The organism is Rhodococcus jostii RHA1 (assembly GCF_000014565.1).
Classification (GTDB): Bacteria; Actinomycetota; Actinomycetes; order Mycobacteriales; family Mycobacteriaceae; genus Rhodococcus_F; species Rhodococcus_F jostii_A.
On sequence record NC_008269.1, the window covers coordinates 513,793 to 629,135 of the forward strand.

A 115,343-nucleotide genomic window follows, 5' to 3' on the forward strand; every position below is an offset into this window, starting at 1 on the left:
ACGGCGATTCCCTCCCTCGGCGGGCTGCACGGCGGTGTCCTCATCGCGACCCTGTCGTATTTCCCGCTCGTCTACATACCCGCGGCGGCGACGCTGCGCCGGCTGGACCCGGCCGTCGAGGAATCGGCGCGGGCCCTCGGCGTGGGCCCGTGGGCGGTGTTCTTCCGCGTCGTGGTGCCGCAGCTGCGCCTGGCCATCGCGGGTGGGGCGCTGTTGGTTTCGCTGCACCTTCTCGCCGAATACGGGGCGTTCGTGTTCATCCGGTTCGACACGTTCACGACGGCGATCTTCGAGCAGTACCAGTCCACCTTCAACGGGGCCGCGGCGACCATGCTCGCCGGGGTCCTGGTGCTGCTGTGCCTGACCCTGCTGGTGACCGAATCGGTCGTCCGCGGCAGCGCCCGGTACGCCCGGATCGGGTCGGGTGCGGCGCGGCGGGCCGTCCCCGCCGAGCTCGGCTGGCGGTATTCGCCGATCGTGCTGCTGTTCCTCGGGGTGCTGATCGCGGCGTCCGTCGGTGTCCCGGTGATAAGTGTCCTGCGCTGGCTTGTCATCGGCGGGAGCACGGTCTGGGAACTGGATACCGTTGCCGCCGCGCTGGTCCAGACCCTGGGATTCGGCATCGCCGGTGCCGTCGTGACGTGTGTGCTCGCGTTCCCGATCGCCTGGATCTCGATCCGCCATCGCGGCCGGTTCAGCCGGTTCCTCGAGGGCGGCACATACATCTCGAGTTCGCTGCCCGGCATTGTGGTGGCGCTGGCGTTGGTCACCGTCTCCATCCGCTATCTCCATCCGCTCTACCAGACGGTCACCGTCGTGATCGCGGCCTACGCGCTGCTCTTCCTGCCGCGCGCGCTGATCAATCTGCGGGCCGGGCTCGCGCAGGCGCCCGTCGGGCTGGAGGAGGCGGCGCAGTCGCTGGGGGTCTCTCCGCTGTCGGCCTTCTTCCGGGTGACGCTGCCACTGGCCGCCCCGGCGACGGCGGCGGGCGGGGCGTTGGTGTTCCTGGGGATCGTGAACGAACTGACCGCCACCCTCCTGCTGGCCCCGACCGGTACCCGCACCCTGTCCATGCAGTTCTGGTCGTTGAGCAGCGAGATCGACTACGCCGGTGCCGCACCGTACGCGTTCATCATGATCGTGCTGTCGCTGCCGATGACGTACGTGCTCTTCTCCCAGTCGAAAAAGGTAGCGGGACTATGACATACGCACTCGAAGTGGACGGCGTCGACAAGTCGTTCGGCGGGGCGACGATCCTCCGCGGGGTCGCGTTCGCGGTCGAGCCGGGATCGACCACGGCAATCGTCGGCCCGTCCGGCTGCGGCAAGACCACCCTGCTCCGCCTGATCGCGGGTTTCGAGAAGCCGGACGCCGGCACCATCGCACTGGCCGGCCGGGTCGTCGCGGGTGGTGGTTGGACGCCCGCGCACCGGCGGTCGGTGGGGTACGTCGCCCAGGACGGTGCGCTGTTCCCGCACGCCACGGTCGGCGCGAACGTCGGGTTCGGGCTGCCCCGCCGGGCCCGCACCCCGGCGAGGATCGCCGAGCTACTCGAGATGGTCTCGCTCGACCCGTCCTTCGCGGTCCGGCGACCCGACCAGCTGTCGGGTGGGCAGCAGCAGCGGGTGGCACTTGCGCGGGCGCTGGCCCGGGAACCCGAACTCATGCTGCTCGACGAACCGTTCTCCGCGCTGGACGCCGGCCTGCGGGCGAACACCCGGAGGATCGTCGCCGACGTCCTCGCGAAGGCGGCGATCACCACCATCCTCGTCACCCACGATCAGCCCGAGGCGTTGTCGTTCGCCGGCCGGGTTGCGGTGATGAGCGCGGGCCGGCTCGCCCAGATCGGCACCCCGCGCGAAATCTATTCCACCCCCATCGACGTCGCCACTGCGGAATTCATCGGCGACGCCGTCGTGCTGTCGGCGCACGTCGACGGTGGTCGGGCCCACTGCGCCCTCGGCGACGTGGCCGTGGCATCGAACGGCGTCCACGGCAACGCCCGAGTGATGTTGCGGCCGGAGCAGATCGAGGTGACCACGGATGGTGCCGGTATGTCCGGGACGGTCGTCGACGTCGAGTACCTCGGGTCCGAGATGTTGCTCGGTATCCGCCTCGACACCGGGGACGGGGAGGTGCCCGAACGGGTCACCGTGCGCCGCTTCGGCGCCACCGCCCTCACCCCCGGCGACCGTGTCGGCATCCGCGTCCTCGGGCAGGCCGTGGCGTACGACATATGAGAGCCGCCCGAACGCGAACCTCCGATACCGGGACAGCGTGGCGTCCATCGGGTAGCACTCGATGGACGGACGGCGGCGAATGCATGGCCAGCGAGAACGAAACAAACTGGACACGACCAGCGAGGTGTGTTGCCGCACATTCTGTTTGGTTCAAATTGTCCGATTAGCCCGGGATGTCCGGTAACGGGCTCGCTCTCAGCGAATTCTCAACGAGGATCGCGTATGGTCGGTCAGCCATCTCCGTGGATACAGCGAAAATCCCTGCCCCGCAGCGTCGGAATCGAGCCGCAACGAATTTTCGGGCGGGTTCCGTCCGGGTTGTCGATGATCACCCTTCCGCCTGTTCCGTGGTCCATCAGGATCCAGATGGTGAGGTTTGGCATCTTGTATGTAGCATCGTTTTCTTGGAGACGATCTTCCGCGACAGTTGGAACCACAGCCGTGCTTGGGGCGTCAGGTTGAGGGTCGTCGACGAAATGCCGAGGTCAAAGGGTGTTGGTGCTCACGCCGTGGCGTGGGTGGTCAAGCGCATGTTGTGGAGTTTGTATAAGTTCCATCGGCGCTCGGAACGACCTCTGGAGCGGAGTCTGGACAGTGAAAAGGAGGCTCCGGTGCTGGTGCGACTCCCGGGCGTATACCCCGCGCAGCATGATTCATGGGCGTTGGTCGAGGCTCTGAAACAGGAGACTCTCGGGTCCGATTCCCGAGTGTTGGATCTGTGTGCCGGAACCGGGGTGCTCAGTGTCTGCGCCGTCAAGCAGGGTGCTGGGCGGGTGACGGCGGTCGACGTGTCGCGGCGCGCGTTCGCTACTACGTGGATCAATGCCCGGCTGCACCGTCGTTCGGTGCGAGTGGTGCGCGGCGATCTCACCGAGCCTGTCCGCAGCGAACGTTTCGATCTGGTGGTGTCCAATCCGCCTTACGTCCCCGCCGAGACTGCAGGGCTGCCCTACAGCGGGGTCGCTCGATCCTGGGATGCGGGCACCGACGGTCGCGCGGTACTCGACCGGATCTGCGTGCAGGTCCCGGACGTTCTCAAGGCCGGCGGGGTGCTGCTGCTCGTGCAGTCCTCGTTGAGTGGGATCGGGAAGTCCCAGACGATGCTCGAAGAACGGGGTCTGCGTGTGGATGTCGTGTCGCGGGTCGAGGTCCCCTTCGGCCCGGTTCTCGCCGCGCGCCGGGACATGCTGACCCAGCGTGGAGTGATCGGTCCCGGGCAGCGCAGTGAAGAGCTTGTCGTGCTGCGGGCGGTCAGGTGAGGGGCCCTGCGGGTTCCGGCGCCCGGACCGTGACTGCCCGCTCATGGCCTCGAGCCGAGGACACCTCATCCCCGGCACCGACCAGTGCGAGTAGTGACGGACCAGATACGACGCGAATCGCGAGGCGGATGTGATCTCCGGTACCAACCTGCCGGAGCCGGGGCACGCACAAGTAATCCCCCTGACGGCGGCGCAGCGCTCCATCTGGTTCGCCCAGCAACTCACCCCCGACGTCCCGTACGTCATCGCCCAGTATGTGGAGCTTCGCGGGCCGGTCGACCTCGAACGGTTGGCCGGGGCGAGCGAGCGGGCACGCCGCGAACTCGGCGGCGGATTCATCCGGCTGGTCGACGTCGACGGGCACCCGCACCAGCTCCTGGGCACCACGTCGGTGAAACCGGTGCCCATTGTCGACTTTCGTGGCGGCTCCATCGAGGCGGCCCAGGCGTGGATGCGGGACGAGAGCGCCGCGCCCATCGACATGTACGGCGAGTCGCTGATCGTCTCGCACATCCTGCACCTGGCTGACGAGCACTACTACTGGTATTCGCGCGCCCACCACATCGCGCTGGACGGGTATGCGGCGATGATGTCGATGCGCCGGGCGGCCGAACTGTACGTCACCGCCATCGACGGCATCGACGCGCCGCAGCGCCAGGTCATCGACCCGGAACGGATCCTGCTCGAGGATGCGGACTATCGCGCCTCCCCCCGGTTCGGTCGCGATCGTGACTACTGGCAACACCAGGTGCGTGAGCTTCCCCCCGTGGTCAGCCTCAGCCCGCAGACAGCTGCACCGGGCGCCACGGTTCGGGTGACCGGGGATTCCCTTCCTCTGGAGCCTTCGACCCGGGGACTCGCGCCCGGGACCGGCCATAATCCGACGGCGCTGATCGTGGCCGCCTTCGCGGCGTATCTCGCCCGGTTGACCGGTGCCGACGATGTCGTTCTGTCACTGCCCGTTTCTGCACGCACATCGGCCCGGCTCCGGGCGGCGGGTGGTTCGGTATCGAACGTTCTTCCGCTGCGGCTCGAGGGAATCGGAGCTACCACGGTGGGCGGCGCGATCGGGGTGGCCAGAGCCGCGTTGACGGCAGCACTGCGCCATCAACGGTATCGCCGTGAGGATATTGGGCGGGAGATGGGCTCGGAGGGAAACGGTCTCGCGCATTTCGGACCGGTACTCAACCTCATGCTGTTCAGGCAGGAGATCACCCTCGGCGCGGTGACCGGCCGCGTGCGGGTGTTGACCACCGGGCCGACCGCGGATCTGGCGGTCAACATTTACCCCGGGCTGTCGGATTCGCTTGCCCGGATCGATTTCGAGGGCAGTCCGGCACTGTATGACGAAGCTGAGCTGGCCAGCCATCACCGCCGATTCACTACCTTCCTCACATCGTTCGCCGCGGCGACCGCGGCGGATCTCCCGGTCGCCGATCTCGACGTCTTCGCCCCGGGTGAACGCGAAGAGTTCGTGCCGGCCAGCGGTCTGCCGGACAGCGATCCGATCACGCTCGATCGACTTCTCACCGCGATGGTCGAGTCCCATTCGGAGGCCATCGCGGTCCGCGACCGTGGACGTGCGGTGTCCTATGCCGAACTCGACTGCCGCGCCAACCAGGTCGCCGCGGCCCTGATCGGGCAGGGAATCGGACCGGAAGACCTGGTTGCGGTAGCGGCGGCGAGGTCGTACGAGTCGGTCCTGGCACTGTGGTCGGTCGCGAAGACCGGCGCCGCGTATGTGCCCGTCGATCCGACTCATCCGGCCGATCGGATCGAGTACACGCTCGGCGACTGCGGCGCCGCGGTCGGGCTCACCGTGTCCACCGAGATCGGGCATCTGCCCGATAACGTCCGGTGGCTGATCCTCGACGACGACACTGCCACGTGCGGTGATCCCGGGCCGGGGTGTGCGGCAGTGGCGGACCTACACCGTGTCCGTTCGCTGCTCATCGAGCACCCCGCGTATGTGATCTACACTTCCGGGTCCACCGGCCGGCCCAAGGGTGTGGTCGTCACCCACCAGGGTCTGGCGAATCTGGCCCAGGAGATCCGCGACAACTACGCGGTCTCCGCACGCTCGCGCGTCCTGCATTTCGCCTCCCCCAGCTTCGACACCGCGCTGGTCGAGGTCCTCGCCGCAGCCATCTCGGGTGCCACACTGGTGGTGGCCCCGCCGGAGGTGTACGGCGGGCAGGAATTGGCGGCGCTTCTGCGCGACGAACGCATCACCCATCTGCTGTCGACACCGTCGGCGTTGGCGACCGTGGACCCGACGGGGCTCGACGACATACAGCTCGCGCTGGTCGGCGGCGAAGTGTGCCCGCTGGAGTTGGTGCGGCGCTGGGCCGGCGGCCGGACGATGCGCAACGCCTACGGGCCCACCGAAACCACCTGCAGCGTCACCCTGACCGACCCGATCACTGCGCAGCACGCAGTGACGATCGGATCCCTCATGCGCGGGGTGAGCGCCGTGGTGCTCGACCACCGACTGCGCCCGCTGCCGCCGGGCGCGGCGGGCGAGCTCTACCTCGCCACCGCGGGGGTGGCCCGCGGCTACCATCAGCGGCCCGCACTGACCGGATCACGGTTCGTCGCCAACCCGTTCGGCAAACCCGGCTCCCGCCTGTTCCGCACCGGCGACCGGGTCCGCTGGACCGGCGAGCGGACCCTCAAATTCTTGGGCCGCACCGACGGACAGGTCAAGATCCGCGGGTTCCGCATCGAACTCGGCGAGATCAACGCCGCATTGCACCGAAATGACGACGTCACCTTCGCCACCACCGTGGTGCAGCAGAACCCGGCCGGTGACCCGGTTCTCGTGTCCTACATCATGCTTCGACCCGAGGCGGCAACCACACCGGGAACTCTGAAAACGGAAGTGGCCCAATTCCTGCCGGACTACATGATTCCCGCATCGATCATGGTCCTGGACGCGGTTCCGCTGACGCCGACCAAGAAGCTCGACCGCGGCGCCCTTCCTGCGCCCGTGTTCGGCTCCTCCCCGGCATCTCGCCGTGACCCGGCGACGGCAGCCGAACGCAGTGTCGCCAACGTGTTCGCCCGAATACTCGCCGTGCCCGCGGTGGGGGCGGACGATTCGTTCTTCGACCTCGGCGGAGACTCTCTGTCGGCCACCCGGGTGGTCGCGGTGATCAACGCCGAACAGGGCACCTCGCTGGGGGTGCGGGAACTCTTCGACACGCCCACCGTGGCGGCGCTCGCGCAGGTAGTCACCGACGCCGGCCACCCCGACGGCGAACGTGCACCCCGACCGCAGTTGCGTGCCGTGACGGTGCCCGATCGCGTGCCGTTGTCGCCGTCGCAACAGTTCATCGACCGCACCGTCACTACACCCGCGTTGTTCAACATTCCCTTCACGGTCAGGGTGGTCGGGGAACTCGACACCGATGCCCTGCGGCTGGCCACCGCCGATGTTCTCGAGCGCCATCGATCGTTGCGAACGGTGTTCCCCGACTCCCCCACCGGGCCGTACCAGCGGGTGCTCGACGTCGCTGACGCCCTCCCCGATCTCACCCCCGTGAAGATCCCGGCCCGGGACGCCGAGGAACCGATAGCGCGTCTCCTCGAGACCGGGTTCGATGTGCGCGAGCAACCGCCGCTGCGCGCTGGGATCTTCGCGCTGACCCCTCGCGAGCACGTCCTTGCGTGCGTCATTCACCACATCGCGGCGGACGGCTGGTCGTTGGCGTTGTTGGCGCGCGATCTCGTCGTCGCGTATACCGCCCGCGCCGCGGGCGCAGCCGCGGTGTGGGGACCCGCCGAGGTGCAGTACTCGCAGTACAGTGTGTGGCGGCGCGAACTCCTCGGCGCCGAGTCCGACCCCGAGAGCCTCGCATCGCGGCAAATTGCCTACTGGAAAACGGAATTGGCGGGTCTTCCCGGCGAACTCCCGCTACCCACCGACCGCCCGCGACCACACAAGTGGTCATACGGGGCTGGACGCGAGAGCTTTCAGATCGATCAACGCACTCACCGCGCCCTGCTGACCCTCGTCCACCATCAGCACGCCTCGTTGTTCACTGCGCTGCGTTCGGCGGTGGCCATGCTGCTCGTGCGCCTGAGCGGGGACCGCGACATCGCCATCGGCACCCCCGTCGCGGGCCGCGGGGATCCCGCGCTCGACGACGTGGTGGGCATGTTCGTCAACACCATCGTGCTGCGTACCCGCCTCGACCCGGGCATGAGTTTCGCCGAGATCATCGACCAGTCCCGCGACGTGGAACTGCGTGCCCTCGCCCAGTCCGAGGTGCAGTTCGAGCGGCTGGTCGAGGTGCTCGATCCGCCCCGCTCATCGTCTCTGCATCCGTTCTTCCAGGTCGCGTTGTCGCTGAACAACTTCACTCCCGCCACGTTGAATGCCGAGACGTTGCGTTTCGAGATCACCCCTCGGCCCCTCGGCATCGCGAAATGCGACCTGCACTTCCATTTCACCGAACGCCACGACACCGGCGGGCAACCCGCCGGCATCGACGCCGAGCTGGTGTACTCGACGGACCTGTTCGATGCCTCCACCGTCCGGTCGTTCATCGACGGTCTGCAGGCCGTCCTCGCGGAGATCACGCTCTGAACTCTGCACGACCCAGGTCTGCCGCCCACTCCGCACGGCGCGGTCCGAGTCGTGATCGTCGATGGCATGGTTCCATTGGCAGGTTCCTCCGGCCTCAGCGCTTTCTCAGCGCCGCCCGCGATACTGTTGTCATGTCCACTGTCAGCGGCTTGCCCGTCCACGTGCTGCTCGTTCATTTCATCGTGGTCCTGGCTCCACTGACGGCGCTCCTGGTCATCGGGTGCGGTGTGTGGCCGCCCGCCCGACGGCGGCTCGTCTGGCTCACCCTCGTCCTCGCCGCCGTGATCACCGTGTTGACTCCGCTGACCACCGACGCCGGCGAATGGCTCGTAAAACACGTCGCTGGGTCGGCTGCCGTGCACACCCACACCGAGTTGGGCGACACGATGATCTACTTCTCCGCCGCCCTTCTCGTGGCCGCCCTGGCCGTCGCCGCGGTCCATCTCCGCGAGCGAAAGAGCAACCCGTCACGGGCGCTCACACTGGTCGTCGCCGCCCTGTCCATCGTCGTAGCAGCAGCGACCATTGTTCAGGTCTACCGAATCGGCGAATCGGGTTCACGCGCCGCCTGGGGCGACGTCATCACCACTTCCGACTCCGCCCCGTAACACCGACCGAGGAGCAACGGGTGCGACAAGAGGTGACAGTCTGATGAGGGTGCTGGTCGTCGAGGACGAAGCCCGGTTGGCGAGTGTGGTGCGCCGCGGCCTCGAACTCGAGGGTTTCGTGGTGGTCACCGCCGCCACCGGTGAGGACGGTCTCTGGCGCGCCACCGAGGACACCTTCGATGTGATCGTTCTCGACATCATGCTGCCGGGAATGAACGGATACGAGATTGTCCGTGCACTTCGCGCCAAGCAGATCTGGACTCCGATTTTGATGCTGACCGCCAAGGACGGTGAGTATGACCAGGCCGACGCGTTCGATCTCGGTGCCGATGACTACCTGGTCAAACCGTTCTCTTTCGTGGTTCTCGTCGCCCGCTTGCGCGCGCTGGTGCGCCGCGGCGCACCAGCGCGTCCGGTGTTGCTCACCGCGGGTGATCTGAGCCTCGACCCGGCGCGGCGACGCGTCATGCGGGGTAACGAAGAGTTGGCCCTGACGCCCCGCGAGTTCGGGGTTCTCGAGTTCCTGTTGCGTCACCCGGACACTGCCCTGACGAAGGGCGTGATTCTGCGCAACGTGTGGGACGCGCACTACGACGGTGACGAGAATATCGTCGAGGTGTACATCGGTTATCTCCGCCGGAAGATCGACGCGCCGTTCGGCGCGCACACCATCGATACGGTCCGCGGCGTCGGATATCGGCTCACGACGGCTCGGCCGGAGTCGCCGGCAGGGTGACCACGACCTGCACCCCGCCCTGCGCACTCTCCCCGATCCGCACCGAACCTCGGTGGGCGGAGACGATTTCCGCGACGATGGCCAAGCCGAGGCCGGAACCGCCGCGGTCGCGTTCACGGGCGTTGTCGAGTCGTACGAAGCGTTCGAGGACGCGGGCTCGGTCGGACTGCGGGATGCCCGGCCCGTCGTCGGACACCGTGATCTGCGCGGTGTTCCCGCGCCGCGAGACCTCCGCGTGAACGGCATGTGCCGCGAACCGGACGGCGTTGTCGATGAGGTTGCGCAGTACACGCTCGAGCTGGGTGAGGTCGCCGCGGATCCGCACGGGGGTCAACGAGGCGGTGACCGCCTTACCGGTCTCGCCTCGGGCGCGGTGGACCTCGGTGTTCACCACGTCGTCGAGGTCTACGTCGCCGAGCCGCAGCGGCAGACCGCGCTCGTCGGCGCGGGCGAGTAGCAGCAGATCGTCGACCAGCAGGTGCATCCGGGTGACCTCGGGCAGCAAGGTGTCCCGTACGAGTTCGCGGTCGAGTAGTTCCGGGCGGGCGTCGGCCAGTTCCAACGCCATGGTGACGGTGGCCAGTGGGCTGCGCAGCTCGTGTGATGCGTCGCCGACGAATCGGCGTTGCGCGGTGTGCCCGGCCTCGAGTCGGGTGAGCATGTCGTTCATGGTCCGCGCCAGCGCCGCGATTTCGTCCCGGGGTGTGGGCACCGGAATCCGTTCGGCGAGGTCGGTACTCGAGATCGTGGCGACTTGGGTGCGGATGTGTTCGACCGACCGCAGGGAGCGCCGTACCAGTTTGTAGGTCACCACCGCGGCGATCAGGGCGATGACCGGACCGCCGAGGGCGAGAAGCCCACCCACCGTGGCGAGGGTGGCTTCCACCGGTTCCTCACTCGCCGCGACCAGGACGGTGTAGTCACCTCCGATGCCGCGCGCGCCCTGCGCGGTGATCCGCAAATCCGTACCGTGTTTGGGCCGCCCGGTCAGTCCCGGCACCGGCGGACCACCGGCAGGTGGCCGCACATCGGTCGCCGGGGTGCCGGGGTCGGTGTCCGATGTCCGCACCACCTGTCCGGCCGGGTCGACGAGCTGAACGAGGGTGATGCGTTGGGTGGTGTCGAATAGCTGAGCGTCGAGGTCCGCGGGTGGGTCCGATCGCAGGCTGGTGGTGATGTCCTGGGCTCGGGCGGTCGCGGCGTCATCGAGGCCTGAGAGCAGGGACCGGTCCAGTACGAACAGCAGCGCCGTCGCCCCGAGCGCCAGGGCGATGGTCACGACCGCTCCGGCGACCAGTGCGGACCGGATCGCCAGCCCCCACAGCGACGGTCTGAGCCACTCGGGTACGGATCTCATGCGGCCATCATCCGCCATCTGGTCCTTCCGGGACGCCAACTACAACGGCCGCAGCGGCGGACACTCGATGGGTCGGCGCTCCTCTCAGCGTCATCACAGCGGCGCGGGCAGATACTGACGGTGTGGGAACACCGCAACGCCGGAGTTGGACACTGATTTGGGCGCGGACCATGCGGACGGCTCTGGTGGGGGGCATGGCCGCGCTCGCCGTCCTGTGGTCCGACCCGGCGATGGCCGACCCGGTGCCGGATGGAACGGTCCGCTACGTCGCCCTGGGCGATTCCCGCGCCGCGGGTCCCTACCTGGCGCCGATCTCGCTGCACGACGGTTGCTTCCGGTCGGTCGAGGGATATCCGGGGGTGGTGGCCCGGGCGCTGCACGCCGATTCCTTCACCAACGTGTCGTGTTCGGGAGCGACAACTGAGAATCTCACCACTGCGTCCCAATCCACCGCCACCGGTGCGGTACGACCGCAGATCGATGCCCTGCGACCTGACACCACGCTTGTCACAGTCGGTATCGGTGGCAACGACATCGCGTGGCAGTCCCTGGTGGCACCGTGTTACACCACCGTCCCGGGCACCGATGCGCACTGTCGCACCGACCCGGAGACCATCGGTGGGATGACTTCCGCACTCGCCGCGCTGGAGCCGAAGGTGTCCGCGGCACTGGCCGCCATCGAAGAACGTGCCCCGCGGGCCCGGGTGCTGCTCGTCGGTCACGGCGGTATCTTCGGAGCCCACGGTTGCTGGCCGAACATTCCCACCAGCGACGCCGACGCAGCCTGGATCTCAGGCTTCTTCGTGAGGATGAATCAGGTTCTCGCCGCCGCGGCCACTGCCACCGGGGCCCGGTTCGTGGACGTTGCGAACCCCGCCATCGGACACGATGCCTGCGCCGGACCCGAACAGCGATGGTTCGAAGGCCTGCTCCCGCAGTCTTTCGCCGAGTCGTTGCACCCCACCACCGCCGGAATGCGGGCGATCGCCGCCCGGGTCCTGACCGCCTCGGGTACATCCCCCGAGTAGGCAGGCCATTGAGCAATGGCTCGAGCTGTCACCTTCCATCTCGCGTTATCGCCTCCTGCTCCCGGCGCTCTCCGGTCCGGCTGGTGCACCGAGATCGACCGCCAATCGAGGCGGGTTCTCGGAGGTGGATTCTCATTCCGACCGGGGTTCTCTGGCGTTCCCCGTCGACGGTGAAGTGGAACCATCGCGGAACCCCTCACACTCTGATGGGCGCTCACGCGGTCAGGAGCGTCGGGTATGCGGTCAGGAGCGTCGGGTATATGGTGCGCCGGAACGGGCGCACTGGCCCGGCTCGCCGGTGGGCGTCGGGATGCTGTCCGGTTGAAGGACCGCACCTTGTCCTCGACGCCGGGCCCGCAGTCCGTTGATCACCAGCGGCAGAATCGACACCAGCACGACGGCGATCAGGATCACCTCGATATGACCGCGGACGAATGCGATTCCGCCGAGCAGGTAGCCGAGGACCGGCACCCCGACGCCCCAGGCAATGCCGCCGATGACGTTGTAGACGGCGAAGGTGCGGTAGGACATCCCGGACGCGCCGGCCATCACCGGTGCGATCGTGCGGGCGACGGGAACGAAGCGGGCCAACAGGATCGTGCGCGGCCCGTAGCGGTCGAAGAACCGCCGCGACTGCTCGAGTTGTTTCGGGCCGATCCGCTTGGCGCTGGGCCGATGAAACACCGTGTCCCCGGCCCGTCTGCCGATCAGAAACCCGAGTTGGTCACCGACGATCGCAGCGGCCGGGACGGTGAGCAGCAGCAGCCACAACGGCGCGAACGGATGCGACTGGGCGGCGAAGACACCGGCTGTGAACAGCAACGAGTCGCCCGGCAGAAAGAACCCGACGAGCAGACCGGTTTCGATGACCACGGCGCCGAGGACGCCGAGCAACCCCAAGGTGCCCAGCAGCGTCGACGCGTCCAGTAAGCCAAGTCCCAGTGCCACATTCATGCCGCGTATCCCATCGTCGTCGGGTCGCTGCGACCCGAGTGCGTGTAGTTCTCGTCCGTACTCGCAGCCACCCGGGCGCGGGTCCGGTCCATCCAGGTCGTGTAGAGCGCCCCGCCGATCACCGCGGCGAGGCCACCGAGGAGCATCCCGCCGATCACGTCGGTCAGCCAGTGTTCACCGAGGTACAGGCGCGTCACCGACACCACCACGGTCACCGCCGCAGCCAAGCTCAGCAACAGGGCACGACGGGTCGGCGACAGGGCGTACCCGAACATCACGGCGGCCATCGTGAACAACGCCATCGCCCCGGTCGCATGCCCGGACGGAAACGAATGGTCCGTCTCGAGCAACACCTGGGACACGATCGGGGGGCGAGCACGCCCGACAACGGATTTCGTCACGGTAGAGGCCAGTGCCGCCGCACCGACGGTCCCGATGAGAATCAGCGCGGGGATCGGTGAGCGGGCCCGCCGGGACAGCACCGCGCCGATCACGACCGCGGCGATGATGGTGCCCGCCGGACCGCCGGCGTCGGTCACCGCGATGGCCGGCCCGGTCACCCAGTCCGACCGGTGTCCGGTGAACCAACTCAGCACCGCCGGGTCCGCACCGGTCACCCAGCCCCCGGCCCTGACCTGATAGGCCAACGCGGCGAACACCGCGGCCAATCCGGTGCACTGCACGGCGATCGCCGCCGCGGCCGGACCCCGGCGATCACCCTGCAGGCTCCGCCAGACGGACCCACCCAGGAACAACGCCGCACCCCCGACCAGCACGGCCAAGGCCAGGGTCGTGGCACCGCCCTGATGGATATCGGCAACCACCTCGTGGGCCCGCCCGACCAGATTGGAATGAATCGGTGCACCGTGCGCCGACACCAATGACACCGGGGGTTGTACTGCTTCTCTCACACCCGCAGTATCAGTGTCGGCTGCTGTGGAGCCGCTGAGAGCGGGACGGCGATCACACCCGGCCGGCCCGGGAGGGTGAATTCTCGGCCACGAGAGGCGCATGGTCCCCGGCGTTCCTCGGCCGCAACCCGACACCGATGGTGTTGCGGCCGCAGAGAAGCCTTCCGTCCCTGTTGGACGGGCCGGGGCGGCAAGTGTCACAGCGGGTCCGTCACCGCCGCGGTTTACCGCCCGAGCATGCCGGTACCTCGTTCGCAGCTCTCAGCCAATCCTCAGCGCGGCAGACGTACCGTCGAAGCGGGTTTCCTTATGACGGATGCCCTTATGACGGATACGGAGTCACCATGGTCAATCCAGCATCCGAGCCCGCACCGGACGATCGGCCCACCCGAAGCGGGCCCGCCGCCGACGCAGCCGCGGTCCCATCGGTCCGGTCGCGACCCACCAGCAACGCCGGCTGGGCGGTGGCGTCATTGCTGTTCTTCTGGCCGCTGGCATTCTCGGCCTTCCACCACGCATTCGAGGTCTACCCCAGATGGGTGGACGGTGATATCGACGGCGCCGAATACGCCTCCCGCCGGGTACGCAAGCTCGGGCAACTGTCCCTGTGGATCTTCGGCGGCTTGCTGCTGCTGGCGATCGTCCTCTACGCGATCGCCGCGATTGTTCTGATCGCGCACGGCGGCGACGGAGGCGACTGGCACGACCACATGCGCGACTGACCCGGGAAATACTCTGCGGTGAGCGATGGACTTTCGTGCATCCCTCGAGCCGGGGAAGCGAGGGGTGCCCACGCTCCCCCGACGACACCAGAGCAGAACACAGAAAGTCCGTCTGCGCTACCCGCTCTCAGCGTTTCCACAGCACCCGCGCACCAGACTGGAAGGGTGTCCGGCACTGTGTCCCTCGTTCGGGAGATGGTCACCGAGGTCGTGACCGAGGCCGCGACGATGGAGATCGCTCTGACGGTCCTCGGGATCGCGTTTGCGGTGTTCGTCGCCGGTATGGTCGTCACCGGGTCCGGGCAGGCGAGCGGGTTGCGCACCGCGGGGTTGGCCTTGGCGCTGGGCATTGTCTGCGTTCACATCCGCGACGGCGGGTGGCTGACCGCCGCCGACCGCTCCATCATGTCCGTGCTGGCGGCACACCGCAGTGCAGGACTCGATCACCTTGCGACCGTGGGCATCGCGCTCGGCGCCCCGGCGGTCGCGGTCGCCGTGGCCGCGGTGGCGGGGATGGTCCTGATCCGGCGCTGCTGGCCGGTGCCGGTGGCGTCGATCATGCTGGGTGCGGTGATGGGCGCCGTGTTCGCGGGCGCGGCCCTCGGCACCGTGCTCGGGCCGGGCCGGGCAGTTGCCCCGGTGTGGCAGCCGGTCGACACCGACAACGCGGTGCTGTCGAATCTCGCCGGGGCCGCCGCGGTGCTGGGTATGGCGGCGGTGATTGCCGGTATCGGCCGCAGTCGCACCCTCCGGGCGGTGCTGGCCGCAGCCGTGGTGATCGCGGTCGTCGCCCTCGCCGGTGCACAACTGTATGTCGGAATGCCCCTGACCGAGGTGGTGGCGGGAGTGCTGGTCGCGGCGACCTGTGTGACCGTGGGGCACGCACTGCTGGCGGCGTTCGCCTCTTCGGTGCCACCCGGCCCTCTCGGAGCGGCTTCCGAGCCCGGGTTCGTACCGGCTGCTGGATGATCCGCCGGAATGGGGCGCTCGCCACCCTCGGCCCGTCGAGTTGCGGCACGTGACCACCCGGCCGGTGATGATGGTGCCATGCCGATCGTCGCTCGGCTCGCGAGGGATTCCGAGCCGATGACGGCCTCCGGATCCGCGGTGTCAGATGTCGGAGGTGAAACATGAGGTTCTCCGGCCTCGCCACACCGGGGTGGCTGATCTTCGCCGCCGTGGTCGGCGCGCTGTCGATCGGCTACCTGTGGGTACTGCGCCTGCGACGTAAACACACACTGCGGTTCACCAATCTGGAACTACTCGAGACCGTCGCTCCCACCCGGCCCAAGTGGTCGCGGCACATCCCACCGGCATTGCTTCTGGCGGGGCTGCTACTGCTGACCGTCGCCATGGCCGGACCGTTGGCGCAGACCCGAGTTCCACGCAACCGTGCCACAGTGATCCTCGCGATCGACGTGTCACTGTCGATGCGCGCAACCGACGTGCCACCCTCGCGCCTGGCCGCAGCCCAGGCCGGCGCAAAAACGTTCGCGGACAACCTCACCCCTGGCATCAACCTCGGACTCGAGGCGTTCGCCGGGACGGCGTCGATGTTGGTCTCACCGATCACCGACCACACCGCAACCGACAACGCCCTCGACCATCTGCAACTCGCCGAACGGACCGCGACCGGAGAAGCGATCTTCACCGCTCTGCAGGCGATCGACACCCTCGCCGGCGTAGTCGGCGGAGGCGGCACGCCGCCGCCAGCCCGGATCGTCCTCGAATCGGACGGCAAACAAACCGTGCCCACCGACCTGAACGATCCGCGCGGCGCGTTCACCGCAGCCCGCCTGGCAAAGGAGCAAGGCGTCCCCATCTCCACCATCTCCTTCGGCACCACTCACGGTGCGATCGACCTCAACGGCAGCCACATCCCCGTCCCCGTCGACGACGAGTCACTGCGACGGATCGCGGAGTTGTCCGGCGGTTCGTTCTTCACCGCGACCAGCGCGGACGAACTTCAGGCCAGCTACCAGAATCTGCAACAGCAGATCGGTTACGAAACCCACCTCGGCGACGCCAGCCGACCATGGCTGATTCTCGGATCCATCCTGATCGCGGTGGCGGCCGGCACCGCACTCGTTCTCAACCAACGCCTACCCTGAACACACGGACCGCTGCGATGCACACGCCCACGGCACCGTTGTCGGCGACCGGATGCCCGGGCGCGCCCGCGCCGACACGGCAATCCGCTCGGACGCGGCGATTTATCCGGGTTCACGAGACCGCCCTCCTTCTCCGGACACGGCGGACCGCCTCGACCGGGGACCATGTGCTCCTGTGTGAGCGGACCAGCGGATAGCACCCCAGACCGAGAAGTGCCGCGGTGAAGTGTCCGATCGCTGTGAAGTTCAGGTCTACGAAAAGCGGGACGGCGAAGAACGCCAGCACCGCTGTGACATAGAGGTAACGCCAGGGCGGGGCAATGCGGTAGGTCAGCACCGCGATCACTCCGGCCAATCCGTAACTGACACCGATGTCGAGGGTGTCGACCGCCGACGCGGGGGCGTGGCCGTGGCGAATGGCCCAGTACAGCGCCCCCTCGCTGATGTATGTCGCGCCGACGTGCGCGATTACCACCACACCCAACCACCGCAGGGTCCCCAGCCAGCGCTCCGCCGGGACGTGAAAGATGTTGAACGAAATGAAGTAGGTGATCCATCCGCCGCCGGCGAGCCAGAAGGCACTCGAGATCAGTACCCGAACGGGATCCTCGGCGAGATGATGCAAGTTGGTCGATCGATCGCCCAGTACCCGGGCGAGGACTTCCGGTGGCAGGTTCCTCATCACCACCGATGTCACCAGCAGTATCGCCAGCCAGATATAGGTCCCGGGTGCCCGCCGAACATACGTCCACGCTGCCCGCGGAAATGGTCGCAGGCGTGACGAGATAGCGGCGTCCACCAACTCAGTGTGCACCGGATCGTCCTGGCCGCTGAACCGGAGTGATCGCTCTGTGTGTCGGTCACGCCTCAGACCCCTCCGCATCTCGGTTCAATGCGGATCGGGCGCAGGGCGGACTGCGACGCCTTCGACCCAAGTCTCTTTCTGGCCACCGCAGCGCATGATGACGGTGTAGGAGCTTCCTGCAGGAATGCTGGTGAGCGTCACAGTGTGAGTCCTGTTCGGCGCCAGACTGACCTCTTGCGAAGCGATCGACCTTTTCGATTGATCCAGCACCCCGACATCACAGTCTCGCGCGGTGTTGTCACCCTTGGCGGTCACGGTCACTTTGCCCGGTCCGCCAACTGCGGTCATCGTCGCGTCAGCCGATGCCGCTCCCGCTGCCAGCGCGGCAAGCGGGACGGCAACCACGAGTGTTGCGAGGAGGTGCCGTGAGCCCCTCCTGACGGTCGTGTTCGTGTTCGTGTTCATGATGGTCAGTCCCCATACTTCGGGACGGCCATGAAACCGTCACAGAGGGCACCTCTCGACCGATGTCGTCCTGGCGTATTCGTGACCGTCGCGTGGATGTCCGGGATCCGCTGTGGCGGTTCGAGGACAGATCGAGGCTCGGTCCACCTTCATCGTAGGCCGGGCCCTCACAGCCGAATCCGAATTCTCAGGAATTCCACAGGTCGACTGGGCGCCCTTCATCTTTATCCCGCGGGCGGTCTGGAATGTCCTTCACACTATTGGCGGAGAAGCGGTTCCGGGCTTGGGTCTGCGACCACGAGTAGAACGGTTGGTAGCGAGATCTCAAGAATTCAGGAATTCTGCAGGGGCACATGTTGACCGATCTGTCGTTGCTGTCGGGGCCGGTCCCCTTCGTGGTCGCCGCCACGGGTGCGGCGGGCGGTGTGTGGTTACTGACCGGGCGGGCGGGGTGGTTACGGCGCCGGGCGATACCGCTGTGCGCCGCCGCCGCGGGAGTCCTCACCGGTTTCCTCTGGTTCTGGGTGGAGCGAGTGTGGCGGCCACTTCCCGACCCGATACCCCTCACCGTTTACCTGTGGACGGCCCTCGCCCTGTGGGCGGTGACGTTGCTTATCTCCCGCATTCTCACCGCCCCCCGCCGTGTATGGGCGGCGGCGGTGTCGGTGGTTGCCGCCGTCGCCGTGGTCGCAGCCTGCGCGGTCCAGATCAACCTGTTCTTCGCGGCCTATCCCACGGTCGGCGCGGCCATGGGGTTCGAGCATGTGACCCGCATCGACTTCCAGGCAGTTCCCCCGCCCGTACCGACACCGATCGCGGGCCGACCCCTCGAATCCGTCTGGACGCCGCCGGCGGACATGCCGCATTCTGGCAAGATTACCTCGGTGACCATCCCCGGGGACCGTTCCCGGTTCTCCGCTCGGCGCGCCGAAATTTACCTTCCTCCGGCCTATTTCAGCGATCCACGACCGCAGCTACCGGTTCTCGTCCTCCTGGCCGGTCAACCCGGCCAGCCCAGAGACTGGCTCACCGGAGGCAGGCTGGGCACCACCATGAACAACTACGCCCGCGACCACGGCGGGCTCGGACCCGTCGTGGTGGTCGCCGACGCGACCGGGTCGACCTGGGGAAACCCGCTCTGCGTCGATTCGCCACTCGGAAATGCCGCAACCTACCTCGCCGAGGACGTGCCCGCCTGGACCAAGGCCCATCTTCAGGTCGACCCCGACCCCGGCGGGTGGGCGATCGGCGGCCTGTCGTTGGGCGGAACCTGCGCGCTGCAGATGGCCACCAACTACCCCCAGACATATCCGACGTTCCTGGACCTCTCCGGAGACCCGGAGCCCACCCTCGGTGATCATCAACGCACCCTGGACGCCGCGTTCGGAGGCAATCAGGCCGCGTTCACTCGGGTCAATCCCCTCGATCTGCTTGCCGAACATCACTATCCCCGCTCGGCCGGTGTCTTCGTGGTCGGTAGCCACGACGACGAACTCAAACCGTCGATCCGTAAAGCCTGTGACGCCGCCCGGCAGGCGGGGATGGACGTGACCTACACGGAGGTTCGCGGCGGCCACAACTTCGCGGTGTGGGCCGCCGCACTCGCCACCGAGATGGACTGGCTGGCCGCCCGGCTGGGGCTCACAACCTGACCCCCCGGTGCTGCGGCGGCGGCGACCCTGACCGGGACTGCGGTGTGAAACAGGCGTAGGTGTCGGTGAGTGGGTGCCGGCCCCGGTGTGGGGAGATCGGTTTCTGCCGCGGTGTCGGGATCGGGCACGGGTCCGCGTAATGGCCACGTCACTTCAGGGTTTGACGAACACATCGTTGAGGGTGACGGTGCGCAGGTTTCGGTTCCGGATGATCTCGACGAGTTGCGGGTAAACGTGGGTGACCGGCAGGTAGTTGAGATGCCCGATGACGATTGTTTGCGGGGTGAAGTACTGGTTGGCCATCTGAAGGATGTAGTCCTCGGTGATCAGCGACGAATCCGACAGCGAGCTGTACCACAGGGTCGGGACGGTGTAGCCGAGGTCGGCGGCCACGGAGTCGACGGTGGCATTGTGTTTTCCGTAGGGCGGCCGGAAGTAGGGTGCGGCGTCGACGCCGTACGTCGTTTTCAGGAATTTGTGATTCTTGGTGAGTTCGTCGGCGATCCGACTCTTCGACACGGTCGTCAGGTCGGGATGGGACCAGGTGTGGTTGCCCAGCTGGATCTGACCGCTGTCGACGAGTGGTCGCAGGAGAGTGGCGTTGTCGGTCCACGAGTCGTATTGGCCGTTGACGAAGTAGGTGAGACGGACCCCGGTGTCCTGGGCGAACTGGGTGTAGAGCCGGACCACGTCGCTGTTGACGCCGTCGTCGACGGTGAGCGCGAGGAGGTCGCCGTTGCCGGGTAACGCTGTCAGGGTGCCGCCGCCGGGTAACTGGATTCGGGACCCGGCCGGCGGTGGCGGGAGTACCGCCGGTGGCGGGGATGCTACCGGCGTGGGTGCAACGCCCGGATCAGCGGGATCGGGGACGGCGGTGCCCGGGGTTTCGGCATTGCTGATGCTGCAACCGGCCGCGCCGACAACGGTGGCCGCGGCGAGAGTGAGGAATTGGCGTCGATCCACGGCCGCATTGTAGGGGTGTGCGATGAACGTCGATGGTGTGCGACGCGGACTCCACCAGTGCGGTCCCCCACCTTGCCTGGGGGTGCCTCCGTATTGATTGCGGCGGACCGCAGCACGAGTTGCATCCACTCGAATCGCGCATGAAGCTGAGATTCGTTCTCAGCGTTCTTTCAGCATGGAAAAGCTAGGCTTCCTCAGCTCACCTAGGACACAGCCATCTGTCTCCGTCGCGCGCCGGAGCCGACGTGAGCCGGAGCCGCATGTCCACGGGACATGCGCACTTTGCTAGGACCGAATCTCGTTGCCCAGCAACATTATGGGCCCCTGCAGGGTCTCGCCGTGCCACCGATCGGACACCGAAAATATAGGTCGCGAACTTCTTATCAATACTGAGATTTGATGCGCCCCTGTGGATACGCTTCGCATACTTCTTCATCTCTGTTTCGAAGCACACTGAATGGGGTCGGCATGACAGAAATCAGCACATCTCGCTTTGGGTACAGATCATTCACCCGCGCAGTCGCAGTCGCAGGAATCGCCGTGCTCGCCATAGTCTTGGGCAACGGCACCGCCTCGGCCGGCGTGGACAATTCCAGCTCCGTCGTCGACGCGCGGGGCAATCGGATCGAAGTCCTGCAGGGCGACACGTCGTATCAGGTGGTCCCGCCGCTGGATGGTGTTCCCACCAGTGTCGAGTTCTTCCACAACGGTTACGCCGAGGTCAACATCACCGGCCCGAACGCGGCAGAGTTCAAGGGCACCAAGCTCACCGTCGGCTACCAGATCGGCTATCCGATCGCGTTGAGCGGCGCGACTATCGTCCTCAATTCACCCGGGCTGGGGTTTGTGATCGGTTCGAGCAACGGGATCGATCTCGGACTCGTCCCAACACCCACGTTAGATCTGCACGCGGGCAGCAACGTCGGGCTCGCCGGTGACATCATCCCATCGCAGGAACTCGACATCGACTTGGCACCGGGCGGCATCACCACCGTCCCGCTGCTGGAGAACCAGTCATTCGACGGACCGGCGGCGTCGGTCCGAATGCAGGGAGTCCATGGTTCCATCTCCGGTGCGCTCGGTGCGGTCACCATCCGGCCGTACGCCACCGCCGTCACTTCACATGGTGACACCGTCACGACGTATGGCATGCCGCAGAAGCTGAATTAGTCTTCGCCGTCCAGCGACTACTGGTCCTGCGACGACACGAGAAATGACAACAGCAGGCCGACGCGACCGACAGTCGCGTCGGCCTGCTGTTGCGTGGGCGGTCCGAGCGGAGGTGTGGATTACCGCGGGCAGGTCGCGTCGCGAGTGCAATCGGCGATTTCACCGGTTGGCGAAGCGGCGTCGAACGACAGCTGTTCCTCCGACGGCCGCCAGGCAAGAGAAGCAACACCAGCAGCACATTCATCACCGATGTCTCCGATAGCAGGTTTGTCCGATCAGGGTCAGTCGGTTGCCCGTCGACCTACACCGCTGCAGCGGTTGACCTTCCGTTTCTGGTCTGCACCGCGACTACGTCCACAGGGCGATCCCGCGCGATGGTATGACGCGGGTGCTGTGAAATCGCTGAGAGAAGACCGGATTGTCCGTTGTAAGGCAGGAACGGACGCATTTCGTCTGTCCGTTGGTTGTAACGGACGTCGACACCGCGCAGCGCGGCAGGCCGTTCACCACCGACGATTGACAGAACCCGGTGTGTCACTGCACGACACTCTGCAACGACACTGCAATGGTCGGAGCGTCACGCCGGCCAGGCGGGTCGAGTGGCGTGGGGAGTCAGGCACCGGCCGTGTCCCGGTTGGGGAAGTTCGGCGGATCGTTCGCGGCTTAGACGGTGCCCCGAAATGACACAAAGGGGTTGCGATAGAGAGGATTTCATAAGCACTCTGAACCGGTGGTCAGCGATTTTGCGCGGAGTATGCCCTAGTCCCGCTGAGAGAATGTTGAGAACTGAGACGTCTCTGAGAAGACGAGAATCCGTCACTGTTCGCCCACCGTGACTGCGTAGGATTCAGGCTGTGCTGCAGTCGCTGCAACCGATACGGCGGCACACTTCGGCCCCCGCTCACTGCCCCCTAGATGTGGTGGCGGGGGCCCTTCACACCTCACCTGGCCTGTGGCGCAGTACACCAACTCCCCGGGCGCGGTGGAAAATCCGGATCCCGGCACCGACCGACTTGGGCGCCAGCGACGCGGACCTCGTCGGCGGCCCAGTCAGTCGGAGATCATTCCCTGGCGCAGGGGAACATTCGGTACCAGAACAGGCTGCGGTCCTGCCGGTGGAGAATCTGCGGCTCCGCTTTGAGTGGTGTAGTAGCTGGCTGTCGGATCGGGCTCGCCCCGGCTGGTGAGCGTCCGGTGGAACACGCCTCGATCAAGCGCGGGGCCGGAACAGCGACATCGCACCTGTCGCGCAGCCGGGTCGGGTCGGCTATTCGCGGAGCACGCTGATCGGATACCGGGCGGCCGTGTCCGCGGCGGCGGCGGTGACGGCGGCGATGGCCGCGGCCGTCGCCGCGGCCACCAGGGTCAGATAGGCCCAGGGCACTGCGAGTGTCGCCGGGGGTGGGTCGAAGACCCCGGAGAGCACCGCGACGAGCAGATGGGACAGGACCACACCGCCGATCACCCCGAGTGCTGCCCCGCCGGCGGTGACGACGGCGGCCTCGGCGAGCACGATCGACGCGGTGTGACGCCGGGTGCCGCCGAGCGCGGTGACAATCGCGAAGGTGCGCCGACGCTCCGCGAACCCCGACGCTAGCATCAACGCCGACCCGGCCGCGGCGAGGACCGCGGCGTAACCCAGTTCGAGTCGGGTCAACCCCCGCAGATCGACGGAAGTGAGAGTGGATCCGACAGTGCCACGCACCGTGGTGATATCGGTGACGGTGGCCCCGGTACCGAGTGCATCGGACACCGCCTGGCGCACCGCCGGGGTGTCCGCCCCACCGGTGTCGATGAGGAACGCGCCGACCGCCGGGTTCGCGGTCACCTGGGCGAGGTAGGCGGCGTTGGCGACGAGGAAGCTGTCCTTCGGTGCCGTCGGGAACTCTTTGACCACCCCGAGGAAGCGGAACGGCACGGTCTCGAATGCCGTCGTGGCGGCGTCTTGGATCCGCAGCTTCACCGGGTCGCCGGGGGAAAGTTGGAAGTCCGCCACGGTTTCGGCGCTGACCAGAACCCCGTCCGGTTGGGCAGCGAGGCGGTCCATCAGTTGTGCGGCGGTACCGCCATCGAAGTAGCTGTCCTGCAGCAGCGCCGCTCCGGTGATGGTGGTGGGGTCGACGCCGTACAGGTCTTGCAGGTCCGCGCCGACATAGGCGAAGCGGTGTTGGAGCGGTTCGACATCTCGGACGCCGGGAATCCGGCGCAATTCGCCTGTGAGGTCCGATCCGATGGTGGCGGTGGGAGGTTCGGTGACGGTGACGTCGGCGCCGTTGGTCAATCGGGCATCGACCTCGGCCTGTTGCCGGTAGGTGCTGTTGAACACCGCGGTCGAGAGGGCGAACATCCCGGCCAACGCCACGACCGCGACCGACCGGGCGAGTGCGCGGCGATTGCGGGCGAGCATCGCCGCTACCGTGCTCGACAGCGGGCCCGCCAACGGCCGCAACAGGGCTGCGCCGAAGCGGCGGCCCCTACCGAGGGTGAGATCGGCCAGTCGCAGTGTCAGCAGGGCTGTCCCGATCCACAGCAGCGCCGGTCCGGCGAAGGTCCAATAGCTCACCGACAACGCGGTCACCCCCTCCGGCGCGAGCACCAGGGCGTACCCGGCGCGGCTGGTGACCTGGTAGACGGCGAACGCCGCGGCCAGCGCGAGGAAGTCGACCCCGGCCAGCCGCCACAGCGGACGCCGGGTGCGGCCGATCGCGGCGCGGGCAGCGGCCGCCGTCGAGAACCGCAGATCACGCAGGGCGGGAGTGAGAACGGTGACCGCCGTCAGCACCACACCCGCCGCGGCGGCCGAGAGCAACCAGGACAGGGACACCGGCGACCCCACCACCACGCGCTCGACGACGATGCCGGCCCCGGCGCCGACCACACCGCCGATCAGCCCCACCGCCACCGCCTCGGACCCGGCCACAGCGGTGAGCTGCCCGCCACCGGCACCGCGGGCGCGCAGCAACCCCAACTCCTGGCGACGACGTGCCGCCCCGCCGGCGGTGATCACCGCGGCAAGGACCGCGGACAACGCGACACCGGGCAGACCCAGGAACAGAAACAGCACCTGCGAATACAGGGCGTCCTGGCGGGCCGCGTCGAGGGTGGCGTCGAGGTTGTCCCCCACCAGTGCGGCGCCGGCGAGGGTTGCCTCGAGGTTGCGGGCGCCGCCGATGTCGGCAGCGTAGGCGGCGGCCGGATCCGGGGGCAGATTCCGGTCCCGGCCGACATGCACCTGCGCACGCACCACCGCCGGATCGTCCCGCTGCCCGGGGGCGAAGAGGGCGTCGAACTCCGCGATAGGCAGCAGCAGCACATTGTCCGGGGGTGCCTGCGGCTGCGCGGCGGCCGGGGCGGCGACGGTCTGGAACAGTGAATCCGCCTGCGGCAGATCCACGACCGCGGCCACCGTCTCGGCGGCGGTGCCGCCGCCGGGCAACCGGACGGTGATCACCGACCCCACAGTCGCCCGCAGATTCGATGCGGTCTGCTGCGCCAGCAGCACCCCGGAGTCGGCTCCGCTGAGGGTGCGGATCGTGCCGGGAAAATGCTGCCGGTACCGATCCGGGATACCGACGATGACCGCCGGCCCGGTGCTCACGGCGGTGCCCCCGCCGGCGGCGAAGAGCCCGGCGCTGTCACCGAAGCGGACCGGGTCCGCCACCCGAACCCCCGGATAGGACCGGATCTGATCGAGGACGGTGCCCGGATCGGCGCCGGGCTGCACCTGGATCTGCCAGTCGACGGCGACCGCCCGGGCGGCCCGGTCGGTCATGGTGGCCTTGGACGCGGCGAGGAACCCTCCGAGGGCGGTGAGGAGACTGACCGCGATCGCGAGACAGGCAGCGGCGCCGAGGAGTCTGCCGCGACGGCGGCGCAGCAAGCCGGTCAACCACATCCCTGCCAGGGCCAGGCTTGTGCTCATGGCGTGGGAGGGACCGAGGTGGTCGGTGACCGGATCTGCAGGCGGCCGCCGCGCATCGACCACCGGACCGGGCAGCGCCCGGCGACCGTGTCGTCATGGGTGCTCACGACCGGGGCCGCGCCGAGCATGTTGACGGTCTCGAACAGCACGTCGAGGACCTCGGCGCCGGTGCGGTGGTCGAGTTGCCCGGTTAGCTCGTCCGCCAGAACGAGTCGCGCGGTGCCGGCCAGCACGCGGGCGAGCGCAACCCGGTGCGCTTGCCCACCGGACAGTTCCTCCGGAAGCCGCCCGGCCAGCGGTTCGAGCCCCAGCCGAGCCAACGCGGTCCTCGCCCGCGCCCGAGCCGCGGTGTCCGAGCAGCCGGCCAAAACCTGCGGGAGCGCCACGTTTTCGGTGACATCGAGGGCCGGAATCAGGCTCGGAGCCTGAAAGACCACCCCGATGCGGGTGCGGTCGCGGCGGGGATCGGCGCCCAGCCCCGGCCAGGAAAGGTGCCCCGCGCTGGGGGCGTCGAGGGCCGCGAACAGGTGGATCAGGGACGATTTCCCCGAGCCGGACGGGCCGATCAGGGCGATGCGGGCACCGCGGTCGATGTCGGCGCTGACGGAGTCGACCGCCACCCGCGCGGTGCGCCCGGACCCGAAGACCCTGCTCAGATCCCGGCACCGCAGCACCGGCCCGGCTGCGGCACTCCCCGGCAGGGTGCTCATCACAGCACCCGACCGTCGACCAGTTCGATCACCCGGTCCGCCCTCGCCCGCACCGCCGGGCTGTGACTGGCGACCAGCACCGCCGCCCCGCGCCGGCACCACGCCCGCAGGAGTTCGAGCACCGCATGTTCGGAAGCGGGATCGAGCTCCCCGGTCGGTTCGTCGGCGAGGACCACGGCGGGATCGTTCGCCAGGGCGACCGCCAGCCCGGCGCGGGCCGTCTCGCCCCCGGACAGCGAGGACGGATACGAATCGGCCACCGCTGCGAGCCCGAGCCGCGACAGCAGATCAGGCACCGGCACCCGGCGGGCAGGAGCAACCAGTCGGCGTACCAGGCGCACGTTCTGGGCTACGGTCAGGTGCTCGAACAGGTTGTCCTGCTGAAACAGCACCCCGATGTGGTCGGCGCGGAGTCGGGCGCGGACGGTCTCGGGTCGATGGCTGAGCGCTTCGCCGTGCACGCGCACCATGCCGCCGTCGGGCTCGTCCAGGCCCGCCAGACACGCCAGCAGCGTGGACTTACCAGATCCCGAGGGGCCCGCGACGGCGACCATCTCACCGCCGCTGATCCCCAGCGACACTCCGCGCAACGCCAGCGTCTCCTCGCCGGCGGCGCGGTAGAACCGGTAGAGCTCCACGGCGGTGATCACCCCACCCCCGGGGTCGGCGGTCACGAGGTCCACCGGAAGGAATCGGTGACCGTGCGCCACGGATCGACGTTGTCCGCCCCGACCGGAGCCGACAATGTCAAGGTCACCAGCTGGCCGTCGCGGAAGAACTCGTACCGCTCCACCTCGTCCGTGACGGACTTCCCCGAGACGGGATTGTTCGGCCCGGCGATCCGGTAGGTCGCCTCCACCGCAGTGCCGGCCGGCCGGGTCACCGACGTAACGGTGCCCGCCACATATCCGGCGGCAGAAGCGAACTGCTGATCGACGTCCTGGTGCACCGCGGTCTCGGACGGGGCCGTCACCGCGAACTCTGAATCGACGGTAATCGCGTTCAATTTGTCGGTGAACGTCACCGCCGGCCCCGCCGCCGTCATCGCCCACCCCTCGGGCACCTTGACCGCGAACCCGGGAAACGGGTTCACCTCGACAAAGACCTGATCGTCCGGAATGTCACCCGGCGCGGCCACATCCGGGCCGGGAGGGGCCGGGCCCGCACCCGAGCAGCCGGTCACCAGGGTCGCCGTGACAACAAATACGGCGGCACCCACCGACAGCGTGGCCACGCAACGTTCTCGTGCACTGATCATCGATGCCTCCCACCGGCGGTGCATCCACCCATCAGGGTGCGCGGACGATGCTGTGGACACGCTGAGAACCATCCACCTACGTCCCACCCAGTGGCAGCAGGCTGAGCAGCTGCGGGACCCGCAGGCGCGATGTGTCGGGCAGGTCAACGTGCGCCGACTGCACGACGGTGTTGCCGTGCTCGTCCCGCTTTCGTCCTGTGGCCGTCACCGACTCTCAGCGTGCCTTCAGCAAGATCTCCCTACGGTCAGGGTTGTGACCGAGACGACGAGATCTGCCAGCAAGACCCGGCGCGTGATGCTGAGCAAGGTCCCCGAGATCACGGTGTGGTTCTGGATCATCAAGATCCTGTGCACGACCGTGGGTGAGAGCTTCGCCGACTGGATCAACATGACCTTGGGTCTCGGCCTGAACACCACCGCGCTCATCTTCACGGTCATCCTCGTCGCGGTGCTGGGATGGCAGCTGCGCCTGACCCGGTACGTGCCGTTCGTCTACTGGCTGGCGGTCGTCGTGCTCAGCGTGACCGGCACCCTCTACACCGACATCCTCACCGATGACCTGGGCGTCCCGCTCGCGGTGAGCACCAGCGCCTTCGCGGCGGTCCTGGCCATCGTGTTCGGTGTGTGGTTCGCCGGCGAGCGGACACTGTCGATCCACAGCATCGTCACGACACCGCGAGAGCTGTTCTATTGGCTCGCCGTCCTGGTCACCTTCGCCCTGGGCACAGCAATCGGTGACTGGATACTCGAGCTCACCGGCTGGGGACCCGGCACCTCGGTACTCCTACCGGCCGGCCTGATCGTCTTGATCGCGATCGGCTGGCGACTCGGCGCAAATCCCGTGCTCTCCTTCTGGCTGGCATACATTCTGACTCGCCCGCTGGGTGCGAACCTCGGCGACTGGCTCGCATCCCCGTCGACCGATCACGGACTCGGTGTGGGTACCGCCTTGACCAGCGCGATCTTCCTTCTCGCGATCCTCGCCACCGTCGTGTACCTCACCCTCACCCGCAGCGACGTCATCGAAGAACACGAACGGACCCACACCCCGACCGTGACCACCACACCGGCCCGCGAACGGCTCATGCTCGGGTACTACGCCGTAGTTGCCGTCGCCACCGGCGCCCTGCTCGTCTGGGCCGCCGGGCAGCCGCACGCAACCGCGGCGAGCGAGGAGGAAACCGGCGAGGCGCCCGTGACCACGCAACTCACCCCAGGTGAGGTGACAGCACATTTCCCGCCGGCTGAGGTCGCGAAGTTCCGCACCATCGCCGAGGACACACTCACAAAAGTGCAGGCCGGTGACCAGACCGGCGCGACCGCCCGGATCAAAGACCTCGAAACCGCGTGGGACGACGACCAGGCGACCCTACGCCCCCTGGACGCCACCGCCTGGACCGTCCTCGACGGCCGGATCGACAACGTTCTCAAAGCAGTGCGGGCGAGCACACCCGACACCGCGACCGAGACACAGACTCTCACAGCACTATTGACCGACCTTCACTGAGACCGCCGATGCGCCGTGGCATGATCCCCCGCCGCCCAGACAACAGAAAAGCCATCCCCGACGCCCGCGTGAGTGGTCGGTGCCGGTCTCAGCATGCTCACAGGGAACGGTTGCCCCACTCATCCGATTCGATTCACCACCACGGTGTTGAGCGAGGCCCGGAACTCACCCTCCGCTTGGGTGGGATTATCGGCGAACTGACACCACCGGAGTCGCCCAGATACCGTCCGACCGCACCACGACGCCCGACCATCCCGAGTACATCGACGACCGCACACAAACCATGCAACATAACCCATTTGTCCCATTCGTCGTGGGAGAAACAGGGCGCATCCCCAGACGCGACAGGCACTGTTCAGATTCTGTTCACTTCCGGTTAGAAAGCAGACTTGTTGCATCCCTAGGGTTCTCGTGCATCCTCGAAGCGGTCGCAGTCGGCGCCGCCCTCCCAGCAAAAGGAACAATCACGCATGAAGATGACCAAGTTGATGGCTGTCGCAGCCATGACCATCGCGTCGATGGGCATCGTGGCCGGCACCGCCTACGCCGATCCCGCCCCCGCCCCCGGTGTCGGATGGAACGTCACCAGCAACGGGAACCAGGTCATCGTCGATACCGCGGCCGGTTCGCTGAGCAACGAGAACAATCACCTCGTAGTACGTGACGCCGCAGGAGCACTCGTCGATTCGGTGCCGTTGGCGATCGCCGTCGACGGCGTCAGCCATCCGGTCGCCGCTCAGATCGACGGACACACCGCAACCCTCACCACCGACACCAGCCCGGCCGCCGCTACCCCGGTCAGCCTCCCACTCCAGCAGGTCGACCTGCCTGCCGCTGTCGCAAACGTCAAGGACAACATCACCCTCACCGCGGCGGTCGGCGGATTCCTCGGCGCCGCGAGCGGTTTGGTCGGCGGTTGCCTCCTCGGCGCGATCGCCGGCGGTGTCGTTTCCGCGCCCGCCGCGCTGCTCTTCGGAGCGGGACCGGTGGCGGGATGCATCGGTGGGGCGTTGCTCGTCGGCGCGGGAGCATCGCTCGCCGGCACCGCAATCGGCGGTCTCGGCGCGCTGGGAGCGAACGCACAGCCGTTCATGACCTTGCTGAACCAGCCGCCGGCCGCCAAGAAGTAGTCAGCACAAGCGGTTCCCGATACGAGAAGATTCTATTCCCCGAAGCATCGCCGGTCCCCACTCCGAGGACCGGCGATGCAGCTCTATCCGGGGTGAACGCATTACCCGAACGGCCTCGAAGCACGGCAGGACCTGGTCACAGGCCTGCGCCTCTCACGCGGCGCCGGCCATCTCGGCGCACACGCCGCCCACGATCACGACACAGTCCGGATCGCCGACCTCGAACAGGGCCCAGAACGTGCGCAGAGAGAACCTCCACAATGTTCGATCTCGCCGTAGCAGCCATGGACCTCAGCCGCGCCGATCGATACAGACCGTCGCGTCTGGCTACCGCTCGCTCTTGCACAGGCACCCACCTTCGCCGCTCGATACCGGGCACGGAAGAACCGAACCGACCGGTCTCAGGTCCACAGTGGATTACGGTTCCGGTTGCGGCGGGTGGGGTATTGCGTGGCCCCAACTGCAGCGTCTTCTCAGCGTTGAATCCGGACGAGTGCGGTGTACGGCATCCGTGTCAGGCGACGATCCCCATCGTGACGGGATAACCCGCACCGACACGCGTCAGGCGCTTGTCTCACGACCCCGAGTCACGCTCAAAACGTCTACGGGCGGCGCGGCCGCCGATTCCCGCAGCCGGACAGTGACCCCGCCCAGACGTTCGAATTCTCGGGCCAACGAGAAGGACGATTTCAACGTCGGTATGAGGCCCAGGACACCGCAATTGCTACATACGCGAGCAAAATTGCCAGCGCTGCCGCGACGACCAGGACCACGTGACATAACGTCACTTTCATTGCCCCTCGCCTTCCCTGGACGCATTCTCGCCCATCCGAGCGCTGTCCGTGACGCTCATCTCTTCCCTACGACGGCGGCGAACCTGGTAGGCGCGCTCCGGTGTTCCATTCTGGCCCAAGCCGCCTCGGCAGTGAACGGACCGAATGTGCAACACGCCCCATCGTGGCGGTCCACTTCGACCACCCAGTACTCGGTCACTTGGAGGGCTGCTACAGCGACGGCGGTGTCAGTCATCGGTGTTCCTTTGCAAGAAAGAGTGAAGCCTCGCGACTGTGTCAAGATCCATTGTCCGCCTATGCGAGCGTGCAGGACGAGCGTCGGCATGCTCATGCGAACCACCGTTTGCGATCCTCATAACTCCCAGCACATCGACGAACTCGACGCGGTACACCACCACCTCAACCCGCGAGGCCGGAAATCGGACATCACCGGGTCAACCCAACGTCGATGCCAATCCGGAGCGGTGACCACCCAGCACATGCCGATGCACCGGACTGCAGCACCCACTAAGGGAGCGGTCGTCGAACTCCAGCACCGCCGCCGCACCTCGGGCATAGGCGTCGCGGAATGCCCCGGTGCAGCGCCTGCCCAGGGGTGCGATGATGAACTGATGCTCGCTCTCATCGGTTTTCTACTGGTGGTGTGGTTGGTGTTCGTCGTCCTCGGCCTCGTGGTCAAAGGATTTTTGTGGCTTGCGGTCATCGGGATTGTGCTGTTCGCCTTGACCGCCGGGTGGGGCTGGCTCAACCGCAACACCCGCACCTGACCTCGCCGCGACCGGCTTCCCGGCACTCGATCAGCACCCGCCCGCCGGCCGCGTCGAGGCTCGCAAGCGGCGCCCACTTCGAGGAGGATCAGGAAGTCATGCCCACGCTGCCCGGGCTCGGCTCCCCCGACGATGCCGACCGCCGACCCCACCCACCAACAAACCCAGAGGGGTCGGAAAACACCGATCCGGTCCCCGCAGCCGAAGCCATCGCCGCCCGGATCAGCACCCCCGACCAACCCCTCGGTAGCCCAGGCGCCCGATTCAACCGGCGCTCCCCCTTCTTCATCGGCGCCACCGGCGCCGCCGGGGTCGCCCTGACATACGGTCTCGTGCACCTGCTCATCACCGCACAGTCGATCCTCATCCTGATCGGGTTGGCACTGTTCCTCGCCCTGGGACTCGACCCCATCACCTCCTGGCTGGTCGACCACAACCTGCCACGCTGGCTGGCGGTGACCGTCGTCTTCACCGTCGCGCTCGCGTTCACGGCGGGCTTCTTCGCGGTCGCGATCCCCCCACTGGTAACCCAAACCGAACAATTGATCGACCGAGCACCGGACTACCTGAACCAACTCCAGGACCACTCCAGCATGGTGGGCAAACTCAACGACCGCTATCACCTGCAAGACCGGCTCACCAGTGCCGTGAACGGCAGCGGCCAGACCATCGTCAACGAAACCGTCAGCGCCGGCGCCGCGATCTTCGACGCGCTGGGCAAGTTCCTCATTCTGGCGGTGTTGACCGTCTATTTTCTGGCTAATCTGCCCGCTATCCGCACCACCGGGTACCGGCTGATCCCCCATTCGCGCCGGCCGCGGGCCATCCTCATCGGCGATCAAATCTTCGCGAAGGTCGGTGCCTACGTCCTCGGTAACGTGCTGATCTCGGTGATCGCCGGCACCGCGACCGCGATCTGGCTCCTCGCGTTCAACGTGCCCTATGCACTGTTCCTCGGTGTGTTCGTCGCCCTCTTCGATCTCGTTCCGGTCGTGGGGTCGACCATCGCCGGTATCGTCGTTGCCGCAGTCGCGTTGACGGTGTCCCTGCCCGTCTGCATCGCCACGGTGATCTTCTTCGTTGCCTTCCGCCTCGCCGAGGACTACCTTCTCGTCCCCCGGATCATCGGTCGAACGGTGAAGATCCCGGCCCTGACGACCGTCGTCGCCGTTCTCATCGGTGGCACCCTGCTCGGGATCGTCGGCGCCCTCGTCGCCATCCCAATCGCCGCCGCCATCCACCTGCTCGTCGAGGAAACCGTCTTCCCCCGCCTCGACAGCACCTGAGCCCGTAGTCACTGCTGCAGTGACTACTGGCGACCTACTGGCTGGACTCGTCCTTGGCCCAGACGATGCTGTGGTACTGCCGAGGTGGGTTCAGTGATGCATGGCGTCTGTCGCGAGCACGTAGAGCACGACCGCTGCTTGTCTTTCCAGGCAGGCCGCCCTCGACGCCATCACACGAGAACGCGCCGGACCCGGACGTGGTCGATGTCGAACTCGACCAGGGCTACTACGACCGCGGCATCGCCGCCCGCCGAAACGCCCACACCCACCTTGAGGATGTCACCGACATCCTCACCGGCATCGAAGACGAAGCCGACAAACTCCTCGCCGATCTGCTTGCGAACCTCGTCCGCACCGAAAGAGGTTGACGGAGAACTGGTGTCCGACGCTGGGGACGGCTTTGGGACGGTGCGATAACTGGACTTATCGCAGAGATGACTGTGCCTGTCGTCCGAGCGTGTGGCCTTCCCCGTCGACCACCAACCCAGTTGGTGATGGCCTGGGTAACGCTCTGGGTGTCGGTGCTCTGTCGGGTGTTCAGGGAGGGGGTCGCTGGGGTCGGTTGGGGGCGGGTTTGGTCTTGCCTGGTTCGTCGAGTGGTCGACGGTCGGCTTCGGGGGTAAATGCGACGTCGACGGTTTCCTCGGGGCGTCGTTCTTCCATCTTCGCCAGTCGGACCATCGCGGTCTTGTCCTGCGGGGTGAACGGGGGTTGGGTCATCGATCGGGGCCAGAGCCGGTAGCGCAGTACAACGTTGATCTCGGCGGCGAGCAGGGTCAGCCGGGCGCCGAGATACAGCCACGACAGCAGGCCCAGGACGATGGCGAAGAATCCGTACACGTCGGTGGAGTGGCTGATGGTGTAGCGGACGAACCAGTCCCCGATGCGTTGCAGGATTTCCCAGAACACAGTGGCGAACACCGCCCCGACGGCCACGTCGCGTACTCGCACGGTCGCCGAGGTCAGGACGGTGAAGCAGACGAGGAAGACGAGGAAGTTGACCCCGGCAGCGGCGGCCGAGGCCCAGGCGTCGGACAGGGGACCGAAGCGGGGTGCGTATCCGATCAGGGTGGTCGAGACCAGGATCCCGATTCCCAGGAGCACCAGGATCGTCAGTCCCCGCACCCGGCGGCCGACGAACCCGGGCCAGTCCTTGAACGGCACGTTCCACACCGTGTTCATCGCGTTCTGCGCGGCCTGCCCGATGCCCTGGGCCCCGTAGAGGGCGCCGAGCACACCGAGGACGAGGGCCCAGCCGTTGCCTCGCAGCGGGTGGGTGGAGCTGCGGAGTTGGGTGCCGAGGATGGGGAAGTCGGCCAGGACGGAGTTGATCATGCGTTGTTCGAGGTCGGGGTGTCCGGCGAGGACGAACCCGAGGACCGTGGAGAACAGCAGCAGGAGGGGGAAGACGGCGAACAGCCCGTAGAAGGCGATGATGGTGGCCTTGCCGCCGGCCTGGTCGTTGCCGAACTTCTGCACTACGGCGAATGGCACGGCGAGGATCGCGTGCCGTTGCTGGAAGCGGTCGATCCGGCGGACCGCGGTTTCCGCCCGATTCATCGGTTCGCCTTTCGGCCGGTGCTGGGTTGCCCTGCTTCCATTGTCCGCGTCACATCAGCGACCTGCCCCCGGCCAGGTCGTCTATGGACAACGCTCGATTCAGTTCCGTCCGGCGGCTACACATCCTGGTCGCGGGTTTCTCGCCGCGTGGCGGCGGTGGCAGGCAGAAGGTTCGACGAGCCAGCGAGCAGTCCCGCCATGAAGCAGGTCCGACCGGGCTCATGGTTGTGGAGGACCGGGAGGATGCGGCGATATCCGCCGGTGCCGCACTAGTTCTGGGACTTGACCATCAACGATGGAGGGACCAGGACGGACCGCCTGTGTTGCATCGGTGGGGGATGCGATCGCGTTAACGGTGATCATTGCGGTGAGGTCGTCGAGGCCGGTGATCAGGGCATCGGTATCCCGGTCGACCAGCCACCGCAGCACCAGCCCATCCAACCCGGCCAGGGCGGAGCGGGCGACGACGGCGACGGGGATGCGCCAGGTGGTGTCGGTCCGCTCTGCGCACCGGCGGAGGAACTCGACTGCTTCGGTATCCATGGTGCGGTATTGGCGGTCGGCGATCTGCCCGCCCGCGCTGTCTCCGGTGTCGCGGCGGCGGAGCGCCGTGGTGGTGATCTCGTAGGTGAGTAGTTGCCGTCCGGCGGTGGATTCGAGAATCGGTACCAGGGCCCCGATCCCGGTCTGCAGCACCCGCCTCAGCCCGGCCACGCCGGGGCGGTGAGGAGCGCCAGCGATCTGTCCGAACGCCAGCCGCAAACCGTCGCTGATCTGTCCGATCAGGGCATCGGCCATCGCCGTGATGAGCTCGCCTTGTCGGCGAACCGGTAGTGCAGCAACCCGAGGGACACTCCGGCGGCCCCGGCAACCCGGCGCAGAGACACGTCCCCGATTCCGCGGTCCTCGGCGACGGCGAGGGCCGCCTCGAGCAATTGGGTGCGGCGGACGTCTGCGGAAAGCCGGGGCATCGCCCGATCCTAAATGCTCGCGCGCCGGGGACCTCGTCCGAGGACGGTGGTACGTCACCTCACGAACCCAAGCAAAATTTGGCGGATTCCAGCGGTCGCCGCAACACGCATGGTCTTGTCAGCAGCAGCCTTAGGACAGTGACAGAGAGCGCCCCGCGAGGAACCTGGAGGTCCCTGTTCGTCAGGGCCAGGGTTTCGAAACGTTGATGCGCCCGGTTCTCCGGGTTTACAGAACCTCAACCGACATGCACGTGCGGTCGCTGCTGCCGATTCGGCTCTGCTCGCCGGAGTACTTCTCGGGCTACCGGGGCGACTTCCCCTTCGCCGATGAACAGGAACCGGAGCAGGTTGACGAGCGGGTTGCCTTCGGTCCATTCGAAGTACACATCCGGGTTGACGCCGGTGATGTCCCGGATTCGAAGCAGGACGGCGGCAATTGTGTTGGGGATCGCGGGACTGTCGACCCACAGAATCCGGTATTTGCCGCGTTGACGGCCGTGGACGACGAGGTCGGTGCTGAAGTCGGAGGAGTCGGTGACGTTCACTTCGAGGAAGAGGATGGAGTCGGATTCGGGGATATGGCTTTCGGCCCGGTGCTGGGTTTCCTTGTCGCGGTATTCGTCCTCGTCGAGGCGGTCGGTGTCGTCCGGTGTCGGTCGTATCTGCGCCGCGCCGCCCGAGCGTTCTCGTGGGCGACAATTGCCTCCTGCCAGTCCCGGTCGCTCACTTCATCGTCGTGGTCCGGGGCTGGCGATGGGACCCCGAGCCGGGCGCCGATCTGTGCCCACGACATGCCCTCGGCCAACGCGTCCGTTATCGCTCGGGCGATGAAGTCGTCTGCCTGCTCCCCGAAGGCGGCGAGGTCAGGGTCGGCGGGGTCGTCGCTGGGTTGCCCGCGCCGGTCCTCCGGGTTGTTGCGGTGCGGTTTCTCCACCAGGTGACCGTAACTGCCACCACGAAATCTTCTGTACGAGGTCGGGCACGGGAGACGCAGGAGGCAGAGATGCCACAACTTATGTAGTCGGGTGCGTTCCAAGGACGGTGCCGGCCATGCACCTCGTACCTCTCGATTGCTCACAATTCACTCCACTCCGACTCCCATCCCGGCCGCGGCCGGGAGAACAACCGGCCCCCATCAGCCCACCGCCGGTCGTGGGCGGTGGGATCCGTTGCCGCACGCATCCATCCGACACGCGCGCCATCCAGGAATGGGAAGGCAGCGCACATACGAACCGGTAGGTTCTCCCTCGGTGGCCACCATCCTCGACGACACCAGGACGACCCGGGCGCAGCGGACGGCGGGCCTGGTCGGTCATCACTACCGGGTCACCGACTTCTACGAGGTCGGCCGCGAGAAGATCCGCGAGTTCGCCGAATCCCTGCAAGACCCCCATCCGGCGTACCGGAGCGAGGACGCCGCCGTCGGCCTGGGCTATGACGGCCTGATCGCCCCGCTCACGTTCGGGTCCATCGTGGCGATGATCGCGCAGCAGCACCTGTTCGGCGAAGTCCTCACCGGCTACGACCCCGCCGAGATCCTGCACACCGATCAACGCCTGCAGTTCCACCGCCCCATCGCGGTGGGCGACCGCCTGATCTGCGACGTCTTTCTCGATTCGTTCCGCCACGCCGCCGGCAACGACATCATGGTCACAAAGACGATCATGCTCGACCAGCACGACACCCCGGTGCAGACGATGTGGACCACCCTGGTCGCCTACAGCCGCTGATCACCCACCGGCCCCTCCTCGTATCCGGCGCCCGCAGGAAGATTGCGTTTCTTGCAGTGACCCGAACAACCATGAGTGACCCCTGCCGGGCATTGGGGTACACCCTCGTCACGGCCAACCCGGCGATCTCGCTGTCGACCATCTGTTTTCCGATTAGGGCGAACGGGTAAACGCGGATGAAGGGCGCGCACCGCGCCGGGACGAGGTTCATCGTGATCATTCTCGGACTGATTCTGCTCGTGATCGGATTCGTGGCGGGCATCTCGATCCTCTGGACCATCGGGATCATCCTGCTGGTCATCGGAGTCATCCTCGCGCTGCTCGGGGCCACCGGCCGCGCCGTCGGTGGCCGCCGTCACTGGTTCTAAAGGTCGAGTAGGCGCCCGCTGCCCATCACGGACATCGTGAATCCGCTGCACCGCCACCTGGCCGCCGCGCAGGTCTTGCTGACCGCTCGCCGCGACGGCGACGCCCTCACGTTCTACGACCTCACCCGCGGCTGGGCGGCCCCGAGGACGAGGCCATCGTGCCGATCGCCGAACCTGCGGACCGTCGCCTACCTCATCGTGCAGGAGCTGATGATCGCCACTGAGGAGGCGGTCGCCCTCTGGTTCCTCCACCGGCACTGGGTCACTCGGACTGAGGCACCACGGAACGGGGTGCAAACGGTTCATGATGATGGGCGTGAGGATCTGGATGCTGGTCGACGTCGAACCCGGAAACGAGCGTCTGCTCGTAGGAGACCAAATCGAAGCCGCGACTGCATGGTGTCGACCGGAGATGCTGCCGGCAGAAGTGGTGAGCTGGGACGTCCCCGTGCAAGTCGAGCGCGTCGCCGCCATCCGCCCCGGCGAATACGACTGGGTAGCCCGCAACAACAATGAACACGTATCCGCGCTGCTCTCGGACTGGAAAGAACCAGAGGGTCCCACCGCGATCTCGGGCTGTCTGATGTACGACAGATACCTGAAATTGTTTCACCACATTGTGCCGACGACGCGGGGCCGCGTTCTTCGCCGCGCCGTTATCACTCGCGAAGGAACCCGCACCCCGAACCCACTCGGGGGTTATTCGGTCGACCCGTCGCGACCGCCTACTTTCACCGAATGCGGGAACGTACCGCCGGACAGGACAGCTACGTGGAACTGCGTCGAACTCGACACGGACGACGAGTAGGTCGTCCAAGCACGATCACCGAAGACTGGACTTCGAATGCTATGTGCAGGGCGGAAGAGAACTACCTCAAGGGCGCAATCAGGCTGCCCGACGCACTTGAATAGTCTGCCGTTCACCGATTACCTAACGGGATGCCGGCCGACGGTCAATGGGATGGTGGAGTGGGTTGCTCTGACGAGTGACATGCATTTCATCCGGCGCGCCCGCGCAACAGATAGATGACCGGCAAAATCCCACCCGAGTTCACCAGGGCGAGTGCGAGTGCCCACAAGGACTTCGAGCCCCGGACGGCCGAACGAGGACGCTGGGCAAGATCAATCAACGTGGCGATCTTCAGGCCCGTCTCGAAGGCGCCGCCAATGAGGAATGCTTGCCGAAGACGTGGATCGAGGTCACCCCAACGCTTCTTGGTCATGGGATCATCGTGCGCCTCATCCCCGACCAGGAGCAAGGCCGATGGCCGGTCGCTGCGCCTCTAGTGCTATGCCCAGCTGAGGGGTTCTCTTTCGGCAGCGGTTACGGCCGAGCGGTCCCCTGCGCGCACTGGCAGGGTGGTGACCATGCAGACTGCCGACAAGGATGTGCTGGACCTGCTCGACCACACTTGGGAACGGTTGTGGAACCGTATGGCTGGACTGACCGATCGGGAGTGGTCGTGGCGGCCGGTTGACGCCGACGACAAGATCACCATTCGCTGGCGGTTGTTTCACATCGCTGAAGTCCTGACCCAATCACGCAACTGGACGTGGCTCGCAGTCACGCCGCCGGAGGCAAAGCTCGATAACGGCGGCGCGGACTGCGCCCAGGATGCCCTGGCCTCGGTGGACTCGGCGTACGCCGCCTTCCGCGAGCTCGTCACCTTCGAATCCGTCGACCTGACCGCGGCGATCGGTCCGGCCGCCGGACCATACGGCTCGGCAACCCGACGGTCGTTTGTCCTGCGCATCGCGGACGAACTGATCCATCATGGCGCCGAGGCCGCGCTCTTGCGCGATCTCTATGCCAGCCGTACGTGTCACTGATCGACCCGAATTGGAACGCTTTGATTCAGATCAGCGTGGCTGTCATGCAGCGGTTGGCTCGCCTGCAGAGGTCCTTTCGTAGTGGTCGGGAGCCTGCATTCCCAGCCTCCTCGACAGCAGTGGCCAGCAGAGCACAACACACCGGATCACGATCCGCTACGGAAACACCTGTCCGCCGGCGCGCTGTAGGCCGAAGTGGCCCCTGGTAGTTCGGCTTGCGGGGAATCGCAAATTGCTGGCCCGTGGACTGGGATGATTGTGAAAATGAGAACCCGCGGAACCGTGCGAAGTTGGGACCGCCAATCGAGATCGGGTGTCGTGGATTCGTCCCAGACCCCGGGTGGCTGTTGGCTACCCTCCGCCGCAATCGAGAGCGAAGATGCCTTCGAATGTCGGCGATCTGATCGACTTCGAGTGGAAGCAATCCGACGCAGAAGCTCCGAAAGACTTGCGGTACCAGGCGACACAGGCGTGGCCTCAACCACAGGTTCCGCGAAAGCCTAGGTGGCAACTTAACCTCAATGCCGACGATGTCAGCGACGCACCTCGCCATTTCGTCGAGGCGTGCCATGCGGTCGGTCGGGACACTCAGTGCTTTACCGAGTTCAACAAGTACAGCTCACTCATGTGGACAATCGAAGACACCACGGACGAGATCCCAGCATGGACGATCGGGCTCAATACCGTCGAGACCCGGGCCAACGGTCCGGACATTCCAAGCGGATTCGGTTTCGGTCTCCCATACGAGACGGACGTCGCGACGGCAACCTCCGTGATTGCCGAGGCAGTTCACGACTGGCTCTCGGGATACGAGTCCGTTCTGTGGCCCGTGTCGAGCCGCAGCCCCTTGCTGCTTTTCGCACCTGAAGTCCGGGATGGGAACGCCGTCTGGATCGACCGCGCTGCCGACTCCGTCACTTGCCTGATCGGTGAGCTCTGCGCGTGGCGTGCCTCAGCTCAGGTGACACAGTCGTAAAGCAGAGGTGCGCCGTCGAACGCCTGTCGGAGTACCGGATGATGATCGTTGACCGGTCGGCGACCCCCGAAGCGCCCGATACAGTCACGGGGATGGATCAATTGATGGGCGCCTATCCAGCGGGCCAGGTTGGGTCTTCCGGTGGACTCTGACAGTCACGCCGACGTCTCCGGCGGCGACCAGACCGACGATCTCCTCGCCAGGGCGGTGGCCGAGGCCCTCACGGCGGGCATGTCGTGGGCCCAGATCGCCGCGCAGCTCGGCGTTCCACCCCCCAGTCGCCCGCGGCCACGCCGCCGTGACCGATCACGACTGGCAGGAAGCAATAGTCGCCCATGAGAATGCCCGGGCAGCACGGCTCAATAACCAAACCTTGCCCCGGCGATCCGAGACACCCTGAGAACCCGAGAGGCTGCTAACACCACGCAGCCGGTCGATCCGCACGCCGAACAGGCGGAACCAGTCACGGAACACCCGTCGCTGCCCGCCGCCCGCGGTCGTCGCGGAATAAGCGCCAGGCTGAGAGTGCCCGGCAACGGCCACTGGACAAGGTCGACAGGTCGGCCCTTTGCAGTGCTCGCGCCCTATTGAAGCATGGACGTGGACCAGTCGCGTCAGAGCTCAGCGAGAGACACCAGCCCATCCTGCAGCGCCCGGATCAACAATCCAGATTTGTCGGCAACGGGGCGGCCTGCGGCAGCGTACTTCGCTCGGATCCGGATCAGGTGGGTGTTGATCGTGCCCAGGCTGATTCCCAGGTCGGATGCGGCAACAGTCTTCGATTCACTCCGCAGCCACAGGCGGAGGATCTCCAGCTCGCGCGGCGTCAACGTGGGCCGCCGTTGTTGTTCCCCGACAGCGTTGGGCGTGGGGTCAGGAACAGAAGTCATACCGATCTCACCTTTTCGAGCCGCAGCGCTTGCCGCAAGACGCACACTGCGTGATTCGATTCTGCTCACCAGCCGGATGGGTCGGCACGCAGGCCGACGACACCGGGTGGTGTCCGTTTTGTCCGTTGTTCACCGCGGTGAACAAACCGTACCTGAATCCGGTTTTGAGGATGCGTGGGCGATGTTGCAAGGGCGCGTCGCTGACGGTGCCCGGTGAAGATTGGTTATCGTCGGAGGCCTGTAGAACCAAGGGGGTGCGGCGACCATGACATCTTCGACAGTCACCGACATGTCGACGCTGCTGATGATCGACTCGGTGTCGGCGCGGGACCGGGACGACGCCTTCTCCGTCATCCCCCTCCCCGACGGCCGCGGGTGGGCGATCGAAGTTCATATCGCCGGCGTCGCCGACGTCGTAGAACTGGGGTCGGTCGCTGACGAGCAGGCGTTCCTGCGGGCGGAAACCCGATATCTGCGCGGCCGCACCATTCCGATGCTCGGTGAGACAGCCGAGCAGGCTGCCACCCTGACCGCCGATTCCCGGCGCAGCAGTCTGCGGGTCACCGGCACCCTCACCACCGACGGGCAGTTGGTCGACGTCACCGTCGGTCGCGGAGAGATTCCGTTGGGCCGGTGTGTGGCGGTCGATCACGCCGAGGTCCCCGGGATTCTCACCGACCCGGCCAATTCGCTGCACCCTCAGTTGGTCGCGGCGGATGCGGCAGCGCAAGTCTTGCTCGGCGCCCGCCGCGACGGCGGGGCGCTGGCGTTCTACGACCTCACCCGCGGCTGGGCGGCCAATGAGGACGGCGCCATCGTGGCGATCGCCGCCGAACTGCGGACCGTCGCCTACGTCATCGTGCAGGAGCTGATGATCGCGACCAACGAGGCAGTGGCGTTGTGGTGTGTGGAGCAGGGTTTGCCGATCCTGTTCCGCAACCACCGCACCAACCCGGTCTCCGGCAGCACCGACGAACTGATGCACGAGATCGCCGCCGCGGCCGGGGACCCGGACCTGTTCGCGAAACTGCGAGGACGACTGCTGTCGACGCTGCGGGCCGCGACCTACGACCGGACGGTGCACGGCCACTACGGTCTCCGGTTGAGTGCCTACACCCATGTCACCTCCCCGTTGCGGCGGGTGGCCGACCTGATCAACCAGCGGATCATCTTCGCGCACCTCGACCACTCCCCCGCCCCCTACACCGGCGAGCAACTCGCTGCCCTCGGCGCGGACCTGAACCGGCGCACCCGCGCCGCCCGGGAGGCGAAGAAGAATCACTTCAAACACGCCGACCACCGCATCGTCGCCGAGCAGGCGGCCACCGCCGATCTCAACGCACTGGACAGTCGTCGATTCCACAAGGTCCTCAAAGCCGAAGCCAATGGACCGCTTCGGGCCGAACTCGCCGCCGAGCTCGCCCGCCGTGTCGACGCCGAGCTGATGACAGCCCCGGACGTCGCGGTCCTGATCGACGCCGCCGACCCGACCTGGCTTCCCCTTCAGCTCCGCGTCCTGGACACCCTCGCCGACACCCATCCGGAGATGGGTCCCAGCGTGGCGTCGGTGTGGCGGCAAGCCCACCCCGATCAACCGCCCACCGATCTCGAGATCCGGCGCAACGGTGCCGACCACAATCCACTGTTCGCGGCCCGCGCCACCCACCGCAGCATTCGCGGACCGTGGGCCACGGCGGCTGCGAAGAAGCCGGCCGAACAGGCCGCCATCTGGGCGGCAGTGCGCGCGCAGCTGACCGGCACCGACCGCCCCGACACGGAACCGGACTGGCCCGCCACCGAGCCATCCCCGCAGCCCACGACTCCCCCACAGGCGTTTGAGGATCCCGGTCCCGCTCCATCTGCGGAACCGTACTGTACGACCGCGCCGGTCGCCCTGAATCTGGACGGGGCGAAGAAGTCCAAGGCTCTGTCCAACCCCATCGCCTGGTTAATGAGTCTCGCTCAGAACAACAATCAGGCTCCGCCCGAGTGGGGGTTCCACACCGATGGGCCCGCGCACGCACCCCGGTTCACCGCCACCGTGCGCCTCGGCGGCTACACCGCCACCGCCGACGCGACCACGAAAACCGCGGCGAAGACCGCATCGGCCACCGCGCTGATCGAGGCACTCTTCACGCAGCGCAGAAGACGACAGGTGTCTGTCGAAGGGTTTCCTGCTGTCCTATCCCACCGAGCTTCTGGTATTGCGAGGAACGCTAATCGAGATAGCAGGGCTTCCGTAACAGCACCGATTCCGCGATGTTGACCTGCGGAAACGACTTGCCCGCCCGTGGTTCGGTCCGGCTGAGATCAGATCCAGTCGATGTGGACGGATTCGATGTGGTCGAAGTGGAATCCGAACTGGTCGCTGTACTTGTCGAAACCCTTGTTCTCCGGGTAGTCGAGGGTGGCGTGCCGCTCGAGCAGTGCCACGACCCGGGCGTGATCGTCGTTGGCCAGCGCGGCAGCCAGTTCGCGGGATTCCTCATTGGTGAACGGGGTGTCGGAGTTCGCGAAATCCAGTGTCCGGACCCGGTAGTCGTAGCCCTCGTCGGCGCCGTTGCGGACCATGACGCCGCCCTTGACGCGGATGACCGCTCTTTTCGGTGTTCCGTCGGGCCGCAACACTCCGGCGCGTTTCATGATGTCCTGCGCCTTGACGTTCTTGAGTTTCTTGCTGGCGTCGGCACGCAACTCGTTCGTTTCCCCGGACCGGTATCGGGAGACGGCGGAGCGGGACCGGCCGATCTTCGCGGCCACCGCGTCGATGCCGCCGAGGCGTTCGATCGCCGCACGCCGTTGGGCTCGCTCGAGGACGTCGGCGTGTGGGATCCGGCCTTGTTGCGTCCACCGGCGCAACGTCCGCGCGGAGGGGGGTGTGCGGCCGGCGTCGATCGCGGCCTGCCGTAGGCCCTCGTTGCCGAGTTCCTTGCGCAGCTGCTTGACCGAGACCTTGCTGGTCAGGCCGGCCAGCCCCCCACTTTTGACCTGTTTTGATTTTTCGACACCGCTGGTCGCGGCGTTGGCGACCGAGACCTTGAGTCCGTCGAGACCGACCGCCTGCTGCGCCGGCTTCGTGGTGCGCGGCTTGGGAAGATGCAGGGCCATCAGAGTGCCCCCTCCCCTTCGTCGGCGGCGAACTCGTCGTCGGCGAATGCCGCCCTGATCGCCAGATTCACCTCGTGCACATCCTGAGCCGATGCCAACGCGGACAGGAGTGGTTCCGTGAGCAGTGTGTCCTTCTCCACCGACATCTTCCCTAACGCCTCACTCGGGTCGGCGATGTCCTCGCCGTCGGCGAGGAGGTACACCCAGGAGTCGGTGACGGTGCGGACCGGCCAGCGGCCGTGTTCGCAGGCGATCCGCATCGCCACCCGGCGGCCGCGCCACCGGCAGTGCGCGATGATCGCCGCCCGCCAGAGCGGTTGGTGGTGATGTTGCATCTGCTTGGCAGTCCACATGTCCGGGTTGACCATTCGCCCGATGTAGCCCTTGTAGCAGGAGCCGAGGAACCGTTTCGTCGCCACGTCCTCGGTGTCCACCGAGACCTTGCGGGCCTCGCGCAGGATCTTCGCCCACTTGTCCAACACCCGGCCCTGCTGCGGGTACACCCAGGCCTCGGTGATGTCCAGGTCGTCGAGGTCGGCGCCGATCCCCCCATCCGCGACCGGTGCGCACAACCCGTCGAGGCTCACGGAGGTGACCCACGTCTGCACCGGCTGGTCCGCCAGCATGTGTGGGTGCGGCAGGGGCAGCTTCTCGGGCAGCGACAACGTTTGCCCCGCGGGCAGGGTGATCCGCCACAGCCCGAACGGGGCACCCTTGTCCCCCGCAGCGGCCGCGGCCGCGGCGTCCCCGGTCAGATGTGTGGGTTGTCCGTATCCGAATTCGAGCATCCCTGCCGAGGCCAGGTAGGCGGCGCGTTGGTCGATGGACACCAACCGGCTCGTCCCCTCGAGGTCCTGTTCGTCGGGGACGCGGGTCCAACCCACGGCGGGTTCGAGGTCACCGCGCGGGGCGCCGTCCAGCGGCGGGACCGGGCCGGCGGTCGCCACCACCAGGCCCTTGCCCGAGCGGGTGCGTTCGCGCTTGATCTTGTCGACGATCGCGGCGCCGGTGCGCGCGGGGGTCGGCCCCGGGAGTACGCCGAGGTGTTTCGCGGACCACGCCAACCGTCGGCCGAGTTCACGGGCGGCCGGTAGGTCGTCGTCGGGGAGATACGTTCCGGCGGTGGGCGAGCCGAGGATCCCCGTCTCGCCGACCCGGTTGTTCCAGCCGAAGTCCTTGTTCCAATACGTCCACACGTACGGCTCGATGACCACATCGACCATCGAGGTGAACTTGCCGATGCTGCGGGACAGGTGCACCACATGCCCTGGATCGCCGCGCAATTCCCACCCCGCGCTCAGCATCGGCGTCAGGGTGGCCTGCAACACCCCGGTCAGTTCGGCGGCGGCGCGGGTGCGCAGCGCCTCCATATCGTCGAAGTCGTCTTCGCTGCCCGGATCGATCACCCACCCCAACGTCAGGCCTCTGAGAACCACGGGGATTGGGCATCGCGAGTTGTCCTTTCCGCGTTGAGGTGTGCCGACCAGACCGCTAGGTCATCGGCCTCGGTCGCTACAGAGCAACATCCGCTCAAGGCCATTAAACCACGTGCTCGCATCTTTGCTCGCAACGATGCATGCAACAATGCAAGCAACGAGCGGAGAGCCAACCTGTGGATCTACTTCCACATCCCCGAGACCTGGAAACGGCGAGAAGGGTTTCGGGTTCACCGCCCCCGACGGCGGCGTCTTCGTCCACTTCTCCGAGATCGCGGGCCGCGGCTTCAAGACCCTGGACGAGGGACAACACATGGAATATGAGGTCAGCCAGGGGCAGAAAGGCGTGCAGGCCGAGAACGCGCAGACCACCTAAGCACCGCACACCGACGGGCAGGATCCGCCTCGTTGTCCGGTGTGCGGCGCGCGGGGAAACATACAGTGGTAAGGCGGGGCCCGGGCGGCGACGAGGAGCGCAGGGGCAACCCGCCCGCCATCCGGTGACGACCACGACGTTTCAGAGCCATTGAACCCGGATGCTGACGTTACGACCGCCACCGAGGTGCCCGGCCGAATAGCTACTTCGACCTGAAAAAGTCGGGGTGTGGCGGTACGTGATCAGCCAGTCCTGAACCGGAACAATGGCCTCAACCCGTTGGGCTAGAAGGGATCGAGGCCATCGTGTTCCGTACCGTAGGCGATCAACCGTCGTTGTTCGAGTCGGTGCTGCCGCAGGAGTTGCTGCGGCTTCCCGCGGAGCTCGAGCGAGTGGATGCGCTGTTGGATGATCCAGCGTTCTTCGCACCGTTCGTTCCGTACTTCGACCCGCGGATCGGTCGTCCGTCGACGCCGATGGAGACCTACCTGCGGCTGATGTTCCTCAAGTTCCGCTACCGGCTCGGCTACGAAAGCCTGTGCCGCGAGGTGAGCGACTCGATCACCTGGCGCCGGTTCTGCCGGATCCCCTTGGACGGGTCGGTGCCGCACCCGACGACGTTGATGAAGCTGACCACCCGCTGTGGCGCGGCGGCGGTGGACGGGCTGAACGAGGCGCTGCTGGCCAAGGCCACCGAGGCCAAGGTGCTGCGCACCACCACGTTGCGGGCCGACACCACCGTGGTGCCCAGCAACGTGTCCTACCCCACCGACTCCGGTTTGCTGGCCAAGGCAATCCGACGGATCGCGGCCACCGGCAAGCGGATCCAGGCCGCCGGTAGAGCGACACGCACCACGGTCCGGGACCGATCCCGTGCAGCGGGCAAGCGGGCGCACTCGATCGGTTTCAAGCTGCGGTCGCGCAGCGCCGCCGGACGCGACGAGGCCCTGGCGGCGGTCCGGCGCACCACCGGGGAGCTGGCCGACCTGGCCGAGACCGCCGCCACCGATGCCGAACGGCTGCTGACCAACGCGAAACACGCGCTGCGCCGGGCACGCACCAAGGCCACAGCCCGGAAGGCCCAGGGCGAGCACGACGGGGCCGCGGGCCGCCGGCGCGGACGCCTGGCCCGCGCCATCGACGACCTCGAGGACCTGGTCACCGCCACCCGGCAGATCACCGCGCAGACCCGACAGCGGCTGGCCGGGCAGACCCCGGACGGAGCCACCCGGCGAGTCAGCCTGCACGACCCCGACGCCCGGCCCATCGCCAAGGGACGGCTCGGCAAACCGGTCGAGTTCGGCCACAAGACCCAGCTCGTCGAAGGCGACGACGGCGTGATCGTGGACCACAACGTCGAACGCGGCAACCCGGCCGACGCACCCCAATTGGCACCAGCCGTGGATCGGGTCCGCACACGCGCCGGCCGGCCACCCCGCACGGTCACCGCCGACCGCGGCTACGGCGAGAAAGCCGTCGAAGACGACCTACGCGACCTCGGCGTGCGCCACGTCGTCATCCCCCGCAAGGGCAAACCCTCAGCTGACCGGCGAGCCGAGGAACACCGCCCAGCGTTCCGACGAACAATCAAGTGGCGCACCGGAGTCGAAGGCAGAATCAGCGCCCTCAAACGTGGATATGGCTGGGACCGCACCCGCATCGACAGCACCGAAGGCGCCCAGATCTGGGTCGGCCACGGGGTCCTGGCGCACAACCTGGTCAAGATCAGCACCCTGGCAGCGTGAAAGGACGCGGATCGGGGGGACTTGCGGCCAACCCAATCCCGACCGGCCGAGAACGGCCGAATCATGCTCACCGGGGCGCCTCGTTTTTCAGGTCGAAGTAGCTAGTGGTGTGTCTCGCAAATAATTCTGGTTCTCTTCGATAGAATCCCTATATGAGGCATCCGGTACCCGCCTTGGAGATTTCCGATGGGCAGCGCGTTTTGCTTGAGTCGTTGGCGCGGTCGCAGTCGGGTGCACACCGTGAGGTGGTGCGGGCTAAGGCACTGTTGATGGCGTCCGAGGGTGTGGCCAACACGGCTATCGCGCAGGCGTTGTCGGTATCGCCGGGCTCGGTGGCGAACTGGCGGGTGCGGTTCGCCGAGGACGGCATGGCGCGGTTGGGCGAGGTGCGCAAGGGTCGTGGTCGCAAGCCCTCGATCCCGCAAGAGAAGATCGATGAGATCGTGGACCTGACGCAGAACTACCGCCCGAAAGGCGAGACTCATTGGAGTTGCCGGACGATGGCCGAGGTGGTCGGGGTCTCGAAGGACACCGTCCAGCGGGTGTGGTCCGCTCGCGGACTCAAGCCGCACCGGGTCGAGACGTTCAAGCTGTCGAACGATCCACGATTCGAGGACAAACTCGTCGACGTCGTCGGTCTGTATCTGAACCCGCCCGAGCGGGCGATCGTGTTGTGCGCGGACGAGAAGTCGTCGGTGCAAGCCCTCGACCGGACCCAGGCCTCGCTCCCGATGATCAAGGGCCGCGGCGAGACGATGACCCACGACTACAAGCGTCACGGCACCACCACCTTGTTCGCCGCCCTCGACGTCCTCACCGGCACGGTGATCGGCCAGTGCCTGCCGCGCCACCGCCATCAGGAGTTCCTGAGATTTCTGCGCACCATTGACCGCGAGGTGCCCAAGGACTTGGAAATCCACCTGATCCTGGACAACTACGCCACCCACAAGCACGAGAAGGTCCGGGCCTGGCTCGACAAGCATCCCCGGTTCCACCTGCACTTCACTCCCACCTCCTCCTCGTGGCTCAATCTCGTCGAACGTTGGTTCCGAGAGCTGACCGATAAAGCTCTGCGGCGCGGGGTATTTCACTCCGTACCGCACCTCATCGCCTCGATCGAGGAATACCTCGACGCCCACAACGAAAACCCCCGACCGTACGAATGGACCGCGACCGCCGAATCCATCCTCGCCAAGGTCGCGCGCGGCCGCGTCGCACTGGAAAAGATCAACTAAATCCGAGACACACCACTAGTCTCCGGACCGGACCCCTCTACCCCTGCCCACCCGGCAGCGGGGAACCCACCGTGAACGTCGCACCGAACGGATCGGCGACATCCGCGGTCCGCCCGTACGGCATGTCCGTCGGATCGTCCGCGGTACCCCCGTTCGCCCGCGCGGCGGCGACGACCGCGTCGGTATCGACGACCTGAAAGAGCGTGCCCCAGGAGGACGCGGAGGCGGCCGGGTCGCCCACGATGCCACCGATCTCGTGCCCGTCCGGTCTGCGCAGAAAGGTGAAGTCCACGCCGGGCAGGTCGTCGTTCCCGTCCAGGGTGAAGTCGAACACCGCCGCGTAGAAGTCCCGCGCCGGGCCGGGATTCGGGGTCACCAAGTCGTTGCGTAACAACGTGTTCGGCTCGTTCACGAGCTCGCAGCCGACGTGTGCCCGACCCTGCCACAGGCCGAACTGCGCCCCGGACGGATCCCGCACCATCGCCATCCGACCCTGGTCGGCGATGTCCTTCGGCTCCATCAGCAGCGTGCCGCCCGCGGCGGCGGACCGAGCGACCGTCGCATCGAGATCGTCGGTCGCCAGGTAGACGTTCCACCAGAACTCGGTGGCGTTCTCGTCGGGATTCGGCATCAGCGCGGCGACCTTGTTGCCGCCGAGCAGACACATCGTGTACCGCCCGTACTCCTCGGGACCGACGTCGAATTCCCAACCGAAGACCGACCCGTAGAAGGTCATCGCCCGGTCGAGATCCGGGATGCCCAGGTCGATCCAGGTGGGGGTGCCGAGTGGTTGATTCGTCGTGACCGCGCTCATCGCTGCTCCTCAGCTGTCGGGTACCCACTCGACGCTAGCCCGCGACACCGACATTCGACGGCAGAGCCATGGGATTCGCTGTCCGCTCCGCGAACCCCCTCTGTAATCGACAGGACGAAAGTCCGCAGGCGCAGCGCGGCAGATGCCTGGGTTCACCTCGCCAGGGTGTCCTTCCGGTCACCGAGAGCGGGGTACCGGGTAATAAGTCGGTCGGCCATCCGACGCGCCTCGAACGGTTGCCCCTGCTGCGCCGGAATATCCGCCCGAGAGACGTTCGGCCGGGACGTACTCAGCGTCGCCCGGTGTTTGTCTGCCGCGCGTTGCGGCGTCGGCGGTCAGCGTCTTCCGGTGCGCCACCCCCGAGGTGTATGGCTGCTCGGCATGCTCACGCTGGGCATCGCACACATGTCACCGGGCGGGGTCGACGTTCAGGCACAAGCGGGGCCAATGTGCGAGATCGGTGAGCATCTGCTGGTCATGGGTAGCCACAAGGACCGCGGCCGGGGTGTCCGACAGTGCGGCGGTGAGATTGTCGACCAGGGACACCGACCGTTGGTTCGTGGGTTCGTCGCAGATGAGCAGCACGGGGCGGGAGGCGAAACTGCATGGCGAGATGGAGTCTGCGCTGCTGCCCCTGTGAGAGCCTCCCCACCGGGGTCTGTCGTGATTGCTTCTCCAGCAGGGCGGTCGCCGCCAAGGGTAGGGGTTTCACATTGTCGTGAAGCTCGAGGCTTCCGATGTGGTGGTCATAGAGCTCCTGCGCGGTCGGTCGGGATCCCACGCCGGGACTTCCTGCCCGACGAAGGCGACCCCGGCAGCGGCGGCACGATGGTCGATGCTGCCGGTGGAGGGGTCCAGGACACCGGCGAGGTCGTACCGATAGGCGGGCGCTGAACGCCTCACGGCAACCTGAGCGTTCGGGCGTGCACTGTTAGTTGAGTAGGCGTAACACACCGTCTGGACTCCGATCCCGCGGATATACAAGTGCAGCCTTCGCGTTTGCCGCAAGAAAGTGAGCGTGTCGTACGCCACACTTTTGGGACACAGGTGGTCGGCGTCATACGATCTGTTCCGCACCGGCTGATCCCATGTGCAGGTTGTCGGTGTCCCGCCCGTCAGCTGGACCCTAGTAGCTGGTTGGGTTCGCATTGCGCAACCGATACTCGACTGCTGGTGTAGCGGCCCCGCCGTCCGCCAGCTCCGGCGGGGTTTCGCAGTCTTGTCCTCACCCTATGGCGATGCCAGCCCGGCTACTCGAAGTGGAGGGCGCTCAGCGAGCGACCAGGAACGGGACCTGGTGGCGATGTGTGACAATAGCTTTGGGACTCTATACGTTTGTGCACTGAAGACACCTATCGGTGCCGTGGCTACGCCCCGACTCCACCGCTGGTCGGCTGCACTCATCACGAATCGGCTATCTCTAGTCCAGGGTGAGAGTTCCGCCCGGCGGTAGTAGGACTTGTCCTGCACCACAATCAGCCGTCTCAACGTGTGCAGGTTTCGTACTGCACAACGTTATTCGACGCATCCCTTCGGGTTCGGCACCTGTTACCAGCGGGTAACAACGAAAGCTGCTTGATGTATGGCGATTCGTGAGTGTCTCGAATGCTGATGAGTGATACCTGACCAATGGAATACACTCTCTGTCGCCGATCCGCGGCGGCCTCGAGGGCTGACACTTCCTCACCCTGCACTCAAGCGGCGGGGCAACCTCGAATCGTCACCCCTTTGAACATCACTCGGACAAAGCGCCGGAGTGAACCCATCTGCCACTGTCCCCCGCCGGTCGGGGATACCGGGTGGCCGATAGCCGACCATCTCGGTGACCACAGTGGGTACGCCAACAGATCCGGCCAAACGTCATTTCGCCGCATTTCGCTGGCCGTGCGCATCAGATACCAAGGGTGCATGTTGTTCTCATCTCCCGTACGGATAGACCGAAGGGTTTCGAGCGCGCCGCCCCGCGCTGTGTCAGCTCCAATGTGACTCTGAAGCCTCGCGCTGACGAGCGAGAGCTAGCCTCCAACTACATCCACCAGTGGAACGACCCTCCTCTGATTGACGTAAGGCGTGCACCTACTCAAGGGGTGAGGCTCCCACGTGCCCGACGAATCTTGCTGGGGCAACATCGTGGGACGAGTTGCACCCCCAATGGCCACCCCCGCAATAACACTGACCCGGCGGTGCAGTTGGCCACCTATATCGCCGCCCGGCGCCCCGGACTTGGGTGATGCACGGTGCATCACCTACTTCCGAGTGATGCACCGTGCATCACCCTTCCCATTCCCCCTTCGATGCCGTCATTCTCATCGACGGTATGGGTCTCCCGCACGATCTCGCGAATGTCGTCAAAGCATGTGCGGCAGCCCGGCTCGCCCCCCGTAGTGAGGCGGCATCCACCCTGACTCCAATTGGTCATCTCCGCTCGGGCATTGCCGAATCCTTATGCGGCCAGAGTTCGTCGGGTGGGTGCGCACAACGCCGCGGCTGCGGATAGTCCTCTTCGTGCCGATGATCTGGTGGCCGCCGGGCAGGCGGACAGGGCAGAACTCGGAATCCTCCAGCGCGCCGACTGATCACAGTACGGTGGTCGATCTCGGCGCGGACGAATCCTCTTGCTTCATCAGACGAAAGTGTCAGTTGCGTTTGCGCGCTCGGTGGGCCCCGAGATCCGGTACAGCACTGGCGACAGTCGCCGCACCGATTGCTCGCCGCCATCAATCCCACGTTCCCCAGACGCACGGCGTTGCAGACGACCTTGGTGCCGAGATCTCAGCCTCTCGGGATATGCGACACCGAGGCTCCGAAGCGGTGATCGCAGTTGCTGGCTCCACCCTTGACCATCAACCATCGAGGGCAGCTTTTGCACCTCAATGTCCGCGAGTTGGAGCGGACCTCACCTTGCTACGACCTGTGGTGATGCACGGTGCATCACCGGTTTCCGTGTGTGATGCACCCTGCATCACACGGCGCGGGTTACAGATTAGCGGGGCCATGAGGTAAGCGCTTCAGATCGTCGGCTCATGAAACGTCATGCCCGTGTGTGACATCTCCACTGCATCCGTTGCGTGTACACAAATGGGTCGATGCTCGCACGATTTAGCTACAGACGCATGAACCTTTTGGGTCTGAACGCGACATCAGACTTTCGGCAATGGCCGTTCCGCGCGACTACCTACCTACGTAGCGAGTGCTGTGAGTGTGAGATCCGGTGCTCGTACCATTATGAGGGGGGTGTGAGAGATTCCGGCAACGTGAACCTCTCGGTTTGCGAAGTGGAATCCATCAATCTCCGGGTCGTTGGCACGCGCGCTCCCCTCCGGCCAATGACACCCCACATGTTCTCGCAGGCCTCCTGGGGCGGCACGGCCCCTCGGCGCCGCGTTGTGGCGTGTTCAACACCAACGCAGGGTTGATGGGGATGAAATTGGTCGGTCGCGGAGGTAGTCACGAGACCCTGAAGGCGATGTGCGGTGCTTCTCGAAATGCCGTCGGGTTCGGACGTTGAGAGGTTCCAGATCCGGTGCATCTCGTGTTCGGATTCCAGCAAACTTGTGAGCGTGGATTTGCCTGGCTTCGCCGTAGCTGGCGCAGCCCATGTAGTCCGGCGCAGATTCCGATTCATTTCGTTTTTCGATGGCGGCTCGATCGACGCGATTGGCAATTGGGTCGACTGCTTCCTTGATGTTGATCTTTGTGTCGACTTTTGTGCCCTCTTGGTATGCGCGGGAACCCTGAATGGTGACCGTGTGTATGACCAAAGACGGATATTGCTGGTCCCATCGGCATCCAGATACTCCGCTGGTCTCCGCAAAGTTCGGCTACAGACGCCGGCGAACCCTCTCGGGAGTCTTGTGGTGGCGGGTGAGATGTCGTTCTTTTGGAGTCGGTTCCCTCGCTGGTTGCTCCTGTCACGGCGGAGCGGAGGTGTTGGCTGTGCGCAATGCAGGTGGTCGTGCGCCCATTGCCCCAGGTGTATGAGGAACCCGCTCTTGCGGTCTGGGCGTCGGGGTCTCGGGTTCAGCCGGTCCGTCAACGTGCAGTCGCCGCCCTAGGGCTGTGCCGCAGAACTGAAGCCGATCAATGTTCTAGCGCGTCGGATGCTCCTGGACGCTTCGACCTGCAGTTTTCCGATATAGGTCAACTGTCATCTGGACTTTGCTATATCTGGCCGCAGTGCGAGGAATGCTCAGAACCTGTGGATCCCGGGAGGGCGTACCTTCCCGGAAGATGATCTACGAAGTTCACAGGAATCTGATCAAGACCAGCGCGCCAACGCTGGCGGGAAGGTACGCCCGTGCTCACGGTAGTACACGACGACGACCGCTCCAACGACGACGTCGGGCGGTCGATGCTCGACGAGATCGTCCGCGATGGTGCGCGGCAGATGCTGGCGGCCGCGCTGCAGGCGGAGGTGGCCGCCTATATCGAGCAGTTCGCTGATCAGGTCGACGAGAACGGTCGCCGCCTGGTGGTCCGCAACGGCTACCATCACGAACGCGATGTGCTGACCGCCGCGGGCGCGGTCACCGTGAAGGTTCCCAGAGTGAACGATAAGCGCGTCGACCCGGACACCGGCGAGCGACAGCGGTTTTCGTCCGCGATCCTGCCGGCCTGGGTACGTAAGTCCCCGCAGATGAACGAGGTGCTGCCGCTGCTGTACCTGCACGGGCTCTCCACCAGCGACTTCGGGCCGGCGCTCGAGCAGTTCCTCGGATCCGGTGCCGGACTGTCGGCGGCCTCGATCACCCGGTTGACATCCCAGTGGCAGGACGAGGCCAAGGCCTTCCAGGATCGGGACCTCTCGGGCACCGACTTCGTCTATCTGTGGGTCGACGGCATCCACCTCAAGGTGAGGCTTGAGCAGGAAAAACTGTGCCTGCTGGTGATGATCGGTGTCCGTGCGGACGGACGCAAGGAGCTCGTCGCCCTCACCGACGGGTACCGCGAGTCCACCGAGTCGTGGGCTGACCTGTTGCGCAGCTGCCGACGCCGCGGCATGACCGCCCCAGTTCTGGCGGTCGGTGACGGCGCGCTGGGGTTCTGGCGGGCGTTGCGGGAGGTGTTCCCGGAAACCCGGGAGCAGCGATGCTGGTTCCATAAGCAGGCCAACGTTCTTGCTGCGCTGCCGAAGTCGGCGCATCCGGGTGCGCTCGCGGCGATGAAGGAAATTTACAACGCCGAGGACATCGACAAAGCGCAAGTGGCGATCAAGGCCTTCGAACTCGACTACGGCGCGAAGTATCCGAAGGCGGTGAAGAAGATCACCGACGACATGGATGTGCTGCTCGAGTTCTACAAGTATCCGGCTGAGCACTGGGTGCATCTACGCACGACAAATCCCATCGAATCCACTTTCGCCACAGTGCGACTCCGGACCAAGGTCACCAAGGGTCCCGGGTCCCGTGCGGCGGGACTTGCCATGGCCTACAAGCTGATCGACGCCGCCCAGGCTCGCTGGCGGGCGGTCAACGCACCACATCTGGTCGCGCTCGTTCGTGCCGGCGCGGTGTTCCACACGGGCAAGCTACTTGAGCGACCCACCGCCATCAGCCCCAACGCCGGGGCGGTCGAGCCCGCAAGCACCGGAGCGGAGGTTGCCTGAAACTCCCTCATCCACAGGTATTGACAATATCTCCCGCAGTGCGGATGAACTTCCCTAAGGCATTGAATCCCTCCGATCGGCCCGGGTGCGGTCTTCTTGTGAAGCGACGCAGATGAGTGATCGGACAGGTCAGACAGAGGGGTCTCCGACGGGCTCGCTCTCTGATTGTGAAGCTTCTCCCCATCCCGCTTCTCGCGGTGTAACTCTATGTCTCACATAGATTTTGATTCATCACGTGACGTTTCTGGGGTGGTGTGATTGCCTACGCAGATTGCGTTTCGTTTGATCAAATATTTTTGCCGAATGCCGGCGGTCGTTCGCATACGATTCGGAGCCAGATTCGTGGCCGGAGGAGGCTCTCTGGGGCACTTTTCGAGTTTTATTTAACTCGGCGTGTCGCTGCGCGGTTTAGTTAAACCCAAAGAGCAGGATTTAAGGCATGACAACTCGGAAAAGTCGGGGCGGGCGCCCAGCCCGCGACGTCGCCGTTCGCCATATCGGGGTTGAGTTCCCCGCGGAGATCGCCGATCGGATTCTCGCGCCGGTTGACGATGGTCGGGTCAAGACAATCACCGATCGAATGATCGCGCTTGTTCAGCTGGCACTCGAGAACGAGCCAGCGATTCCGGCGCAAGCCAGACAGGAAGAGTTGCCAATGACGGGCTGAACAGAGCCCAGAAAAGGCGAAACCCCCCTTCGCTCGCCAGCTCCGGGGGTTCCGCTCGTCGTACAAACCACCACGCAAGGGAGGAGGTCTGCCTTCTATGAGTATAGAACGCGCGATTCGTCGTGCGCACGCGACACGGCGTGATATTGGTGTTCGCGACCTCTCATTTTTACGCCAACGTGACGATTCCGTATGCGCTGACCTCATGTCGCCGGCTCTTCCGGCGTTCACGCATCCCGTGAGGAGGTGCCCACTCCACTAGCAAAAACGTCGGTGGGTCCCACCCTCTACGGATGAGACCCACCGAACATATCTGGCCGTTCCAACACGACCGCTCCTGTGATTGGCAGTCCCGCGAGCAGTCGTGTCGATACCGTGCGCTCTTGTCAGGGTAAGCCATGTCCCGCTGGTGATGCCAGCGACTCACGGCAACATCTTGGTGAAGGGCGCGTGAAAGGCGCGTCATGCACCCCGGATCCGCCGCGAATGCGGCCGAATTCTTCGACAACCATGTTCCGATTACCCCGGTCGGTGAGGTTTCTTCTACCGATGACACCGAGTGGGATGCTCTGGTTTCGGCCGCTGTCGAGCGAGTCAATCGTGTCGAACGGCTCAACGCCGAGAGCGATCAGCGAGGCCGTTCGTGGTCGTTACCCGTAGATCCTGGCCGGCAGGCTTCGACTCCAGCATGGACCGGGCGCGGTGCCTGGCAGCGCCAGGTCCGCGAAGTGTTGAACTCCCCCACAGGGCGAGGAGTGTGCCGATGGTTCAAGGTCAGCACTGAGTTCGTATTTGCCGTAGCTGTGACGATGGCCTCGTTCGCTGAGCGGTCAACGGGCCGTCGTGTGTGCGCCTCCAGAGAGACGATCGCACACCGCAGCGGAGTCAGTGTGTCGGTTGTGAAACGCGCGAGAAGGGCACTTCACACGCTCTCGGTAGCTCGCGAGATGGTGCGTGGGAGGTACTTGAGAGCTGAAGAATCACACGCTGCGGAATCCCATCATGGGCGGATTCAACGCCGTGCAGCGTCAGTGTGGGCGCTGACATCACCGAAATCCCTCGTCGTCGCGGCACAGGTGGCGACAAAGAAGCTGGCGAAGAAGGTTCGTCGCTCGAAGGATGATGCTCTCGCGAGTTATCCCCAGTTGCGTTCTCGTGGCCCCCTATCCCCTTCTAGGGGATTTAAGTTGTTATCTCTTGTTAGAGAGTTATCACCAACGCGCGCGCGAACGCGCACGGGCGAGCAATCGAAGAATTCGAAGACCCCGCCGCCGCAGCCTCGGGCAATCGAACTGCAACGCACCGCCGCTGAGCTGCTTGTTCATGCCCCGGTCTTCGCTTCAGCCGGGCATGTGGGGTTGATTTGCGAGGCACTCGCAAATGCCGGCATTGATGCGAATCGGTGGCGTGGTCGTGACGTCGCTGCTGAACTGACGCGTGATACTCAGCAGCGAGGCTGGACGTGGCCGACGCACATCGAGCGACCTGTCGGATTTCTCCGTTGGAGGCTGGCACACATCGATTGGACTCGACCCTCACCGACCGAGATGGCCCAAAAAGCGGCCCAGGAGGCCCGTCAGCGCATTATCGACCGCGATACGCGTCTCAGCCGCCGGGATGCCCTGATTGCGTCTGCAGAGCACCGTCAGCGGTGCCGACAAGCGCTTGCAGCAACACTGAACCACCGGCAGAAGGCTGACGCTGAGATGTGACCAGGTGCATGACGGTCGCTAACCCGGCACCAGCGTTACGAAGGGCGATGGGGCTCAACGGAGCTGGCTTCGACCATCGAGCGCCGCACGGTAGGTCACCCGGATGTCCTCGGTCATGAATCGAGCCCTACGGCTGGAGACGAAGACGTAAAAGAAATGTCCGCGATCGTGTCGGAGCAGTGGATCTCAACCCTCAATGTTGGTGCAGGCTAGCTTTGTTGCGGGTATAGGGCCGACATTTCGCTGAGCACCTGCTGGCGAAGCCGTCCGTGCACCGCCCGGCTCCGACGGTTTGCCGACGTGCGGCGACAGAGCAATCCTGTACGCGGTCGGGATCATGCCGTCATGCGAACGCGACCAGGGGCGCGTTCCCCAGCATATCGACGAAGGGTGCAACTTTGCGGTACAAACTCGCTGCGGAATAGAGGTGTACGTCAGAATGCGTCCTACCAGGTGGCGAGGAGCGCGGCGGACCTTCCCGCGAATGAAACGGCAATGGTGCCGGCTAAGGGTGTGCCTGACCAGGTTTCAGTGGGTCGTCCGCGGGTGCCGTGTCGAGGCTTGCTAGGTGATTCGGCCCGGGGCAAGGAAATGTGGCTCGGGAGTCGCACGCGAGTGGTGTGCGACTCGATATTGCTGGCATCCTCCAACGGCCCGGTCCTAGCCGGTCGTGAGGTCGCACCATCGGGATAGGTGCTCGACTTCGGGATGCCGCGAAACTCACACCACCGTTTCTCCGACCGTCTCCGGGGTCTCGAGAATCCGGGCTCGTCCACAATCGTGTCGGTGATGGGCCGAAGGAGCAGGACGCTCCTGTCGACTCGACCTTCATTCCCACCCCATCAGTACATCGACCGATGCACCCAGGAAGGCGCCGACGGATCCACCCGCCGATCCATGCACCACTCCTGCACAAACTTGTCGCGTCGTGGGAGTCGCCGGTACGGCTCCGCGGGAGACTGATGACGCTTCCCGGGCAATTATTGGTATCTCCCCGATCTACCGGCGGACACGGTGTGAGGGAGATCCACGCCGATCGCCTAGGAACCCGCTGCCGATTCGGGGCACCTATCCGCACCACCAGTCATCTTCGCCGAAGTTGTCCATCTCACCAGTTTTCGGATCGGCCGTGGCATCGAATGCGCGGAGCCTTCCTGCGGTAGAGAGGCGACGAGGTCAGCTGGTCGTCGACCGCTTCCTCGAGCTCGAAGTTCGGCGTGTAGGTGCTTGACTGCCCGCTCCCATCCAGCTAGGCCTGTGGGTGATGCACGGTGCATCACCCACAGGGCGAAATCGATACCATGGAACGACGGCAGCGTTTGAGCGCCGGCCTGGTAGCCGGCAAACGTGTACACGCCTGCGTCGCCTGCATGCAGTCCCAGGCATGGTCGGGCTGGCCGTGCAGGCGATCTGCATGTCGCCAGCCGAAGTCGCGGGAGGGCACAAACTCACTGGGGTGTTGTCATGCCAGGCAGTGCGCGTCCCGGCGCGGTTGGATCGACGTCAACGTCGATACCTCTCGGTCGACTGCCGCGCTCTTCCGTAGGTGTGCAGTAGGCGCTCGAAGGTGTTGCGCAACAGATGGAACATGCGCGAAGGACGGGACCCCAACCTCGACCCCCTTCGCGGTGACCACCTTCGGGGACGCCTGCATCGACCGCGTGCACCGATGTGCGTGTCGGGACACGCAGCAATACTTGGGTTCTGACGTTTTGCAACAAAGCGTGAATCACGCGCCGACCCGGCGTCGTCGTCATGAGCGGTCGCGGTTCGCTGGCCATGCTGCCGGATCGCGACGCGGGTTGGATGTCGGCGACCCGCCAAGCATGGAACTTGATGTCGAATGCGGCACAGTACGCACCAGCCTGTGTGGCAGCTCGTTGAATGCCCTGCGCTCACGTCAGGTGACCGATCCGGGCATAGGTTGTCCGCGGGTGATGCACGGTGCATCACCCACATTGTCACGCTGAGGTGATGCACCGTGCATCACCTCGGTGTTGCGTGGAGGTGTGTGTCCGCGAGGCTAAGGACCGTCCGCGTCGATGACGCTCGAATGAAGGTAAATCACTCAGGGTGATGCACCGTGCATCACCCGCGGACTCACCCCCCCACGTGGCCATCCGTGCTGGGTCGGATCGGTGAATCACCCCCGTCGAGAGAGTGCGGGTTGCACTCGCGCATGAGCGCTGCGGGACTGTTGGTGGCGGCATGGCCTGCCAGCGGTGGACATTGCACTTGCCCATGGGTGGAACCTTCCGGGTGATGCACGGTGCATCACCCGGACGCGACACGCCGCTGGAGATGTCAAAGCAGGCAGTTCGTTCCCAGTACGCTCCTTCTGAATACATGCAAAGCATGCGTAGAGAATGGAGGATTATGAGCGCCGGAGTGACATCCGAAATGGTGGCCACCAGCTCATCGACCAGTCCGGCTGCGAGCAAGCGCAAGCCGGCCGCGCGTAAACCGGCGGGCAGGAAGACTGCTAGTCGGTTCCGAAAGTACGCTGGCGGCGAGGATAGCGAGGAACTTGCGGCTGCAGCCTCTTCTGGTGCAACTACGCAGACGATCGGCGACGCGAATACAGGCGGTATTACGGCAGCGCTTGCTGGATTAGCTGCCGCCGACGGCCAAACCGTTGTGCAGGTTCCGGTACTTCAGACCGTACCGCACCCGTTCAACGATCCGGACAGGTCAAAGCCCCAGGCTGGTGACCCGAAGTGGGATGAGCTGGTCAACGGGGCCAGGGCAAACGGCATCAAGGTTCCGGGGTTGCTGGTAACTCGTGAGGGCTTCCTCGCGCAACGACCCGAGCTCGCCGACGCTCTTGGCGACGATGCCGAGTATGTAGTCATCTACGGCCACCGCCGCCGTGCGGCCGCCATTGCCGCCGGCCTGGCGACGATTCCGGCGGTAATTGATGACGCCGTGATGGACGATCACGGCGACCTCGACGCCATGACGTTGGAGAATCTCGGACGCCAGGACCTCTCAGAGATCGCCGAGGCCCGGATGTTCGCTCGGTACTCGGAGTTGGGGATGGGGCAGCGAGCGATCGCGGAGAAGCTAGGTGTCGATCAGGCGACCGTGTCCAGGCGGCTGTCGCTGTTGCTCCTTGCGCCGGAGGTTCAGGCCGCGATTGCGGAGGATGCGATTCGTAGCGCCGAGGGGGCCGCTTTGGCTGGCGCGCTCCCCTATGGTCCCGCGCGGAGCTGGCAGAAGAAGCCGGATCCGGCTCAGGGCACGGATGTTCGTCGTTCTGAGCAACTTGCGGCGTTCACGCTGATTGCTGAACGCGGAATGAGCCCGACACGTGCGGCTGAACGTGTGTTGACGGAGCGGAAGTCTCGGGAGCAGGCATCGGCTGCGGGGCTCGATGTCGTGGATCCTCGGGAGCGGTTCGGTGAGAGCTTTCATGAGCATCGACTGTTCGAGGTTTCCGATGTCGATCTCACGAGTGCCAACGTCGTCGGTGCGATCGACCCCGGTCAGGGAACGCTTGTCTACTATGCAGTCGACAAACCCTCGCGTGAAAACGACGATGCCGACGAGTTGGCCGCGAGACGAGAAGCGGAAGCGCGGTCGGCGGCAGCGGAAGCGCGTCGAGAAGCGGGCAAGAAGCTCGCGGCCTCTGTTCCGTCGCGAGAGAAGTTGGTGACCTTCTTAATCGACCAGTATGCCTTTGGCGTCTCCGCGCTGGCGACGAGCCAGGAGGGATGGAGGTTGGCGCAGGCATTTGTGCGGTTGGAAGGTCTCGACCCCGCCGAGTTCCGTGTGAGCGCTGAGAACGGCGACGAGAAGCGCCGCAGTGAGATTGCCTGGGCGTGCGCGGTTGCAGGTTACGAACTTGCGGCGGCGGATCCCTCCCGGGAGTGGGGCCGTTCTGATCTCGTGTATTTGGACTTGCTGTCCGAGCGTGCCGGTTACAAGCCGACCGCGTGGGAGGAAGCCCGCCTCGACGTTGCGCGCCGCGCACTGTCTCTCGCCGATTGACGTCGGTGATGCACGGTGCATCACCCTCCCACGCCGCAGGGTGATGCACCGTGCATCACCCGGAAGCGGACATCAATTAATCCAGGACATTCAAACCGCAAGGAGTTCCCGTGGCTACCTACGCAGTAGCAACCCTGTCCGGCAGTGCCGGCAAAACGACGACGGTCACGTCGACCGCCACGTTGCTCGCCCAGGACGGATACCGCGTCCGTGTTCTCGACATGGACAGTCAGGCAAACGCAAGCACCTGGCTCGGATACCCGGAAGCCTCCGGTAAGACCGCGGCCGACGTCCTCCGGCGCAACGCTTCGATCAAGGAAGTCGAACGCCCAGCGCGGGTGCTGCGGGGGTACGACGAAGCCGACCAACCCGTGTACGAGGAGATCCCCAACCTCACAATCGTCCCCGCCGCTCGCGACACACTCGACAAGTTGATCGTGGAGCTGCCCGCAGTAACGGGTGGTGTCCTTCATCTGCGTGACGCGCTTGAGGAAGCGGATCCTGTCGACGTCACCTTGATTGACTCCCCCGGCTCCTTGAATGTTTTGGTGATCGCCGGCATCCTCGCGACAACTGTCGATGAGGAAGGGCCGTACGGATCGTGGGGCCTGATCACCTGCACGAAGCCATCCGGCAAGGAGAACGAAGGCATCCCGGCGTTGGAGCAGGAACTGCGGAAGATCAAGCGGACCTACCGCGTCGACGTTCCGCTGCTGTCTATCGTCCCCTGCGCAGTCCCCCCGATTGGCGACGTTTACCGTGAGCAGATGGATGATCTGCTCAGTGAATACGAGGACAGGGTGACGCCCCCGATCCGTCGTGCGAGCATCGTGGATGAGGCCTACACGAACTATGTTCCGGTGCCGATCTACGGTTACAGGGCAAAGACGGTCACCAGCGACTACCGAGCTGCGCTGACTCACATGCAGAAGCTGGGGCTGTTCGGACAACGGGCAGTGGTCGCGTAGGGACTGGAGGCCACCTGTGGTGAACGATGTTGGGCGGCACATGCGGCCTTCACGTGGGACGAGCACAGTCAATGTGCCCCATGATCTGCACGCGCTAGCCCGGGCTGCCGTACGCCTCGTGCGTCGTAAGACCGGGCGGCCGTACTCGCTTATGCAGTTCACACAGGAGGCGTTCGCAGCGCAACTGAGAGTGATTGCGGAGACCTACAACGATGGTCGCGCGATTCAGCCCGACGCCGAGCCGCTGGAGCCCGGTAAGGCGGTGTGAGGCAGGGCGGGTGGCGTGGAGAGGCCCCGGGACACCCGGAAGGGCTTGGGACAAGCCATCGATGCAATCGCCGGGCGGTGAGCCCTCTGCTGGATCGTCACAAGCTAGTGGTGTGTCTCTGATTTAGCTGATCTTTTCCAGTGCGACGCGGCCGCGCGCAACCTTGGCGAGGATGGATTCGGCGGTCGCGGTCCATTCGTACGGTCGGGGGCTTTCATTGTGGGCATCGAGGTATTCCTCGATCGAGGCGATGAGGTGCGGTACGGAGTGAAAGACCCCGCGCCGCAGAGCTTTATCAGTCAGCTCTCGGAACCAACGTTCGACGAGATTAAGCCACGAGGAGGAGGTGGGAGTGAAGTGCAGGTGGAACCGTGGATGCTTATCGAGCCAAGCCCGGACCTTCTCGTGCTTGTGGGTGGCGTAGTTGTCCAGGATCAGGTGGATTTCCAAGTCCTTGGGCACCTCGCGGTCGATGGTGCGCAGAAATCGCAGGAACTCCTGGTGACGGTGGCGCGGCAGGCACTGGCCGATCACGGTGCCGGTGAGGACGTCGAGTGCGGCGAACAAGGTGGTGGTGCCGTGACGCTTGTAGTCGTGGGTCATCGTCTCGCCGCGGCCCTTGATCATCGGGAGCGAGGCCTGGGTCCGGTCGAGGGCTTGCACCGACGACTTCTCGTCCGCGCACAACACGATCGCCCGCTCGGGCGGGTTCAGATACAGACCGACGACGTCGACGAGCTTGTCTTCGAATCGCGGATCGTTCGACAGTTTGAACGTCTCGACCCGGTGCGGCTTGAGTCCGCGAGCAGACCACACCCGCTGGACGGTGTCCTTGGAGACCCCGACATACTCTGCCATCGTCCGGCAACTCCAATGAGTCTCGCCTTTCGGGCGGTAGTTCTGCGTCAGGTCCACGATCTCCTCGATCTTCTCCTGCGGGATCGAGGGCTTGCGACCACGACCCTTGCGCACCTCACCCAACCGCGCCATGCCGTCCTCGGCGAACCGCGCCCGCCAGTTCGCCACCGACCCTGGCGATACCGACAATGCCTGCGCGATAGCCGTGTTGGCCATGCCCTCGGCCGCCATCAACAACGCCTTGGCCCGCACCACCTCCCGGTGTGCACCCGACTGCGACCGCGCCAACGACTCGAGTACAACGCGTTGCCCATCGGAAATCTCTAAAGCTGGTACCGGGTTCCTCATGTACGGATTCTATCGAATCGATCAAGAATTATTTGCGAGACACACCACTAGCGAGGGCTACCAAGCGAGTGTCACCAGCCGCGCATTGGTATGGAGCCAAGTCGGTGTGGTCGCCCGACGCGGCCCATCGTCACGTTTCATGCAGCTGGGCGGATCGATTTCGAGTTCATCATGCCGTACCGGCCGGTGCCGTCAATCGCGTGATGGACGGCAGCAGCTCCACAGTCCGCGGCATGCGTACGCGGCAGCCACACTGCCGCCGAAGATCAGAATGATCAGAAACAAGATCCCGGTAGTCGACGTGGCGCCATGGCCACTGACCCAATTCCAGCCCATCGAGAGACCGGGCACCAGTGCCGCGAGACCGACCATGAGAAGTACAACCAGACCCACGATCGTGTCTCGGGAGAACGTTGTTTCGGCCACCGCGTCACCATATCGGGGCAGGCGTCCGCAGCGCCGACCTTTTCCCGGAGGGTCTCGGGCGATGTGGTGTCCGACGGGCTGGGGAAGCCACCGCCACTTTGCTGAGGTGACGACGGCCAGGGGGCGCCACGCACTCTCCACGACTGGACGCCCCGCCCCCGGGTCCCCGCCCCGTTCGATCATCGATTCGCGCGTGTCCAAGCGCGGTTGCCAGGCTCAGTCAGGTCTGACATCCAAATACAGGCGGAGTGCGTGCTCGACCAGCGCGCTACGGCTACCCGCTGACCACTCTTCGGCAAGCGCATCGAGTGTGGCGGTATCGGAGGCGATGATCCCGGCAAGAGGAACACGAGCCTGAATCTCGCTGTGCCGCCGGCGGCGCGGTTGCGCACCTGCCTCGCGCCGCTTGAACAGACCAGCGCTTGCTTGAGGTTCTGCGGTGCTCCAGTGGCGTTGAAGTTCGCCGGCGTGCCTCTCAACAGCGTCGAGGACCACTTGCCCGTAGGGACGCGCCGTCGCGCGGTCACGCTGTCTTTCCTCGAGCGTGAGTTGGCGCAGGGCTGTGTACACCGCAGGGGGGAGATAGACCTCAGGAGGGGCGGTCCGGATTGGCGCGAGGCTGCTGTCGCTGCGTGTTTTGGGCTTCCGGCGGGGCGCGACTACCGGCTTTGAGGCGTCAGACTGTGGTTGGGGGGCTTCAGGCTCAGCGTCCGTCAAATCTGGCGTCGCGTCGTCCGTCTCGGGAGGATCCGGCGAGGTTACGAGTGACGGTTCCGGTGCGGGCTCCGCTTCCTCGCTTTGTTGGTCGTTCGATGATGGTGCGGGCTGCGGGGCTGGCGTCTCGTCGACCGTTTCGGTGACAATGCTCAGCGTGGGGAGCAAATCGTCGAGGTCTCCGAGAGCTCCAGGATCGAATGCAGCCTTCCGGCGTCGTGCACTCACGCCACTCCCCCGGAGACTTCGTCCTTCTCCGCCGACGCCAACCGGCTGAGAACTTCTCGGGTAAGGGATTGGTAGTCGCTCGCGAGACCGGACGGGTCTCGGGACCATAAACGCTCACCGAGGCGCTTCTTGTCGCGCAGCCGCTGGATCCGATTCTTCAGCTGATCCTCGGCGGCGGCGACCAGTTCCGCGGGGGTCAGGTGACGGATCCGGAGATCAACGGCGGCTGCACGATCGGACCGAATAAAGGTCTCGAACGGCGCAGCGCCACTACCTTCGAGCAGATCCTCAACCTGCTCGAAGACCTCGCGGTTCCGCGCTGTCGCGCGTGGGTTCGCATCAAAGAGAACGACACCGAGAAGTTGAATGAGGGAACCGTTCTCACGCGCTCGGAGGTAGCGGGCGGCAAGGAGCTCCACACCCGACAGGCTTGCATCGTCGTCCTTGGTCGGTACGAGGAGGTACCGTGCGGTGCCCAGCAATGCGTCGAGCAGTGGGGCGTCTCCGGGGCCTGAGTCGATCAGAATCAGGTCGTAGTGTTCGACTGACTGCAAATCGTTGAGGGTGGAGACGAGATTGCCCCGCAGATCCATTCCTGACTGGGCGGCGGTCGCTGCGATCGCGCCGATGACCGCGAGTGCCGGCCCTCCGGGGATGAGGTCGAGGTTCGGTCGGACTTCTCGGGTGGGTTCGAGCGGGTGCGCGTACTGAAGGGCCATGCTGAGGCCCTTCCCGCGGTCCCCCTCGACTCCGAGATCCGAGGATGTGACGTTTGCCTGCTGGTCCGCGTCAACGACGAGCACCCGGCGTCCGGCCGCTGAGACCATGCCCGCGACAGCTGCGACGATCGAGCTTTTGCCGACACCGCCCTTTTGATTGGCGATAAGCACACTGCGCGGGGGCTGCGTTGGTGACATGCCTAGCAGGGTACGGCTGGCCGGTCGGCGAGATGGCCAACGACACGCCCTTGTCTAAGGGGGTGCAGCAAGTCATGGGTATCGCCGTTGTGAGGGTGGCTTATCAGGCGTGTTCGACAGCCCTTGCGACGGTGATGCAACAGGTCTTGTTCTAGGCCTCAGTAAGTGATGACGGCCCGGGTCTTATCGGATGTGGTGTCAAAGGTCGGGTTGATGTTCATGCACATGTCCTATCGAAGGGTGATGCGCCAGGGCATGGTTAAGGATCTTGAGATGGTGATTTGATAGGTCATTAACACGGTTTGTATGACGATCGTGTCACACGCAGGTTCGACGGTGATGATTAAGGACGTAGACAAGGCCATAGTTAAGGCCATAGGTATAAAGCCAGCTCAAAGGACATTTTTGACGCTCGACTAGGCGGACCTGAACGTCGGAGTTTGCGGAAACTTCGAATCTCTTGTGGCCTGAATCTGCGCGGTGGGGGAGTGGACTCTGCCCGCTTGGCATCGGCGTGCGGGGCCCGGGTGAGTTGTTCTCCGACGCATAGTGGCGAAGTACGTATCCGGTCGCGCGGACGGCAGGTTCGCGCGGTCAGGTACGTTTTTGTGGAGCGCGGAGCCGTGAAACCCCTGTTCAGAGGGGTCAGGAGGTTTTCGCTCTGGCATGCTCGGACCGGGGGAGGGGGCTTGAGGCCGGCTGCGCAGCTTCCACAGTTGCGCCAAGACGAGCGCGAGCGGCGTCCGTGTTCACCTGCCCGCCTTGGCGGCCACGAAAACCCTACTTAAGGCCATATACAAGGCCATACCACTGGCCGTGCAAATGATCATTTATGGAAGCCTTCGGTTGGTCGGAGATCGGTGAAGTTCGTAGCCGAGAAATGTCGCGGCATCCGCTCCGATGCCGGTATGACGCCGAGATCCGACCCGCATTAGGCCAGCCCTACCCCTTTCTGGATTACGTCACTTGACGAAAATCCGGAAGGGGCTCGTTCTTTCGCTTTCGAAACATTTTGACCACCCAGGTGAGATGAGACGGCCGCTTTCTAGCGGGTCTCGATGCGCCGCGCAAGAAGAGGAGTGTCAGGAAAATGGAAACGCGATAGTTAACGAGCGCAATGGCGTGGGCACAGTGACTCCACCGGTGATCGCGTTATGGCGGTAATACGGGAAGCGCCGCACAGGTCTGCGGGACCGCAGTTTCTGCGTCTCGTGACAACGAAACTCTAGGTCAACGAGGTTCGGGTGTGGCTTGGTGCAGCGGGATCTACCTTCGTCCGCTCCACAGTGAGCGACAAGCATCCCGCAAAAACAGAGGCAAAAGGACGCTACGCCCAGTCGCTTCCGCAATCTGATATCAGACCCACGCTAAAAGACACTCAGAACTCGATATGCGGAAGAGTCCCCAGGTCAGGACCCCTTCCAAGAGTATAGGCGCCACTCCAGCATTGGAAGTTGCGACCGAGGGGTTGCAGGGAGCTGTCCTGAGTTGACTCGACAGCAGGAGGAAGCGTCGGGGAGCGGTTGTGTGACGGCGGGGCGGGGTCCACTTCGGTCAGCCGCGTGTTCGGGGGTGATGCACGGTGCATCACCACACCCGGCACACGAAGCGGTCACGGCCGCAGCTACCACCGCGGCACGGCGTAGCGTATCCACGAATTGACGACTATGCCTGGAATGATGGGCACGTGAGCAATCACGATGCGTCACGCCCTGCAAACCCGACATCACCGGAGACAATGCCTTCCGTTCCGTCGGGCGACGACGCGTCGGTGTCGCTGCCGGGAGTCGACGATCGAATCGTCGCTGACCTCGACCGGTTGCAATCCGCCAGTACCGCGAGAAACTACCGTCAGGACTGGATCAGGTTCGCAAGTTGGTGTGCGCCCCGTGAAGTTTCATTGATGCCCACCGATCCTCGTGCTGTCGCTGATTATGTGCGTGTGAACGCTGAGACGCGGTCCGAGGCGGGCGATCGGATGTACTCCATTGCGACATTGAGTCGGTGGGTGGCGTCCATCAACTATTGGCACCGCGCATCTGGATTGCCCCTGCCCGGTCGGTCGCCGTGCGTCAAAGATGCGCTCGCGCAGGCGCGTAAGGCATACAGGCAGAACGGCGACCGCCCAACTAAGCGGGCGCACCCACTTCGTATCGACGAGGTCGAGGGAATTGTCGATACGAGTCGCCGGGACGCGACGACATGGGTTAAGCGAGCGCGGGAGCGCCGCGATAGCGCACTGTTGTTAATGGGTTTCGCGGGGGCATTCCGGCGCTGCGAGCTGTCAATGCTCACCATCGCTGACGTGGCGCAGGGCCGCGACGGCGATCTTCGTATCCAGCGTGTTGGGCGGCGCGGGGGTCTGGGCGAGAGCTTGATCAAGCATGTCCAGTCATCACAGGATCACACGATGTGCGCTTGTTGTGCCTACAGGCGCTGGCTCGAGGTGGTTTCGGCTGTCGACGGCTTCGGTCGTCCCGGTGCGATTCGGTTGCTCCACCAGCAGGAGGAGTTCGAAGGCCACATCTGCCTTTCCGCGGCGCCAGTTGTCCAGGATCCGGCGTTACCGGTATTCCGAGCTATCCGTGCGAACGGCAACATCAACGCGGTGGCGCTGTCGGGCGCGGCAATTCACGCCGCGATTCGGCGTCGCGCAGCTCTTGCAGGCCATTCCCACGAGTTTGTCGAAAGGGTCGGGGGAGAGTCGTTGCGGGCCGGCTCTGCTGCGGAGCGCCAGGACAACGACTCGCAGCGTGACCGATCTTTGCGCCGTGCGGGCTAGTCTCGCATGGTCTCGTGGGCGAGCGTAAGAATAGTTGGGCTCCGGGCCCGGTAACGCTAGCGAAGGTGACATGGGGCGGGCCTTTGGTGAGAGTGCGGTTGCATCTTCGTTCGTTCCGCGACTCGCCAAGGGACGATGCGAACGAATGTGCGGAGTGGGTACCTCTCCGACTCCGGAGCGAACTCTCGGGGCGACACATGGCTTTGGGTGCGTGATCGTCGGCATCGTATTGCATAGCCTCGTACTGTGATGATCGCGCAGACGGAAATTGAAGGCGTGCAGGATGTTTCCGCGCTGTTTTCCAGGCGCGGTCAGGGTGCGCAGTACCGATACGACTGGGCTCTGTTCGCTGATTGGTGTACTGCGCTCGCGGCATCGGCGCTGCCCGCTGATCCACTTGCCCTCGCGAGCTTCCTTGACGAGCACCCGGCGGCGCAGTCCACCCAGCGGCGGCGCGTTGCAGCGATCAATTGGGTGCACAACGCCAGCGGGTACCCCGCGCCTGGGTCTGCTCGAGTGATCCGCCAAGTTCTGTCAGCACGTGCAGGTAAACGCGACGATCTCGCTCGCTCCGCACGCGGGGTGTTGTTGACGCTGCCCACCGTCGGTTGGCCACAAGGACTGTTTGGCCGAAGGGATGCGCTCATCCTGGTTCTCAACTGCATTGTCGGGATATCCGCGACTGAGGTGGGGAAACTTCAACGGAGCGACGTCACGTATGACGGGAAGATTGTGACCGTCGGTGGCGGACACGCTGTGGAGCTGCAGCCACTAGCGGACAACCCTCAGTGCTGCCCCGTAGCGATCTACCTGAGATGGGCACGCCTTCAGGCGTTCTTCGATCGCTACCCCTCGAACCGAGTGCTCGCTCGAAGTCTTGCGAGTGCTCACGAGATTGCCGATGACATGGTGGAGTCCTACGGGATGCTGCCGGGTCTGCGCGAGGGCCAAGACGGGCCCCTGCTGCCGAGCTTCGATCAGTGGGGACATTTCGCCGCACTCCGCCGTGATCGCCGAGGGGTGTCCGGCAAGTCGGTCACGGCGATCGTTACTGCGCATCTGACGGGAGCTGCCTCGGCGAGTCATACCCGCTCCGATCCGACAGGCAGGCTTGCCGATGTCGAGGTAGAAGAGGCGGTGGCCTCGCCGTGGTTCGACGGCTCCGAGGGCGGGGTGGACTGCGCATCGCCCGCCCCGGAAACTCTCATCGAGCAGTATGAGGCGGCTGTTGCTCGGAAATATGCGGATGTCCGGGCATTGGGGGATCTGGCTGAGGCTTTCGAGGACATCGATCGGAAGGCGGACGCGATCCTGCGTCGCACTGAGGAGATACTCGAGCAGATGGGTCTGGCGTAGTCGCGGGCGGTGCGACGACTGGGAAGGATCAAGACCTGGGGTGGCCGCCTGTCCTAGTGAGAGTATGAGGAACGGGTCCTTCGCCGAGAAGATGGAATGCGGGTGCGGACTTGCCGCAGGCAATACGTCCGTACGTATTGCCTGCGGGGAATGTTCTACCGCCCGTGCCGGCGGATGGCTACGATTCCGGCGCCTGGACTTCCAAGGACCTCCTCGACGGGCAATTCATCAAAGACGCGGAGGCCGCTCTCCATCGCCTGGCGGAGATCCTGTTGGTCGGGAGCGGTTTCTACGCTGCGGTTCTTGGTCCGCGTGGGCGGGGGCCGGGCGTAACTCCGAGTGCGGCGAGTGGGCCACGCTCGTCGTCTGGTAGCGCGTCTGCTCGCCACTTCTTCACTGCCCGGTAGAGCCATTGGCCTACCTGCTCGCCTTCGGAGTTGACATAGTTCGCGGGAACGAGTGCATTGCCGTGCTGCTCACGGTAAGCGGCGATCTCGGCCAGCATTCGACGTCGTTTGCTGTCTGTCCGGGTGACCGCGGGTAGTGGGGCGTCGTCTTCGCTCCATACGAAGCCGATTGAATCGAGTTGGTGAATGCGCTCCGCGGGAAGAGTGCCGAGCATTCGCGCGACGCGCTGGCGGTACTGCCAGCGACCGAGCTGGAAGCCACATTCAGTTACGTAGTTCTCGGGTATCGCTGTGTGAGGATGTTGTTGTCGGAATGCTGAGTACAGCTCCAGCGCCGAGGGTGCGGACCGGTGAGTACGCATCGAGATCAGTCCTTCTGTGGAATCCATATATTTGTAAAGTACATAGCTTCTTCTTCAGTGATGTCAACCACATTGGCTGCGTGTCATGAAAATCACCCAGACGGAGGTGAGGCGACCGCCGGGCCGGCGGCGGTGATCTGTTCACCTGATTGCCCGATCGTGTCCTATTTACAGTCGTCCTCAGTGAGACGGCCGAAGGCATTCCCGCCGTTCGCATCAGCGCGAACTGGAAGTATTCAGCCCTTCAGTTCGGGCTCCTGTTGAGCTGTGTGGAGATCCGAGGCCTCGCGATGGCCGCATGTTGTTGCTCCTCGCGGGTTCCGAGGCTCCGTGCTGGCCGAGAATATGACTTCTGGCTGCCGGTGATTCATTGTCGCGGTTGGTGTTCAGGCCGCGTAGGTCCAGGAGAATCAGCTGGCGGTGGGGCGTCATGGTTGCGCGTATGCCCGTGAACCAGAGGCCCTGCGGGATGTGGACTGCTTTGAACTTTTCGCGGCTCCAGTGCGATGCGAGTTGTGGTCCGTGACCTATGCCGAGTGGGTACTGATTGCGCCGCCCTGCTCAACGTCGGAATCAGCGGTGTCCTGTTCGAAACCTGTCACGGAGTGGCACGGGAACCTTGCTTCGCAGTAGTGTTCCCCGGGTTATCGACGATGAAGGAGTGGAACAGTGGCGCGCAAGATTGTTGTCGAATGCGTCGACGACATCGACGGAACTCCGATCAAGAACGGTAACGGGGAGACCATTGCGTTCTCCGTCGACGGCGTCGACTACGAGATCGATCTGAAGGTCAAGAACGCCAGGGAATTCCACAAGACTCTCGACTACTACATCGAGCACGCAACTCGGGTCGGCGGAAGGAAGCGTCGGTCGACTCCTTCAGTAGAAACGTCGCAGGGGCGCAAGCGGGCAAAGGAAATTCGGGAATGGGCGACCACGGAGGGTTATCAGCTGTCCGCGCGCGGACGTATTCCCGCTCAAATCGAGGAAGCGTACAGCGCCGCTCACTGAGTCCACGCCTTCGCGCGAGTTCGACAAACAGCCTCCAGCCATCTCACTTCGAGTTGGCCGGAGGCTGTGGCAGTTCCACGGTCAGGAGGCGGACGACGCTTCTATCAGTGCCTGGCGCTGGTTGGCTCCGAGTCCGCCGATACGACGGGTCTCGGCGATCGACAGTTCCTCGAGGAGCTTCGCGGCCTTCACGGATCCGACGCCGGGGAGAGCTTTGAGCAGCGCCGAGACCTTCGTCTTCTTCACGATTTCGTCTGTTTCGGCCTTCGTGAGCACCGCTTCGACGCTGAGGTCTCCAGCCTTCACTGCGGAGAGGAGTTCGCTACGCGCCTTGCGCGCTTCAGCGGCCTTCGCCAGTGCCTCGGCGCGTTGTTCCGGTGTTAAGACAGGCAGTGCCATGATGGTGCTCCTTGTTGCGTTGTTCGGCCAGATCGTCTGGCTGTCCCTTGCCATCGTGCCAGGTGGAAAGGACATGTCCGCCTCCTGAGCGGTTGGGACCGACCTCCGGATGGCTGTTCTTACGTCTACGGATGTGGCCGACGGTGTATTCGAAGAATACGTCGTCTGGGTGGTCATCGTCGCAAAGCCGCTTCTCGATGCTTCGGCGGCATGAGCACGGGGGCGGCGTGCTACCCACATCCGTGCCGGCGCTAGATGGGGCAGTCGAAGGTTCCTCACTTTCGTGCGCTCGGCTGGATTGCGCAATGGTGTCGGTGGTGGCGTGTGTGTCGGTGCGGCATGATTCGCCATGGTCGGTCATAGTCGTCATATGAGGTAATGGTCGTGGAGGTGAGTGATGGATCCATTCGAGTTCGTTGCTCATATTCCCTGTCCGCACTGCCGCGTAGGCATTGGTGAACGGTGTGTCACCAAGGACGGGTACGTGCGGAAGATCCCCTGCCTTCACCGCGTGAAACTCGCTAAATGGCCTGACTCGGAGGAACTTCCAGATAGTAGGTCCGAGTCGGAGTGTGATGGTGGCGAGCTTGGGGGCTCCCGCGACGGGTGAAATGCGCCCCTCAATCCGACGCGGCGGCTGCTGCATAGGATCCCACGACCAGCATGCTCCGACCTTCTGGCTCCTGCCTAGTAGGGGCCGCTGCAACAACGTCGTCCGTTACTGGCCGGGACCACCGCTCCGTTGGTGATGGTCAAACTACACCTACGACATCCTGCACGCGGATGTCCGCGAACTCGTCCCCACCGAGAATCGACTGGCGTCCGCCTCACCGACTTGAAGGAGAAGTCGTTCATCGCCGGCGACGCGGCCGCCACGTAACCACGGTGCAGACTGCGCCGACATGCTGGTTACCCTACCCACGTACTTGTCCAACACGGTGTTGGACAAACATGGAACTGTCGGCACGCATGGTTGCGACAGCAGCTATCCGGGGATGGCGATGCTTTGCTGCCCATAGCGTCTTGACAAGTTGATGCTCGGAGCGATGGTCCAAATTTGGAACCCGGGGGTATGTCGGGCGCCGTCGTCTCTTTCAGTGAGCGGAGGTGGGGTTCGGGTCCGCACCTGGTCGACCCGGTGACGCGATTCGCTAGGAGGGCACGAGGTAGGAGGACAGCCGACGAGCGGCGAACTGGGAGAAGTAGTCAACTTTCGCGTCGTCGACTAGCCCGGGCAGGAAAACCTTCCACGCGGTGGTCATACGCTCAGGCAGTTCCGTCAGTGTGTCGGTTGCCGATGCTAGGACATGTCTCCCAATAGTTTGAGCCATTCGACGATGCCGGCGAGAAGGAATCCAGCCCGGTAAGTCAGCGCAAGCTTGTCATACCGGGTTGCCACCGCTCGCCACTGTTTTACCTTGTTGAAGGCCCTTTCCACTACGTTGCGGCCCTTGTACGACTCGGCATCGAAGTTCGGTGGCCGACCGCCCGCGCTGCCCTTGTTCTTGCGGTTGGCCACCTGATCGGACTTCTCGGGAATGACCGCCTTGATGCCCTTGCTGCGTAGCAGTTCTCGATTGGCCTTGGATGTGTACGCCTTGTCGGCACGGACCTCGTCCGGGCGCGTGCGGGGTGCGCCGCCACCGATGCGCGGCACGCAGATGCCCTCCAGGAGCGGGCCGAACATCGGGCTGTCGCCTGCCTGACCAGGACCAACCAGCACCGACAACGGACGTCCGTCGCCATCGCACGCCAGGTGAACTTTGCAGGTCAGCCCGCCGCGGGACCGGCCGATGCCGTGATCGACCGGTTCGTCAAGCAGATTCGTGTAATTCGGCAGATCCCCCTGTGCCACGCGCGGCGTTGGCGCCGTGCTGGTGCACCCGCACCACGGTGGAATCCACCGACACCGCCCAATCCAGGTCGCCACCGGAATCGGCCATCGCGGCCAGGGCCATGAGTACCCGATCCCATGTTCCATCCCCGGCGTAGCGTCGATGCCGCTTCCACACCGTCTTCCAGGGGCCGAAATGCGCAGGTAGATCCCGCCACGGGAGCCCGGTACGCAGCCGATAGAGCATCCCCTCCACCACGAGCCGGTTATTCTGGAACTTCCGCCCCCGCAGCCCATCCGAACTGGGTAACAGCATCGCAAGCAACGCCCACTGCTTCTCGGTCAACACCTGATATCGATCCGTCACCTCTGTCACAGCAAACATGCTGCCGCACAACACCCCAAATCATTGGGAGACACTCCCTAGTAGACGCGTGCCGAATGTCATCTCCAGCAGCAGACGGCCCGCCTCATCCGGATTTGTGTCAGCGCGGAAGTCGCCTTCTTCGACTGCCCTTGCCGCCAATGCCTGGTAGGTCGAGATCCATTGATCGAAGACCACGTTCCCGGTGCCCCGGAAGTCGCCCATCTCGTTGAGAAGGCGGAATGCGGCCAATACCAGGTCGTCGTTGTTGGACGGGTGGATCATCACATACGAGATCCCGATCAACGTTTCCAGAGCTGGTGTGCGGGAGTCGAATTGTTGAGAGCATGCCGATTCGAGGTTTGCGCAGCCCTCGTCGATAACTGCCCGTGCCAACTGCTCTTTCGAGCTGAAGTGGAAGTACAGTGAACCCTTCGTCACCCCGGATTCGGAGATGATCTCCTGTAGGCCCGCCTTCACGTAACCCAGGCGGTTAAACACCTCAGCCGCGGCGGCCACTACAGCCTGCCGCGTAGCGATTGCACGCTTCTGCAAGGCGTTCCCTTCTGCATTTCCCACTGGTTCATATCAAACCTACAGGTTGGTATTAGGTTGTAAAACTGGACAAATGTCCTATTTTCGCTACGCATGGAGGTCTCCGGCAAAGCTGTCTCCGGTGCGCGGGTGGCGCCGACTCGCGGGGACGCCACCGGGCGAGTCGGCTTCGTTGCCGAGAAGTCGGCAAGATGTCGGCACGGGCGATTTGATCAGTCGGCGTCCACCTGCCGTCGAACCCGGGAGAGAAGCGTGTCAGCGGGATTTGGTGGGGGAGGACGGCCACACAGGGAACCGACTTCCGTCCCTGTCGTAACGGTCGATCTGGGTGATGCCGCGCCGGGGTGAATGGGGCCGGTGCGTCTCGTTAATCGCGTGAAAGTCTGATTCGAATGTCTTCTCGCTCGATGTTCCATCATCGAGCGTTACCAGGTACCTGGGCATACTCAGAAATATGCCACTGTGGCTGGCGGTTCGGGCACATTCGTAGGATCCGTCGAAAAAACAGTCATGACCGACTTCGATTCAGCGACAGCATTTTCCATCCGCGGTGGCCAGCGGCCAGCCGGGCGGTGGAGGCGGTGACGGGGTGGAGTGTTGGGTGGACCTCGGCCGCGTAGGTCCACTGGCAGATAGGGGCAATGTGAACTCTCACCGAATACACGGCGCGCCTCGCGTTAGGTTGTCGGCGCGAGTGTTAGACCAGATCTACTCTTTTGAGCGAGGTGGTCGTCATGTTCGTGCTGGTCGGGCGTGTTCGTGCACGCTGGAGACGCTCCTATAGACGAGGTTCCCCTGTAGGTTCTCGTCAGATCCGGCAGTAACGGGTACTCAGGGACAAGAGACCGGCCTCAAGGGTGTGGGGGACACCAGAGTGGCGGCGAAGAAGTTGCCCCAACAGGGCGTCGGCGGTGTCGCGCAAGTCGGCCGGATCGGTGGGTGTATCAAAGGGAAGAGGGTGATCGACCTGATGACCTTCGCCGGTACTGATGGTTCCTGGTGCAGTGTCGCTGCCGAATTCTGATTGAGGAGGCGCAGTGTCCGAAAGTGGTGTGCCGTTGTTGATGGTGGATCGGTCCGAGGCCCTCGATCGTGATGATGCGTTCGCGGTGACCGAACTCGCCGACGGTTCGGGTTGGAAGCTGGAGGTCCACATCGCCGGGGTCGCGGACATCGTGGCCTTAGGTTCCGACGCCGATGCGACGGCATTCCTGCGCCGTGAATCGAAGTATCTGTCTCGTCGGACAGTACCGATGCTCGGCCGCGACACCGAGCAGGCGGCGACATTGACCGAGACAGCGGAGCGGTCCACGCTGCGGTTACTAGCTGATCTGTCCGCGGACGGGGTGGTGTCCGGGGTGAGCGTCGATCGCGGGCGGGTGCCGGCCGGCAGGTGCGTCGCGGTTGATCATGGGCAAATCACCGAAATCCTCGGGTCCGTTGACGACCCGCTACACGAGGGAGTGCGAGCCGCAAATGACGCCGCACAGGTGCTGCTTAAGGGACGTCGCAGGTCCGGTGTCTTCGCCCTCTACGATCTCGCGCACGGCTGGGGCTCCACCGAGGAAGGGGGAATCGCGCCGATCCCACTGGACGTGCGCACGGTGGGATATGTCATCGTGCAGGAGTTGATGATCGCAGCCAACGAGGCGATCGCCATGTGGTGTGTGCAAGAGGACCTTCCTGTCCTGTTCCGCAATCATCGCAGCGCGGTGACCGCGGGCAGCACCGAGGACCTCGCGGCGGAGGTCGCGGTGGCGATGACCGATCCAGTGCTGTTCGAGAAGCTGCGTTCGCGTCTGCAATCGTCGTATCGTGCTGCCACCTACGCCCCGACGGTGCACGGCCATCACGGGCTCCGGTTGGCGGCGTACACGCACGCAACGTCGCCGCTGCGCCGGGTGTCGGACCTGATCACCCAGCGGGTGATCTTCGCCCACCTCGACTCCGCTCCGGCCCCGTACACGAGCGAGCAACTCGGCAACCTCGCCGCCGATATCAACCGGCGTATCGCAGCGGACCGGGAAGAGAAGGCAGCGCACTTCAAGGCACGTGATCGAAAGGTGACCGCGCAGGTCGTCGTCGCCGGCGAACTCGAGGTACTCGACTCGAAGCGGTGGGCGAAGGTGCTCGCGGCTGCAACAGCACGTGACCCGATCGGTGACGTGGTCAACGAGTTGCGCCGCCGCGTGCAGTCCGACGACGTGACGGTGACCGCGATCGTGACGTTGCTCGAAGCCGGGGAGAATTGGGCGCCGATCCGACGTGAGGTCTTCGACTGGGCATCGCGGGCGCATCCGGAGTTCGGGCCGAGTGTGGTGTCGATGTGGCTGCAGGCGCATCCCGACCTGCCCCGGCCCGAGATCGACGGCGATAACCGCGGGCCCTCGCACACGCCGGTGTTCGCGGCCCGGTTCCGGGTGGGTCAGGTCTGTGGGCCGTGGGCCACTGCGGGCAGTAAGAAGCGAGCCGAGCAGGACGCTGCGTGGGGCCTGACGAAGGCTGTCGCGGAAGGGGAGAGCCATCCGGAGGTCGGCTCTCCGCTGCGGGACGACCCGCAGCCGGTGCCCCCGAGCACCACGCATGCAGGGGTACGGGCGAGGCCGGCATCAGCGCGCAGCGGACCCATGGATTCGGATTCGGGCCAGGCATCGAGACGGCGGGAGCGAGCGCAGAAGAACCCGATCGCCTGGGTGATCAGCCATGCCGAACACCACGGCCATCCCTCCCCGCAGTGGGTCGTGAGAATGGAGGGCGCCGCCCACGCGCCGGTGTTCACGTGCGACGTCCGCTACCTGGACCACACAGCAACCGGTAGCGGGACAACAAAGAACCTCGCAAGAACCGCCGCGGCTGCGGACCTTGTCGATTCGCTACTTGACGTGACGTCCCCAGCTCGAGCACACCGGTAAACCGAAGCTCACCCACCCGGTCAGTGTCCGTTTCGATAGAGACTTTATGGGCGCCGCCGTGTCCACGGGCGGGGGCGAGCTCTTGATGCTTCGGCGGCGAGCGGCCCTCCGGCCAGCGAAAGGGGAGCGCTGGTCGTTGGGCCTGGCTGCCACCGGGGCCGTCGAGTCCTCTGTGCAGCGTAGGTCGGGGGTACCCGCGGAACGTCGAATTACTCCGCGCTTCGCCCCGGAGAATCCGACCGCAATGCGGTCCGTGGGCGAGCCGCATTCCAGCTCGCCGCATGCGCGGCCGCGCACTTGTGAACCCACATAGCCTGATCACAGATCGGCCGGTGGTTGTGAGTTCGTCTGGTGGGCGCGGATAGGTCACGTTTATGCTCCGAGGGGCAGCCGAAGAAAGGTGCAGTCCATGAGTGACGAGAGCGAGAAGAATTCGGCGTCACCTGATGCGATGCGCGTGGGCACCCGGGTGCTGGTGCGTAGGCAGCCTGAGGCAGCGACAGGCGTGATCGTCGAGGACTACGCCGAACTGACCGACACCGCTGGACGCGGCCACGATTGGGCACCTGTCCATAGGTGGGCGGTCGCCCTTGACGACGGGCGTCTGGTCTTCGCCGACACCGAGGACCTCACGGTCGATATCGGCACGGTAGACTCCGAATAGGCGGCAGCACCACTGACGAGTGGTCGGGAAGGTTCGCATCGGCGAGTCGGCGCTGCTTCCCCAAGATCATCCCGAACAGCACCGAGCAAAACCTGGTCACAGTTGATGAGGTGTCGAATCTGAGCTGTGGCCCCGAACGGCGGCGACCAGGCGTCGCTACGTCCATTCTCGCATTAGCGACCGGGGTCAGCAGGGACACTAGCCACGCTCGGTGCGCTAGTGGCACGGTGTCCGCGAGAATGTCATTTATGTTGTGGCCCAACGCCATACGACTGCCGGTCGGCCGGTAGCCTGCACGCGGACGCGTTGGTCGGTGCGTTCGAGTCCCGGTATCGCCTTGAGTGTGCGATTGAGATTGCCTTGATCGGGTCGGCTGCCGGTGAGGGCAGTGGTGACCGTGACGGCGTGGGTGGCGGGGAATTCTGCGCCGAGGAGGGCCCGGGTGAATGTCGTGTCCCGCCAGAGGAGGCTGGTGGCGAGGATGCGGCGTGCGGCCGCGACGATGCGGTCGTGGTCGAAGGCGAGGTTGTCGTGTTCGTCGAAGCCGCGCCACAGTGTCGCGGCGGCGGGGTCCGTGGTGATGTTGTCGGCGGTGATGACGGCCCACATGGCGATGGACAGGGTCGGCCCTCGCGGGTCGCGGCTTGGTTCGTCGAACACTTCGAGTTGTCCCACGGCCAGGATCGCGTCGTCCGGGATACCGAGCTTGGTGGTGACGGCGCGGCGGGCTGCCGTCTCGAGGCGTTCACCGGCGCCGAGAAGGACACCGGGCAGGGCTGTCTGCCCGGTGTATGGCTCCCAGCGGCGGGGCGCGACGCCGTAGCGCAGCGAGCCGGGTTCGGGATTGCCGAACCGGAGAGCGACCACGTCGACGGAGACGGATGACTGTTCCATACGGTGATCATGCGACAGCAGGTTCTCGGACGCGACGAGCGGCCCGACTGGGACCGTCGGAGGTGAGCACCACCGGTGCGCCGACCAGCGATCCGAGGTGCGCCGCGACGTCTGCTGGATGTGTCGCCAACTCGACTGTGTCGGGCGTGAGTGCGGACAGGACGTCGGTGAGGTGTTGTTGATGCGCGAGGTCCTTCCACGGCCCGAGGGGCAGATGGTCGCCGACGCCGGGGTACCGGCGTGCGCTACGGAGGGGGATGCCGGCCGCTGCGGCACGGGTGATGGCGTCGAGGTGGGTGACGGCCAGACTGTCCACCCCGCCGCATACCTTTGTCGAGTACCGCATCAGTACCTCGTCGAGGTCCCCGATCCGGAAGGTGCCCTGGTAGCTGCCGGTGTCGTTGTGCAGTTCGGGCAGGACCGCACCAAGTCTTGGGTTCTCGGTGGGCATCGGCCCTGCACCGTGCCGGGTGGTGTAGGTGCGGGTGACGCCGAGGACGTGGCTGTCGCGGCCCTGCTCGGCTGAGAATGTGCGCGCGTTGCTCGGTTCCACGGTGGACCAGGTGGTGTGTGGGTGGAACCCGCGCCACTCGTCGAGTAGCACTCCTTGTGCGCCCTCGTAAACCAAGCGCCCTCCGTTTGCGAGGGCGGCGAGGTCACCGTCGTCGGTGATCCGGACCGCGGCCGCGAATTCGGAGTACATGATGACCATGTCGTCGAGGTCGGGCCACCGGTGCACGCTGGGGGAGACCAGGTGATGGTAGTGGTCGGCCATCGCGGCAAGTTTGGCACGCAGAACTGCTGGGTGGTGGCAGTCCCCGACGGTGGGTGCGTCCGGGTGATCGAGGGCGTAGGCGGTGGTCTCGCCGATGCCCTTGCCGCAGGAGCCGTGCCTGCCGTCGCCGCGGGCGTCCTCGCGGGCGCGGTTGGCGGCGACGTGGATCGGGGTGGTCAGTAGCGCGTGGGCGTCGATGTGCAGTAACTGGAGCGGATTCGGCACCCCCAGCGCGGCCAGGGCGTGGGCCTCGGCGGCGAGGGCGATAGGTTCGACGAGGGCATGCTTCGACAGCACAGTGGGAACGCCGGAGAAGGTTCCGGATCCGAACTGGGAAAAGGTGTGGTGGCGACCGTCGGCGACGACGTTGTGCGCGGCCTGTGCGCCGCCGTTGAACCGGACGACGGCTGCGACGTCGAGGCCGGCGTCCGGTGCGCAGAGCCAGTCGACGGTGGCGCCTTTGCCGCCGTCGCCGAAGCCCAGGTCGACGACGATGATGTCGCGGTCACCGAACACCGTGGTCATGGGATTTCCTGTCGTAAAGGGGGAGTGAGTCGGGAGGCGGGGCTCGCACCCGAACCGTGGAATCGGAAGCCCCGCTTCCCGCATGGGTGTCAGGTGAAGGACACGTCGTCGCTGCCGGCCGGATCGATCGGCAGTGGACTTACCGCGACGGGGGTCCGTGCCGCACTGAGGACGGCGAGCGCGTGACCGACGGTGTCCGCTTCGGCGGCGGATCCGACGTCACGCAGGTCCGCCAGACCCTCGCCGAGGTCGATGCGGTCCTCGCCCATGCCGACCGTCAGCGCGATCAGCTCGCACACCGCGCCCGGGTCGTCCAGCTTGAGGAACCGTTCCCCGAGTAGCTGCTGCCAGTGCGCCGCGATTTCGGGATCGTGGAAGTACGCCGACTGATTCGGCAGTACGAAGTAGACGTTCCACCGCCGTTCGAGTTCCCGGTACACCGACTCGACGGTGACATCGCGGTCGAGGTCGTCGCCGATCACCGTCCGCACGTTGCGGGCCGACAGTCGGGCCTTGTTCAGTTCGTCGCCGATGATGAACAGGTACCCCTTGTGGCCGCGTTTGTCCCACGCGTCCGTGGCGGTGTGACGGGCAATGAAATATGCGGCCAGTTCGTAGCTTTCGGACTTCTGCCCGCCGACGTTGCCTTCGAGGAAGATGGTGCGGAGTTGCTCGTCCATGGCGTTGCCGGATTCGAATTGACCGACCTGCAAGGGCACTCGGTCGGAGTCGGCGTCCCCGATGCCGCCGAACAGGATCTGCGGGTCGTCGGCATACCCCTTGCGCTGCAGCAGCCCGTGCAGTTTGCCGAGCTTGTCCTGCATGATCCGCGGTACCGCGCCCATCGAACCGGTGACGTCGAAGAGCACGGCGATCGGTAGGGACTCGGGGTGCCCGGCCGAATCCCGGCATTCCCGCACGGTCACACCCAGCGGGTCCAGGGTCGGATCGGCCTTCCACTGGTCTCTCGGCCGTGCGTACATCGCGCTGGTGTAGCCGAAGTCGTCGACGCCGCGGGCGGCGCGGAACGTCTTGGCCGCGGTGTAGGTGTCGTCATCCCACTTGCCGTATCCCATGGTGGATCACTGTCCTTTCGTGGTGGGCATGGTGAACGGGCGGAAGCGTCGCCGCCCGTAGAGCGTGTCGAGCAGGTCGTCGAACTCGTCGAGGAGATCGACGGCGTCAGGGCGCAGACCAGGTTGTGGTTGCAGGCAGCCGCATGCGAAGGCGCGCAGGCGGTCCGGGGCCGTGTCGGTGAGCATGGTCAGCATCAACCGGTGGGCCATGAACACATCCCAGGCCGGGGTTGCGGGGGAGCCGGTGGAACTTTCCGGTGGATAGTGCTCCCGCCGAGAGGGGATTGTCGCCAGCGGAACCGTGCCTGGGCGGGTGGCGAACGACCACCCGGCCAGTACCACTCCATGCCGCTTAGGGTGAATGAGCACGTTGTCCGCGGTCACCGCGGTGTGCACCCACCCGGCGCGATGCGCGGCTGCAAGAGCCCGCAGTAGACGCCGGTGCATCCACACCCAATCCCGCGGATCGAGCCCGTCCGGGTACGCAGCCTGGACCTCGGCGAGGGTGACGAATCCAGTGGTCAGCGAGTCCAGCACGTTCACCTGCCGCCGGGCGCCGGTCACAGGGTCGGCGTGGGTGAGGTGGTCGATCAGCTGCGGGAAGTACGCGCGCAGCCAATCATTCCCGCCCTCGGCGGACGCCGCGATCTCAGTAGGCGCGGCCCATTCGGCATCGATCAGAGCGTTCGAGGAGACATTGCGGGGAACCTTGATCACCACGCCCGCCCCGCCGCTGTCGGTGGCATGGTGCAGGTCGGCGATCGAACCGCGGGCATGCCGAATCCCGAGTCGATAGGAGCCGCGATTGCCGTCCAACACGATCGCCGTGGCCGTGGCCGTGGCCGTGGCCGTGGCCGAGGTCGAGGTCGTAGTGGTCGCATCGTGCTGCCAGCGGCGGTACAGGTTGGACGCGTGCGTGAATGCCGCGGCGGCGCGGGCGGCGTACGCGGGATCAACCCGATCCGGGTGAATCAGAACCGACAGGCGGTGGAACCGCCGACGGGCAGCGCGCTGAGCCGCCGGATCGGGGGTGATTGGGCCGAACAGGTCGCTCGGCACGATTGCCGCGCCGACGACGTCGAGTGCCTCCGTCATCGCTTCCCTTGTTTTAGTCTAAATGACTAAAACATGGGATTGCAATCCCCCCACTGGGATCAGCAAAAAGCAACGTCGATCGATGCCACCCATGTCGGCGGAACCCGCGAGTGCGTCGCCGCGATCCCCACCCACTCATGGAGTCGTTCCCGGTTGGTGTGAACGACCGGTCACGTGCGACAGCGATGCCATCAGTCCGCCACCACAGGTCAGTGATGGTGCATCGACGACCGGTCGTAGATCGATGGGAATACGGTGCGCGGTCTTCGCGACTACATCGAGGATGGCAGGATCAGGTCATCGAGATCGGAACCTCGATGTGGGGGTCCGGATCGAGATTGAGGGAGTATCGGCATGGCGCAGGGCATTGTGAAGTGGTTCAACGGTGAGAAGGGCTTCGGTTTCATCGCACCCGACGACGGAACTCCGGACGTCTTCGTGCACTACTCGGAAATCTCGGGCAGCGGTTTCAAGTCGCTCGACGAGAACCAGCGTGTGGAGTTCGAGGTCGGCCAGGGCCAGAAGGGCCCGCAGGCCACGAACGTGCGCTCTGTCTGAACCAGTGTTATGTGGGGACCGCATCCGGTGGGTGCGGTCCCCCTTTTATATCGCCGGATCGGTCCCCGCGCCTTCGGCTGTCGCGCTCACGCTGCGCGCGGTCCCCGTGGCTCGATGAGCACGGTCGAGGGTAGAGCCTCAACAATGGGTGATCCGCGACCCGCCCCTGCGTGGGCAGATTGACAGTATGGGTGAGGATCACCAGGGGCGACGGACATCGGTGGAGAGTTGAGCCATCGGTACTTCTGCCACGACGATGAGAGCTGAATAGGGCAGTGCCCCGCCCGACGGTTCGTTCGTCGGCGGTCGTGGTGTCGTCAGTGCGGACTATGGGCGCCGTGTCCGGCATCGGTCAGTGGATTGGTTGCGGCTCGGCCCGCGATGCTACGTATGAGAGGACGTCGTCAAGGATTCCGAGAGCCTGTTTGGCTTCCTCGATCGTGACGGTCATCGGTGGTGTCACGCGGAGGACGTTGCCGGACAATCCGCCCTTGCCGATGAGCAGTCCCCGTTCGCGGCATTGCGTGAGAATGGTGTTCGTTGCGGCAACTGCGGGTTTCTTGGTTCCGTTTTCGACGAGTTCGACTCCGAGCATGAGTCCGGCGCCTCTCACGTCTCCTATCAGCGGGTGGCGGGTCGCGAGTTCCTGCAGCCCGGTTGACAGTAGGTGGCCGACGTCGGCGGCATTGGCTTGCAGGTCGTGCGACTCGATGAAGTCAAGTACGGCGTTTCCCGCCGCCATCGCGATCGGGTTGCCGCCGGCGGTCGAGATCGAGTTCGCGGTGAGGCAGTTCATCAGTTCGTTTTCGGCGACGACACCGCCGATGCTGAGCCCGTTCGCGAGCCCCTTGGCGAAGGTGATCGCTTCGGGGCGAACTCCGTAGTGTTCGATTCCGAAGTAGGAGCGTCCGGTTCGGCCCCATCCGGATTGGACCTCGTCGGAGACGAAGGGGATGTCGTAGGCGTCGAGAACCTCTTTCATCGCGAGGAAGAACCCGTCGGGTGGGGTCGCGAATCCGCCCGCGCCTTGGATAGGTTCGGCGAGATAGCAGGCGATGTTGCCGGAGGTGGAGGTCTCGATCATGGTCTGCAGTTCGTCGCGGCATGCGGTGTTGAAGGCGTGGTCGTCGAGGTGCCCGAATGGGCTGCGGTATTTGTATCCGCTGTGAGCGTAGGTGACCTGCAGGGGGCTCAGTGAGGTTGCGGACCAGCCGCGGATTCCCGTGGTGGCGACGGTTCCGAAGGATCTGCCGTGGTAGCTGCCTCTGAGAGCGATCACTTGATTCGACTGCTGGGCAGTGGTTGTCAGGAGCAGTGCCGTTTCCACTGCCTCCGAGCCTGAGTTGACGAAGAAGACGCGGGGATTGTCGACGGGTGCGCGGGCCGCGATTTTCTCGGCGAGCTCGACTTGTGAGCGGATCAGGTACAGGGTGCTTGAGTGCAGTAGCTGCCCTGCCTGGCGGCGCAGGGCTTCGGTGATTTCGGGTATGTCGTGCCCGATCATTGTTGCGAGGAGTCCGCCGAAGAAGTCGAGGTATGTTCGGCCGTCTCCTCCTGTGACGTGGCGACCGGAACCCGAGACCAGCTCGAGGGGGTTGTCCTCGTAGTAGGTCGACAGCCAGTCGGGCATCACGGCGCGGTGTCGCTGGTGGAGTGATACGTCGTTCACGGAACTCTCTTCTCTCCTCGGAGTCGGCGGATCGGCTGGACGCTACGCGGTGATTGGCGGCACGGGCAGTGTTCGTGCCGGAACTTTCTACTATTTGAAAATCAAGTCGGGACGGGCGTGGTTTGGAGTCGGCCGGCGAATCCGGACTAGGCGGGAAAGGGCGCTCTACCTGCCGGTAGCTGAGCGGGTCGGGGTGAAATTCCCTTTCGCTCGGCGTGAAATTTCATATAGTGACACGGCGGCAGCTGAACTGTTGCCCTCCACTACCGCGGCGTTCATCGTGTGTTCACCGACCGCACAGGGATGTGGTCCGGAAACTGAGGAGGTGCCGATGAGCGCGACGATCGAGACGGATTCTCGACGCGAGCACGTGCAGGACCGCATCACGCGTGGTCGTGAGCAGATGCTCGAGTTCGTGTCGGAGGCGGTCCAGCACGCCAGCGTCAGCGGCGAGGAAGATCGCATCCACGACTTCCTCATCGCCTGGCTCGATCGTCACGGGTGGACCCACGAGTCGCAGCCGCTGAGCGAGCTGGCCGCCCACCACCGGGCGAATGAGCCAAACGTCGATCGAAGGGCCAACATCATCGCGTGGCCACGGCCTCCCCGCGAAGGGATGCCTTCGGTGGTCCTGAACGGGCACATCGATGTGGTGCCGGCTGGAGATCAAGCGGCGTGGACCGATGCACCTTTCTCCGGTGTGCGCAGAGACGGCCGCATCTACGGCAGAGGTGCGGTGGATACGAAGGGGCCTATCGCCGCGGCTCTGTACGCGGTGGACGCACTCAGCGAACTTGCGGATTCCCTGCCTTTCGACCTCGCCGTCCAACTGGTGTGCGCGGAGGAAACTACCGGGGTGGGGACTCGCGCAGTGTTCTCCCGGGTGCCGGAACCGCTTGCCGCTATCGTGCTCGAGCCGACGAATGGAGCTGTTGCACCGATCGGGACCGGGCTGTTGTTCTTCGAGCTCGAGGTGGAGGGTCGTTCGGCGCACACCTCGGCGCCGTGGCGCGGTGCCGATGCCTTCCTGCACCTCATGCGCGTCCACGAGGCGATGACCGGGCTCGCTGACGAGCGCGGTGCCCGGTTCGGTGAGCAGTACCGCACGTACTTCGGTGACATCCCCACCCCGGTGCCGTTCGTCGTCGGCACCGTGTCCGCGGGAACGTGGCGGGCGGCGGTTCCGGATTCGGCGCGGATGGCGGGGCGGTGGGGTACCGCACCGGGGGAGGATCTCGGTGCGGTCCGAGATGATCTGGAGGCGCTGATCGCGCGGGTCGATAGCGATGCGAGCTGGGGTCAGCACCCCACCCGCATCCACTGGCAGCATGCGCTTCCGGGATGGGAGACCACGGCGGGCCATCCCCTCGTCGCTGCCGCCGAACGCGCGATTGCCCGGGCGACGGGATCACCGAAGGTCACCGGTCTGACGGCCGGTACCGACGCCGCCCAGTACGGGCCCAAAGGGATACCGACAATCATCTACGGGCCGGGGGACACAGCGCTTGCGCACAGTCCCGACGAGTTCATTTACGAGGACGCGGTTGAACTCGGATCCCGGGTAATCGCCGATACGCTCCTCGATTTCGCCGGGAGTATGCAATGACCGAGCCCCAGTCCAGTGGCACCACCCTCCGGACGCTGACCCGCGGCCTCGAGGTGCTCGAGACGATCGCCGCTGCCGATGGCACGATGACCGCAAAGGCGATCGCGCGAACCCTGGACCTGAACCTGGGCACCTGCTACCACATTCTCAAGACGCTGCAGCAGGACGAATTCGTCATCCGTCTACGCAATGGCGCGTACGTCGTGGGCGCTCGCGCCGCCCGACTGAGCAAGACCGTCAACCTGCACACCCGGCCCGAGCCGGCGCTGTCGGCGCTACTTGTCGGGCTCAATCAAAAGACCCGGGAGACGGTCTACATTTCCGGCTGGTACCACGGGGTTGTCACGCTCCAGGAATGGATCGCGGGAAGTCATATCCTCAGCGTCGGCAACCTCGACGTCGGTTACTCCGGGTACCTGCACACCCGGGCGTCGTGCAAGGCGATCCTTGCGCATCTGCCCTCCACACGCGTCGAAGCGATGCTCCCGCCGGAGTCATTCGTCCCGGTGACCCCGAACAGCATCACCGACTTCGACGCCTTCGCCCAAGAGCTGGTGACGGTGAAGAAGAACGGATTCGCCGTCGACAACGAAGAATTCGAGATCGGCGTCTCCTGCATCGCCGCACCGTTCTTCGACGAGTATCGCAACCCGGTCGGGGCCTTCGCGGTCTCGGCACCCACGACGCGGTTCGCGAAGGAAATGCACGTTCTCGCCATCCACGTCCGCGACGCGGCAGACCGCGCAACCGCGTACCTGCGCACCGAAGCTACCGGCGCGACCGTCACACCGCTCGACAATCACCGACTCGCCTGACCCAGTAACACCCCTTCACCCGACCCGTCGACGACGCGTCGGTACCGAGGCCTACCTGCATGAACACACGGAGGATCCCATGACTGAACCGCTACTCGCGCACTATCGTCAGATGTACCGCATCCGGGTGCTGGAAAACGAGATTCTCCGGCTCCGCAAGATCGAAGAAGTCGTCGGTTCGGTGCACCTGTGCAACGGCCAGGAAGCGATCTACGTCGGCGCCGCGGCAGGGTTGGACCTCTCTCGCGACGCGGTATTTCCCACCTACCGCGGCCACGGTTGGGCACTGGCGCTCGGCGCCACCATGCACTCGATCCTCGCGGAGCTTCTCGGCCGCAGCACGGGCACCAATGGCGGACGGGGTGGGTCGGCCTACTTCTCGACCCCCGACACCGCGATGTATGGGGAGAATTCCATCGTCGGCGCGGGAGCCCCGATCGCCGCGGGTGCGGCGCTCGCCGCCACGTTCGACGGATCCGGCCGGGTGGCCGTCGCGGCCTTCGGCGACGGTGCCCTCAACCAAGGTGCGGTGCACGAGGCAATGAATTTCGCTGCGGTCCAGCAACTTCCCATCATTTTCCTTGTTGAGAACAACCACTATTCGGAGATGACACCGATTGTTGACATGGTGAAGAACCCGGTGCTGTTCAAGCGGGCCGCGGCGTACGGAATCACGGGCGCGCGGATCGACGGCAATGACCCAATCGCGGTGCGGGACGCCGTGTCGAAAGCAGCCCAGCATGCCCGTGCAGGGAAAGGTCCCGTCCTGCTCGAAGCCATGACGCACCGCATCGTCGGCCATTACATCGGTGACGCCCAGCAATACCGGCCCGCCGGGGAGATCGACGATATCGAGGCGGACGAACCACTCGTGCGGGCCGCCCGAAACCTCCTCCAGGAGAGCGGTGTCACCCAAACCGAGCTCGACGCACTCATTGCGGATGTCAACGACGAAGTCCGCGCGGCTTCTCTCGCCGCGCTCGCGGACCCGGTCGCCGATCCCACCACCGTATTGGAGCACCTCTATGCCTGACACCAAGAACCTCAGCTACGCCGGCGCCGTGAACGAAGCCCTTCGCCAAATCCTCGACGACGACCCCAAGGCGCTGGTGTTCGGAGAAGATGTCGCCGCTCCCGGCGGCGTCTTCGGAGTCACGAAAGGCCTGCAGAAGACTTTCGGTAGGCGGGTATTCGACACTCCGATCTCCGAATCGGCCATTCTCGGTGGCGCGGTCGGATCCGCACTATTCGGAATGCGTCCCATCGTCGAAATCATGTGGGCCGACTTCACCCTCGTCGCCTTCGATCAACTCGTGAACCAGGCCGCCAACGTCCGCTACGTGTCACAGGGAGCGCTCACCGCCCCGATCACGGTCCGCATGCAGCAGGGGAGCGCGCCCGGCGCCTGCGCGCAGCACTCCCAGAGCCTCGAAGCCTTGTTCGCCCACATTCCCGGACTGCAGGTGTGTATGCCCGCAACCCACCAGGATGCGTACGACCTGCTGCTTACCGCGGCCGCATCGCCGGACCCGACCATCGTCATCGAAAACCGCACCCTCTACCACCGGGACAAGCAACCGGTCACCCTTGGCGGACCCGTAGCACCTCTCGGTGGCGCGGTCGTCCGCAGAGAGGGCACCGCTCTGACCGCCGTGACCTGGGGCGCCATGCAATTCCAGGTGCTCGAAGCTGCCGACGCCCTCGCATCCCGAGGAATCGACATCGAGGTGATTGACGCCCGCTGGCTTCGCCCGCTGGACATGGGGCACATCCTGTCCTCGGTTGCGCGCACCCGACGGCTCGCTGTAATCCACGAGGCGCACACCATCGGAGGAGTCGGCGCCGAAATCGTCGCGGCGGTCGCGGCCGCTGGAATCGAGCTCGACCAGCCGCCATTGCGGATCGGTACACCCGATGCCCGCATCCCTGCCGCACCCAGTCTCGCGCAGGCGCTGATCCCCAACGCAGACCGCATCATCCGCGAGATCGACAGCGCATTCGCAGCCCATGCCGCGAAGGTATCGGTATGAACGCGAACCGACCCCGAGGCGCAATGGCCATGCCGGTGTTCGCGCCCCTGTTCTCACCCGGAACGGAATCGGTCACCGTCCGCTGGCTGACCGTCGCCTACCCGACCACCGAGGACATCGCCGCCGTGGTCCTGCCGCGGCCATTGAGCCCGGCCGCCTCGCCCGAGGTGCTGATCTGGGTCGCCGAATTCATCGGCGCTTCCTTCACCGCCGGCGACGGCACCGTCGAGACCAGGCCCGCCTACATGCAGGCCGGAATAAACCTCCGCTGCCGACACGGCGATACCGAGGGAGCCTACGCCATCGGAACCTACGTCGAGGGACTCAACCACGGCATTCTCGGGCGCGAACTCTTCGGCCTGCCCAAGAAGCAATCCCGCAACGTCCACCTGCACGACCACGGCAGGCACCTCGACTTCGCCGTCAGCAATGCCGCCGGCGCCACCTTGATCAGCGGCACGGTCGACCACGCCGCGACACCTCCGGCAGACGAGCGAACCGCTGCCATCGTGCCGGACTGGTTCACCACCCAGTTCACTGCAAAGATCATCCCCAGCGCGGACGGCGCCGGCTTCGATATCAGCCGACTGGTCCGCATCCCGTTCGCCTTCACCGTCACCGGCCCCCTGCGCCAGGGCGAAGCGTCCCTCGAATTCACAGAATCCGGCAGCGACCCGCTGCACATCCTCGCCGTCAAAGGCTCCGTACGCACCACGTACGGGCACGCGCGACTCGACATCGACTACGGCACCTACCTCGACCACCTCGACCCTGCCGACCTTCCCACCTTCGGTGCACCGCACTGGTGAACCCCGCCCTCACCGTCAAGGAAAACTCATGTCTGAGAACACCCTCAGTTCGGCTCCCCCCACCGAACACACCGAAGGCCTGACACCCGAACGCCGCAAGGCCGTCATCGCCGCGTGTATCGGCAACTTCTTGGAATGGTACGAATTCGTCCTCTACGGCTACTTCGCCTCCATTTTCGCGGTGCTCTTCTTCGAGGACAGCGACCCGGCAGTGGCGATGATGATGACCTTCCTGGTCTTCGGAATCAGCTTCGTCGTACGCCCACTCGGCGGAGTGCTCTTCGGCTACATCGGCGACCGCTACGGCCGCAAGATCACCCTCTCGACCATCATCTTGACGATCTCGAGCGCGACCGCACTGATGGCGGTCGTCCCCTCCTACGCCAGCATCGGCATCGCCGCACCGCTGCTCATTCTCCTGCTCCGCTGCCTGCAAGGCCTCTCCGCAGGAGGCGAATGGATGGGCGCCGCAGCCTATGTCGTCGAATCCGCACCACCGAATCGGCGAGCATTCTACGGCAGCTGGCAAACGATCACCATCACGCTGGGCATGTTCACCGCCGCCGCATCATCGCTGATCCTCACCGCCGTTCTCAATGCCGACGATCTCCAATCCTGGGGCTGGCGGATCCCATTCCTGCTGGCATTCCCCCTGGGCATGATCGGTCTCTACATGCGACTCAAGCTGGAAGAGACCGAGGAATTCACCGCGGTCGCCGCGTCCGGCGAGCGCGAGAAGTCCCCACTGATCAGTGCGATCAAGGAAAACTGGCGCTCGATCCTGCTCGTGTGCGGGCTGGTGTGCTCCCCGACGATGTGCACGTACGTCCTTCTGGTCTTCGGACCGACCTTCTTCACCACGGATCTGGGCATGAGCACCGCCTCAGCCCGAGCGGCCGGACTCACCGCCATGCTGATCCTCGTCGTCCTCGTGGTGTTCTTCGCCCGCCTCTGCGACCGCATCGGCCGCCGGCCGTTCGTGCTCTGGGGCGCAGTATGGGTCGTCGTCGCCGCGCCCATCGGATTCCTACTCGTCCACCAACGCAGCTACCTCGCCGTCGTCGCCGGCATCGCATTGATCCTCGTCGGCGACGCGATGATGCTCGCCCCGCAACCGGCACTGTTCTCGGAACTGTTCCCCACCTCCCGCCGCTACAGCGGCCTCGCCATCGGCTACAACCTCGGCGTCGTCCTGTTCGGTGGCCTCGGCCCGCTCGCCGCGACCGCACTCATCACCTACTCCGGGTCGACCTATGCGCCCGCCTGGTATTTGAGTTTCGGGGCAGCGATCAGCCTCATCGCAGCCCTGCTCACCCGGGAGACGCTCGGTGTGTCGCTGCGCACCGGACTCCGCGACACCCCGGTGGTACCCGCATGATCGCCGTGACCCACACGAAGATCCCGGGCCCGGCAGGTGTCGCCGTCGTCGACGACGCCCCCGAATCCGAATCGCCCGGCGAGAACGACGCCGTCCTCGCCCTGAGCGCCGCAGGCCTCAACCGGCACGAATTGTTCCTGGTGAACAACCGCACCGGCACCGAACCCCCACTGATCCTGGGCGCCGACGGCGTCGGCACCGTGACCCAGGTCGGGTCACCCGCCCACGCAGCACTCGTCGGAACCACCGTCCTCATCGACCCCTGCATCGGCTGGCCCGACGACACACAGCTGCCGGAGGTGCCCGAGATCCTCGGCGGCCCCAGGCCCGGCACCTTTGCTCAACGAATCACAGTACCGCTGAATAACATTCACCCAGTGCCTCCGCACCTCACGCGCCACGAGGCCGCCGCCCTCGGGCTGTCCGCATCGACCGCCTACCGGGCATTGTTCACGCGCGGCGGACTCCAACCGAGTGAGCACGTGATGATCACCGGGATCAGCGGTGGCGTCGGACCACTGGCACTGGCGTTCGCCGTGGCCGCCGGCGCCGAAGTCACTGTCATCACCCGCCGACACGACAGCGCCGACCGCGCCCGCCAGCTCGGCGCCGCACACGCGATCGTCGGCGCCGATGACTTCGAGGAGGCACTCACTCGCCGGGCGGACCTTGTCGTGGACAGCGTGGGAGGATCCGTCTTCGGGTCGGCCCTACGCGCCCTCCGGCCCGGCGGACGAGTCGTCACGTTCGGAGCAACGACCGGCGCCGACGTCCCGATCTCCCTACGGGACCTGTTCTTCCGCCAGATCGACATCCGCGGAACCTCGATGGGAAACGCACACGACTTCCGGGCAATGCTCGAGTTCGTCGAACACCACAAGATTCGCCCCGTCATCGACACCGTCTACCCGCTCGCCGCGGCACCGGAGGTGTTCGCCGCCATGGACACAGCCCCGGGCTTCGGCAAGACCGTCTTCGACATCGAAGGAACACCGCGATCATGAAAAATCTCAACCCAGCGGCACTTGCACCGCCCATGGGCAAGTTCAGCCACGCCACCATCGTCCCCGCCGGCCACAGCATTGCGTTCGTGTCCGGTCAGATCGGTGTCGACCACGACGGAGCACTCGTCGGCGACAACGCATTCGTTCAGGCCCGCCAAGCATTCTCGAACCTCGATGTCATCATCCGGGAGCTGGGCGCCACACCGTCCGACATCGTCAAAATGCTCACCCTCGTTGTCGGAGCAGACGGATTCGGTGAATTCGCTCGGGCCCGCGACGACGTCTTCGCACAGTGGTTCCCCGACGGCGTCTACCCGGCGCATTCGGCGGCGACCGTGTCGGCGCTGGCCGCCCCAGGGCTGCTGGTGGAAATCGAAGCCGTCGTCGCGGTCCCGCAATGACCCCGGAACAGTTCCGCGGCCTCTTCCCCGCGCTCGGTCAGTGGGCGTGGCTCGACACCCCCGGCGCACCGCCTGGTGCCGCACCCGTCACGGAAGTACTTCGCTCCACCCTCGACGACTGGGCGTCCGGACTGTTCGCCTGGTCGGACTGGGACCACGCCGCAGACCGTGCCCGCACCGAGTTCGCGTCCTACGCAGCGGTACCACCGTCGCACGTCAGTAGCCTCGGATCGTTGTCCGAGGCGTTCACCACCGTGCTGTCCGGTGTCCAGCAGGGCAACATCGTCGTTGCTGCCGACGAATTCCGCAGCGTCCTCTTCCCCGCGATGGCACGGGGACGTGCAGAGGGTGTCGAAGTTCGGGTGGTCGAGCGGACGCCCGGGCGATCCCGCACCGAAGACCTGCTCGCGGCAATCGACCGATCCACGGCGCTCGTCGCGGCCAGCGAGGTCATCACCCTCGACGGTGAACGCGTGGACATCGAGCAGCTTGCTGATGCCGCACACGCCGTCGGTGCGCAGTTCTTCGCGAATCTCACTCAGACGATGGGTGTCCTCCGGACGGACCTGTCGAAGCTGGGCGCCGACTTCACGGCCGTTCACGGCTACAAGTGGATGCTCTGCCCGCGGGGAACAACATGGCTCATCGGCGACCCCACCGGCAACTGGAACCCCGAGCCGTTAGCGCCGAGCTGGAAAACCACGGGGCCACCCGAGCACTACTTCGGCGGCCGCTACCACGAAGCGCAGGACGCCACCCGCTGGAACACCTCACCCGCTTGGTTCTCCTGGATCGGGGCCCGCGCCGCCCTGGAACTCCTGACCCAGCTGCCGGCCCGCGATGTCGCAGACCACTGCCTGCACCTCGCCGATCGCTTCACCGCGGAAGCCACCGAACTGGGCTTCCGCTCCCGCAACAACGGAGCCCGATCGCACATCGTCACCATCGATCCGCCCGCGGGCATCACACTTCAACCGGCGTCGCTCACCACGCAGCAGGTCAAAGCCACACTCAGCGACGGCGGATTCCGCGCCGGATTCCACTACTTCAACAACATCGACGACGTCGATGCGGCTCTACAAGTACTGCGCAGCAGCATCACCGGACACGAACAGGGGTAGGAGACGTGAACACGAACACCGTCGCGTTGGTGACCGGTGCCGGCTCGGGCATCGGAGCAGCAACGACCCTGCGACTCCTCGACGATGGCCGCCAAGTGGTGGCCATCGATCGCGATGAAGAAGCCCTCCATGCCCACTGGAACGACGAACCCGCGGTGCTTCTCACCCCTCTGGATATCACCGACGAGACACAGGTAGAGAAATGCTTCGAGGACCTTGCATCCCGAGGTGCGATCCCCGACCGGGTTGTCAACGCCGCAGGCATCTATCGAAGTGGGTCCGTCGGGATGACCAGCCCCGATGACGTCGATTTGCTATGGCGGGTCAACGTCCACGGAACCTACCTCGTCACCGCCCACGCAACCAGACACATGACGCGCGGAGCCATAGTGAACATTTCCTCCACCGCAGCCTTCCTCGCCACCGAAACGAACTGGGCCTACGGAACCACCAAAGGCGCGATCAACTCCCTCACCTCGGGACTGGCCGTCTCCCTCGCACCGCGCAACATCCGGGTCAACGCTGTCGCGCCAGGACCGATCGCCACCCCCATGGCCGACGTCGCCACCCGCGACCCCGCATACGCCGAGCGGATGCACGATCGGGTCGCCCGGCCTACGAGGGGAACACCCGAGGACATAGCCGACGCTGCCGCGTTCCTCCTATCCGACCGGGCACGCTGGATCACGGGACAGACCCTGGTCGTCGACGGCGGTCTGACGGTAGTGCGATGACGAAAGGAATTGCGCTCGTCACCGGCGCGGCCCGAGGGATCGGCCGACACATCGCGTGCACCCTCGCCCGCGACGGATACGCGATCGCCGTGGTCGACATCAACTTCGACGGATACCGGGAGTTCCGCGACGAGAACGAACACGGATCGGTCCTCGACGAACTGCACGACCTGAACGCCGACGTCCTGGCCGTCGAAGCGGACACCACCGATGCCGCAGCACTGCAAGAGTGCACCTCGGCCATCATCGACCGATGGGGCGCACTGAATGCCCTCGTGTGCAACGCCGGGGGCGGGACCGGGCCCCTAGACGGGAATCGCGCCTCCGCAATAGATCTCGACGACCTCCACATCGTTCTGCGGAGAAACCTGATCGGAACAATCGCTACCGTCACCGCCACATTACCGGCGCTGACCCTTGGCAGCGACGGATCCATCATCACCATGTCCTCGCTGAACGGTGTCGAACCCACATCCGACGGCAGCTATGCCCACTACGGAATTGCGAAAGCGGCCGTAGCGCACTACACCCGATACCTCGCGAAGGACCTGGCACCCCGCGGCATACGCGCGAACTGCGTGGCCCCGGGAATCATTGCAACCGGCCGGCTGACCCAGCGGATGCGCGAAGCCCCGCAGGCGAATGCCGACCTGAAATCGCAGCTGACCCGCGTCGGGTCACCCAACGACATTGCAGGACTGGTCCGCTATCTCGCCTCACCTGAGTCCGTCTACATGACCGGTCAGGTACTCAGAATCGACGGGGGAGTATGAACTAGACTTCGACGACCGAAGCGAAGCGGTGTGGATCAAACCCGTCGAGTAACAGGGATACAGGGACCGGATTCGCGTAGGTGCGTGCGTTACGGAACGGGCAGATACCCACGCTGCCGCACTGGCCATCCGCGGTGAAGATCTGGCCAACTACGGCCCTATCGCGACGCGACGAGGCATGGGATGCCATCGCACGGCGGCTTCAAAGCGAGGGGTCGGAACGCTGGGTCTCTCGACTCCTCGAAGTCGACAACATCCGGTACGCCACACTCCTCCCCCGGGATATCTGTCGGAGTCGTCCCTGAGAGCCGACCCGTGCGCCGACTTCTCGCGACCACATTGCACGCGGACCGGGCCAGTGGCGCATTGTCCACGCTGGTGGCCTCCGCTGACTGGCGGAGGCCACCACCGCACGATCGGTTCGGTGAGATTCAGATCGCGGCGGACCCACCGTCCACCGGTAGCGTCACGCCCGTGATGAACCGGGCCTCGTCCGAGGCGAGGAACAGCAGTGCATTGGAGACGTCGGCAGGCTCGACCCAAGGCTCGGGTAGCGCCAGCAGGGTCGACGATGCCTCCGCGAATTCCTCGAAGGTCGGGTTCTCGCGGTCGGGGCGGAAGAGTTTCCAAACGGCGTCGTTCTGGATCATGTCGGTGTTGCAGTTCGTGGGTGCCACGACATTCACGCGGATGGAATGCGGTGCAAGTTCCATGGTGAGTGTGCGCATGAGTCCGATGACGCCGTGTTTGGACGCCACATAGTGGCCGAATCGGGCGAACCCCTTGACGCCGGCGTCCGATGAGGTGATGACGACGGAGCCGCCGCGGCGACCGTCGACGATGTGTGGGACGGCTGCCTTGCAGGTGTTGAAGACGCCGGTGAGGTTGACGTCGATGACGTCGCGCCAGTCGTCGACGGGGATATCGGGGACCTCGACACCGAACTGGAAGATCCCTGCGTTCGCTGCAACGATGTCGAGTCGGCCGAGTTCGGCGACGGCGGAGGAGAGCCCGGCCTCGAGGGCAGTGAAATCACGAACGTCCGCTGTATAGGCGATGATTCGGCGTCCGTGCTTTTCGACGAGCCGGACTGTCTCGGCGAGGTCCTCTTCGGTGGCGGCGGGGTAGAAGTTGGTGGTTCGGCCGACCTCTCCGCAGATGTCGACGGCGATGATGTCCGCGCCTTCTTCGGCCAGGCGTTCTGCGTGACTGCGGCCTTGGCCGCGGGCGGCGCCGGTAATGAAGGCAACCTTGTCTGCTAGTCGTCCGGTCATGGTGCTCCAATCATGCTGTGATGCTGAACAATTCGATATCGGATTTCAGATGTCAGTGGGTGGGTTCGTGGTTGACGGCCAGTTCAGCCATGTGTGACCACTGCGAGCTGGCGACCTCGGTGTGAATGATGAGTGGTGTTTCGGCGAGTGTCGGTCGTATCGATTCCAGGCCTTGCCGGAAGTGGTCGGATGCGACGTGGGTCTCGCCGGCGTGCGTATCGCGGAAGGCTTCGACGAGGACGTACTCGTCGTCGCGGTCGATGCTGCGCGACCACTCGAACCAGAGGTTGCCTTCTTCGTTGCGGGTGTCGGCGGTGAAGGCACGGGTGATCGATGGCCAGCTGTCTTGGAATTGTGGGAGAACGTTGAATTTGACAACGATGAGGATCATCGCCGTTCCTCGTTTCGATTCGTAGGAACCTGAAGACGGCGCGCCGCGTACCTCGGTGCGTAGATGAACCTCGAGGGAGGCGCGTCAGGAAGGGGAGTATTCGTAGGAGACCTTGTGCATCTTCAGCTCCATGAAGGTCTCGTACTCTCGGACGCCCCCGATGTCGGGGAGGCGTCGGTGCAGCAGTTCGTTGAGGTGGTCGTTGTCCCGGCACACCAGCTGGACGTAGATGTCGGCGCGGCCGATGCACGATGACACGTAGGTTGCTTCCTGCCAGGTGGTGAGTGTGTCGACGACATGGTCCTGTTTGCCGGGTTCGACCCGGAGCAGCAGGAATGCGAGCACCCGGTAGCCCAGGCGGAAGGGGTCTGCGATGGCGACGACGTTCAACACTCCGGATTCTTGCATGCGGCCGAGGCGGATGCGGACCGTGCCTTCGGAGACGCCTAGTTCGCGTGCGATCTGGCGGTACGGCATCCGCCCGTCCTCCTGCAGTAGCCGGAGGATCCCACGGTCCACGTCGTCGAGGCCTTCCGGCGGAAGTGCCTGCGAGGCTACGGATGGTTCATGGTTTCCGTTCAACGTCACTTTGCGCACCCCGTCAGTCTATTCGTTACGCAAACCGGAATGGTGCTCCTCGTACGACTGATTTCGCGTCAACCTCGGGTTGTGGCCGTGAACTCATCGTCGGGAACCAGCACTGCCCGTCCCCGGACGGCACCGTGGTGCAGATCGTCGAGTGCCTGCTGGAAGTCGGAGAAGCGGTACTTCACCGTGTGCAGGTGTACTCGTCCCTGCGCGGCGAGGGCCATCAGTTCGACCAGGTCGTTGTAGGTGCCGACGAGGTTGCCGATGAAATTGATCTCGGTGCTGATGATGTCGATGGTCGGGATCTCGAGGGTGCCGCCGTAACCGATGACGTAGTAGTTGCCCGCTCGGCGGAGCATCCCGACGCCCGACGCCAGGGCGGAGCCCTCGCCAACGAAATCGAGCACAGCCTCGGCGCCGTCGCCGTCGGTCAGGGCGAGCACCTGCTCCGCTTCGGTTCCGTCTGCGACGACGGTGGCGTCCGCGCCGACTTCCTTGGCGAGTTCGAGCGCCGGTGCCGACTGGTCGACGACGATGATCCGGGCGGAGGTGAGGGCTTCGAGCACCTGGATGCCGATGTGCCCGAGGCCACCGGCTCCGATCACGACGACGTTGTGGCCGGGGCGGAGGTGCTCCGCGGCCTTGCGTGCCGCGTGGTATGCGGTGAGGCCCGCGTCCGCGAGAGCCGCGACATCCGCCGGTTCGAGTGACGGGGCGAGCTTGACGACGCTTCGTGCGGAGGTGCGGAGATATTCGGCCATGCCGCCCTCGACGTCGATACCGGGGAACTCGGAGTCGGTGCAGTGCACGTCGTCCCCGCGGCGGCATGCCAGACAGAGGCCGCAGGTGGCGAGGGGATGCAGGATCACCGAGTCGCCGACCGCCACGTTCGTGACGGCGGAACCGATCTCGGTGACGGTGCCGGCGTTCTCGTGTCCGATTGTGTAGGGCAGGGCGACGCCGCTCTTGGTTTGCCATTGGCCCTCGATGATGTGCAGGTCGGTGCGGCACACTCCGGCGCCGCGGACCTTGACGATGACGTCGAAGGGGCCTTTCACGACGGGTTCCGGAACGTCGTCGAGGGACGGTGTGCGGTCGTACTCGTGTACGCGGATCGCTTTCATGGTGTTGTGACTCCTCGTATTTTTGGGTTGGGGAGAGTTCAGATATGTTCGGAATTCACGGTTTCCGATTCTGCGGTTGCGGGTTTCGATGTGCGGGTCCGTGGACCGCGGGTGGGGGTTCGTCCTTGACACGCCACTCGATGCGTTGTCGTTCCTGCACTCGCTGGCGGTAGTACCAGAGCACGCAGGCGAATAGCAGGATCCCGACGCCGGCGATTGTTTCGCTGATCCCGCCGTAGCCGGTCAGGCTCGGGTTGGAGATGCCGATCACGATCGCGAACGCATTGACGGCGAAGAGTAGGCAGGCGATCGGGACCCAGTAGTGGGGGAGTTTCAGTGGGCGGTGCAGGTGTGGTTGGTCGCGGCGAAGGAGGACGAATGCGCCGACGGCGAGAGTGACGGCGGTGAGGTAGCCGAGATTGCTGGCGAGCAGGATGGCGATGGGTTCGCCGAGCACGATCAGCACGGTGATGTTGATCAGCATGTCGGTGGTCAGGGCGCGACCGGGAACGCCGTACTTGTTGAGCACGCCCAATTGTTTGATGGTTCCGCCGGATCGTGAGATGCCGTAGAGGGAGCGGCCGCCGTCGGCGGTGGCTGTCATCATGGCGATGATGAAGGCGGCCATGACGGGGAGTTGGCCGAGCCAGGAGTAGCCGCCGAGTATGCGGTCGAACGCGAGGCCGATGTAGTTCACTGGGTTCAGGCCGATCGTTTCCTCGCCGAGGGCGCCGACGACGACGTAGGGGACGACGATGTACAGCCCGAGGATGAAGGCGGCCGAGATGCGCAGCGCTCTTGCCGTGTCCCTGACGGGGTTCTTGTATTCGGCGGCGAAGCTGGCGCACACCTCGGTTCCGTAGGTGGTCCAAGCGGTGATGTAGAACCAGACCACAACTTCCTTCCATCCGAAGGGGGAACTGGCGCCTGTCCAACTGATTCGGCTGATGTCGAAGTCGGAACCGGAGGCCACGAAGGGGCCGACCGTGAGTACCAGCAATCCTATGACCAGGAGGATGCCGGTCACCTTGGCGGCGCCGGCGGCGAGTTTGACGCCGAAGTAGTTCAGTGCCCAGGCGGTGAAGATCGCGCCGATGGCGATCAGGTACGGCAGGCCGAGTTCGTGGCCGATCGGAAGTTGAAGTGCGATGTGCGAGTCGGGAAAGAAGGCCTGTTCGATCAGGGTGCCGAGGACGACGCCCTCGACGGACAGGGACAGCGACCAGCCCATCCAGTAGCCGAACGCGGCGATGGCGCCGAGCGGCGCGAAGTGCCGTTTCCATCCTTCGTAGGCATAGACTGAGATGCCGCCGGACCGGTTGGGGAACATGGCGGCCATCTCGGCGAACAGGTTGTTCTGCAGGAAGGCGAGTGCGCAGGCGACGCCCCAGATGGCGATGGCGGTCCATCCGCCGATCGCACCGACCGTGTAGCCCAGGGTCAGGAAGAGGCCGATCGGCATGTTGAGTGCGAAGACGAATCCGTCGCGCCACGTGAGTGTGCGCAGCATGGATCCGGCCTCGTCGGTGTCGTGTTGTGGGGGAATCGTTGTGCGTGGTTCTTTCGCTGAACTCATCGGACGTGTCCTCGACAGTGTCGGCGAGTCGGGTGAATGGCGTCAGAGGTCAGCCAGTTCCCACTCGGGGATTTCGGATGTGTGGGTACCGGCCGCGGCCCATTTCCGGCATTTGAGAACCAACCGCAGTTGGTCGACGACGCACGCGCCGACGAATTTATCGTCGCGTGAGTAGAGCGCCCCCAGGTCCTCGGTGCCGCGGGACAGGAATCGGACGGTGTCGTGCCCGGTGGTGTCTCCGATGATGCTGATGCGCTTGCCGAACTGATCGGACCAGACGAACGGGGCTGCTTCGACCGTGCGAATACCGTTGTCGAGGAGGTTGTGTGCGACAGTTCGTGCCTGTTCGCCTGCCGAGGTCCAGTGTTCGTGCCGATGTGGTGTCCCGTTGGTGTCGCGCCAGGCGCAGACATCGCCGGCGGCCCAGATGTGTGGTGCGGCTCGGCCCGTCCGGTCGCATACCAGGCCGGCGGGCCCGAGTTCGAGTCCGGAATCGGTGAGCCAGTCGGTGTTCGGTATTGCGCCGACTCCGACGATGACTGTGTCGCAGCGGATCAGTGTTCCGTTGTCGAGCGTAATGCTCTCGACGTGGGCGGTTCCGTCGATCGATGCAACGGATCGTCCGCACGTCAGTGTGATGCCGTGGGTGCCGGCAAGGGCGGAGAGCGCAGGCGCGACGTCGGTGCCGACGTTGCGGGAGAGGGGGATCTCTGCAGCCTCGACGATGGTGACCTGGGTGCCGCGGGACCGTGCGGCTGAGGCGACCTCGAGTCCGATGAACCCGCCGCCGACGACCACGACATGTTTCGCGTCGGCCAGGGCGTCGCGGATCCGGAGGGCGTCGTCAATGGTTCGGAGGGTGAACACACCCGTGGGTGTGTTGGTGAAAGGGTTTCGCGCCCGGGCACCGGTCGCGATTACGAGATCGTCGAAGTGCAGTGTGCTGGAGTCGGTATAGATGGTCCGGTCGGTGATGTCGAGGCGTGTTGCGCGTTCGCCCAGCCTCAGCTCGACCCCGTTCTCGTCGAACCAGGCGCGGTCCAGATAGCCGAGAGTGTTCGCGTCAGCGTCGCCGGTGAGGACGGACTTGGACAGCGGCGGACGATCGTATGGAAGGTGGACTTCGTCACCGACGAGGGTTATGGCACCGTCGAACCCCCGGCTCCGTAGCGTCTTCACTACCTGCACGCCCGCCAGCGATCCACCGACGACTGTCACGGCGCGCATCAGTGGGTCCCCTCCATCGACAGCGCTGAGGCGGGGCATGACCGCACCGCTTCCTCGACGACGGGTACGTCGTCGTCAGGGATGTGGGTCTGCAGGATTTCGGCCTTCCCTTCGTCAGACAGATCGAATACATCGGGGGAGGCGACGACGCAGTTCGCGTAGCCTTGGCATCTGTGTAGGTCAACTGAGAGTTTCACCATCGTGCGGTCTTTCGTCCAAGGGGGGAGGGGTTCAGGACGACAACGCGGACAGCGTCGTCTTCATGAAGGCTTGCAGCGGACTCTCGCTGTCGAGCATCAGGCGTCCCGTGGGGACGCGGCCCGAGCGGTACCCGATCTGCTGGATGTCGGTCGCACGTTTGTCCTCGATCAGGGTCTGATCCCACATCTCGAGCCATTCCTTGACGACGACGGGGTCCGCGCCGGGCTTGGCGTACATGTCCACGAATGCCCAGCATTTCTCGGGGGCGATGGGCTGTACGCTCCCGATGAAGCCGACATAGTCGTCGAGTGCGAAGAATGACGACGGAAATGTGAATGCGAATCGGAATCCCTTGAGGCCGGCAGGATCGACGTTGCCGGGGAGCCACTTGATCGGGCCGTTGTGCCAGATGGTGTTCTCGCCAGAGTCGACGTCATAGTCGTCGGGATTTGTGTGGTAGGTCTTCCCGAAGCTCGACTTGTGCAGTGTCGGGCAGTGGTAACACTCGACCGCGTTCTCCGCCCACACCTTCCAGTTGCATTCCATGTCGTACTCGTAGCGGATCTGGAACTCGTACTCACGCAGGTCGGTATTGAGTTCGTCGGTGCGGTCCCGGATGTCCGCGGTCACGGATGCCAGCGGCGGTGCTGCGGGATCCGGGTTCACGAAGATCCACTGATCCCATCGTTCGACCGACACGGGCTCGAGCGAGATCGTCGAACACTCGAAATTCATCTCACGCTGAGACCGGGGCGCTGTCTTGAGTTTCCCGTCCAGCCCGTAGGTCCAGCCGTGGTACGGGCACTGCAGTAGTGGTTTGTTCCCGTTCTCTTCGGCGATCGAATGCATTCGGTGCCGGCAAACGTTGACGAAACCTCTGAGTCTGCCGTCCTTTCCGTGTGTGACGATGATCGGTGTGGAACCGGCCTTGGTTACCGCGTAATCGCCTGGCTTCGCGACCGCCGATTCGTGGCACGCGTACTGCCACGACCTGGCGAAGATCTTTTCCTGTTCGAGGGCGTACATCTCGGGTGCGTAGTAGAACGACGCAGGCAGTGTCGCTCCCTCGTCGAGTCCGGCGAGGATTTCCTCATCCGCCGGTAGTCCATACTTCTCGCGCACGTCGGCCATTTGCAGCATCGATTGCTCATCCCTTCAACTGATCGCTCATCTGCGTGTAACCCACATCACAGCAGCTTGCGTAACAGCATGCGGCCTGAATTACGCAAAGTCAAGCAGAGCGCATTGTTGGTTACGCAAAGCGTATTCAGGAAGATGTGGTGGCCTACCTCAGGTCATGAGGTGTGGGTTGCAGCGACAGGGCACGGAGCCTTCGCTGGTCGCCGCCGGGTATCTGGTTCGGGCGTCTCAAAGAATGGGCGTTATTCCGGTTCGAACCGGTGGATGCCGAACCTGCGTTCCGTCCGCAAAATGCATACCTTGTGATCCATCGACACCACGAAAACTTCTGTCACGCAATCAATTAGAGAGATCAGGTCAGCCGATATCCTTGGGAGGAGCGGAATCGGCAGTACGAACCTGATCACCGACTACCGGTGTTGCAGACGAGTGCGCGCGTAGTTGCTCTAGGCATGGAGCAGAGACGGCGTTCATCGACTGGACCGTTGCTCGCGCTGGGGTGCGGAGCGCGACCCGTTGTTCGATCTGGCTGCGCCGCGTGCTCGGTCGATGTTCCGGCTCCGGGGAGTTGGTATTCGCGTCGAGCGGGTGGGCGGAAGGTTGATGCGTTGGTGAATCTGCTGGTTCTGGCGGGCGCCGCGTCCGGCGGGGCGTTTGTTGGCGGTGGGGTCGTGGTGGGGTGACGGCGACTGTGGGTGAGCGGTTGCTGGTCGAGGATGTCGTCGACCAGCAGATCGAGATCACGGTGTGGGGTAATGATGCGACGCTGGATGGTCTGCTCGTCCAGGTGACTCGCGTCCTGATGACCACGAAGCAACGTCGACGGCACGCTACTGACGTTCGGCTATACGCTGGTTGCGCCCCGTAACAGGTCCGTGGCCCGCGCGGCGACCGGCGCGTCGACGAACTCTCCGTTCGGCATGCGCAGTGCGGCGTGCCCGGCTTCTTCGAATGCGAGTAGGACACGGCGCGCCCAGTCAAGTTGGTCGGGCGAGGGGGTGAATACCCGGTGGATCGCGCGCAACTGGACGGGGTGGATCGCCGACTTCCCGAAGAAGCAGAGGTCTCTGGAGGGTTCGGCTTCGGCTGTGAGGGCGGCGTCGTCGTCGAGTTGGGTGAATACGCTGTCGAGCGGTGGCGCAAGTCCGGCTGCGCGGGCGGCGAGCACGATGTGGGAGCGGGCATGCTGCAAGGGGGCGGCGCCGTCCGCGACCCGTAGGTCCCGGTACCAGTCCACCCCACCCATGGCGAGGTAGGTGCATCCGGGTGTGCGGGCGATGTCGGCGGCAGCGAGGACTCCGCGTGCGGTTTCGATGGCGCAGATCAGGGGGACGTCGGGGCACCGCTGGGTCACCGGCCGCGGTCGCTCCGACGGCGTCGAGGTCGGATTCACAGTCGGTGGATCGAACGGCGTTGACGCGTACCCACGCCGGCGTGGTGGCGGTGGCTGTGGCGACGATGCGGCGTGCATCGGCTTTGTGCTGGGTGGGCACCGCGTCCCCGAGGTCGAGGATGACGGCGTCGGCGCCCGGGCCTGTCGGATTCCCGGGCGAGTGATCGGCGCCAGGCGGCGTGAGGCCACCCGCGGCTGCGTTCCACGGCCGACCCCGCGCCCTGTTCAGGCGCACGGTCGGTGGGGTACTTCGGGTCGGACAGGATCGACGGCGCCGTCGATCTCGGGCGGTCCTGACTACGCGAAGGCATTGGCAGAAATCGAATCGGCTAGAACAGCCTTCTCGCACTGTGTAGAGCATCATTCAAAGTCGCTGCACTCACCGATGTACTGCATGCCGACATGCATCAAGACACCGGGCAAGCTCAGCGAGTTGCGCGACGATGCAGATGTCACCCGTCAGCTCTGCCGATGGGCATACGGAGGAGTGGGCGCGGGCGAGGGTCGCGATCGACCTGTCGGTCGTACCGGACCTCTGCGCACCGTCGACTTGGTCGGCGGTGTCGGTATCGCGTCATCGCCCTGCAAGCTTGCGTCGGCGGACAATGGATCTTGACGCAATCGCGAGGCTTCACTCTTCCGAAGGAGCACCGATGACTGACACCGTTGTCGACGCCGTAGCAGCCCTCCATGTGACCGAGTACTGGGTGGTCGAAGTCGACCGCCACGACGGGACGTGTTGCACGTTCGGGCCGTTCACCGCCGACGCAGCCTGGGCCAGATTGGAACACCGGACCGCGCCCACCAGGTTCGCCGCCGTAGTTGGGAAGCGATGAGCACCAAGGACGGCGGCGAGGGCATCATCCGCATCATCTACCGACCGCCATCCCGACGTAATGAAGATGGTCTTATCCGCTGGTGGTGTCGCCAAATCTCGGTGAGGAGTCGTTGACCGCGGATACGGGTGCCGGAATTGAGGAGGAGCGGTTCCGGAATCTCCCCACTCGATCGGGGTGAGGTGGACCGTCTCTCGTTTCGAGATCTTCTCCCCTGCGTCGCCGGCGCAGCTTCACGATTTTTGTTGATAGCGCTGGTCAGAAGTGGTCGGATACTGGCGAGAGTCTGTGAAGAAGATCGAGGTTTTCCTTGAGGACAAGTGGTTCATTGGAAGGGCGGGGATTGGTCGCGGTTGCTCCGAGACCGGACATGCGCGTCGAATGGCAGGTCTGGGAGCAGAATTTAGTGCAGGAACTCTCGCCGATACGCCATCCGCGAATGCCGACTCTCCTTCAGCCTGCCATTCCATCCACCCGATCGCGGAGCTGAAATAACAACGGCGCTCTTCTGGCGGTCGTCAGTGAGCAGCGTTGTACGCGTCCGCGATCTCGGTGGGAATTCGCCCGCGGACCCCGATGTCATAGCCCTGTTCCTGAGCCCATTCCCGTACTGCCCTCATATGGTCACGGTCCCGCCGCGCAGGTTTCCGCTTGACCTCATCAGCCGATGTGAGTGTGCCTGCGGATCGATTCTTGCGGCCACCCACTTTCGTGGCGTGATCGATGTAGTGATCGAGTTTCTTGTGGAACTCTTTCGCATTCTTCGCTGACAAGTCGATCTCGTAGTCGATTCCATTTACGGAGAAGCCGATCGTTTCGCCCTTTCCCTCCACGATGGGGGTTCCGTCGATATCGTCGACGTGTTCGACAACTATTTGGCGCGCCATTCCAACTCCTTCGTCCCTTTCATGCACCCACTCTACGTCCATTGCACAATGCTCGCCTCAGCCAAAATGCTGTGCTCGACACGCATGCATCGAAAATGATAAGTCGGACGGAAATTCTTGGCGGAAAGAACCTCCGTTGCAGTCGGCGGCACGGAGGGGAGAAGGACATGGCACGGGGTGACGAAACCTCACGATATGGATTTGCTGCTTGTTGTTCTCTCGTCAGATCCCCGCAGGGTGTTGTGTCTGGAGGTTGTGGACGGAGATGCAGCCGTCCGCGGCGGCAACATCGTTGGGCGCCCTTCCTCGACGGTTCTGTTCCGTCACGGCATTTTGTTCGATGCAGTGAAAAAGCTTTCAGGACTTCATGTTCGAATGTACGAGAGCTACCGCGGGGCGGACGCGCATGCGATCTTGGACGCCCTCGACAAGGAGAACCACCTCGATACCCCGTGGTTCACCCCGGCGCGGTGGCTGGAGGGCCACGGGGTCGACTTCTAGCTATGTGACCAGTCGGGGACAGGCGGCGGTACGAGCCGCCGCCGATCCGCTGGACCGACCGGGCAACAAGGGTGCGTGCCCCGTCCTTTGCCCGGAATAGCCTCGCAGCGTGAACGAGCCACGAGACCGAGGTTGTCAGCCGTTGGCGTGGAAGGGGGCGCCCTGTCCGCGGCGCCGTGGGGTGGGGCGGCGGAGGAGGACCTCAAGGGCGGCGGTGCCGCCGAGCAGCAGCATGAGCAGTGCTTTGTGGGTGTTCACGGGATTCCTTCCTACCGGGCGGACATCGGTGCTGTGCCGGTGGTGCTGGTCGAGTGGCGGTCGGCGAATAGGGCCGCAATCCGGGTTTTGATCTCCTCGGTACTGATCGAGGTGCTGTGGAGGCCGGGTCGTGGAGAGGTGGTAGAAGTATTCGGTGCGCTCATCGAAGGGTCGCACTTCCTTCCTGTACGGGAAAACTGGTGTCGAGTAGGGCTTTCGATCATTGCGGCCGCCCCTTCGATGGCCGTCACGGCGAGCCCAGGGTGGTGTTACAGGCCGACGACGTGTTCGAGGGCGTCGAGTTCGGGGTCGAGGTGGTCGAGCATCGGGTGCAGGTTCGGGATGGTGCGCCGACAGCCGGTCAACCCGAAGACGAGTTGGTCGTCGCTGCTGGTGCAGGTGATGTTCAGGGCTTGTCCGGTGACCGGGATCGACAGTGGGTAGAGGGAGTCGAGGCGGGCGCCGTTCCAATACAGCGGGGTGTCGGGTCCGGCGACGTTGGAGATCACCAGGTTGAACGGCGGCCGCTGCGGTCCCCGCCGGCCGAGGAGCATCTCGATGCCAAGGGGGGCGGCGCCGAGGGCGCTCATCGCCAGTACTTGGGCGGGGCTCATCGCGTGCAGGGCGTGTTTGCCTTCGCGCATGCAGGTGCGCACGGTGTCGAGGCGGTGGGCGGGGTCGGGTAGGTGGGTGGCGAGGTTGCACATCAGGACCCCGATCCGGTTCCCGCTCGGGGATTCCGGGTCGGTGTCGGAGATGTTGGGGCGCAGGGACACCGGGACCATCGCGATCAGAGGCTCGGCGGGCAACGCACCGAGATCGTGCAGGTAGCTGCGCAGTGCTCCGGCGGACATCGTCAGGATGATGTCGTTGACGGTGGCGTCGGCGTGCTTGGCGAGTAGCCGGATCCGTTCGAGCGGCCAGGTCCGGGCGGCGAAGTGCCGGGCGCCCCCGATTGCGACGTTGAACATCGTGTGCGGTGCCCGTGTCGACAGCGGTCCGCCCTCGGCGCGCAGGGCGCGGTCCACGGTGCCGGCAAGCGCCGGTGCCAGGCCGGCGACCTCCCCGGCCGCGCCGCGGGCGCCGCGCAGGACCTGGCCCGGTAGGCCTCGCAGGTTGGTCGGCGTCGATGGTGGTGGCGCTGTCCGGGCCTGGTCGGTCGTCGTCGCGGGTGCGGCGGGTTGCCAGGGGGCGGGCATATTTCTGCGGGTGGGGTCCGCGCTCATGCTGCGGCGCAGCAGGTTCATCGCGGAGGCTCCGTCGGCGAGGGCATGGTGGATCTTGGTGTAGACCGCGTAGCGGCCGTCGGTGAGGCCTTCGATCAGGTGCATCTCCCACAGCGGGCGGCTGCGGTCGAGTGGGGTGCCGTGCAGCCTCGACACCAATGTCATCAGTTCGGGCATGCCGCCCGGGCGGGGGAGGGCGTTGCGGTGTACGTGATAGTCGACGTCGACGTTGGTCGCGGTGTCCCAACCCCACTGTCCCAGGGTGGTCACCGATCGGCGGGCCCGCTTGCGGAACAGCGGGGCCACCTCGTCCGAGGCAGCCGCCGTCTCGAACATCGCCCCCATTTCGGCCGCGTCGGCCCCGTCCGGTGGAGTGAAGATCGCCAGGCCGCCGACGTGCATCGGATGCGCACGGGATTCGCCGAGGAGGAACAGCGAATCGGTCGGCGACATCGGCAGCAGCATGGGAGGTGTCCTTCCGTCTGTCCGGATCGAGTATCCGCACTGCCACTGCGGGTACTTCCGGGGCTGAGCGTTCAGCTCCGGGTAATCGGGTCGTAAGATAACGGTTAGGTGTGGTTCATGTCACAAACCGGCATCCCTGTTTAGTTGTACAGGACGAGCGGGCGACCGCGCGAGGCCGAAAGTCCCGGATGGGATAAGTCGGACAATTCGCCGGTCAAGTTCGGCATCCGTCGACCGCATTGGTGTGTAGGAATCGGGCATTCCGCTAGGTGGTGCCTGCGCTGGCAATACGTAGGATCATCGCCGCTGTACCACTTCGCGCGGCGGGTCGAGCGTTGTTTGTGGCCGCGGATCACAGGGTGGCGGAGGTGTAGCGATGGCCACCGGCATCCGCTCTGAACCGTGCGAGAAGAAGCGTATCGTCCAGTGTGAACTAGATCACACTGCATTGTCTGGCGCCCGGCCGCAGAACCTGGCCGAGGAGACCGATCAGTGGTTTGGCCGTCCGCCAGGGCAGGGTTGCGTCCATGACAATGGTGTACGAGCCGGATCAGGACGTCACCGGCGTGTCCAAGCCGGAAAGTAGGCGGTCATCACGTGATTCTTCGAGAGAGCTACCAACACTCGACTCGACGAAAGAGCACGCGATGGCCACTACCCACGATATCGACCTGCACCAGTTCCTGTTCGGCGGCCTCCTCGGCGCAGCCGTCGGGGGTGGTCGCAGGCTCCGCGAGGTCGCCCACCGAATCACGCCCGAATGCGCGTCGAACGATCGCCTCACCGAGGCCAGCCCTGACCTGCTGCGGAGCTTGTTGTCCACCTTCATTGAGGCGCTCATGGGCGCCGAGGCCGACACCCTGTGCGGTGCCGGCTACGGCGAACGCTCCGAGGACCGCACCAACAGCCGCAACGGGTACCGACACCGCGACTTCGACACCCGCGCCGGCACTCTCGATATTGCGATCCCCAAGCTGCGTCAGGGTTCGTATTTCCCAGAGTGGTTGCTCCAGCGCCGCAAGCGTGCCGAGCGTGCGCTGACCTCGGTGGTGGCACCTGCTACCTGCTCGGCGCCTCCGCCCGCCGGATGGAGAAACTCGTCGATTCCCTCGGAATCACCTCGCTGTCGAAGTCGCAGGTCAGCGTAATGGCCAAGGACCTTGACGCCCAGGTCGAGGCATTCCGCAGCCGTTCAAATAGGCGAGGTTGAGCGTAGGGGAGGGAGGAGTACCCGGATCTCGGTCGCGTCGAGGGCCTCTCGCGCTCGCAAAACAGCTACTCGGGGGTCATCCGCATACGCACGAGCATGTCCGAACCGTGAATTCGAAGCGCGCAGTGGCTCCAACCTGGCACCAGCAGCGCGGTACAGCTCCACCTCGCGCACACCCTCGCGGAGCCGAGCCGCCTCGAGGCCGCTTATCGACTCGAGCGTGCAGTCCATCTCGCTTGACGCGAACCAGATTGCCTCGTACCTGGGTGGTCGCGTCGCCGCGTGGGCGAGCTCGGCGCGGAGCCCGTCGAGGAGATTCCGTTCGCCGAGGACCTGGCGGACGGTGTACTCGGTCAGGTTCACCGCAAGAGCGTCCTGGACCAGCTGGGGGATGCAATCGCCGGCGAGCCGGGTGTGTGTCTCGATGATCCGAGGCCCGTTCTCGGTCAGGACCAACTCGGTGTGGGTCGGGCCGAAGCCGATCTCCAGAGCCGACAGCACCGAGCGGACGTAGGTGCTGATCGCTGTTAGCTGGTCGGCACTCACCTCGGCTGGCAGCACGTGGCCTACCTCGACGTGGGTGAATGGGTCGGAGTACTTCTGGGTGACGCACACGATTTCGTGCGTGCCTTCGTCGGAAAATGCCTCCACGCTGACTTGCACCCCGATGTGCAGCCGTTCGACCAGCACGCCTCCGCTGGTCCACTCGCCGGTGACGTCGGCTGCATCGAAGGCGGTCGCCAGATCGGCCTCGGTTTCTATCTGGCGGATTCCTATGCTCCCTGCGCCGACGGCGGGCTTGGCGATGCACGGGAATCCGTGGATCCGTGCAAACTCGCGCAGCTCGGCGACGGACCGGACGATGGCGTGCGGTGTGTCGTCCATGCCGAGCGCGGACAGCCGCTCCCGCATGCTTGGCTTGTGGTGCACCCAGTGAATGGTTTGCTTGGTGTGCATAGGAAGGCCGAGTTCCTCTGCGATCACGGCTGCCCGATCCTGATCCCGTTCGGCGAACGAAGCGATCTTGGTGAATGGGTCGAGGCGATGGACCGCTGACGCAATCGCCAGCCACTCCTGGTCGCTCGCCTCCGCCCGCAGCCCCAATATGCGCTGATGCAAATGTTGCTCACGCAGTTTCGGCACGATGGCCAGCTGGCAGACGACCGACGTCCGCACATCGGTGCCCAAGGACCGCAACAGCCCCGGCATGGTCATGCCTCCACCGACGACAAGCACGTGATCTGACATCGTTCGCCTCATTTCGAAGCCGCTAGGTGAATGTCTTTGCCCCGAGAGGCAGTTGATATCGTCGTGAAGCCAACGGTGGCCGCGGCAAAGACGATTGCCAGAACAAGCCAGCCGGTTGTGGGCAGCGCGAGAACCACACCGGTCATGAGCACCGGTCCAACAATTCGCTGGAGGCCGGAGCCGCTGTTGAATGCGCTGAGGTACTCGCTGCGGCGGGCATCCGGAGCCAGTTCGAAAGACACCTGCCACGCCGCGATGCTATGGAGGTTCTCACCGAGGGTGAGTAACGCAACTGCCGCCGCGCAGAGGGCAATTGCCGCTGATCCGGTGAGTCGTTCGGCGGTGAGACAGCAGAAACATGCGGCGACGAGGGCGCTGGCGGCGACGAACAACGTCGGGTTCGTCGCGGTCGTCAACCGCCGAATGCGGCCGAACCCCAGTTGCATCGCCACCGTGAGCCCGGTGTTCAGCGCGAGCATCAGTGAGACCCACAGTGGCGAGGCACCCAGTCGCAACACCATCCACAGTGGCAGCAGTACAAACAAGACGGAGTCGTGTAGCAGCAGCAGACCGTTGAGCCCGGCCAGGCTGAGAAACGCTGGGTTGCGCAATGCTGGTCTCGAGCTTCCGCAGTCCTTCTCCTGCTGTTGGGCCGGTGGGATTGCACTGCGTCGAAGCGAGTGCACGACCCACGCAAGTATGAGAAACGAGGTCCCGTTTATTGCGAGGAGGGCTGCTACCAGCGGCTGCGAGTGCGTCGTCAATGCGGCGCCCGCGACGAGAGTCCCGGCGCCGAGTGCCACATTGCGCGCGGCCCTGATCGAGGACATCACTCGGATTCGGGCATCACCGGCGAACAACTGCGCTACCAGCGACTGTTGTAGTGGCGGCGTCGCCGCCTCCAGTGCCATCAACGGAAGCGTCAACAAGAGGAAGGTGACGTACTGGGTGGCCAGGGCATAGGCGACGAATCCGATTCCGCGCAACGCGAGGGCAGTGCAGTAAACCCTGATCAGCCCGAAGCGGTCCGCCAGTCGTCCCACGAGGATGGGACTGAGGACACCGAAGATTGCGCCGGCCGACATTGCGGCGACGACCGAGTTGGCGGTGAAACCGACGATCGTGACGAAGTAGAGGATCGTGGCGGCAGCGCTGATTCCGGTGCCGAATGAGTCCACGGCAGCGCCTGCGACCAGGCGCTGCATGCTTCTCGGCTGCGAACGTGCCGGCGTTATCGGCTCATTTGCGACGTCGGGAACGCTCATGAGTTTCCCGTCGTGCCATTGCGAAGTGCCGCACGATCGACCTTGGCTCGCCTGTCCAACGGGAGTCGAGTGACTACGAGGATCTTGTCCGGCAACTGGGCGGGGGCGAGCGTGTCGAGCAGCGCCATCCGAATAGCGCGAAGTGAGAGAGTGTCCGAACCTGCGGATACACCGCAGTACAACACGATCCGGTCGCCCTGCTGCACCACCGCGGCTGCGGCGTCGACGGCCGGGACAGCGACCGCCGCTGCCTCGATGGCCGGCAACGAGACCTTGACGCCGCGGCGCTTGACGACGTGGTCCAGTCGGCCTTCCACAACGACGCTGCCATCGGGCGCGAGTGAGGCGAGATCTCCGGTGCGCAGTCGACGTCGGCCCGCCGCATCACGCTCGAATCGGGTCGACCCGGTCACGGGCGTGAGGTAACCCAGTGCGAGGTCCTCACTGACGATACAAAGCTCCTGGGCATCGTCGAGGTCATCGACCGGCACGAATTCGACCGCGGTACCCGGTATCGGTGTGCCGACGGGCACGATCGCGGTATGTACCTCGGCGCCCGCCGGGAGCACGTGGCGAAGTTTGATCACGGTGGACTCGGTGGGTCCATACAGGTTGATGACGACCGGGTGAGGGGCGTGTGCTCGCCAACGTCTCAACAGCGGCTGCGGAAAAGGTTCTCCGGACACTAGGATTCGCCGTAGACGCTCGGTCGCCGAGCGGACCGTAGTCGGATCGGCGCGGTCCATCGCAGTAACCAACCGGGCCAGCATCGACGGAAGGAGGCACACCATTGTGGGCCGATGCTCGGCGAGCCACGTCAATAACGTCGTGCCGCCGGCGAGCGCAGCAGGGGGTGTCACGGTGATCGTCGCGCCGGCGACCAGAGCGCCGAGTGTTTCCTTGAACGAGAAATCGAACCACGGATCCGCAGTGTTGGACACCACGTCGCTCGGGTCGAGGGCCAGCTCTGCCTGCTGCCACTGTAGATAGCGAGCCAGCCCGCTACGCGAGCCGACGACGACTTTCGGTTCACCCGACGTGCCCGAGGTGGTCAGCAGGTATCCGCAACCTTCCGGTGTGTCGGGGAGGGTGGTCGGATCGATCGTGGAATCTGGAGTGACCGGTACGAACGGGCGTTCCGCCAGAATGCATCCCACCATTTCGGTGAGCGACTCCACGCCCCGAGGTTTGCTGATCAGAACCGGGCCCGTGCCAGAGGTGAGTTTCGCGGCGAGTTCCCTCGATTTCGTGTGCAACTCACCATAGGTCAGCACGGCATCGCCCTGCACCACTGCTGGGTGCATCGGGTCCGTCCCGCACAATCCGGACTCGATCACCCGACGCAGTGTGACGTCGATCGAGCCGGGGGCGGCGTCAGTGGCCGGTGACCGCATCGCTCGACCCGGTGGGATGGTCGGTGACGAGGATCCGCACGCCGGCAGGATCAGAGTCGCAATCAAACCGCAGCACCGTACCTCCCCGTCGTATCAGCACGTCGCCTCCGTGCATCGGAAGGCGTGTGCAGGCACCGTTTCCGCGAGCCTGACGCAACAACGCAACCCGGGATCCGTCGCCATCGCCGTAAGCGAGCGTGACCTCTTCGGGCAGCAGGGCGTCCGCCGCGGAGGCGCCGAGTTCGGCCAGGGCATCTGCGATGACGCCGAGGTCGAACCCGGCGGCCAAATTCGTGCGGTACTCGCCGAGGCGTCGATTCAGATGGTCGAGATAGCCGGCAAACTCACGCGGAGTCGGGGCCAGATAAAGATCTCTGAGTTCAACCGGCAATCCCGTGGATAGCGAAAGCTCGGAAACGATCGAGGCAGCGAGCAACGAGTTCCCCTCGAGGTCGAAGAAGAAATCGTCATCGGGCCGGACAGGAGCCCCGTCGAGTAGCCGACTCCATAGAGCTGCGATTGAAACGGCTTCCATAAGTGATTC

At 65.0% G+C, this 115,343-nt stretch carries 103 protein-coding genes and 4 pseudogenes (1 of these 107 running past the window's edge); 54 read left to right on the forward strand and 53 right to left on the reverse strand.

Translation table 11 applies throughout. The annotated features are described in order from the left end of the window. The 6 genes from RHA1_RS38135 to RHA1_RS38160 all read left to right on the forward strand — a co-directional run. Positions 1–1,203, forward strand: partial view of an ABC transporter permease gene (locus RHA1_RS38135; protein WP_237727059.1) — the 3' portion only. It extends 312 nt beyond the left edge of the window; 1,203 of the gene's 1,515 nt are visible here — the last part of the coding sequence; its start codon lies beyond the left edge, outside the window; it ends in the stop codon at positions 1,201–1,203. After that, a complete protein-coding gene (locus tag RHA1_RS38140; protein WP_007297804.1) occupies positions 1,200–2,240 on the forward strand; it encodes an ABC transporter ATP-binding protein in 1,041 nt (346 codons plus the stop codon). Before RHA1_RS38135 ends, RHA1_RS38140 begins: the two co-directional genes overlap by 4 nt. 611 nt (positions 2,241–2,851) lie before the next feature. Then, positions 2,852–3,499, forward strand: a complete 648-nt coding sequence (locus tag RHA1_RS38145; protein WP_007297803.1) for a HemK2/MTQ2 family protein methyltransferase — start codon at positions 2,852–2,854, stop codon at positions 3,497–3,499. Positions 3,500–3,629: 130 nt separating this feature from the next. Next, positions 3,630–8,090 (forward strand): non-ribosomal peptide synthetase, encoded by a 4,461-nt coding sequence (locus RHA1_RS38150; RefSeq protein WP_007297802.1) that lies wholly within the window; start codon positions 3,630–3,632, stop codon positions 8,088–8,090. Between the two features lie 131 nt (positions 8,091–8,221). Further along, a complete protein-coding gene (locus tag RHA1_RS38155; protein ID WP_007297801.1) occupies positions 8,222–8,698 on the forward strand; it encodes a DUF2231 domain-containing protein in 477 nt (158 codons plus the stop codon). A 43-nt stretch (positions 8,699–8,741) separates the two neighbouring features. Continuing rightward, entirely contained in the window at positions 8,742–9,434 is a 693-nt protein-coding gene (locus RHA1_RS38160) for a response regulator transcription factor (protein ID WP_007297800.1), read from the forward strand. On the opposite strand, the gene RHA1_RS38165 is transcribed toward RHA1_RS38160, so the two are convergent. Next, positions 9,400–10,791: a sensor histidine kinase gene (locus RHA1_RS38165; protein ID WP_007297799.1), complete on the reverse strand. Its 1,392-nt coding sequence runs from the start codon at positions 10,789–10,791 to the stop codon at positions 9,400–9,402. The genes RHA1_RS38160 and RHA1_RS38165 overlap by 35 nt on opposite strands. A gap of 194 nt (positions 10,792–10,985) precedes the next feature. On the opposite strand from RHA1_RS38165, the gene RHA1_RS38170 reads away from it, so the two are divergent. Continuing rightward, positions 10,986–11,819, forward strand: a complete 834-nt coding sequence (locus tag RHA1_RS38170) for an SGNH/GDSL hydrolase family protein (RefSeq protein ID WP_007297798.1) — start codon at positions 10,986–10,988, stop codon at positions 11,817–11,819. 243 nt (positions 11,820–12,062) lie between these two features. On the opposite strand, the gene RHA1_RS38175 is transcribed toward RHA1_RS38170, so the two are convergent. Both RHA1_RS38175 and RHA1_RS38180 read right to left on the reverse strand, forming a co-directional pair. Then, positions 12,063–12,773: a DedA family protein gene (locus RHA1_RS38175; protein WP_007297797.1), complete on the reverse strand. Its 711-nt coding sequence runs from the start codon at positions 12,771–12,773 to the stop codon at positions 12,063–12,065. Next, positions 12,770–13,684: a phosphatase PAP2 family protein gene (locus tag RHA1_RS38180; RefSeq protein ID WP_237720442.1), complete on the reverse strand. Its 915-nt coding sequence runs from the start codon at positions 13,682–13,684 to the stop codon at positions 12,770–12,772. The genes RHA1_RS38175 and RHA1_RS38180 overlap by 4 nt, the downstream gene beginning before the upstream one ends. Before the next feature lie 344 nt (positions 13,685–14,028). Between RHA1_RS38180 and RHA1_RS38185 the strand changes: the two genes are divergently transcribed. From RHA1_RS38185 to RHA1_RS38195, 3 genes are all read left to right on the forward strand, one after another. After that, positions 14,029–14,406, forward strand: a complete 378-nt coding sequence (locus RHA1_RS38185) for a CD225/dispanin family protein (RefSeq protein WP_007297795.1) — start codon at positions 14,029–14,031, stop codon at positions 14,404–14,406. 165 nt (positions 14,407–14,571) lie between these two features. Continuing rightward, positions 14,572–15,375, forward strand: a complete 804-nt coding sequence (locus RHA1_RS38190) for a hypothetical protein (protein WP_148228469.1) — start codon at positions 14,572–14,574, stop codon at positions 15,373–15,375. A 161-nt stretch (positions 15,376–15,536) separates the two neighbouring features. Continuing rightward, on the forward strand, positions 15,537–16,517 hold the full coding sequence (locus RHA1_RS38195; protein WP_011599330.1) for a VWA domain-containing protein: 981 nt from the start codon (positions 15,537–15,539) through the stop codon (positions 16,515–16,517). 112 nt (positions 16,518–16,629) lie between these two features. Here RHA1_RS38195 and RHA1_RS38200 read toward each other — a convergent pair whose 3' ends face one another. Next, entirely contained in the window at positions 16,630–17,331 is a 702-nt protein-coding gene (locus RHA1_RS38200; protein ID WP_011599331.1) for a rhomboid-like protein, read from the reverse strand. A gap of 75 nt (positions 17,332–17,406) precedes the next feature. Beyond that, a complete protein-coding gene (locus RHA1_RS49860; RefSeq protein ID WP_148228470.1) occupies positions 17,407–17,787 on the reverse strand; it encodes a hypothetical protein in 381 nt (126 codons plus the stop codon). 353 nt (positions 17,788–18,140) lie between these two features. On the opposite strand from RHA1_RS49860, the gene RHA1_RS38205 reads away from it, so the two are divergent. Next, the gene (locus RHA1_RS38205; protein ID WP_007297791.1) at positions 18,141–19,439 is read left to right on the forward strand and encodes an alpha/beta hydrolase; all 1,299 of its coding nucleotides are present in this window, start codon (positions 18,141–18,143) and stop codon (positions 19,437–19,439) included. A 153-nt stretch (positions 19,440–19,592) separates the two neighbouring features. Here RHA1_RS38205 and RHA1_RS38210 read toward each other — a convergent pair whose 3' ends face one another. Then, positions 19,593–20,402, reverse strand: a complete 810-nt coding sequence (locus RHA1_RS38210) for a polysaccharide deacetylase family protein (protein WP_007297790.1) — start codon at positions 20,400–20,402, stop codon at positions 19,593–19,595. A 468-nt stretch (positions 20,403–20,870) separates the two neighbouring features. Between RHA1_RS38210 and RHA1_RS38215 the strand changes: the two genes are divergently transcribed. After that, a complete protein-coding gene (locus RHA1_RS38215) occupies positions 20,871–21,572 on the forward strand; it encodes an MspA family porin (protein WP_007297789.1) in 702 nt (233 codons plus the stop codon). Positions 21,573–22,839: 1,267 nt separating this feature from the next. Here RHA1_RS38215 and RHA1_RS38220 read toward each other — a convergent pair. From RHA1_RS38220 to RHA1_RS53030, 5 genes are all read right to left on the reverse strand, one after another. Continuing rightward, positions 22,840–25,494, reverse strand: a complete 2,655-nt coding sequence (locus RHA1_RS38220) for an FtsX-like permease family protein (protein WP_011599335.1) — start codon at positions 25,492–25,494, stop codon at positions 22,840–22,842. Continuing rightward, positions 25,491–26,204, reverse strand: coding sequence for an ABC transporter ATP-binding protein (locus RHA1_RS38225; RefSeq protein ID WP_007297787.1), 714 nt, complete (start codon positions 26,202–26,204; stop codon positions 25,491–25,493). The genes RHA1_RS38220 and RHA1_RS38225 overlap by 4 nt, the downstream gene beginning before the upstream one ends. Next, entirely contained in the window at positions 26,204–26,887 is a 684-nt protein-coding gene (locus tag RHA1_RS38230; protein WP_007297786.1) for an ABC transporter ATP-binding protein, read from the reverse strand. Before RHA1_RS38230 ends, RHA1_RS38225 begins: the two co-directional genes overlap by 1 nt. After that, entirely contained in the window at positions 26,875–27,462 is a 588-nt protein-coding gene (locus RHA1_RS38235; RefSeq protein ID WP_039951422.1) for a hypothetical protein, read from the reverse strand. Before RHA1_RS38235 ends, RHA1_RS38230 begins: the two co-directional genes overlap by 13 nt. Before the next feature lie 76 nt (positions 27,463–27,538). Further along, positions 27,539–27,670 carry a hypothetical protein gene (locus tag RHA1_RS53030; RefSeq protein ID WP_272942783.1) on the reverse strand — a complete coding sequence of 44 codons (132 nt, stop codon included), beginning with the start codon at positions 27,668–27,670 and terminating at the stop codon, positions 27,539–27,541. A gap of 45 nt (positions 27,671–27,715) precedes the next feature. Between RHA1_RS53030 and RHA1_RS38240 the strand changes: the two genes are divergently transcribed. Next, positions 27,716–28,969 (forward strand): COG4705 family protein, encoded by a 1,254-nt coding sequence (locus tag RHA1_RS38240; protein ID WP_041813179.1) that lies wholly within the window; start codon positions 27,716–27,718, stop codon positions 28,967–28,969. A gap of 470 nt (positions 28,970–29,439) precedes the next feature. Beyond that, on the forward strand, positions 29,440–30,099 hold the full coding sequence (locus tag RHA1_RS38245) for a DUF8020 domain-containing protein (RefSeq protein ID WP_007297783.1): 660 nt from the start codon (positions 29,440–29,442) through the stop codon (positions 30,097–30,099). An 849-nt stretch (positions 30,100–30,948) separates the two neighbouring features. Here the strand turns inward: RHA1_RS38245 and RHA1_RS38250 are convergent. Continuing rightward, positions 30,949–31,128 (reverse strand): hypothetical protein, encoded by a 180-nt coding sequence (locus RHA1_RS38250; protein WP_007299981.1) that lies wholly within the window; start codon positions 31,126–31,128, stop codon positions 30,949–30,951. A gap of 229 nt (positions 31,129–31,357) precedes the next feature. On the opposite strand from RHA1_RS38250, the gene RHA1_RS44945 reads away from it, so the two are divergent. The 3 genes from RHA1_RS44945 to RHA1_RS47320 all read left to right on the forward strand — a co-directional run bounded on the left by RHA1_RS44945 (position 31,358) and on the right by RHA1_RS47320 (position 33,314). After that, positions 31,358–31,660, forward strand: coding sequence for a hypothetical protein (locus RHA1_RS44945; protein WP_050998689.1), 303 nt, complete (start codon positions 31,358–31,360; stop codon positions 31,658–31,660). Between the two features lie 98 nt (positions 31,661–31,758). Further along, positions 31,759–32,946 carry an AI-2E family transporter gene (locus tag RHA1_RS38260; RefSeq protein WP_007299983.1) on the forward strand — a complete coding sequence of 396 codons (1,188 nt, stop codon included), beginning with the start codon at positions 31,759–31,761 and terminating at the stop codon, positions 32,944–32,946. Between the two features lie 197 nt (positions 32,947–33,143). After that, entirely contained in the window at positions 33,144–33,314 is a 171-nt protein-coding gene (locus tag RHA1_RS47320; RefSeq protein ID WP_007299984.1) for a hypothetical protein, read from the forward strand. A 169-nt stretch (positions 33,315–33,483) separates the two neighbouring features. On the opposite strand, the gene RHA1_RS38270 is transcribed toward RHA1_RS47320, so the two are convergent. The 5 genes and pseudogenes from RHA1_RS38270 to RHA1_RS38285 form a co-directional block, all read right to left on the reverse strand. Beyond that, positions 33,484–34,506, reverse strand: coding sequence for a YihY/virulence factor BrkB family protein (locus tag RHA1_RS38270; protein WP_007299985.1), 1,023 nt, complete (start codon positions 34,504–34,506; stop codon positions 33,484–33,486). 219 nt (positions 34,507–34,725) lie between these two features. Next, a complete protein-coding gene (locus RHA1_RS38275; RefSeq protein WP_237727060.1) occupies positions 34,726–35,304 on the reverse strand; it encodes a hypothetical protein in 579 nt (192 codons plus the stop codon). Continuing rightward, entirely contained in the window at positions 35,289–35,477 is a 189-nt protein-coding gene (locus RHA1_RS52545; protein WP_237727061.1) for a TetR family transcriptional regulator, read from the reverse strand. The genes RHA1_RS38275 and RHA1_RS52545 overlap by 16 nt, the downstream gene beginning before the upstream one ends. 236 nt (positions 35,478–35,713) lie before the next feature. After that, positions 35,714–36,121 (reverse strand): annotated as a pseudogene (locus RHA1_RS38280) (amino acid transporter); the annotation flags it as partial. Beyond that, entirely contained in the window at positions 36,019–36,411 is a 393-nt protein-coding gene (locus RHA1_RS38285) for a hypothetical protein (RefSeq protein WP_041813183.1), read from the reverse strand. The pseudogene RHA1_RS38280 and the gene RHA1_RS38285, both read right to left, overlap by 103 nt. 316 nt (positions 36,412–36,727) lie before the next feature. Between RHA1_RS38285 and hadA the strand changes: the two genes are divergently transcribed. From hadA to RHA1_RS50905, 4 genes and pseudogenes are all read left to right on the forward strand, one after another. Then, positions 36,728–37,207: a (3R)-hydroxyacyl-ACP dehydratase subunit HadA gene (gene hadA, locus RHA1_RS38290; protein WP_007299988.1), complete on the forward strand. Its 480-nt coding sequence runs from the start codon at positions 36,728–36,730 to the stop codon at positions 37,205–37,207. 212 nt (positions 37,208–37,419) lie between these two features. Beyond that, positions 37,420–37,575, forward strand: a complete 156-nt coding sequence (locus RHA1_RS38295; RefSeq protein WP_007296776.1) for a DUF6131 family protein — start codon at positions 37,420–37,422, stop codon at positions 37,573–37,575. Positions 37,576–37,599: 24 nt separating this feature from the next. Continuing rightward, positions 37,600–37,818: pseudogene (locus RHA1_RS53770) on the forward strand (RNB domain-containing ribonuclease); the annotation flags it as partial. 85 nt (positions 37,819–37,903) lie between these two features. Then, on the forward strand, positions 37,904–38,383 hold the full coding sequence (locus RHA1_RS50905; RefSeq protein ID WP_007299989.1) for a hypothetical protein: 480 nt from the start codon (positions 37,904–37,906) through the stop codon (positions 38,381–38,383). A 190-nt stretch (positions 38,384–38,573) separates the two neighbouring features. On the opposite strand, the gene RHA1_RS38305 is transcribed toward RHA1_RS50905, so the two are convergent. Continuing rightward, complete coding sequence (locus RHA1_RS38305) at positions 38,574–38,798, reverse strand: DUF5652 family protein (protein ID WP_007299990.1); 225 nt, start codon at positions 38,796–38,798, stop codon at positions 38,574–38,576. 145 nt (positions 38,799–38,943) lie between these two features. On the opposite strand from RHA1_RS38305, the gene RHA1_RS38310 reads away from it, so the two are divergent. The 3 genes from RHA1_RS38310 to RHA1_RS47325 all read left to right on the forward strand — a co-directional run bounded on the left by RHA1_RS38310 (position 38,944) and on the right by RHA1_RS47325 (position 40,720). Next, complete coding sequence (locus tag RHA1_RS38310; RefSeq protein ID WP_007299991.1) at positions 38,944–39,405, forward strand: DinB family protein; 462 nt, start codon at positions 38,944–38,946, stop codon at positions 39,403–39,405. A 379-nt stretch (positions 39,406–39,784) separates the two neighbouring features. After that, positions 39,785–40,381 (forward strand): hypothetical protein, encoded by a 597-nt coding sequence (locus tag RHA1_RS38315; protein ID WP_007299992.1) that lies wholly within the window; start codon positions 39,785–39,787, stop codon positions 40,379–40,381. Positions 40,382–40,522: 141 nt separating this feature from the next. Continuing rightward, positions 40,523–40,720 carry a hypothetical protein gene (locus RHA1_RS47325; RefSeq protein ID WP_237720586.1) on the forward strand — a complete coding sequence of 66 codons (198 nt, stop codon included), beginning with the start codon at positions 40,523–40,525 and terminating at the stop codon, positions 40,718–40,720. Positions 40,721–40,995: 275 nt separating this feature from the next. On the opposite strand, the gene RHA1_RS38320 is transcribed toward RHA1_RS47325, so the two are convergent. Further along, positions 40,996–41,271: a LuxR C-terminal-related transcriptional regulator gene (locus RHA1_RS38320; protein ID WP_007299993.1), complete on the reverse strand. Its 276-nt coding sequence runs from the start codon at positions 41,269–41,271 to the stop codon at positions 40,996–40,998. Positions 41,272–41,536: 265 nt separating this feature from the next. Between RHA1_RS38320 and RHA1_RS38325 the strand changes: the two genes are divergently transcribed. Next, positions 41,537–43,537 carry an RNB domain-containing ribonuclease gene (locus RHA1_RS38325; protein ID WP_011599352.1) on the forward strand — a complete coding sequence of 667 codons (2,001 nt, stop codon included), beginning with the start codon at positions 41,537–41,539 and terminating at the stop codon, positions 43,535–43,537. 44 nt (positions 43,538–43,581) lie between these two features. On the opposite strand, the gene RHA1_RS38330 is transcribed toward RHA1_RS38325, so the two are convergent. After that, positions 43,582–44,379, reverse strand: a complete 798-nt coding sequence (locus tag RHA1_RS38330; RefSeq protein WP_007299995.1) for a hypothetical protein — start codon at positions 44,377–44,379, stop codon at positions 43,582–43,584. Further along, positions 44,379–45,815, reverse strand: a complete 1,437-nt coding sequence (locus RHA1_RS38335) for a hypothetical protein (RefSeq protein ID WP_011599353.1) — start codon at positions 45,813–45,815, stop codon at positions 44,379–44,381. Before RHA1_RS38335 ends, RHA1_RS38330 begins: the two co-directional genes overlap by 1 nt. Before the next feature lie 148 nt (positions 45,816–45,963). On the opposite strand from RHA1_RS38335, the gene RHA1_RS38340 reads away from it, so the two are divergent. From RHA1_RS38340 to RHA1_RS38350, 3 genes are all read left to right on the forward strand, one after another. After that, a complete protein-coding gene (locus RHA1_RS38340) occupies positions 45,964–46,191 on the forward strand; it encodes a cold-shock protein (RefSeq protein ID WP_007299996.1) in 228 nt (75 codons plus the stop codon). Positions 46,192–46,496: 305 nt separating this feature from the next. Next, positions 46,497–47,936 carry an ISNCY-like element ISRjo3 family transposase gene (locus tag RHA1_RS38345; protein ID WP_011599355.1) on the forward strand — a complete coding sequence of 480 codons (1,440 nt, stop codon included), beginning with the start codon at positions 46,497–46,499 and terminating at the stop codon, positions 47,934–47,936. A 152-nt stretch (positions 47,937–48,088) separates the two neighbouring features. Then, on the forward strand, positions 48,089–49,171 hold the full coding sequence (locus RHA1_RS38350; protein WP_011599356.1) for an IS630-like element ISRjo2 family transposase: 1,083 nt from the start codon (positions 48,089–48,091) through the stop codon (positions 49,169–49,171). A 37-nt stretch (positions 49,172–49,208) separates the two neighbouring features. On the opposite strand, the gene RHA1_RS38355 is transcribed toward RHA1_RS38350, so the two are convergent. Then, positions 49,209–49,985, reverse strand: a complete 777-nt coding sequence (locus tag RHA1_RS38355; protein ID WP_007297325.1) for a VOC family protein — start codon at positions 49,983–49,985, stop codon at positions 49,209–49,211. Between the two features lie 408 nt (positions 49,986–50,393). Then, positions 50,394–50,531 (reverse strand): ABC transporter, encoded by a 138-nt coding sequence (locus RHA1_RS53775; protein ID WP_237720415.1) that lies wholly within the window; start codon positions 50,529–50,531, stop codon positions 50,394–50,396. 3,751 nt (positions 50,532–54,282) lie between these two features. On the opposite strand from RHA1_RS53775, the gene RHA1_RS38375 reads away from it, so the two are divergent. From RHA1_RS38375 to RHA1_RS38395, 4 genes are all read left to right on the forward strand, one after another. Further along, positions 54,283–55,590, forward strand: a complete 1,308-nt coding sequence (locus RHA1_RS38375) for an IS256-like element ISRjo4 family transposase (protein ID WP_011599256.1) — start codon at positions 54,283–54,285, stop codon at positions 55,588–55,590. Between the two features lie 439 nt (positions 55,591–56,029). Further along, complete coding sequence (locus RHA1_RS38380; RefSeq protein ID WP_005262432.1) at positions 56,030–56,257, forward strand: hypothetical protein; 228 nt, start codon at positions 56,030–56,032, stop codon at positions 56,255–56,257. 4,088 nt (positions 56,258–60,345) lie between these two features. After that, the gene (locus RHA1_RS38390; RefSeq protein ID WP_237720320.1) at positions 60,346–61,959 is read left to right on the forward strand and encodes a ParB/RepB/Spo0J family partition protein; all 1,614 of its coding nucleotides are present in this window, start codon (positions 60,346–60,348) and stop codon (positions 61,957–61,959) included. A gap of 110 nt (positions 61,960–62,069) precedes the next feature. Further along, entirely contained in the window at positions 62,070–62,927 is an 858-nt protein-coding gene (locus tag RHA1_RS38395; RefSeq protein ID WP_005571224.1) for a ParA family protein, read from the forward strand. Between the two features lie 391 nt (positions 62,928–63,318). Here RHA1_RS38395 and RHA1_RS38405 read toward each other — a convergent pair whose 3' ends face one another. The 4 genes from RHA1_RS38405 to RHA1_RS38420 all read right to left on the reverse strand — a co-directional run bounded on the left by RHA1_RS38405 (position 63,319) and on the right by RHA1_RS38420 (position 66,686). After that, positions 63,319–64,401 (reverse strand): IS630 family transposase, encoded by a 1,083-nt coding sequence (locus tag RHA1_RS38405; RefSeq protein WP_011599364.1) that lies wholly within the window; start codon positions 64,399–64,401, stop codon positions 63,319–63,321. A 192-nt stretch (positions 64,402–64,593) separates the two neighbouring features. After that, entirely contained in the window at positions 64,594–64,827 is a 234-nt protein-coding gene (locus tag RHA1_RS49870; RefSeq protein WP_039952505.1) for a hypothetical protein, read from the reverse strand. Between the two features lie 216 nt (positions 64,828–65,043). Further along, complete coding sequence (locus RHA1_RS52555) at positions 65,044–65,397, reverse strand: hypothetical protein (protein ID WP_237727062.1); 354 nt, start codon at positions 65,395–65,397, stop codon at positions 65,044–65,046. A gap of 368 nt (positions 65,398–65,765) precedes the next feature. Further along, positions 65,766–66,686, reverse strand: coding sequence for a ParA family protein (locus RHA1_RS38420; protein ID WP_011599367.1), 921 nt, complete (start codon positions 66,684–66,686; stop codon positions 65,766–65,768). 1,687 nt (positions 66,687–68,373) lie between these two features. Here RHA1_RS38420 and RHA1_RS38425 point away from each other — a divergent pair. After that, positions 68,374–69,468: a site-specific integrase gene (locus RHA1_RS38425; protein ID WP_237720560.1), complete on the forward strand. Its 1,095-nt coding sequence runs from the start codon at positions 68,374–68,376 to the stop codon at positions 69,466–69,468. Positions 69,469–69,717: 249 nt separating this feature from the next. After that, positions 69,718–70,824, forward strand: coding sequence for a site-specific integrase (locus tag RHA1_RS38430; protein ID WP_007299709.1), 1,107 nt, complete (start codon positions 69,718–69,720; stop codon positions 70,822–70,824). Between the two features lie 289 nt (positions 70,825–71,113). Here RHA1_RS38430 and RHA1_RS47365 read toward each other — a convergent pair whose 3' ends face one another. Continuing rightward, positions 71,114–71,620, reverse strand: a complete 507-nt coding sequence (locus RHA1_RS47365) for a helicase associated domain-containing protein (RefSeq protein WP_007299710.1) — start codon at positions 71,618–71,620, stop codon at positions 71,114–71,116. A gap of 642 nt (positions 71,621–72,262) precedes the next feature. Here RHA1_RS47365 and RHA1_RS38440 point away from each other — a divergent pair. Further along, positions 72,263–72,604, forward strand: coding sequence for a histone-like nucleoid-structuring protein Lsr2 (locus RHA1_RS38440; protein WP_007299711.1), 342 nt, complete (start codon positions 72,263–72,265; stop codon positions 72,602–72,604). Between the two features lie 81 nt (positions 72,605–72,685). Here the strand turns inward: RHA1_RS38440 and mihF are convergent, their stop codons facing one another. Next, entirely contained in the window at positions 72,686–73,003 is a 318-nt protein-coding gene (mihF, locus tag RHA1_RS38445; protein ID WP_005564740.1) for an integration host factor, actinobacterial type, read from the reverse strand. 397 nt (positions 73,004–73,400) lie between these two features. Here mihF and RHA1_RS53780 point away from each other — a divergent pair, with 397 nt between their 5' ends. Further along, positions 73,401–73,613: a zinc finger domain-containing protein gene (locus RHA1_RS53780; protein WP_420228115.1), complete on the forward strand. Its 213-nt coding sequence runs from the start codon at positions 73,401–73,403 to the stop codon at positions 73,611–73,613. Between the two features lie 690 nt (positions 73,614–74,303). On the opposite strand, the gene RHA1_RS47370 is transcribed toward RHA1_RS53780, so the two are convergent. After that, positions 74,304–75,222 (reverse strand): IS5 family transposase gene (locus tag RHA1_RS47370; RefSeq protein WP_237727063.1). Its coding sequence is split into 2 segments (ribosomal slippage): positions 74,304–74,837 and positions 74,839–75,222, totalling 918 coding nucleotides; the frame shifts between segments, so codons are not numbered across the junction. Positions 75,223–75,243: 21 nt separating this feature from the next. Then, positions 75,244–75,780: a ScbR family autoregulator-binding transcription factor gene (locus RHA1_RS38455; protein ID WP_011599370.1), complete on the reverse strand. Its 537-nt coding sequence runs from the start codon at positions 75,778–75,780 to the stop codon at positions 75,244–75,246. Positions 75,781–76,630: 850 nt separating this feature from the next. Here RHA1_RS38455 and RHA1_RS50910 point away from each other — a divergent pair. The 3 genes from RHA1_RS50910 (at position 76,631) to RHA1_RS38465 (ending at position 79,332) form a co-directional block, all read left to right on the forward strand. Further along, complete coding sequence (locus RHA1_RS50910) at positions 76,631–76,780, forward strand: hypothetical protein (RefSeq protein WP_157234314.1); 150 nt, start codon at positions 76,631–76,633, stop codon at positions 76,778–76,780. A gap of 40 nt (positions 76,781–76,820) precedes the next feature. Next, on the forward strand, positions 76,821–78,668 hold the full coding sequence (locus RHA1_RS38460) for an RNB domain-containing ribonuclease (RefSeq protein WP_011599371.1): 1,848 nt from the start codon (positions 76,821–76,823) through the stop codon (positions 78,666–78,668). A gap of 409 nt (positions 78,669–79,077) precedes the next feature. After that, a complete protein-coding gene (locus RHA1_RS38465; RefSeq protein WP_050787626.1) occupies positions 79,078–79,332 on the forward strand; it encodes a hypothetical protein in 255 nt (84 codons plus the stop codon). Positions 79,333–79,578: 246 nt separating this feature from the next. Here RHA1_RS38465 and RHA1_RS38470 read toward each other — a convergent pair whose 3' ends face one another. The 4 genes from RHA1_RS38470 to RHA1_RS38485 all read right to left on the reverse strand — a co-directional run bounded on the left by RHA1_RS38470 (position 79,579) and on the right by RHA1_RS38485 (position 83,697). Further along, positions 79,579–80,226, reverse strand: a complete 648-nt coding sequence (locus RHA1_RS38470) for an NUDIX hydrolase (RefSeq protein ID WP_007299715.1) — start codon at positions 80,224–80,226, stop codon at positions 79,579–79,581. 7 nt (positions 80,227–80,233) lie between these two features. Continuing rightward, complete coding sequence (locus RHA1_RS38475) at positions 80,234–81,526, reverse strand: adenylosuccinate synthetase (RefSeq protein ID WP_007299716.1); 1,293 nt, start codon at positions 81,524–81,526, stop codon at positions 80,234–80,236. 89 nt (positions 81,527–81,615) lie between these two features. After that, positions 81,616–82,602 carry a hypothetical protein gene (locus RHA1_RS38480; RefSeq protein ID WP_007299717.1) on the reverse strand — a complete coding sequence of 329 codons (987 nt, stop codon included), beginning with the start codon at positions 82,600–82,602 and terminating at the stop codon, positions 81,616–81,618. Between the two features lie 6 nt (positions 82,603–82,608). Next, positions 82,609–83,697: a hypothetical protein gene (locus RHA1_RS38485; protein WP_011599372.1), complete on the reverse strand. Its 1,089-nt coding sequence runs from the start codon at positions 83,695–83,697 to the stop codon at positions 82,609–82,611. A 354-nt stretch (positions 83,698–84,051) separates the two neighbouring features. Between RHA1_RS38485 and RHA1_RS38490 the strand changes: the two genes are divergently transcribed. Then, positions 84,052–84,255 (forward strand): cold-shock protein, encoded by a 204-nt coding sequence (locus RHA1_RS38490; RefSeq protein ID WP_005242781.1) that lies wholly within the window; start codon positions 84,052–84,054, stop codon positions 84,253–84,255. A gap of 352 nt (positions 84,256–84,607) precedes the next feature. Here the strand turns inward: RHA1_RS38490 and RHA1_RS38495 are convergent, their stop codons facing one another. After that, the gene (locus RHA1_RS38495; protein WP_007299719.1) at positions 84,608–85,924 is read right to left on the reverse strand and encodes an aspartate aminotransferase family protein; all 1,317 of its coding nucleotides are present in this window, start codon (positions 85,922–85,924) and stop codon (positions 84,608–84,610) included. 331 nt (positions 85,925–86,255) lie between these two features. Here RHA1_RS38495 and RHA1_RS38500 point away from each other — a divergent pair, with 331 nt between their 5' ends. From RHA1_RS38500 to RHA1_RS38550, 11 genes are all read left to right on the forward strand, one after another. Then, positions 86,256–87,530 carry a M20 family metallopeptidase gene (locus tag RHA1_RS38500; RefSeq protein ID WP_007299720.1) on the forward strand — a complete coding sequence of 425 codons (1,275 nt, stop codon included), beginning with the start codon at positions 86,256–86,258 and terminating at the stop codon, positions 87,528–87,530. Continuing rightward, complete coding sequence (locus RHA1_RS38505; protein WP_007299721.1) at positions 87,527–88,345, forward strand: IclR family transcriptional regulator; 819 nt, start codon at positions 87,527–87,529, stop codon at positions 88,343–88,345. The genes RHA1_RS38500 and RHA1_RS38505 overlap by 4 nt, the downstream gene beginning before the upstream one ends. A 79-nt stretch (positions 88,346–88,424) precedes the next feature. After that, positions 88,425–89,378 (forward strand): thiamine pyrophosphate-dependent dehydrogenase E1 component subunit alpha, encoded by a 954-nt coding sequence (locus tag RHA1_RS38510; RefSeq protein ID WP_007299722.1) that lies wholly within the window; start codon positions 88,425–88,427, stop codon positions 89,376–89,378. After that, positions 89,371–90,375, forward strand: a complete 1,005-nt coding sequence (locus RHA1_RS38515; protein WP_007299723.1) for an alpha-ketoacid dehydrogenase subunit beta — start codon at positions 89,371–89,373, stop codon at positions 90,373–90,375. Before RHA1_RS38510 ends, RHA1_RS38515 begins: the two co-directional genes overlap by 8 nt. Beyond that, positions 90,372–91,184, forward strand: a complete 813-nt coding sequence (locus RHA1_RS38520) for an acetoacetate decarboxylase family protein (protein ID WP_237720562.1) — start codon at positions 90,372–90,374, stop codon at positions 91,182–91,184. Before RHA1_RS38515 ends, RHA1_RS38520 begins: the two co-directional genes overlap by 4 nt. A 28-nt stretch (positions 91,185–91,212) precedes the next feature. After that, positions 91,213–92,562: an MFS transporter gene (locus tag RHA1_RS38525; RefSeq protein WP_007299725.1), complete on the forward strand. Its 1,350-nt coding sequence runs from the start codon at positions 91,213–91,215 to the stop codon at positions 92,560–92,562. Next, on the forward strand, positions 92,559–93,566 hold the full coding sequence (locus RHA1_RS38530; protein WP_007299726.1) for a quinone oxidoreductase family protein: 1,008 nt from the start codon (positions 92,559–92,561) through the stop codon (positions 93,564–93,566). Before RHA1_RS38525 ends, RHA1_RS38530 begins: the two co-directional genes overlap by 4 nt. Further along, complete coding sequence (locus RHA1_RS38535; RefSeq protein WP_007299727.1) at positions 93,563–93,967, forward strand: RidA family protein; 405 nt, start codon at positions 93,563–93,565, stop codon at positions 93,965–93,967. Before RHA1_RS38530 ends, RHA1_RS38535 begins: the two co-directional genes overlap by 4 nt. After that, on the forward strand, positions 93,964–95,088 hold the full coding sequence (locus tag RHA1_RS38540; protein WP_007299728.1) for an aminotransferase class V-fold PLP-dependent enzyme: 1,125 nt from the start codon (positions 93,964–93,966) through the stop codon (positions 95,086–95,088). Before RHA1_RS38535 ends, RHA1_RS38540 begins: the two co-directional genes overlap by 4 nt. A 5-nt stretch (positions 95,089–95,093) precedes the next feature. Further along, positions 95,094–95,822 carry an SDR family NAD(P)-dependent oxidoreductase gene (locus tag RHA1_RS38545; RefSeq protein WP_007299729.1) on the forward strand — a complete coding sequence of 243 codons (729 nt, stop codon included), beginning with the start codon at positions 95,094–95,096 and terminating at the stop codon, positions 95,820–95,822. After that, entirely contained in the window at positions 95,819–96,595 is a 777-nt protein-coding gene (locus RHA1_RS38550) for an SDR family NAD(P)-dependent oxidoreductase (RefSeq protein ID WP_011599373.1), read from the forward strand. The genes RHA1_RS38545 and RHA1_RS38550 overlap by 4 nt, the downstream gene beginning before the upstream one ends. Before the next feature lie 431 nt (positions 96,596–97,026). On the opposite strand, the gene RHA1_RS38555 is transcribed toward RHA1_RS38550, so the two are convergent. The 10 genes and pseudogenes from RHA1_RS38555 to RHA1_RS53785 form a co-directional block, all read right to left on the reverse strand. Then, complete coding sequence (locus tag RHA1_RS38555) at positions 97,027–97,869, reverse strand: mycofactocin-coupled SDR family oxidoreductase (protein ID WP_007299731.1); 843 nt, start codon at positions 97,867–97,869, stop codon at positions 97,027–97,029. Positions 97,870–97,921: 52 nt separating this feature from the next. Continuing rightward, positions 97,922–98,260, reverse strand: a complete 339-nt coding sequence (locus tag RHA1_RS38560) for a putative quinol monooxygenase (RefSeq protein ID WP_007299732.1) — start codon at positions 98,258–98,260, stop codon at positions 97,922–97,924. An 84-nt stretch (positions 98,261–98,344) separates the two neighbouring features. Then, the gene (locus RHA1_RS38565) at positions 98,345–98,848 is read right to left on the reverse strand and encodes an Lrp/AsnC family transcriptional regulator (protein WP_011599374.1); all 504 of its coding nucleotides are present in this window, start codon (positions 98,846–98,848) and stop codon (positions 98,345–98,347) included. Between the two features lie 68 nt (positions 98,849–98,916). Beyond that, positions 98,917–99,972 (reverse strand): NAD(P)-dependent alcohol dehydrogenase, encoded by a 1,056-nt coding sequence (locus tag RHA1_RS38570; protein WP_007299734.1) that lies wholly within the window; start codon positions 99,970–99,972, stop codon positions 98,917–98,919. Positions 99,973–100,027: 55 nt separating this feature from the next. Further along, complete coding sequence (locus RHA1_RS38575) at positions 100,028–101,548, reverse strand: APC family permease (protein ID WP_011599375.1); 1,521 nt, start codon at positions 101,546–101,548, stop codon at positions 100,028–100,030. Positions 101,549–101,590: 42 nt separating this feature from the next. Beyond that, complete coding sequence (locus RHA1_RS38580; RefSeq protein WP_007299736.1) at positions 101,591–102,775, reverse strand: NAD(P)/FAD-dependent oxidoreductase; 1,185 nt, start codon at positions 102,773–102,775, stop codon at positions 101,591–101,593. After that, entirely contained in the window at positions 102,775–102,975 is a 201-nt protein-coding gene (locus tag RHA1_RS38585; RefSeq protein ID WP_007299737.1) for a ferredoxin, read from the reverse strand. The genes RHA1_RS38580 and RHA1_RS38585 overlap by 1 nt, the downstream gene beginning before the upstream one ends. A gap of 31 nt (positions 102,976–103,006) precedes the next feature. After that, on the reverse strand, positions 103,007–104,116 hold the full coding sequence (locus RHA1_RS38590) for an aromatic ring-hydroxylating oxygenase subunit alpha (protein WP_007299738.1): 1,110 nt from the start codon (positions 104,114–104,116) through the stop codon (positions 103,007–103,009). An 844-nt stretch (positions 104,117–104,960) separates the two neighbouring features. Then, positions 104,961–105,509, reverse strand: coding sequence for an HpcH/HpaI aldolase/citrate lyase family protein (locus RHA1_RS38600; RefSeq protein WP_007299739.1), 549 nt, complete (start codon positions 105,507–105,509; stop codon positions 104,961–104,963). A 31-nt stretch (positions 105,510–105,540) separates the two neighbouring features. Further along, positions 105,541–105,873: pseudogene (locus RHA1_RS53785) on the reverse strand (hypothetical protein); the annotation flags it as partial. Between the two features lie 289 nt (positions 105,874–106,162). Here RHA1_RS53785 and RHA1_RS38605 point away from each other — a divergent pair. Next, complete coding sequence (locus RHA1_RS38605) at positions 106,163–106,345, forward strand: hypothetical protein (RefSeq protein ID WP_007299740.1); 183 nt, start codon at positions 106,163–106,165, stop codon at positions 106,343–106,345. 518 nt (positions 106,346–106,863) lie between these two features. Here the strand turns inward: RHA1_RS38605 and RHA1_RS38610 are convergent. Beyond that, on the reverse strand, positions 106,864–107,232 hold the full coding sequence (locus tag RHA1_RS38610; protein WP_007299741.1) for a histone-like nucleoid-structuring protein Lsr2: 369 nt from the start codon (positions 107,230–107,232) through the stop codon (positions 106,864–106,866). A 375-nt stretch (positions 107,233–107,607) separates the two neighbouring features. On the opposite strand from RHA1_RS38610, the gene RHA1_RS53035 reads away from it, so the two are divergent. Beyond that, positions 107,608–107,733, forward strand: a complete 126-nt coding sequence (locus RHA1_RS53035; protein ID WP_272942785.1) for a hypothetical protein — start codon at positions 107,608–107,610, stop codon at positions 107,731–107,733. A 135-nt stretch (positions 107,734–107,868) separates the two neighbouring features. On the opposite strand, the gene RHA1_RS53040 is transcribed toward RHA1_RS53035, so the two are convergent. Further along, positions 107,869–107,991, reverse strand: a complete 123-nt coding sequence (locus RHA1_RS53040) for a hypothetical protein (protein WP_009472307.1) — start codon at positions 107,989–107,991, stop codon at positions 107,869–107,871. Between the two features lie 269 nt (positions 107,992–108,260). Further along, positions 108,261–109,682, reverse strand: coding sequence for a WS/DGAT/MGAT family O-acyltransferase (locus RHA1_RS38620; RefSeq protein ID WP_007299743.1), 1,422 nt, complete (start codon positions 109,680–109,682; stop codon positions 108,261–108,263). A gap of 647 nt (positions 109,683–110,329) precedes the next feature. On the opposite strand from RHA1_RS38620, the pseudogene RHA1_RS47385 reads away from it, so the two are divergent. Continuing rightward, a pseudogene (locus RHA1_RS47385) lies at positions 110,330–110,874 on the forward strand (transposase); the annotation flags it as partial. Here RHA1_RS47385 and RHA1_RS38630 read toward each other — a convergent pair. From RHA1_RS38630 to RHA1_RS38645, 4 genes are read right to left on the reverse strand one after another with little or no spacing between them, the layout of a single operon-like run. Beyond that, a complete protein-coding gene (locus tag RHA1_RS38630) occupies positions 110,875–112,140 on the reverse strand; it encodes an ATP-grasp domain-containing protein (RefSeq protein WP_007299746.1) in 1,266 nt (421 codons plus the stop codon). Between the two features lie 8 nt (positions 112,141–112,148). Continuing rightward, the gene (locus RHA1_RS38635; protein WP_007299747.1) at positions 112,149–113,345 is read right to left on the reverse strand and encodes an MFS transporter; all 1,197 of its coding nucleotides are present in this window, start codon (positions 113,343–113,345) and stop codon (positions 112,149–112,151) included. 56 nt (positions 113,346–113,401) lie between these two features. After that, on the reverse strand, positions 113,402–114,742 hold the full coding sequence (locus RHA1_RS38640; protein WP_237720563.1) for an AMP-binding protein: 1,341 nt from the start codon (positions 114,740–114,742) through the stop codon (positions 113,402–113,404). Positions 114,743–114,779: 37 nt separating this feature from the next. Continuing rightward, a complete protein-coding gene (locus RHA1_RS38645) occupies positions 114,780–115,334 on the reverse strand; it encodes an acyl carrier protein (RefSeq protein WP_007299749.1) in 555 nt (184 codons plus the stop codon). Positions 115,335–115,343 lie beyond the last annotated feature (9 nt).

Coding starts and splice junctions, on each gene's coding strand:
- RHA1_RS38585 (WP_007299737.1), bottom strand. CDS start 102,975: ATGGTGAAACTCTCAGTTGACCTACACAGATGCCAAGGCTACGCGAAC.
- RHA1_RS38140 (WP_007297804.1), top strand. CDS start 1,200: ATGACATACGCACTCGAAGTGGACGGCGTCGACAAGTCGTTCGGCGGG.
- RHA1_RS38420 (WP_011599367.1), bottom strand. CDS start 66,686: ATGTCACCAACGCAGCCCCCGCGCAGTGTGCTTATCGCCAATCAAAAG.
- RHA1_RS38310 (WP_007299991.1), top strand. CDS start 38,944: ATGCAGACTGCCGACAAGGATGTGCTGGACCTGCTCGACCACACTTGG.
- RHA1_RS38170 (WP_007297798.1), top strand. CDS start 10,986: ATGGCCGCGCTCGCCGTCCTGTGGTCCGACCCGGCGATGGCCGACCCG.
- mihF (WP_005564740.1), bottom strand. CDS start 73,003: ATGGCACTGCCTGTCTTAACACCGGAACAACGCGCCGAGGCACTGGCG.
- RHA1_RS38275 (WP_237727060.1), bottom strand. CDS start 35,304: ATGGCCGATGCCCTGATCGGACAGATCAGCGACGGTTTGCGGCTGGCG.
- RHA1_RS38515 (WP_007299723.1), top strand. CDS start 89,371: ATGCCTGACACCAAGAACCTCAGCTACGCCGGCGCCGTGAACGAAGCC.
- RHA1_RS38205 (WP_007297791.1), top strand. CDS start 18,141: ATGTTGACCGATCTGTCGTTGCTGTCGGGGCCGGTCCCCTTCGTGGTC.
- RHA1_RS38635 (WP_007299747.1), bottom strand. CDS start 113,345: ATGCAGCGCCTGGTCGCAGGCGCTGCCGTGGACTCATTCGGCACCGGA.
- RHA1_RS38340 (WP_007299996.1), top strand. CDS start 45,964: ATGCAAGCAACGAGCGGAGAGCCAACCTGTGGATCTACTTCCACATCC.
- RHA1_RS38270 (WP_007299985.1), bottom strand. CDS start 34,506: ATGAATCGGGCGGAAACCGCGGTCCGCCGGATCGACCGCTTCCAGCAA.
- RHA1_RS38215 (WP_007297789.1), top strand. CDS start 20,871: ATGACAGAAATCAGCACATCTCGCTTTGGGTACAGATCATTCACCCGC.
- RHA1_RS38220 (WP_011599335.1), bottom strand. CDS start 25,494: ATGAGCACAAGCCTGGCCCTGGCAGGGATGTGGTTGACCGGCTTGCTG.
- RHA1_RS38475 (WP_007299716.1), bottom strand. CDS start 81,526: ATGACCACGGTGTTCGGTGACCGCGACATCATCGTCGTCGACCTGGGC.
- RHA1_RS38520 (WP_237720562.1), top strand. CDS start 90,372: ATGAACGCGAACCGACCCCGAGGCGCAATGGCCATGCCGGTGTTCGCG.
- RHA1_RS38155 (WP_007297801.1), top strand. CDS start 8,222: ATGTCCACTGTCAGCGGCTTGCCCGTCCACGTGCTGCTCGTTCATTTC.
- RHA1_RS38620 (WP_007299743.1), bottom strand. CDS start 109,682: ATGCTGCTGCCGATGTCGCCGACCGATTCGCTGTTCCTCCTCGGCGAA.
- RHA1_RS53780 (WP_420228115.1), top strand. CDS start 73,401: ATGGATCCATTCGAGTTCGTTGCTCATATTCCCTGTCCGCACTGCCGC.
- RHA1_RS38530 (WP_007299726.1), top strand. CDS start 92,559: ATGATCGCCGTGACCCACACGAAGATCCCGGGCCCGGCAGGTGTCGCC.
- RHA1_RS38325 (WP_011599352.1), top strand. CDS start 41,537: ATGACATCTTCGACAGTCACCGACATGTCGACGCTGCTGATGATCGAC.
- RHA1_RS38260 (WP_007299983.1), top strand. CDS start 31,759: ATGCCCACGCTGCCCGGGCTCGGCTCCCCCGACGATGCCGACCGCCGA.
- RHA1_RS38350 (WP_011599356.1), top strand. CDS start 48,089: ATGAGGCATCCGGTACCCGCCTTGGAGATTTCCGATGGGCAGCGCGTT.
- RHA1_RS38540 (WP_007299728.1), top strand. CDS start 93,964: ATGACCCCGGAACAGTTCCGCGGCCTCTTCCCCGCGCTCGGTCAGTGG.
- RHA1_RS38605 (WP_007299740.1), top strand. CDS start 106,163: ATGACTGACACCGTTGTCGACGCCGTAGCAGCCCTCCATGTGACCGAG.
- RHA1_RS38305 (WP_007299990.1), bottom strand. CDS start 38,798: ATGACCAAGAAGCGTTGGGGTGACCTCGATCCACGTCTTCGGCAAGCA.
- RHA1_RS38645 (WP_007299749.1), bottom strand. CDS start 115,334: ATGGAAGCCGTTTCAATCGCAGCTCTATGGAGTCGGCTACTCGACGGG.
- RHA1_RS38160 (WP_007297800.1), top strand. CDS start 8,742: ATGAGGGTGCTGGTCGTCGAGGACGAAGCCCGGTTGGCGAGTGTGGTG.
- RHA1_RS47365 (WP_007299710.1), bottom strand. CDS start 71,620: ATGGATTCCACAGAAGGACTGATCTCGATGCGTACTCACCGGTCCGCA.
- RHA1_RS38250 (WP_007299981.1), bottom strand. CDS start 31,128: ATGACTGACACCGCCGTCGCTGTAGCAGCCCTCCAAGTGACCGAGTAC.
- RHA1_RS38235 (WP_039951422.1), bottom strand. CDS start 27,462: ATGATCAGTGCACGAGAACGTTGCGTGGCCACGCTGTCGGTGGGTGCC.
- RHA1_RS38470 (WP_007299715.1), bottom strand. CDS start 80,226: ATGGAACAGTCATCCGTCTCCGTCGACGTGGTCGCTCTCCGGTTCGGC.
- RHA1_RS38390 (WP_237720320.1), top strand. CDS start 60,346: ATGAGCGCCGGAGTGACATCCGAAATGGTGGCCACCAGCTCATCGACC.
- RHA1_RS50905 (WP_007299989.1), top strand. CDS start 37,904: ATGCTGGTCGACGTCGAACCCGGAAACGAGCGTCTGCTCGTAGGAGAC.
- RHA1_RS38630 (WP_007299746.1), bottom strand. CDS start 112,140: ATGTCAGATCACGTGCTTGTCGTCGGTGGAGGCATGACCATGCCGGGG.
- RHA1_RS38505 (WP_007299721.1), top strand. CDS start 87,527: ATGACCGAGCCCCAGTCCAGTGGCACCACCCTCCGGACGCTGACCCGC.
- RHA1_RS38560 (WP_007299732.1), bottom strand. CDS start 98,260: ATGATCCTCATCGTTGTCAAATTCAACGTTCTCCCACAATTCCAAGAC.
- RHA1_RS38460 (WP_011599371.1), top strand. CDS start 76,821: ATGGTGGATCGGTCCGAGGCCCTCGATCGTGATGATGCGTTCGCGGTG.
- RHA1_RS38490 (WP_005242781.1), top strand. CDS start 84,052: ATGGCGCAGGGCATTGTGAAGTGGTTCAACGGTGAGAAGGGCTTCGGT.
- RHA1_RS38320 (WP_007299993.1), bottom strand. CDS start 41,271: ATGACTTCTGTTCCTGACCCCACGCCCAACGCTGTCGGGGAACAACAA.
- RHA1_RS38485 (WP_011599372.1), bottom strand. CDS start 83,697: ATGACGGAGGCACTCGACGTCGTCGGCGCGGCAATCGTGCCGAGCGAC.
- RHA1_RS53035 (WP_272942785.1), top strand. CDS start 107,608: ATGTACGAGAGCTACCGCGGGGCGGACGCGCATGCGATCTTGGACGCC.
- RHA1_RS38555 (WP_007299731.1), bottom strand. CDS start 97,869: ATGACCGGACGACTAGCAGACAAGGTTGCCTTCATTACCGGCGCCGCC.
- RHA1_RS38480 (WP_007299717.1), bottom strand. CDS start 82,602: ATGGGATACGGCAAGTGGGATGACGACACCTACACCGCGGCCAAGACG.
- RHA1_RS38510 (WP_007299722.1), top strand. CDS start 88,425: ATGACTGAACCGCTACTCGCGCACTATCGTCAGATGTACCGCATCCGG.
- RHA1_RS38610 (WP_007299741.1), bottom strand. CDS start 107,232: ATGGCGCGCCAAATAGTTGTCGAACACGTCGACGATATCGACGGAACC.
- RHA1_RS38550 (WP_011599373.1), top strand. CDS start 95,819: ATGACGAAAGGAATTGCGCTCGTCACCGGCGCGGCCCGAGGGATCGGC.
- RHA1_RS38575 (WP_011599375.1), bottom strand. CDS start 101,548: ATGAGTTCAGCGAAAGAACCACGCACAACGATTCCCCCACAACACGAC.
- RHA1_RS38225 (WP_007297787.1), bottom strand. CDS start 26,204: ATGAGCACCCTGCCGGGGAGTGCCGCAGCCGGGCCGGTGCTGCGGTGC.
- RHA1_RS38355 (WP_007297325.1), bottom strand. CDS start 49,985: ATGAGCGCGGTCACGACGAATCAACCACTCGGCACCCCCACCTGGATC.
- RHA1_RS38500 (WP_007299720.1), top strand. CDS start 86,256: ATGAGCGCGACGATCGAGACGGATTCTCGACGCGAGCACGTGCAGGAC.
- RHA1_RS49860 (WP_148228470.1), bottom strand. CDS start 17,787: ATGAACACGAACACGAACACGACCGTCAGGAGGGGCTCACGGCACCTC.
- RHA1_RS38175 (WP_007297797.1), bottom strand. CDS start 12,773: ATGAATGTGGCACTGGGACTTGGCTTACTGGACGCGTCGACGCTGCTG.
- RHA1_RS38570 (WP_007299734.1), bottom strand. CDS start 99,972: ATGAAAGCGATCCGCGTACACGAGTACGACCGCACACCGTCCCTCGAC.
- RHA1_RS38330 (WP_007299995.1), bottom strand. CDS start 44,379: ATGGCCCTGCATCTTCCCAAGCCGCGCACCACGAAGCCGGCGCAGCAG.
- RHA1_RS38465 (WP_050787626.1), top strand. CDS start 79,078: ATGAGTGACGAGAGCGAGAAGAATTCGGCGTCACCTGATGCGATGCGC.
- RHA1_RS38535 (WP_007299727.1), top strand. CDS start 93,563: ATGAAAAATCTCAACCCAGCGGCACTTGCACCGCCCATGGGCAAGTTC.
- RHA1_RS38380 (WP_005262432.1), top strand. CDS start 56,030: ATGACAACTCGGAAAAGTCGGGGCGGGCGCCCAGCCCGCGACGTCGCC.
- RHA1_RS38165 (WP_007297799.1), bottom strand. CDS start 10,791: ATGAGATCCGTACCCGAGTGGCTCAGACCGTCGCTGTGGGGGCTGGCG.
- RHA1_RS38315 (WP_007299992.1), top strand. CDS start 39,785: ATGCCTTCGAATGTCGGCGATCTGATCGACTTCGAGTGGAAGCAATCC.
- RHA1_RS52545 (WP_237727061.1), bottom strand. CDS start 35,477: ATGCCCCGGCTTTCCGCAGACGTCCGCCGCACCCAATTGCTCGAGGCG.
- RHA1_RS38430 (WP_007299709.1), top strand. CDS start 69,718: ATGATCGCGCAGACGGAAATTGAAGGCGTGCAGGATGTTTCCGCGCTG.
- RHA1_RS38185 (WP_007297795.1), top strand. CDS start 14,029: ATGGTCAATCCAGCATCCGAGCCCGCACCGGACGATCGGCCCACCCGA.
- RHA1_RS38195 (WP_011599330.1), top strand. CDS start 15,537: ATGAGGTTCTCCGGCCTCGCCACACCGGGGTGGCTGATCTTCGCCGCC.
- RHA1_RS38580 (WP_007299736.1), bottom strand. CDS start 102,775: ATGCGCGCCGTGACAGTCGTCGGTGGATCGCTGGCGGGCGTGCAGGTA.
- RHA1_RS38405 (WP_011599364.1), bottom strand. CDS start 64,401: ATGAGGAACCCGGTACCAGCTTTAGAGATTTCCGATGGGCAACGCGTT.
- RHA1_RS38590 (WP_007299738.1), bottom strand. CDS start 104,116: ATGCTGCAAATGGCCGACGTGCGCGAGAAGTATGGACTACCGGCGGAT.
- RHA1_RS38245 (WP_007297783.1), top strand. CDS start 29,440: ATGAAGATGACCAAGTTGATGGCTGTCGCAGCCATGACCATCGCGTCG.
- RHA1_RS38525 (WP_007299725.1), top strand. CDS start 91,213: ATGTCTGAGAACACCCTCAGTTCGGCTCCCCCCACCGAACACACCGAA.